The organism is Mesorhizobium sp. ESP-6-4, from assembly GCF_020164735.1.
Classification (GTDB): Bacteria; Pseudomonadota; Alphaproteobacteria; order Rhizobiales; family Rhizobiaceae; genus Mesorhizobium.
In genome coordinates this window covers 56,600-167,205 of sequence record NZ_JAIUGS010000008.1, presented here as the reverse complement: position 1 = coordinate 167,205, position 110,606 = coordinate 56,600, and the positions used below count along the sequence as shown (strand labels likewise).

Sequence of the window (110,606 nt, the reverse complement as noted above, 5' to 3'; positions counted from 1 at the left end):
GACGGTGCCGATCTTTTGTCCATGAGCGAAGCCCGTCGTCGGCGGCTTCGAGGCTCGCGCATTGCCTATGTGGCGCAAAGCGCAGCCGTCTGGTTCAACCCTGCTCACCGGCTCCTCGACCAGACGGTTGAAACGGCAGTTGCGCACGGCATCGCCAGCCGAGATAAGGCCACTCGCGATGCGGTGGAGCTTTATCGACGTCTCCAGCTTCCGGAGCCTAAGGCCATCGGCTTCCGGTATCCGCATCAGGTATCCGGCGGCCAATTGCAGCGAGCGATGACGGCAATGGCCATGGCTTGCCGGCCCGACCTGATCGTGTTTGATGAGCCGACAACTGCGCTGGATGTGACCACGCAAGTGGAGGTCCTTGCGTCGATCCGCAGGATTGTTGAGGAATTTAACACAGCAGCGATCTATGTGACTCACGATCTGGCCGTAGTGGCGCAGATGGCGGACCGAATCATGGTCTTGCGACACGGACAAACTGTTGAGGAAGCCGATACGCGGCAGATGCTCACGGCTCCCACCCAAGAATACACTCGGACCCTTTGGGCCGTGCGCAAGCTTGCCAAGCCCGAGATTCGGACCGAGGATCATCTATTGACCATCGACAATGTGACCGCGGCCTACGCTGGAAAGGTCAAGGTGCTCCTTGATGTGTCCACCAAGGTACCACGCGGCCGAACGGTCGCAGTGGTCGGCGAGTCAGGGTCGGGGAAATCGACGCTCGCCCGCGTCGTTACCGGTTTGCTGCCTGCCATGTCCGGGTCCATCTCGTTTGACGGCAGGCCGCTTCCCTTGTCGCTAAAGCAACGCTCGAAGGACCTTCTGCGCCGTATCCAAATGATTTATCAGTCACCCGACAGCGCCCTTAACCCGCGCCAGACCGTAGAAGACATAATCGCGCGTCCGCTCGAATTTTATCTGGGGCTAAAAGGGCGGCAGCTTGATCATCGGATCAGCGAGTTGATGCACATGATCGAGATGGATGAAAGTTTCCTCGACCGGCTGCCCGGCGAATTGTCGGGAGGCCAAAAGCAGCGAATCTGCATCGCGCGTGCGCTCGCCGCCGATCCGGAGCTTATCATTTGCGACGAGGTCACCTCGGCACTCGATCAGATTATACAGGAAGAAATCTTGACGCTCCTGATGCGCCTGCAGCACGAACTCGGCGTCAGCTATATCTTCATCACCCACGATATCGCGACGGTAAGAGCAATCGCGGACGAGGTCGTGGTCATGCATCAAGGGAAGGTGGTGGAGCAGGGCTTGAAAACCGAGATACTGACACCACCCCACGCAGCCTACACCGAACTGCTTCTCTCGTCCGTGCCGGAAATGGATCCGGATTGGCTGACGACATTGCTGGCCAGACGGAAGGACCAAGGCATTCTGAGTGCGGGTGGCTGAACAGCCCTGGCAGCCGGAGAGGCGAAATGCGCCCCTTGGCCGCTCGCGTCCGCATTGCCGATCTGGATGCGGTCGATCCCTCTGGGGCGGCTTTCACGCAGGAACTCTCCATTCGAACTCAGATTAACCCCAGCGTGCAATCAGGAAGGCTCCGTGACGGTTGCCGGTATGATGCATTGATAGGAGCCGGTTAGGGCACCCTCGACTTTCGCGAAGGAGACCTCTTTCCGCCCTAGTACTGGTTTTGGATGATCATCGTCCGGTGCGTGAGCCGCCAGCCGGTGAATGTCTGCTTCGGGTCGCGGGCAGAACGGCGGACTTTGGACGATCCGGACCGATTGCGGTCAGTGGGTTCCGACCCAAATGAGGGACCCATACAATGCCGCGCAAAAAAAGTAGCTTCCAAAAGCTTCTTTCGCCGCCGACTCCCAAAGTGTCCAACAAACGTCATCATAGATCTGCGGGAAGGGCGATCCAAATGGCCTTACGCCCGTAGCACGACACGTCGACGCTGCCGCGCGGGCGAAGGCATGTCGATCCGAGCAGTGAGCCGCTCCAAGTAAGCGTGCGCGTGGCACTGGAGGGAAAAGGCAAGTCCGCTTAATCTTTGTTGATCCCGCATGGTGCCATTGCCTCCGTCGGCCATTTCACAGAGCGCACCAACGACCTCTCGAACGGGCTGATCTGGCAGAAGGACGGCTGAAGCCTCGACCGCCTATGCCGCAATGGCGCGTCACGCTTTTCTTCCCCTGGGCGAAGCCCATTCCTCGCGCAACCAAGAAACGCGCGCCTGCGCCATCCTGCGCTTCACTGCGGTCGCAAGCGATGCGGCGGCGGTCGCCTTCGGCCACACGATCGCCATCGAGGCCGCATGGTGCGGGCTCGGAAACGAGAACGGAGACTGAAAATGGCTACCATCGGCACCTTCAAGAAGACCAATGCGAACGAGTTCACCGGCGAGATCGTCACCCTCAGCGTCCAGGCCAGGGGCGTGCGCATCGTTCCCGACACCCGGGCCAGCGGCGAGAACGCTCCAAGCCACCGCGTGGTGGTCGGCAAGGCCGAGATCGGCGCCGCCTGGTCCAAGAGCTCCAACGAGGGCCGGGATTATCTAGGGCTCAAGCTGGACGATCCGAGCTTCACCGCTCCGATCTACGCCAACCTCTTCGCCGACGAGGAAGGCGAGGGCCACAGCCTCATCTGGTCCCGCCCCAATCGCCGCAACGGCGAGTAACAGGTACCAAGCCCGTTCGGCTTCGGCCGGACAGGCTTCGGCGTCTAAAACAGGGCTTCAGCGGTGAAGCCGCGATCAACTGCTCTTTCGCAACAGAATTCCATTATCGGGCAGTACTTCAATTCCAGCCTTCTCGATCGCATTCACAATTGCTCACAGGCAGCACCTTCCCGACGTCCCGCTTGACCGCGGCCCAGCGCCGACGCCTTGGCCACATGCTGCGATGCCTCGATGGCCGGGAAGAGCAGGCATCTCATTTTGAAGTCGCGACCGCCTTGTTCGGTCGGCGACTGGTCAGCGCCGCCGACTGGCATGACTCGGCTTTTCGATATCAGACGTTTCGCTTAGTTCGCGACGGCCTGAAGATGGTCGAGCGCGGCTATCGCCAATTGCTGCGCGGGCGACGGCGCCTTTCCTGAGGGGGTCCCGACGCCTGATTCACGTTGTTTGCAAGCCCAGGGTTACGATCCTGAATTGAACGGGAGCTTTGCGCCTTCATCTCGGCCATTGATGCAAACTTAGCTTCTGCCCGGACGCGGACATCGCAGGGTGACATGCTGGAGGTCGTCATGCGCCTGAAGCAGACGATGCGAACTGAATCCCCATCCCCATTGCGGGGGCCAGCGTCCAGCCAGTCTCCACGCCTGGTTCGCCGACGACCAACTATTGGGCGCCGGGCGTCCATTCGGGCAACGGCGCCAGGCTGCGGTTGAACTGCTTCCACCACATGGTCTCATCAATCTCGCAGCAGGCGCGAAGCATGGCGTGCGCCTTCTCGAAAGCCTGGGTAGCGAGATCATCGAACGTCATTTGCGCATCGTACGGCACCGATACCACCAGCTCCTGACCGGTCTGCGTGCCGCCTTCGTCAACCTGAAGATAAAGCCAAACGACGAAATGCGCGCCTTGGCCGCTCGCGTCCGCATTGCCGATCTTGATGCGGTCGATGCCTGCTGCGGTGACTTTCATGCAGGGGCCCCTTCATTCGAATTCATAATGAAGCCGAGAAGTCCGCTGCGGCCATGAAGGTTCCGAAGCCGTTGTCATTATGGTGAAGAGCTGGTTAGGCACCCCTCGACCTTTCTTATGAACTTCACAAAGGTTGGTGAAAATCAGGAATTGCTGAAAATCAGGCCGACTGATTGCATCTAGTGCCGGACCTCGGTCGACACCGTTGGTCGATTCGTAGAGCTGGTTATGTCGAAATCCACTTGGGCTCAACTTAGGCCGAGTGTCTCAATCAACACCCGGCCTTCGGCCGCCGCATGCAAGGGCCGCTTCTTGCCAATTATCCTAGGGTCGACGATCCGCAGGCGGCACCTTGCCACGCCCGCTTGACCGCGCCCCAGCGCCGGCGCCTTGGGCGCATCTTGCGAGAAGAGCAGGCACCCCATTTTGAAGTTCGCGACCGCCTTGTTCGGCCGACGGCGGATAGCAGCCAGTGCGGACGGTATGTGAGCGCCACGACACCATGCGCGAAGCGGTGCGTGCGAACGAGGTACATAGTATCACCGCTATGCTGCGGATCTGAGAGGATTACCTTCGAGGAGAGTGATCGCGGCCATCGGATGCAAAGAGAATACGGGCGACGCTCGCCCGTATTCTCATAATTAGCGATCTTCGGCCCAGATGCATCTGCTTGGACTTTTCACTCGCTGCCTTTTCGCTTTCCGAGGCGACGTTACTCCCTCGCATGGGTCAAAATGCGAAATACCGGCCAATGGGTAATCGCTTCACGTAGTCTGCTGAAAAGCTTCCCTTCCATGCCGATGGCAGACCGAACTTGAATGGCAGCCCATCCGGCTTTCATGGTCCCGCCGACATGGCAATGGCAGACGATAGCGTGCAACTGCCAATCCGTAAGCTCGAAGAAGCGTTTCGCTTCGCCATAGGTATCGTTCTTCAATCCTTGCGCGCGCAATATCGGATCAGCGAAAGCGACGCTGAGCGCGGAGTCCAGGGACCGCGCCTTGTCACGCACGTCCAAGGTCATGTATTCCGTCCCGGGGAAAGCGGCGAGGCGCCGCTCGGGATTTCGCTCGAGCAGCATGGCCCAATGTTGCAAACGCTGCGCTCGCGTCATAGCCGGAAAGGATACTTCGACTTCCGCGACCTCATGTAGTTCTTCAAGTGTCTGATGTTTCATGGCCGTCTCCTGTTGGCGAGGCGCTCTGCCTGCAGAATGCACAGGTCGGATTGGGCCTCAGTCGTCCCTATGCAGGCGAACCAGCAGTGCGTCGGGAAGTTCCAATGGCGAGAAAATTTGACAGTGTGCCTGCTTCAATTTCCCGCTCTCTCTGTGCCTTGGACCATCCCGCGCAACGAGCTACTGCGATGCTTCGACCAGCCGTCGGAGCAATGGGTAATCCTTCAGGTCCTTGTAAGGCGTGAGATCTAACTCCCCTGGCACGCACCGAAGCTGTTCTTCATCGATCGCTTTCTCGTGCCCCTTGATGACGCTTTGGTAGTGCTGCCAGGTCAGGCCAGCGCCTCTCACCGCATCTCTTTCGATGCGCGAGGCAATTTGGTGGGCGTGCAGATAATGAAGCCGCAACTCGTCCAAGAGAGCTTTTTCAACAATTTCGTGGCACACCAGAAATGGTTCGAGCCGCACGTCCTTGCCTCTCCACCTGATGGTGCGCGGCAGATGTCGGTCGATGTAAATCGTCCTTGCATCCGTGCTGTACCCGGCAATGTAAGGAATATCGAACTCGTGGCTGACCTTAACTCGTCGATGAAGTGCAGACACGACATCGGACAGGACCAGGTCGCTGATATCTTCAGAGCTATGACGGACCTCGTCGGCTAGTTTCAAGTCCGCTCCTGCGTTTTCCAGTCGAAGCGCCCCCACACGGGCGAGCGCTGTGCGACGATTTTTTACTTGTTGACGATGATGCGCTGCTTATCCCGGTTTTGGGCGTAAGTGGCCTTGTCGTAGGCAGTCTGCGCCTCCAACTGGTCCTTGGTGAAGTTCGTGTAGAGATAACGGTTGCCGTTCTTGTCGGTCATGAACTTGAGGTTCTCCATAGCGACCGCGACCTTCTTTTCGCCAATGCCCAGAAAGCCGCCTACATCAACGATTATTGCGTCGACCTTCTTGTCACCAGTCAGGATGACGTCGCCGATCTCGCCGACCTTCGCATCATCTGCGCCATAGACGTTGGTTCCGATCAGATTTGCCGCACTGATCTTGTCTGACGGCATTTCGGTCAGGGACGACTTGTCGATCGAGGCTGTCGAGGTCGTATCGGTTTTGCCGTTAGCTGCTTGGCTGTTAGTCGTCTGCGCCGTGGGTGCTGCCGCGGTATCATAAGCCTTCGTATCGAAATTGGGTTGAGCTTTGAGCTCATCCTTCGTCGTCTTTGCGACTAGCCAGCGATCGCCCTTCTTGTTGACCCATTCAAGCTTGCTGAAATCATAGGCTACGTTCTTTTCCCCCACGCCAAGGAATCCGCCGACGCCAATGACGACGAGCTTGGCGTTCCCGTCCTTGTCCAGGACGATGTCATTGACATCGCCTATCTTCGTCGCGTCGTCGGCGGTGCTGTCATAGACCGCGGCTCCCATGATCTTGGAGACGAGCTTGCCACCAGTGACCGCGGCAACAACCTCCGTCTGGGTAGCGGGGTTGCTGGTATTTGCGGCGTGAGCACCCGCCGTGCAGAGCGCCGTCGACATGAGAGCTGCCGTCGCGGCCGTAGCTAGTATCTTGCGGATCATTGTGAAATTCCTCCTGTTGCCTGGTCGATTGACGTCGGCAGCTGCCAACGCCAATTCATCCAACGGAAGGAACTGCCTTACGTTCCGGGAGGAGGCCAATGGTCGCAACGGGCGCCGGACTGAAGGCTCATGCAGAACCTGCACGGGTTTACCGCCCCCCGCCACCAATGAGTCAAATGACCCGACCTGCAAACAGGATTACAACTGCCGTCGATGCCAGGGACCTAGCCTAGTTGTCCGAAGAGGACGTTCCTGTATCGGCCGCAACGAGACGTCCGCAATCCAAGCCGCTCAACAGCAAAAGCCGGTATTTGGAGTGCCTGTCTTGACCAGCGTCGATAGCGGCCAGCAATGGCATTGCCCAGTCATGCACGCGAAGACGAGGCCGATCCCATCCGCGATCGCCAGATGTATCCAGGCTCTGATGCTGCACACGTCGGGCCGTGGTAACCTCAGCAGCGGCGAAATGGTCCACATCATCTCTTTTTGGCGCAGATGATCCCATCGTCCCCGTCTTCCATTTCACGGCGGGCACCAAACGACCTCTCGAACGGGCTGATCAGGCCGAAGGACGACTGAAGCCTCGACCGCCTATGCCGCAACGGCGCGTCGCGAGTTTCTTCCCCTGGGCGAAGCCCATTCCTCGCGCAGCCAAGAAACGCGCGCCTGCGCCATCCTGCGCTTGGCTGCGGTCGCAAGCGATGCGGCGGCGGTCGCCTTCGGCCACACGATCGCCATCGAGGCCGCATGGTGCGGGCTCGGAAACGAAAAACGGAGACTGAAAATGGCTACCATCGGCAGCTTCAAGAAGACCAATGCGAACGAGTTCACCGGCGAGATCGTCACCCTCAGCGTCCAGGCCAAGGGCGTGCGCATCGTCCCCGACACCCGGGCCAGCGGCGAGAACGCACCAAGCCACCGCGTGGTGGTCGGCAAGGCCGAGATCGGCGCCGCCTGGTCCAAGCGCTCCAACGAGGGCCGCGATTATCTCGGGCTCAAGCTCGACGACCCGAGCTTCACCGCTCCCATCTACGCCAACCTCTTCGCCGACGAGGAAGGCGAGGGCCACAGCCTCATCTGGTCCCGCCCCAACCGCCGCAATAGCGAGTGACCTGGAAGACGCCCCGCCCGGCACCGGGCGGGGCGTCTCCTGATGGCGCGGAAACGTTCCGCGGCGCCGGTGTATCTGACCGAGGTTCCGGTTACCGGGTGCGCGGCTTGATGCGCGATACCTCCGATCGACGCACGCGCCCGGGCCACCGCCTAAGGTCTCTCAGCGGTGCGAAATAGCGCCCCTCAATTGCGCACCTGATCATCGTGCCCTTGCTCCTCCATCCTGGCCATCGATCGCCGTTCAACCGCAACGGCCGGAAGGAGAAACCTCATGAACGCCGACGCCGCGCCACTGCCGCCGCGCTACCTGCGCACTTCTGAAGCCGCGCATTTCCTCAGTCTCTCGGCGCGCACGCTTGAGAAACATCGCACCTACGGCACCGGGCCTGCCTATCGCAAACTCGGCGGCCGCGTCGTCTACGCCGTCGACGACCTCCAGCTCTGGGTTCAGCGCGGCGCGATGACATCGACGTCCGATCCGCATGGCTCGGTGCTGCCCGCCAAGCCTCAGGCCGCCCGCCTGATCCCCTATGCCGGGCGCGAAAGGCGCTGAGCCGCTGATCCCCCCCATGTCGGCACGACCACGCCCACCATTGGAGCGCAAACAGCTCGATCTGTTCCAGGCGCTGCCGGGCGTGGTCGCGCCACGCGATGCGCAGGACCTCATGGCCTATCCCTTCTTCTCCCTCGCCAAATCCAGGCGCATCGCGCCGATCGACTTTCACGCCGGCGATGTGGCAATTCGTGTCGAAGCGATGCCCGATCACGGCATGGCGACGATCTGGGATGCCGATATCCTGATCTGGGCCGCTAGCCAGATCGTCAGCGCGCGGGACGCCGGATTGCGCACATCCCGCCTGATGGCCGCGACGCCATACGAGATGCTTACCTTCATCGGCCGCGGCGTCTCCAAGCGAGACTACCTGCGCCTCAAGGCGGCGCTCGATCGCCTGCAGTCGACAAGCGTCGTCACCTCCATCCGCCAACCCGCCGAGGGCCGGCGCCATCGCTTCTCGTGGATCAATGAATGGCAGGAGCGCTCCGGCCGAGACGGCCGCCCGCTTGGCGTCGAAATGATCCTGCCCGATTGGTTCTATCGCGCCGTCATAGACGACGCGCTGATCCTGACGATAGACCGGGCCTATTTCGGGCTGACCGGCGGCCTGGAGCGTTGGCTCTATCGCCTGGTGCGAAAGCATGGCGGGCGCCAGCGCGCCGGCTGGCGTTTCGACATCAGCCACCTGCATCGCAAGTCCGGCAGCCTCTCGCCGCGCAAGCGCTTCGCCTTCGAGCTGCGTGAAATCGTGCGTCGGCAGCCTTTGCCGGGATATCTGCTGTTCACGGAGGTCGAAGCCAGCGGCCGTGTGTTGTTGGCTTTTGAACCGGTGCCGACGCCTGTTGACAGGATCGTGCCATCGGGAACCCGAACTATCGTGCCATCGGGAACCGCCTCCTCGTGCTTTCGGGAACCGCGATCAGCCTTAAGGAACAGACCCGAAACGAAAAATCGCGCTCTTAACTTGGAGTCTAACTCTCAATCTAACATTCTTGCGAAGCAGCTGCGGATCGACGGCGGGGAGCAGAAGCCGCGATTTGTAGGCCGACGCGGTGGAGGCGACGCATGACGCGGTCTCCTCGATTGACGCCGCGCGCCAGCCTCACGACGGCCGAGCTGATCTGGATCGAGAAGCGGATCGAGCACCGGATCCGCTTCGGACGCCCTGCCGATCAGACGATCATCGACAAGCGGCGTCGCGTCGTGGGGTTTGCGCCGGGCAGTGTTTTTGCGTTCGTCCGCTGGGCGGCGAACGACTTTGGCACCATCGTTTCTCGCATCGACATCGTGCGCGCCGTCTTGCCCGCTGAACCCTATCAGACGCTGCCTTACATCCGGCCAGGCGCCGAGATCCTGCTCAAGATCGCAGGCTGGGACCAGGTTGAGCGGGTTCTTCAACTGATCGATGCGATCGAGGCGATCGGCCTCGATCCGGTCGATGCCGCCCCTGACTATTGGCGTCAGTCCCACAACCGACTGGTTGCCGGCGGAACGCCGCGTGTCTATTCGCTCGAGCAGCACCGGGCCTTTCTGTTGCGCAAGCGAGCGACATCATGAGCCGCGCCGCCTGCATGGCCGTGACGCTTGCAGCCGTTGCCGCGATCGTCGCTCCAGCTGCTGTGGAAATGCCGCCGCTGCTGCTATGGAACGCATCGGCCAGCGCACCCCTCGGGCTCTATGCGATCCGGAGAATGGCCGTTCCAACGGCCGGCGCGCTCGCCGTCATCGAACCGCCGGAGATCGTCGCTCGGTTCGCCGCCGAGCGCGGTTACCTTCCGCTCGGCGTGCCAATGCTGAAGCACATCGAAGCGCTTCCTGGACAGGAAGTTTGTCGCGTTGCTGGCGTCATCATGGTGGACGGAATCGCGATGGGCACCGCACTGGAGCGCGATCGCAAGGGACGCGCGCTGCCTGACTGGCAGGGCTGCCACATCATCGCCGCCGACCAAATCTTCGTCATGAACCGGGATGTCCAGGACAGTCTCGACGGCCGCTACTTCGGCCCGTTCCCGGCGAGCTCGATCATTGGGCGCGCAACGCCGCTTTGGACCGACGAGAGCGGCGATGGCCACTTCACCTGGCTTGCTCCCGCGAACTGAAATTCAGCCAGCCAATGAGGAAGGAGACAGACCATGGCCGAAATCGGCGTCTTCAAACAAACAGAATCCGGCTACTCCGGGCGCATTCGAACACTGCTCGTGGACGTCGAACTGGTGCTTGTCCCGATCAGGACGTCCACCGGCAATGCGCCGGATTTTCGCATCCACATCGGCGATGGCAGCGGCCCCGAGGTCGGCGCGGCTTGGAAGGAAACCGGGCAGACGGCTGGCGAGTATTTGTCCTGCCGACTGGAAGATCCGCTGTTTGGTCGACGCTTCCGCGCCGGTCTCTTCCGCTCCGATGACGGTTCCTGGTCGCTACGCTGGATCCGGCCGAAATCGCGGCCGGAGCGTGCTCGATGAGGGCGCCATCGGCGCCGAAATATGCGCACGAAAGCCGCCCCCTCAGTTGGTTGGCCGGTCGGAGGCAAGCACGTCGGCTTGTCGCTGGCACGCTGATCCTCTGCCACGCGATCACGGGGGCCGCCGCAGAATCCGCGCCGGTCTCCCGCAAATCCGCCGACGATCCATATGCCGCCCATATCGCCGAGGCGTCGCATCGCTTTCGCGTTCCTCAGCTCTGGATACGGGCAGTCATGCATCTCGAGAGCGCTCGCGACCCACGCGCAGTATCGCGAAAGGGTGCAGTGGGTCTGATGCAGATCATGCCCGAAACCTGGGCCGAGCTGCGCCTTCGTCATCAACTCGGCCGCGACCCCTATGATCCGCACGACAACATCCTTGCCGGCACCGCCTATCTTCGCGAGCTGTATGATCGATACGGTTCACCGGGTTTTCTCGCCGCCTACAATGCTGGGCCGGGGCGCTACCAAGCGTCCTTGAGGGGCCGCTCGCTGCCGGCCGAAACCCGCGCTTATGTTGCGAAGCTTCGCCCTTTGTCGGGCGGCGGTGATGCGCCCGGCGCGCTCACCGCCAGCCATGACAAGAACGTCACGTGGAAGGCCGCGCCGCTGTTCATAGTGCGGTCCAGGTCCCTGGCCGGTTCCAGTCGTTCGTCCGGAGAACACGCTTCTGTCGCGGTCTCATCGTCACCGTTGGCGCGCGAACTTTTCGTGGCCGGTTCGCTGCCGCGGCAACTGTTCACTGGGTCCGACCTGCGGACATCGCAGCGATGACGAAGTGTCCGTCAGCTCGTGCGCCGGCGCCTCTTTGGACGTCGCAGGCTTTGAGGCGCATAGGGCACAAGGCAACAACCGAAGGATGGCAAGATAAAAGGGCGCACATTGTGCTGCGGTCGGTTCGTTGTATTTGCTGGGTTTTTTGCCGCTTCCCGCACATTGGAGCGCCTCAGCGCAATGTGCTGGGAACAGGCAAATCATTGTATTTGCTGTACTTATGGCAAGGTGAGGGCGGGCGCCGTGTCTGATGAGCACGAGTTCCGCATCCGTCCGGGCCGCATTCGCTCGACGCGAGCCCAATCGTCGCGGCCCTTCATCGCCCAGGCGCTTGCGGCAGCGCAAAAGGCTGGCGGCGGCGTGTCGCGGTCAGGCCGGATCGGGACAGGCAGGCGCTCGCAGTTCGGACGCGGCAGGGCAGCGAGCCTTCAAGCCAATCGCTTCCTCACCGGCCGCTCCCGCCTAGCAACGATCAAGACCCGCGTGGTTCGCCATTCGAAACGCGGCGCGCCGCTGGCGACCCACCTCAACTATCTGCGCCGCGAGGGAGTCACACGCGACGACGCGAGAGCCCGCATGTTCGGACCGGAGGTCGACGATGCGTCGACCACGCATTTCGTCGATCGCTGCAAGGACGACCGGCATCATTTCCGCTTCATCGTCTCTCCCGAGGGTGCCGCAGAGTTGGCCGACCTCAAATCCTTCACCCGTGATCTCATGGGTCGGATGCAGGAGGATCTCGGCACGTCGCTCGACTGGATCGCGGTGGACCATTGGAACACCGACAATCCCCATGTCCACGTCATCCTGCGCGGCCGGGCCGACGACGGCCAGGACCTGGTCATCTCGCGCGACTATATCAGCCGTGGCATGCGCGATCGCGCCAGCGAGCTCGTCACGCAGGAGCTTGGCCCTCGGTCGGAGCTTGAGATCCGCCGGCATGTCGAGCGCCAGGTCGAGACCGAGCGGTGGACCGGGCTGGACCGCCAGTTGCTCCGCGACGCAGGCGAGGACGGTGTCATCGATCTCGCGCCACGTGCCGATCGCCAGCCTGATGAATTCATTGCGCCAAAGATCGGGCGGCTGCGCAGACTGGAGACGCTCGGCCTCGCTGAACAGCTCGGTCCTGGCCAATGGATCGTCAGCGAGAGAGCCGAGGCGACGCTGCGCCAGATGGGTGAGCGCGCCGATATCATCAAACGCATGCATCGCGCATTCTCGGCCCGCGACATCGAACGCGCGAGCGCCAGCTATGTGCTGGCCGCAGAGAGCATCGGCGAGACGATTAGCGGCCGTCTGATCGAGCGCGGCCTGGATGACGAACTGAGCGGCAGTGCCTATGCAATCATAGATGGCGTCGATGGCCGCTGTCATCACGTCCGGCTCGCCGATCTCGAGGCGGCGGGCGATGGTGCGCCGGGCGCAATCGTCGAACTGCGCAAATTCGAGGACGCTCAGGGTCGGCGGCGGCTGGCGCTTGCCGTGCGCTCCGATCTCGACATCGACAGACAGGTGGTTGCGGAGGGGGCGACCTGGCTCGACCGGCAGGCGCTTGCCCGTCCCGCGGCGGCTCTTTCCGACGGCGGCTTCGGCGCCGAGGTGCGCCAGGCGCTTGATCGGCGCGTCGAGCATCTGATCGGACTGGGGCTGGCGGAGCGGCAGCCGGGCGGGACTGTCTTTGCCGGCAACTTGATCGACACGCTGCGCCGAAGGGAGCTCGAGGCGCTGGGCGGCAGGATCGCGGCCCAATCCGGCCGTTCCTTCAACCGTGCCGCACCTGGCGAATCCGTGTCCGGTACCTACAGCCAGCGCTTTGCGCTTGCGTCCGGCCGTTTCGCGATGATCGACGATGGCCTCGGGTTCCAGCTCGTGCCCTGGACGCCTTCGCTGGAAAAGCGCCTCGGCCAGCATGTCAGCGGCAGCACTCGCGGCGACGGCGGTGTCGATTGGAGCTTTGCCCGCAAACGCGGGCTAGGTCTCTAGCAGCTGAAAGGATGGATCCTGCCATGTCGGCCGCGAAAATCCCTTGGGAGCAGATCCTCACGGTTTTCCTGAGCCGTGGCGCTGACGACTTGGACGGCAACACAATCGCGGCATGGAGACTTGGCGTTCGCCGCACCTCGGGCCGCGCTGGTCGATCGCGCCGGCTTGCCCGTCAACTTATGCGCCTGCGCGCGCGCAGGAGGGCGGGCGAACGCGACGAGGCCTTCGTCACGGCGCGCGACAGCCTGGCGATAGGCGCGAAGCTGCGGCAGGAGATTTCCGAAGTTAGCGATCCGGTGGGTGCCGAGAAGAGGCTTAGCTGCGCCGCAGGGGATGTCGATATCGAATGTGCGGTTGGGTGGCCCTGAATTCTTGTGCGGCCGCCCACTAGTTTGATCAGTGTATCTCGGCGAGGATTGTCGCACGCCTGATTATCGCCGATCCGACCGACTCGACGAGTTGCGCGGGAAAGTGACGTGGCAACGACGAAATCACGGCCTCGGTCCACCGCTCGGCATTTGCGGAGATGTCTTCGAAAATCTTGCGCATCAGGGACCTCCCCACGCCGGAAACCTCGGCGGTCTGCATGAAATGGCGGGGTACAATTTCATGTATGGAATAATGCCGGCTCTTGCCGGCAGACATCGCCAGCTTGAATTTTTTGCGGGGGATCTGTCCAGCATCAAGGCTGGGCTGCGCGGTCAGCACGTCGTAGAGCGGCGTCATCCGAAACCGCCCGCCGGGCCCGAGAAAAATGCTGAAGTTCTTGGCGTGGCCGTCGGTCGCGCCAATGAGCCAGAATATTATGCAGGCACGCAAAAACAGCGAGATGTCGTCTTCGGGCCTGTCACTGCCCTTAAGCAGCTCGATAATCGACGGCATGCCGGGACCGCCCTCTGACTGGTATTTGCGTGTCGGCGGGACCGACAGTGCTTGACACATATCCTCCTGTGGAAGGCGCATGAGACGGCCATCCGCGGCCCACAACCGGTCGAACCGCTCGACGATCAGCGTACGGCGCTCCCCGAAGTCGGCGATCTCAGTTTTGGCGGCGGGAACGCCGAACGCGTCGATCAGCTTAAGGCACAGATATTCGTTCTCAACGCTGTTGGAGAGATCGATGCCATTCGGCAACCTGCCGATCTGCGGTTTCAGGATGTGGGTGGTCGCCGCCGTGCCGACCGGCTTGTACCAGCGTCCGTCCTTGCGTAGCAGCGCCGTCTTTTCTTGGGCGCCGGCGATCGAGATGCGGAAATCCTCATCCTCGCCGAGGCCAAGCGGGGCGACAGCGAGGTTTGCGATTATCCCGGCAATCTCCTTTTTGCTGACCGGCTTGCCTTCGCTGCTACCAGGGCTGCCGGGATCGACGCCATCAGGCAGGAATTGCAATGCGCCGACGCAGTCATGGCCGAGGGCGGCAAGCATGCTGTAGGCGTCGGTGCCATCTGCGCCGACACGTTCGGCAATCCGCTTGCGGACGGTGTCATTGTCGGGAAGCAGGTTGTCGAAGACATTGACTACAGGCGCGCCGATATAGCGGTCCTCCCGCAGGGGAAGCGAAAGCGAGACAGGGAAGGTACCGTGCCAGTCCAGCCATTCGCGGGCATATTGAAAGTCCACCGCGCCGGTGGATTGCCTGCGCAGCACGCCCACCAGCCGACCGTTCACGAAGACATTTAGCGGCGTGTGAGCCGGCCGCCGCGCCATCAGAACAGGTCCGCGATCTCGGTCGCGCTGCTTTTGCTGCGCGGGCGAACGACGAGTTCAAGGTCGAGGGCGGAGAGCGCAGCCATCAACGTACTGAGCTGCACTGCCGGCTCGCCGGCTTCAAGGCGAGACACGGTAGCCTGACGCAGGTGGATCCGGCTGCCAAGCGTCTCTTGCGTGAGATCGGCTTGCCTGCGGGCGCGACGCAGAATGGCGCCGAGCTGCTTTTCGTTGCGAGCGATCTGGTCGGTCATGGTAGTCTCCTGGAGCGTATATACGCGATCGCGTATGGCTTTGCAATATACGTGATCGCGTATAAATCTGTCGCACACGCAAATGCGTATAGAGATCGGATATACGCAATCGCGTATGATGCCTGCACTCAAATGCGCAGTCCAAGAGGACGGCGCCCTCGCTCGCGCCCCGGGCTCTTGGGCTTCCCGATTCCCTGTCTTCCTTGCCGACGGCACGACGCGATGCGATCGGCGTCAGACGGCTGTTGCATCTCGCGTCACCTTGCTGACCTCTCGCCACAAGGAGAAGCGAATGTCGGGAACGAAAGTCCTTTGGGGACAGATTGTCGTGGTCTTCCTGATCGTGCTCCTCACGATCTGGGCCGCCACGCAATGGTCCGCCTGGCAGCTGGGCTATCAGGAGCGGCTGGGGGCGCCTTGGTTCGTCATCGGCGGCATTCCAGTCTACTATCCGCCTGCTATTTTCTGGTGGTGGTATTTCTACGACGCATACGCACCAGCCATCTTCGCGCGCGGCGGTCTGATTGCCGCCTCGGGCGGCTTCATCGCGATCGCTGTAGCGATCGGCATGTCGCTGTGGCGTGCCCGCGAGGCGAGGGAGGTCGCGACCTATGGCTCCGCGCGCTGGGCCGAAAGAAGCGAGGTGCACGCGGCAGGCCTGCTTGCCCCCGACGGCGTGGTGCTGGGGCGCTATGGAACTCACTATCTGCGCCACGACGGGCCTGAGCATGTGCTTTGCTTTGCACCAACGCGTTCGGGAAAGGGTGTCGGGCTTGTTGTGCCTTCGCTGCTGACCTGGCCTGGCTCGGCGATCGTCCACGACATCAAGGGCGAGAATTGGGATCTGACCGCCGGCTTCCGCGCCCGCCACGGCCGGGTGCTGCTGTTTGATCCGACCAATGCAAGGTCGGACGCATACAACCCTTTGCTCGAGGTTCGCCGCGGTGAATGGGAAGTCCGTGACGTGCAAAACATCGCCGACATCCTTGTCGATCCGGAAGGCTCGCTTGAACGGCGCAACCATTGGGAAAAGACGAGCCACGCGCTCCTGGTTGGCGCGATCCTGCATGTGCTCTATGCCGGACCGGATAAGACGCTTGCCGGCGTCGCCGCCTTTTTGTCCGATCCGAAGCGGCCGATCGAATCGACCTTGGCCGCGATGATGACGACGCCGCATCTGGGGGAGGGCGGTCCGCACCCGGTCATCGCCAGCGCTGCCCGTGAGTTGTTGAACAAGTCTGACAACGAACGCTCCGGCGTGCTCTCGACCGCGATGTCCTTCCTTGGACTCTATCGCGATCCGGTGGTGGCGGAGGTGACGCGCGCATGCGGCTGGCGCATCGCCGACCTTGTCGCCAATCCTCGTCCGGCAACGCTCTATCTTGTCGTTCCACCCTCCGACATCAGCCGCACCAAGCCGCTGATCCGTCTCATTCTCAACCAGATCGGCCGCCGTCTGACCGAGGATCTGAAGGCCAGGACGGATCGCCATCGATTGCTCCTGATGCTGGACGAGTTCCCGGCGCTCGGACGGCTCGACTTCTTCGAATCCGCGCTCGCTTTCATGGCCGGCTATGGATTGAAAAGCTTCCTGATCGCGCAGTCCCTCAACCAGATCGAGAAGGCCTACGGGCCGAACAATTCAATTCTGGACAACTGTCATGCGCGCGTCAGCTTTGCGACCAACGACGAGCGGACCGCCAAGCGTGTTTCCGATGCCTTGGGCACGGCAACCGAGCTGAAGGCGATGAAGAACTATGCCGGTCACCGGCTCTCGCCCTGGCTCGGTCATCTCATGGTGTCGCGCTCGGAGACGGCGCGACCTTTGCTGACGCCCGGCGAGATCATGCAATTGCCGGCAGGCGACGAGATCGTCATGCTGGCCGGCACGCCGCCGATCCGGGCGAAGAAGGCGCGCTATTTCGAAGACCCGCGCTTGCGGGAGCGCATCATGCCACCACCGGCTGTCACGGCTCGAGCCGAACCGGCGCCTGACGATTGGACGGCGCTTCCGTTGCCGCTTGCGCCACCCGGGATGGCAGCCGCGACTGCCCTGGCGAAAGTTCAGGAGGAATCGACCGAGTCCGAATTGCGACGTCAGCCCGAGCTCGATCCGCTTCTCCCGGCTGCGGCGGAGCTGCCGCCCGTCAACGAATTCGAGATCGAAGCGCCTGACGAGACGGATGATCTCGCCGCCCAGAGCAGCCGGATGGCTCGCCTTGTCCGGGGCGTAGCGCGTCAGATCGCGCTCGATCCGGACGACGGCATGGAGTTGTGAAGGCCATGACAGCAAGAAAGAAGAAGGTCCAGATTTCCGTCTATCTCGACCCTGCCGTGATGGCCTTGCTGGTCGATTATGCCGCCCGGCGCGATCGCTCGCAGTCGCTCGTCGCTGAAGCGGCGATCGCCTCGTTCCTCTCTCCGGATGCAGACGCGCAACGCGAGGCGGCGATCTCCAAACGTCTCGACCGGATCGATCGCCGGATCGTGCGGTTGGAGCGCGACGTCGGCATCTCGGTTGAAACCCATGCGGTCTTCATCCGCTTCTGGCTTGCCACCACTCCGGCCTTGCCTGAGCCGATGGCCCAGGCATCGCGCGCCAAGGCAAGCGAGCGTTATGAAGCTTTCGTTTCCGCACTTGGCAGGCGGCTGGCCAAGGGGCCGAGCTTGCGGCAAGAAATCCCCGAAGACATCGCGCCATCCAGCGACCCCGAGCGACAGTGATGCGAGGCCTGCGGGCGGAGGCGCCGCCCGGGCTCGCGCGGCGCCGCCAGGTCCTGTCGATTGCTGGGCGGCTTCCCGTTGCCGATCCGGTCAGTTGGCGGCTCCGCACAGCTGCGAGGTCGTCAATCCTGGCGGCACGTTTTCCGTGGGGCCAAATCCGTACCTTGCCATGATGGAGGCAATCGTGCCGTTCGACATGACCTTGGCCAGCCCCTGATTGTAAAGGTCGCGCAGGTCGCCATCATCCTTCCTGAACGCGATCGCGACGTAGCTGATCGACTTCTCGTCGGTCGTGAATGGGTTGGCGCGCTCCAGATCGGGGCTCTTTTTGCCGGCCAGCAGCCCGATCACCGTCGGGGAAGAAAACACCGCGGCGTCGATGCGGCCGGCGCGCAGTGCCGCGATGTTGGTCTCGATGTCGGGAAACTGCAGGATGCGATCGGCAGGGACGCCCTCGGCGATGGCGTTCTGGATGACGTTGCTGCCGCGGCCGCCGCCCATGATGGTGTCGGCCTTCTTGGCAAGGTCCGCATAGCCATGGATTGCCTTAGGGTTGCCGGCGAGTACGATCGCCGCGTCGTTCTGCCTCAGGTCGGGAGCGCCGAAGGCGACCTGCTGGCACCGCGGCGGCGTTATCGACAAGCCGGACGCCACGGCATCGAAACGCCCGGCCATCAAGCCAGGGATCAAAGCGCCGAACTCGGTGACCTGGAAGTCGACCTGCTTGACGCCGAGATCGGCGAACGCAGCTCTGAGCAGGTCCGGATGCCAGCCGAGCAACTCGCCGGTTTCTTCCTTCTTGTATCCCCATGGCGCGCGGTTGTGGATGCCGATCACGATCTTGCCCTCTCTCAAGACGCGTTCCTTTGTCGTTTCCGCCGTGGCCGGCAGCACAGTTCCGACAATCGCGGCATAGGCGATGCAGGCCAGGCCAATGGCGGCCGATCGGGCTCGAAAATTCATCGTGCAGTCCTCCCGTGAGATTGAGTTGCGCACAGGCGTTCCGCCCAGCCATTCAACGCTACGTTGAGGTTCGCCAATTCGTCAATATAGATATACAAGATATGTACGAAATATTGCCGACGCGAGGCAGCGAGAGGCGGCTCACCGCTGGATTGGCCGTTGAGCGGATAAGGCTCAGCGCACGATCATCGCCTACAAGGTTTCTAAGAACTTCCAGAGGTAGCAGCGAACCGCGCCGGCGGCGGGGATCATATTCCATTTTGCTAAACTCTTCGGAACCGATTGCTCCGGCCCGGTTTGAATCCCGGTCCAGGAGTTCGAGAGCATGCGCAAATCGACCGGTCACCTCGCCTTCATCGAATTCCAATCACCGACACTGGTCGAGAACGCTCCTGCCGACACGGACTGGCTGCACGAAATCAAATACGATGGCTACCGGACCGAGCTTATCGTTGAAGGCGGCGCGGCACGTGCCTTCACGCGTCGCGGCTATGACTGGTCGCATCGATACAAACGGATCGTCCAGATGGCGGCGAACCTATCGGTCAAATCCGCAATCCTCGATGGCGAAGCGGTCGTCCTCGGCAAGACTGGCTTACCGGATTTCCAGGCTCTCGAGCGGGAGCTGGCAAACCCGAGCTCGCCGAAGCTCATGTTCTTTGCGTTCGATCTTTTGTACCTCAACGGCCGAGACCTTCGACAGCAGCCGCTGATTGAGCGCAAAGCTGCTCTGCACAGGCTCCTGCAGGAAACGGCTCCAACGCTGACCTTTGTCGAACACCTGGACATTAGCGGCGAGGACGTGTTCGACCATGCCTGCCGCATGGGCCTGGAGGGGGTGGTCTCAAAGCGGGCTGACTCTCCCTACCGTTCCGGTGTCCAAACGAGCTGGCTCAAGGTGAAGTGCGTCAAGAGCGACACGTTCCCGATTGTGGCTTTCGTCGAAAAGCTTGGCGCGCAGCCGCGCCGCGTTGCTTCCCTGTATATCGGCAGATGGGAGGGCGAGCGGCTGCTTTATGCTGGAAAAGCGCAAAGCGGCTATACGCTGGAGGCAGCCCGGCGAGTTCGCGAGCGACTCGATCCGCTCATCATCAGCAAATCACCTCTCTCAGAGCCGATCAAAAAGCCCAAGGCAACGTGGGTCCGGCCGGAGGTGCTGGCGGAGGTGCAATTCAGTGGCGTCACAGACCGGGGCATCTTGCGCGAGGCGGTGTTCAAGGGATTGCGCGAGGATCTCCAGGTGATCCCGGCGAAGCCGCCGTCGCCCTCCAAGCGCAGGTTGGAGGGCCAACATGGCGTTCCGCGCGAGAACATTCTCCAGCTGCTACCCGATGCAGTTTCACCTTCCAGGGAAGAGCTTGTGGGCTACTGGCGGCGGGTGGCCGACCGAGCGCTGATCCATCTGGGACGAAGACCACTGAAGCTGGTACGTCATGCGCACGGGGCCACCTTCTATCACAAGGGACCGCTGCCTCCGATACCAGGACCGGTGCACCAGATACGCGTTCAGAAGCGCGAGGGCGGCGAAGGTGTTCGGGTCTGGGTAGATGATCTCGACGGGCTGCTTGGGTTGGTCGAAATGGACGCTGTTGAGCTACATCCCTGGAACGCTACGGTTGGCGATATCGAGCATGCTGACCAGCTCGTGCTCGACCTCGATCCTGGCGAAGGCGTGCCATGGGATGCGGTGATCGAGGCGGCGCTGTCGCTACGTGAAATCATGCAAGCGGCTGGGTTGCGGAGCTGGCCGAAGGTCACCGGAGGCAAAGGCATTCACCTGACGGCTCCGCTGGCTTCGGGTGTGACCCACGACACGGCGCGGCAACTGGCCAAATCGCTCGCTCAGTGCCTCATCGATGCCAAGCCGGACCGTTACCTCTTATCAGCCAATCCAGCAGCCCGACGGGGTCGCATCTTCCTCGACTACCTTCGCAACGGGCGCGGCAATACTGCAGTCGGTACGTTCTCGCCACGAGCGCGGCCCGGCTTTCCTATTGCCCATCCTGTCACGTGGACCCAGATCGAGCGAGGAATCCAGCCGGACGTCTTCACCATCGATCATCCATTCAGGGCTGCTGTTCGAAAGGTAGCGTAGTGCGAAGTCGCTTAACTTGCCGCTCAGTTCACCCACCTTGGACGCCAAGGCGAGAAGCCACGCGGGCCAATGACATTTAAGACCTCCGCCCCTTCGATGCCGATCACCTGCGCTTGCGAAAAGCCATCAGAACGGCGGTCCAGCTATGCACCCAGTAAGCGAGCCCGGAGAGCGCCATCAGATATGCGTGGGCAAAGCACTAATTTCGTCGAGGCGCAACATCCGAAGATTGTGTGCGTTCTTTAGATTGGAGAGCTGCGGCCGATCTGCCGTATCCCTCATGCGCTGAGCGGTCGGAGGCGGCCAGAAATGTCCAAGTTCAAAGAGGCCCTTGAGCGGGGCAAGAAAGCTCACCATCGGCAGGACGAGAGCGCGGATGGGAATGCTCCAAAGGTGGACTTCGGCGCCCAAGCCAGAGATTGGCTATTGGAGGTCGTCGTCGCGTCGTTGGAGGCGGCCAAGGCAGACGTGGCGGGAGAGGTGACCATCGATATAGACCCCATCCCGCGCCCCGAGAATAGCGCCATTGCGCCGTCTGTTGAATTCCGAATTTCCGGGAATGGAACATTGGAGAAAAACCACGCAAGGGCGTTCAAGGTCAGCGTTTCGATAAGTGGGGAGGCGTCGGTTTGTGCACCCGGCACGGTGGCGCAAGATATAGGAAGCATCGGGGATAAGTCCGACCAAAGATTCCGCCATTTGCTGGCGAGATTGATCGAGGATGCGGCCAGGGGCGCCTGATGCCGGGGTTCCCTTTTCGTCAGAATTCTCCGGGCGCAATCAGCGCCGATCGACCGCGAATCCACTCGCTTGCGCTCACGATGTCATCACAGAACGAAGTGCGTAAGGCGAAAAGCCCGCCGCTTAGCTGCAGCGGACTTCCAACCGGCTGGAGGAAGGAGAGTGTCACAACCGGCCTCCTGCCTGTTCACACTTCCGTCCTGCAGGCCAGACTATCGGCGCGATTTCATCAGGCACAGTTGGCGCAGGTCCCGATCGTAGCTGTCCTGAATGCCCAGCACATCGACACAACGCTTTTTCATCCGAGCCAATTGAGTGCCAGACAAGCCAGAGACAGCGCTGCGCACCTTGGGAGTCGTCGGGTTAACCGGGCTTGTCAGGCCGCTCGGATTGGTTCCTACCCCGACCCCGGCAGTAACGTCGTTGCCGACCCCAACACCAACTCCGATGCCCGTCCCACTGGTGCCGCCTACCGTAGCGCCTAAGCCAGCCGTGACGCCGCCGGCACCCCCCACTGTCGCCCCAGCGCCTGCGTTCACCCCATTAGAGCCGCCTACGGAAGCACCAGCCCCGGCATTAACACCTCCACTGCCGCCGACTGATGCGCTGACGCCAATTCCGGCTGCATTTGCCGACACGCACATAATCGCGATGACAGCACCAGCCGCGAAAGTTTAGCAAGTTTTCCGAAGACGCTGGCCATAACATTCTCCTGTCGTTGCTTTGAGCACCCGCAAGAAGCCATTTGCCGTTACTCAAATTAGTACGCCCCGAGGTACGGAGGGTTTCCGCGCAGAAGCATGAGCCGCAAGAGATGGTTTCTCAGCGGTTAACAATATACTCGGAGTTTTAATGTCCTCGTCGTACTACCGCTGCCAAGCCGTTGTCCTCCGATGTTGGCTTGGCGGCATGGCGGGGAGGGTTGGTGAGATTGCGAGCCTGACGAACCCAAACTGCTGCGGTCGACGGCGTGGAGATCTGGGGAATCGCCAACCTTCGAATGGCGATTCATGTTCGCCAATGCTGCGAGCCGCGCGTTGCAGGTCACCGAGCGGCGCTTGGCTTAGCCATGATGAATACGCACATTCAACTCACGTAAATTGAAATGCCAACATATTCCGGAACGGCCCATCGCGGACCCGCTCGAGAGCATCACCGTGTCGAGCGAATATGTTTATGAACCCGTTCAGCCACTGAGACAGCCTCTTCCTCTGTCACCCCGGGCAGCAGCACGAGGAACTCTTCCCCACCGTAGCGGGCAACATGATCTCGATCGCGCCTGACGTTTTCCTGGATAATGTTGGCGACCTCCACCAGACAGCGATCGCCCTCGGCATGGCCGAGGTGATCGTTCAGCTTCTTGAAGTGATCAATGTCGCACATCAGCATCGCGGCCCCGTCGAGGCAGCGTTGGTCGGTTCCCCACAGATGGTCGAGCGTTTCCGTCATCCAGCGCCGGTTGGCGATGCCTGTGAGCCGATCGGTCTTCGCCAGCAGTTCCAGCCGGTCGTTCGCTTTGGCCAATTCGGTGACCCTGCGCCGGTCGCGAAGCTCAAACAGGAAAGTCTTTTGAGCGAGAATTGTCATGATGCGCCGGGCTGCAACCGTCGCGAAGATACCGCTGGCGAAGAACAGCGTTCCATCGATCGCGCTGCCATGCTCAATGGCCGGATTCTGCACCTGAAACACGAGATACAGTCCCAGCGCCAGCGCCGCGATCGCGACCGTCCAGACCAGCGGGATGCCGAAGATGATGATGGCTGTAATGGCTACGAACAGCATGACGTTCAATTGCCGTTCATAGAACTCGCCGCCAGCGGCTACGCCGACCAAGGCTACCGACAGCAAAATCAGGAACATACCTGTAATCAGCGAACCCCCTTCGAGCCAGGAAGGGCGCGGCTTCCGCCATACGAGCACCACTGCGATGACGGCAGGGGGGATAATGGCTCCGGGCAGGAGCATGGACTGCGCGATTGCGCTTGGGAGCATCAGCATGTTGAGCGCCAGCGTCAGCACGTCCAACAAGGCCACCCAGATCATCCAGGCGCGGATGATCTTCGCCGTTTGCGACCAGACCCGTGCCCGAAACAGACGCCTGACCTCACCTTTGAGGCGGATGTCGCGCGTTCGGCGCGCCAGAAGCCGGTCAACTTCGGCACTTAAGGCAGGGTCATCCTGCGCATCGAGGTGCATGAGGTCTGACAAGTCGATAGGCCTTACGCTTCTCCTGATCCTCAACTCGAAGCCTTTCGGAGCTCCGCAAAGCGCGAGCCTGTCAAACTATCCTGAAGATTTCATTTCTAGCATGGTGTGTTTCAGGAAGCTCGGGTGGCCAGAAATCTTCCGGCCGCCATCGGGGGACCAGCTGTGGAAAGCGCAGACCCCAAAAGTTGATTGCTTTTTATCCCGCCGAGGTGGAAGAATTCGGGTGCTTGGGTTGTGGCATTTCTGTGGTGGGCGTTTCCCATTGGCGATAGGCCGCATGGTCAAACTGTGGAGTCGATTCGACAGCTCTCGCCAATGTCCAGCCCGGAGATACAAACTCGTTAAGGAAACTGTTACCGTGAAACCCTTGGGTTTTGCGGGCTCGCGCTCAGTATGCCGTGCCACAGTAAGCGCCAGCAAGGTCGGGCGACGGCTTTTTGGCTCGTCACTTTCCCGTCCATTCTCCAAAAAGGTGATTATCAGCGCAAGCTAATATGTGCTATAGTTAATCGTAGAGCCTGCAGCTAACTGGTGTCTGTCCCTTCACCCACCTCGTCTCTCCTGACGCTGCTGCGAGGCTTTGCTGAAAGAGGGCCGGTCGTTGCGCTAAGCGGCCGACCCTCTTTCTCGTCGGCCACCATGTTACTATCCTGAATTGTAGGTCCGCCGGTCGCTGTCCTCCCAAGACTTTGCGCGGTGGGCTTGAAGGGCCGGGCTGCCGGTAGACAGTCCCGACCCTCACCCTATTCACACAGATTTTTTGTTGATTTCTGTAGGCTTTGACCCAAGGATAAGCGCTTGGGTTTTAGGGGTGGAGTTGGGCTGGTGGACGTTCAGGCCGATCCTAGGCGGGCGAGCACCGCTAAAGAGCTTGTCCATGCAGCGCTCCTAAGTGCGCCGTTTGGCGAAACGGTCTCGATCAAAGAAACCATCGCTGCCGTCCGCCGAGTCGGTGCCGGACTCCGTGAGAGCGATTGCCAACTTACCGAATTCATCATGTACGAGGCCATACTGTTGGGCCGGTTCATCGCCTTCGACCTGCACGAATAAATGCGTCTCCATGAACAATCCGGTTCTTGGAACGATTCCCTCTCGATCGAGTTTCGTCCTTGAGGGTCCCGATTGGATGCCCTACTGAATGTCCATCATTAGCGCGTCTGCTCGAGCCTTCCGGCAGTTGATCACTTCGGAACACCACCGCCGAAATTTGCGCAACCAGTTGGGATTGGACGTCGAACCGACGCTGCCGACGTCTTTCACTGAATTGTTAGAGGCGCTGGACCGGCGGGACGAGAAAACAGACGACGCAAGTCGTAGGGCTGGATTGCGCCCACTGCATTTCCTCGCGAATGCGGATTGACCCGATTTTGCCGATATGGCCAAATCACACCCGTTGCAGCGGCACCCCAACGCCCCCGCGTTTAGTCCCCGGCGCTGCAAACGCCCAAGCTCTAAGCCCGGCAGCCCTGCCGGGCTTTTTTCTTTCCCTCAACTTTTAGGGAACGGAATTCCCAATTCGGAAGTTGCGCCCGCTGGGAGGCGGAGAGAGCCAGCCGGAGAGAGCCAGCCGATGTCAGACGAAAATCAGAAGACCCCGCTCGTCCAGAAGCTCATTCGAGAAACCGGCATTGCCGAGGCGCAAGCTTACGAACTTGCCCTCCTGATCGGTTTGAATTGGAACTCGCTCATGCGAGAGGCGAAGCTCATTCAGGCTAGGCTAACGGCCGAGGTCGCCCTGAACGGGCCACCTGTCGAGGATTGACGCCGTAGCGACGGAATTCCTATCGTCACGTTTTGGTGGCCGGGCTGGTGTTGAGTTGATGGCCCACAAAGCTCGACCACACACCCCTAATCTGACGATGCTCGCTGGCCGTCAGAGGAACCAAGGTCGCCTGTGCAGCTGTTTAGGACCGCGGTGGGTGCTACCGGCGTGCCTTTCGGCACCCTTTGGACGGCCATCAGCCTTCGCTGCAGAACCAGCGCTCCCCGCTGCCCGTGGAGATCGCCGTCCGGTCGTGAAACTGAGAGATGGTCTCCCTCGGTTTCGCTCGAAGACTTGAAGAACTGGTTCCGAGCTACTGCGGTGCCTAGCCCGCCCAGCTGGGAAACACGGCGGGCCAAAGACGTGAGCTGAAGCCGGAAGTGTCTCGGTTGCTCGACGCGTTACCGCCCACGCCACGAGGCGAATCATAACATCCCGCGAAGGTGACTTTGAGCGGCTAGCTATATCGCCTCTGCCGCAGCTGCGAGCAAAGCCGATCAGAACTACTCCGGTACTGCCAAGAAGACAGACAAGGATCCAATTGAACAGCTGCGATAGCACCCCGGGCGCGAAGATCGCGCCCGGGCGAATGGATTAATGTTGGGGTACTCAAATGTGACCCATTGAAGGAAAGCGGCAGCTATGAGGGAGCCCCCCACCAACTGAAGTAGTGTGACGAAGAGCGCTTTCATTTTGTCCCGCGCTTGGCTGAAGTTTTTTTCGTCGGTTTGGTGCCGACCTTTCGACCGAGCCCGCTTGACTTCGCCAGAGCGGAGCGCTGCGCAGCGTAGTTGGGTGCCACCATAGGATAGTCGCGAGCCAAGCCCCACTTCTCCCGATACTCATCGGGCGTCAGGCCGTAGTGCACGCCGATATGGCGCTTCAATGATTTGAACCTCTTTCCGTCCTCAAGGCAAATGATGTAGTCAGGAAATACAGACCGCTTCGGGTTTACCGCTGGAGTATAACTTGGCTTCTCGGGCTCAACCGGTTGTCCGACCTTCGCGAGCGACGAATTCACACTTTGGATCAGGTCAGGCAGCGAAGCGACTGGCACTGCGTTCTTGCTTACATAAGCCGAAACGATATCCGCGGTTAGGCCCATCAACACAGCCTGTGTGTTCGAAACTTCGTCTGCCACGTAATAGCTCCTGGTCATTAGGGATGGGCTTATCTAGCGAATTCACTTGGGATTGCCAGCCAGAAATAACTAAATCCGAAGCGGGCGGCGCGTCGCCTATCTTGCCGTCCCATGCTCATTCAGAATTCGATAAACCTGCATCCGCGAGCAACCCACCAACTTCGCAATTTGCGTCGGATTATGGTTCTGATCACGAAGAGCCAGCACCTGCCCTCTATCCAGGCGCCGTTTGCCGCCCTTATATACGCCTTCGCGTTTGGCCTGCTCGATGCCATCGCGCTGTCGTTCTTTGATGAACCGACGCTCCATCTGAGCGACCATACCAAGCACGGTAAGCACGATATGACCCATTTCTCCCCGCGTTGACACGTGCGGGTCGAGCACGGTCACGAACGCGCCCTTCTGCTCGCATTCGTAAATCAGGTTGAGGACGTCACGCGTGTCGCGGCCAAGCCGTCTAGGCGCGTCACCATCAATTCATCCCTGGGGCGGAGGAACTCTAGAACGGTTGCCAGTTCGGCGCGGCGGTCGCGGCTGCCGCCCGACACCTTCTCTGACCGAATGACCTCGCACCCTTCAGCTTTTAGCTTGGCGAGTTGCGTTTCGAGGTCCTGATCAACCGTGCTGACGCGAGCGTAACCAATCCGAGCCATAGCCTGTCACCTCAAGGTCGAAAGGCTCGACGCTACCCTGTCGCAAATAGTCAGTGTCAAGTGACCTCTTCGGCGATTAATACTCGCGTGTAGCTCCTTGCATCTGCACATGAACGAGGCCTGCCCGATCCGAGGCGGGCTTGTTCCCGTCCTCGCTGCTCGTCTCTCTAACGGCACCGGCTTCAACACCTCAGGCCACTTCGAATCGTTTTTAGCTACTGCTAACAATTGTGATTCCGCAGGAACTGATTTCGGCTTAGCACTCAGCTTAGAAAGAGGATTGGGCGGACGCGCGGGTCGGAGCATGACAAACCACGTAAGAAACGGCGGCGACCTATTTGAAGCCGCAATGATCACGGTCATGGCCTTGGCGGTTATCGGTATCATGCTGATCATTGCGGTGGGAATTTACTGACGTCGTTCAGCCCCGCTGTCCAATCGGCCTTGAGCGGCACCCTAGGTAGGCATCGGGGGCAAAGAAAAACAGTTTCATCTGGTCGCCCGCTTAACAAGAGCCAATCAGGCGCTTGGAATTGTGCGCAGCAAGCACCCTTTAAAAATCAACGGCATAGAGCGTAACGAATATCAAAAGGTATCGTTGAACCCGGTTTGGGGTCACGCCTCCTGGAGCCACGCTTAAGCCGATACCTCGGGCCGCGACCTCGTGCAGAGGCTTCTGGAAGAAACCGGCATTACCGAGGCAACAAGCGCGAGAGTTGGTCTCACTACTCGGCACGAATTGGTCTTCGCTCGTCCGAGAGGCCAAAGCCATCACCAACAAGCCGAGGCCGCCCAGACTGCGCTCGTAGGACATCTCGCCAAGCTCGCGCTTGGCAGCAAAGCCGCCCGCCAAAATGGAACATTAGCGCCTGATCCCGGTTCGGTACGCAACTCAACCCGGTCACCCAACTTGGCACATGTCCTTTCCCCGAACGTTTTGATCCGTAAGCTTCAGAACATCTCCCATCTGACCCAGTCAGATATAGCTATTTTAGAAGGCATTCCGCTTTCAAAGAGGGAGTGTCGTGCAAACGAGGATATTGTACGCGAGGGCGAGCGACCCACCCATTCATTTGTGGTCTTGGAAGGCTTGGTGGGATCCACCAAGCTTACCGGCGACGGCAAACGGCAGATCACGTCCTTCTTTGTTCCGGGAGATATTCCCGATCTGCACGGTATGCATCTCTCGGTTCTGGACTGCACCTTTTCATCGCTCGCGCGCGCCAGTCTGGGCTTCATGCGGCATGATGCCATGCGAGCCATCTGCGACCGACATGCCTCCATAGCCGCTATATTTTGGCGCTCGACGCTGATCGACGCAGCAATATACCGAGAATGGGTTACCAACGTTGGAAGGCGCGACGCCTATACTCGTATGGCTCACATATTGTGCGAACTGATCGTTCGCCTTCACTCGATGGGGGTTATCAAAGATCATGTAGCCAATCTCCCGGTCACGCAGGCGGCCCTTGCCGACGCGTTGGGCCTGTCAACCGTCCACGTGAACCGAGTGCTTCAGGAGCTACGACGCAATGGGCTGATATTTACCGAGGGCACCCGATTTCATGCTGTTGATTGGGCCGGGCTCGTCCGAGCCGGAGATTTTGACGCCACCTACTTGCATCAAAGGACCGCAATAACATTCTGATGGCGAGCTGGTGCGATGGCGAGATACTTCTTTGATAGCGGTGATCGCGACGTTGTCCTCAAGGATGAGGTAGGCATCGAATGCGATGGGATCGGGAGCGCGCGTCATCAGGCCATAGAAGGTCTGGTAGACCTGACGAGAGAATTCCTTAAGGACCTCAATGGCCAGGAGTTGTTCATCGAAATCCGCAACGAGCATGGAGAAAAGCTGGCAAGGTTGAGCCTATCTCTGCATGCGCAACCGAGCGCTCAATGAAGGTTACGGATTTCCGTGACTGGCGGCGGTCTTCGCCGCTTGGACGCAGACTACCCTTGATGATCGCTGACCGCCTATGTCGCCAGTAGTAAGCATATCATCGCGACGCCAAAAATTGACAGCCGGCATCACCGCAAGCAAAGCAATTCGACCGCTTGTCAATTTGGAAAGCGCTTGGATTGCTTTGCGTTCCTGTACAACCCGCGATTCATCCGGGGACGCTGACGACCGAACTGCGGGGCCACACGGAGCAGATTGCCACGCGCCACTAAAATTTGAGCGAGCCTCGCAGCGCCTGGGCCGACACTTTGCGATAGGCTATCCAACGGCAATCCTGGAGGTGGCGGAGAACAAAGCGGCGTGGAAGCTTACGTCGAAGTGAAGAAGCGCTTTCCGATTCTTATCGAGCAGCGAAATAAAGCTTGCTTGGCCGACGTCCCTTACAGCCACGGCAGCCGGAATCTTGATGGTGCCCAGCGTAGCTGAACGTCGGATAACGGAGTACCTGTCGGCACTTGGCAAATTTGTTTGACATGTGTCGGCAAGGCCGAAATAGGGATTGCCGCAGCTCTCGCGTGTGGCACGAGGGGAATGCATCTGTGGGTGAAATACTATCGGGGTAGGTGACGGGTGCCCAGCCTCGCTTCAGTTGCCGCCGCCAGGCCCGTCGCAGAATACTTGCTCCTTCAAATGGGCAGCACTTCCGAGCGCTTGACCTGGCCCAGGGCAAAGCTGCTTTCGATCGAAGCGATGTTGTCCAGCCGCGCCAGCTTGTCCTTGATGAACCGCTCATAGGCCTCGAGGTCGCGCACCACGATGCGCATCAGGTAATCGCGCTGGCCGGTCATCAGATAGCAGTCGACAACCTCCGGCCAGCGCAGCACGGCCTGCGAGAAACGGTCGAGATCGTCCTCGCGTTGCCGTTCAAGCTTAATCGACGCGAAAGCGCTGATCGGCAGACCGAGCTTCTTCTGGTCGACGACCACGGTGTAGCCCTTGATGACGCCGGCGCTCTCCAGGAGTCTGACGCGCCGCGCGCAAGGCGAGGGCGACAGACCGACGGCTTCGGCGAGGTCGTTCGAAGTCGCCTTGGCGTTCTTCTGCAGCGCGGCGATGATCTTCAGGTCGATTGCATCAAGCGCTGGATTTGGCATCGTTCCCTCGTTTGGGCGTCGTTATTGGCTGGAGCAGCCAATATGATCGATCGGTTTGCGCAAGAATAGTCACATTCGGAAGATCGACGCAGGTATCGTTGAGCCGCGATTTCACAGGAGCCGACAATGACGATCCTTTCCGAGCTTGAGCGCAAGGTCCTCTGGCTGGCCGTCTGGATGATTCATCACGCCAATCATCTTCGGGCGTCGACGGACAGCCTCAAGGTCGGCGGCCACCAGGCGTCGTCGGCGTCCGCGTCGACCTTGATGACGGCGCTCTATTTCCAGATCCTGAGGCCGCAGGACCGCGTCGCCGTCAAGCCGCATGCCAGCCCGGTATTCCATGCCATCCAATATCTGTTCGGCAAGCAGACGGTTGAGCAGCTGCAGAATTTTCGTGGCTATCGCGGCGCGCAGTCTTATCCGTCCCGAACCAAGGATATCGACGACGTCGATTTCTCGACCGGGTCGGTTGGACTGGGCGTGGCGCAGACCCTGTTCTCGTCCCTGGTCCAGGATTATGTCACGGCAAAAGGCTGGAAGACCGATCGGCCGGAAGGCCGGATGGTGGCCCTGCTCGGCGACGCCGAAATGGATGAAGGCAATATCTTCGAGGCGCTTCTCGAGGGCTGGAAGCATGGCCTGCGCAACACGTGGTGGGTCGTCGATTACAACAGGCAGAGCCTCGACGCGGTAGTGCGCGAAGGCCTGTGGCAGCGTTTCGAATCCATCTTTCGCAACTTCGGCTGGGATGTGGTGATCCTGAAACATGGGACGTTGCAACAGGCCGCCTTCGAGGAAAAGGGCGGCGAAAAGCTGCGGACCTGGATCGATGCATGCCCCAATCAGCTCTATTCCGCGCTGACCTTCCAGGGCGGCGCTGCCTGGCGCAGGCGCCTGCTGGACGATCTGGGCGATCAAGGACCGGTCAGCCGTCTGATCGAGAAGCGCAGCGACGATGAGCTTGCGGCCCTGATGGCAAATCTCGGCGGCCACGATCTGGCGAGCATCATCGATGCCTTCGAGCAAGCGCGCGGACATGATCGTCCGACCTGCTTCATCGCCTATACGATCAAGGGCTTTGGCCTGCCGCTCGCCGGCCACAAAGACAACCACGCCGGACTGATGACACCGGCGCAGGTCGACGTGCTGCGGCAAGGCATGGGAGTCCGCGAGGGCCGCGAATGGGACATTTTCGAGGGCCTTGCCTATGACGAGGCTGCGATACGATCCTTCCTCGCGTCGTCGCCTTTTGCGCAGCCAGCCCCGCGTCGTCACAAAGCCCCAGCTGTTCCGGTGCCAGCGCGCATCGGCTTCGGCGCTCAGCCGGCCATGTCGACACAACAAGGTTTCGGGCTTTTGATGCACGAGATCGCAAAATCGGACAGCGAGTTTGCGAGCCATGTCGTCACGACATCCCCCGACGTCACCGTCTCGACCAATCTCGGCGCCTGGGTAAACAAACGGGGTCTGTTCGCGCGCGGCGACCAGGCGGACATTTTCCGCCAGGAGCGCATTCCCTCCACCTTCAACTGGACGTTTGCGCCGTCGGGACAGCATATCGAACTGGGCATCTCGGAGATGAACCTTTTCACCATGCTTTCGGCGCTCGGGTTATCGCACTCGCTCCACGGCGAGCGACTGCTTCCGGTCGGCACGCTCTATGATCCCTTCATCGAGCGCGGCCTCGACGCGCTCAACTATGCCTGTTACCAGGACGCCCGCTTTATCCTGGCGGCGACGCCCTCCGGTGTGACGCTGGCTCCAGAAGGCGGAGCGCATCAATCGATCGCCACGCCGCTGATCGGCATGGCGCAGGACGGTCTGGCGACGTTCGAGCCTGCCTATGTCGATGAACTGGCAATCATCCTGCGTTGGGCATTCGACTACATGCAGCGTACCGGCGAAGCCGAGCCTGACGACCATACCTGGCTGCGAGATCAGACCGGAGGTTCGGTCTACTTGAGGCTCTCGACGCGCTTGATCGAGCAGCCGACACGCCCGATGGAAAGTAAGCTGGCGCGCGACATCGTCGATGGCGCCTACTGGCTGCGCCCGCCCGGGCCAAACGCCGACCTGGTGATAGCTTATTCCGGCGCAGTCGGGCCGGAAGCGATACAGGCGCTGGGATTGATGGCCGGCGATCGGCGCGATGTCGGGCTTCTGGCCGTGACCTCGGCCGATCGGCTGAACGCCGGCTGGTCAGCCGCGGCCCGGGCGCGCCAGTACGGCCATCCACGCGCTTCAAGTCATGTCGAGCGCCTTTTTGCCGGTCTTCCGGCGTCCTGCGCCATCGTGACAGTGCTGGACGGGCACCCCGCGACGCTCGCCTGGCTGGGGTCGGTCCATGGGCACCGCACACGCGCTTTGGGCATCGAGCATTTCGGCCAGACTGGTACGATCGCCGATCTCTACCGGCATTACGGGATCGATGCGCAAGGTATCATGGCTGCAGCGCAAGCGGTTTCGGTTGGCCGGCCGCTGAGGCACCTCGGCTCCGCCGCCTGACCATCGATCCCCCGCCTCCCGGCCGGCTCGTTCGACAGGAAGCCGTCAATGCCGGAATTCATTGAGAGCGGGCCTGACCCGTCAGCGCCATCTTCCTCCGCTGCGAGAAAGCGCGGGGGAGATGAAAATGGCTGGCGCCGGCAATCTTGTGAGCCGTGAAACGCTGCGGTCTGCGATCGGGACGGGGGCGGCGATTGCGCATCACGGCGAGCTCATCCAGGGCGTCTTCAAGGATGATGGCGGGCGCCTTCATCGCGGGCTGGTCACGCTGCCGATCGTCGCTTTGAGGTCCGAGGCGACCTTTGCCAGAACCGACGGCGATGCGGTCATTGTCCACCCCGATCATAAGATCAAGGCTTCGGCAGCCGCGCGGCTCACACTCGATTTCTTGAATGTGACCGGTGGTGGCGTGCTGACACTTCAAAGCTCGATTCCCGTGGGGCACGGCTACGGCTCATCGACCGCGGACGTCGTCGCTTCCATTCGCTCTGTCGCCGCAGCCCTCGAGGTCCAGTTGCGGCCCTCGAGCATCGGGCGTCTCGCCGTTGCCGCCGAGCGCGCCAGCGACGCGATCGCATTCGATGAGCATGCGGTCCTGTTCGCGCAACGCGAGGGCACGGTGATCGACAATTTCGGCGGCTCGCTGCCGCCGCTGCTACTGGTCGGGTTCAAGGCGAATGGCGGCGTCCCGGTCGACACATTGCAGCTGCCGCCGGCGCGCTACGACAGTGCCGAAATCCAGGAATTCGGCGTGCTTCGGGCGCTGGTGGCGCGCGCGGTTTACCGTCAGGACCCAAATCTTCTCGGACGCGCCGCCTCGGCCAGCGCCGTGATCAGTCAACGGCACTTGCCGAAACAACGGTTCGACGAGATCGCCGAAATCGCCAGGCGAGCCGGGGCCTGCGGGGTGCAAGTCGCCCATAGCGGCTCGTTGTTTGGTCTGATTTTCGATCTTTTCGCATCGAACCTGAAGCGACGGGCAGCTTTGACCGCACAACAGATAAGACGCGCCGGCTTCAAGGACGTCGAGGTCCATCTAGTCAATGCGGAGGGCTGGACATGGTGACCCTCGCAGTCGACTATTTCAGGGACCTTGAGACCCCACGCCTTGCTCGCCTGGCGCCAAATCTGGTGGCGGCGGCTTTTCCGTTGATGAAGCTGATGCCGGCCCGCTACATTCTGGATCGGGCTGCGTCGAATGGCGAATTGAAGGCAGGCTCCCACATCGTCGAGACGACGTCCGGCACGTTCGGCATGGCGGTGGCGCTGCTCGCGGCGGCGCGTGGCTATCGCCTTACCCTCGTCACCGCTTCGACGCTTATCGATGCCAAATACAAAGCCCGGCTGGAGCGCATCGGCGCCACGGTCATAGCGCTCGACGATCCACGCGGCGACGGCAATCAGCCTGGTCGGCTCGAGCGCCTGCAGGAAATCCTGGCCACGGAGCCGGACGGCTTCTGGACCCGCCAATACGACAGTCCGGGGAACTGGCTTGCCTACGCGCGGCTGGCTGAACTTTTCATCCGGGCAATGGGAAAGGTCGATTGTCTGGTCGGCTGCGTCGGGACGGGCGGTTCGCTATGCGGCACCGCGTCCTTTCTGCGAACGGTCTTTCCCCATCTGACGGTGTTTGCCGTCGATACCCATTGCAGCATTCTGTTCGGGCAGCCCGTCGGCAAACGCATGCTGCGGGGCCTGGGCAACAGCGTTCTGCCGAAAAACGTCAGGCATGAGCTTGTCGACGAGATTCATTGGGTCGGCGCCTATCCGGCGTATCTGAGCGCGCACCGTTTGCTGCGCGAGCATGGCATCTTCATGGGGCCGACCAGCGGCGCCGCCGCGTCGGTGGCGCGATGGGTTGCAACGACCCTTCCGGACGCACAGGTCGCGGTCATCATGCCTGACGAAGGCCATCGCCATGCCGAGACCGTCTACAATGACGACTGGCTTGCGACCCTGCCTGGCTGGCCCTGCAAGGAACCGTCTGAGCCGAGGACGCTGACGACAATCGCACCGGCGGCAGAGACGCAATGGACGCGCTTTCTTTGGCTGCGGCGCAGTCTCGACGATGTGCTCAAAACCCAGGCAGCAAGTGCAGTGCCCTCGGCTATCGGTGCGGTGGAGAATCTATGAGGCGAGATCCAACCCGCTTTTGTCGAGCCAGCGCCAGGCGTCTTGGGTCGTCCGGAAGATTCGATCGTGTCCGTTCGATTCAGTGGACCGATCGAGGTCCTTGAGACCGCTGGCGGTCACAACAGCCACGACGCGGTCGGTGGCTGCGATGATCCCTTGGTCCTTCAACGTCGATATGGCGATCAGCGGCGTAACCGATGCCAGTTCGGCAAAGATTCCTTCGTCGCGCGCAAGGCGTTCCTGCATCGCGATCAGGTCATGATTGTCGACGGGGACCGCGTGCCCGCCGGATTCGCGCAGAGCCTTCAAAGCCTGGAACGTGCTGCGCGGCGTGCCGATCGATACGGCAAGACTGTCGAAGAGCATCTTGCGCTCACTCAAGGCATCGGCACCGCTGGCAAGGGCGTCCGCCAACGACCCGTGCACCTCCGCGGCGACGAGACGGGGCAGCTGCGTGATGGTCCTTTGGGCGTACAACTCGCAAAAACCCGCCCACAGGCCGGACAACGCATCGCCATAGCAGACCGGCAGGACGCACCAGTCCGGCGCCGCGCCATCCGATTGCTCGACGATCTCGTAGGCGATCGTCTTGTAGCCCTCGATGCCGAGCGGATGGCTGCCGACGACCGGACCGTGATAGGGCGAGGCGATGAACCAGTCATAGCGGGCAGCCGCCTGTTCCAGCAGCGACCATCGGTCCATTTTGTTGACCAAGGGCAGCACCGTCGCGCCATATTTTCGGATCTGCGCCAGCATCGCGCCGGCCGACCCGGCGAAAGTAGTGACAACGCACTTCAGCCCGGCTCTGGAAGCGTAGGCCGCCAGCGAGGCGCCGGCGTTGCCAGAAGACGCGGTCGCAACGGTCTTCGCGCCACGTGCGCGCGCCACGCTGACCGCGACGGTCGAGAAGCGGTCCTTATGCGACCAGGTCGGGTTCCGGCCTTCGTCCTTGATTGCGAGGTTGGGCACGCCGAGAAGCGCGCCGATGCGAGGCGCGGCAAGCAACGGTGTCAAACCCTCGCCAAGGCTCACTGCATCCGCGGCTGTGCAAGGCAGCATATGCGCAAAACGCCATAGCGAGCGCGAGGCGGTGGCGCCGTCCAGAGGATGAGGGGGAGGATCCGAATAAACCGGCCGAAGATTTGCGGGTGCGGTCTCCTGACACCGCGCGCACCCTTTGGAGTCGATGGTGATATCGGCGGGGTAGGCGGCACCGCATCGGATGCAGACGAATTCCAGAACCCGGCTTTCTTCCCTTCCGGGTCGGCTAATGTCGCCTGAGGAATGCACGGAACTGTTGTGCGCGAGGTCGCGAAACGGCCGGCTCGGCATGGCTATTCCTGTGTCAGGAAACGATGAATTCGCTGGTTGTTTCAAACAGCCAACAGCACCGCTGTCAATGCGGAATGTGCACTATAGTGTGTCGCACCATAGTGCGCGTCGTAGCATCCGTTGTTTGATGAAACTTCGCGGCGTTTTTGGTTTGAACGTGCAGCGGCTACGGAGAGAAAGAAAACTGTCTCAGGAGCAGTTGTCTTTCGTTTCGGGCCGCACGCGAGCCTATATCAGCAGCGTCGAGGCCGGTCGGCGAAACGCCACGCTGGATACAGTCGAGATCCTGGCGAAGGCTTTGGATGTGGAGCCGCAAGAGTTGATCGCGGCCGTTCCATCGAATCGGCGAGCAGTCCGCGGGACAAAGCAGACGACCCCGAAGTCAGCGGAATGAAGCGCGGTCTGTTCAGCCAGCATTGATACGGCTTTCAGGCTCTTTATCTTTGTGCCAGCTAATTGACTCCTGAAGTGTACATTCGGCGCAAGTCCCATTGAATATATCGCATCTGTGACCGTAAGTTTCTGGCCGGGACGGGGCCTGACTCTTGTCGAGGTCTGCCGATGGAGATCGATAGTCTTGTCGGGTTGTTTGCAGCGATCTCAAGGATCGATGCCGCGTGCTCGGTGGATGGTATCCTCCAAGAGTTCCGCTCTGCCATCGAGCGTTATGGCCTGCGTTATTTTCTGATCACCGGCCTGCCGGTGCCGCACGACACCGACTGGAAGCGAGAGATCCTGGTCGATGGTTGGCCGCCCGAATGGTATCTTCGCTACATGTCAGAGGATTACTTTTCGCATGATCCCTGCGTCGCGCAGTGCCGGCATTCGTCGAAGCCGTTCCTGTGGGAGGAACTGCCGCCGGCAAAGCTTGTTGCGCGCGCAAAGCTGGTGATGGACGAAGCGGCGGATTTCGGAATGGGCCAAGGCCTCTGTGTTCCCGTCCACGTGCCGCTGGCGGGCCCAGGCGTCGTCACGGCAGCGGGCGATCGCATTGAAATAGCGCCGAGCGTCGTGCCGTTCATCGAGACGCTTTGCGTGCATACGTTCCGACGCCTGTCAGGGCTGGAAGAATCCGGCCAGTCCGTTGAGGCCGCGCCCTTGACGCCGCGCGAGCGCGAACTCCTGGAGTGGAGCGCCGAAGGCAAGTCGAACGAAGACATCGCCTGCATCCTGGGCGTCACAAGGAACACGGTTGAGAGCCATCAGCGCAACATTCGAGGCAAGCTCGATGCAGCCAACGTCTCGCATGCCATCGTCAAAGCTCTGCGGCGACAGGAAATCCAGATTTAGCAATACCTGAATACCATCATACGGGCATGAAGCGTGTTTTCCTACGACCTCCACTTTTGGAGGCGTCATGGTCCGTATTCATCTGGTCACCTGGGAAAACAGGAAGCAGTATAGAAAAGTGCTGGAGCGCTATTTTCGCATCCGGTACGACATTTACGTCAAGCATAGACGATGGCGCGCCGTCGCCCGGCCCATCAACATCGAGATCGACGCCTTCGACAACGAGCATGCGCTTTATGTTCTGGCGCTCGACACCAACGGCAAGATCGTCGGCGGCTCGCGTCTTGTTCCGACGCTGGAGCCGCATCTCATGAGCGAGGTCTTCCCAGTTCTCGCCGGCGGCACGCCTCCGAGAGCGGCTGAAATTTTCGAATGGACGCGTTTTTTTGTCGTCCCATCGCTTCGCACGCACGGAGCGTCATCGCCGATCGCCGGCTTTGTTCTGTGCGGCCTTCTTGAGACGGCGCAAAGTCTGGGGATTCGACAGATCAGCGTGGTATGCGAAACATTCTGGCCGAAACGCCTGCGTGCGCTTGGCTGGACGCTTTTCGAACTCGGCAATGCTCTCGAGCATCCGGATGGCGACATCATCGCGCTGCTGATCGATGTCACGCCTGAGGCTATTGAGCAGACGCGCCGCGCTTATGGCATCAGCGGCGTCATACTTGCGGATAAAATCTAGGCTGATTGCACCGGCAGCTGAAGGCTTGCCCGCCAGGGGATATTGTCATCGCGCCCAATTGCGCGGTAGTCAGCGCTATGATGCACCGCATTGGGTTGATGGACTCATGACGCCGCTGGTCCTGATCTCTTCGAAGGACCCGGATTTCTTTCTGGTTTTCGGGCACATCCTTTCCGCAGCCGGCTTCGAAACCCGCCTGATCACGGCTGACAAGGAGGTTGCGCGGACCATTAAGGCCGAAACGCCGCTTGCCGTTATCCTGGACTGTCATCCGGGCGACCGCGCAATCGCCAAGCAATGCCTGTCGCTGAAGTCGTCCGAGGCGACAAGAGCAACGCCCCTTGCAGGTTTGGTCGCGCCTCGTTCCGGCAAACTGCACCTGGACCTTATCAAGGCGGGCGTCGACGAGATATTTTCGCGACCGTTCGCGCCCGAGCAGCTTTTGACCTGGCTGCATGGCAAAGCAGGTGTCGCGAAGCTCTCGCGCGAAACCAAGACAGGCGATCTGGTGCAGGGCGATTTCCGCTTGGACCGACAGACCCACCGGACCTTCTTCAAGCAAAAAGAAATCGTTATGCCGCCGATCGAATTCAAGCTTTTGCGCAGCCTTCTGGCGCAACCTGGCAAGGTCTTCAGCCGGGAGGAACTGGTCGCGACCGCATGGCCTGAGCACGCCGCCGCAACCGACATAAGGGGTGTTGACGTTCATATTGCCAGGTTGCGCAAAAGGCTTCGGGCATCTGTGGGAAGCGATGTGATCCGGACCGTCCGCTCTGCTGGTTATGCGTTCGCGCCGGACTGGTAGTCCGCGCGGCGATTCCGGCGCCGATCCAGTTGTCATGTTGCCGATCGCGCCGCGGTTGCATGCGTGACGTTCACCAGGTGTCGGCTCTCAATGGCTCAGGATGGTGTCCAGGAACAGCCTGGCGCGCGGGTGAGCGGCTCCAGAGAAGAAATCACTGGAAGACGCGTGCTCGACGATGCTGCCTTGGTCCATGAAAACGATCTCATCCGCGACTTCGCGGGCAAATCCCATTTCGTGCGTCACGCAGATCATCGTCACGCCGGTTTTCGCGAGCGCGATCATGACGTCGAGCACTTCCTTGATCATTTCCGGGTCGAGCGCGGAGGTGGGTTCATCGAACAGCATGATACGGGGATCTAGGCACAGAGCGCGCGCGATCGCCGCCCGCTGTTGTTGGCCGCCCGACAGCTGGGCCGGATAGGCGCGCGCCTTTTCGGGGATGTGCACCGCCGTCAGATGCCGCATGGCGATCTCTTCGGCCTCATGCGCCGACTTCAAGAAGACCCGGCGCAGCGCCAGCGTGCAGTTGGCAAGCACGGTGAGGTGAGGGAAGAGATTGAAGCTTTGGAACACCATGCCTGTCAGGCGGCGCGCCATCGCGGCATCGCGATCGCTTTTTCCCAGACTTCTGCCTTCAAACTCTATCGTCCCCTTTTGGAAACGTTCAAGACCGTTGATGCAGCGTATCAATGTCGACTTGCCGGACCCGGAGGGTCCGCACACGACGACGCGCGCACCCGGCCGTAAGCTCAGATCGATGTCTTTCAAAACGTGCAGGGCACCGAACCACTTGTTCAGACCGTCGATCCGCACGAGCGGGGAGGATTGAAGCGTCGAGGTCGCAGGCGCGCGTCGGTCGAGCATCAGCGGCGCCCGCTCGCAAGCAGGAGCTTCTCCATGCGCTTCACCCCATAAGAAACGATCAGCGCCAGGGCGAGAAACAGAACGCCGGCGACGGTCAGCGGCTCCGCGTAGCGATAGGTCTCGGAAGCGATATCGAAGGCGCGCCCGAGCATTTCGGGCACGGCCAGGATCGCGAGATAAGGCGTCGCCTTAAGAATGGAAACCAGGTAGTTGCCCAGGGGCGCGGCGATGTTGCGCAGCATTTGCGGTGCGATGACGAAGATGACGGTGTCGCGGCGGGTGAGCGACAAGGCTCTCGCTGCTTCCTGCTGGCCCCTCGGAATAGCGTCGATGCCCGCCTTGAACACCTCCGCCAGATAACCGCTGTAGTACAGGCTTAGCCCCAATATGCCCACCGTCATGGCGCCAAGCCGGATCCCGTAGAAGGGCAGGACGAAATACAGGAAATAGAGCCAGGCCAAGACCGGCGTCGAGCGGATGAAGTCGATCAGGAAGCGCATGGCGAGGCCGGGCGCACCGCCCCCGCGGCGCATCATTTCGAAAGTGAAGCCAAGCGCCGACGCACCGAGGCAACTCAAGACCGTGGCGAGCAGGGTAGTCCCGATCGCACCGATTATGATCGGGATGGTCGAGAGCGCGAAATCGAGGTTAAATCCCACGAGGCGCTCCTCTTTCGGGATTGACCCGCGCCTCGAGCCAGCGGCCGGCGAGCGCGATTGGATAGCAGACGACGAAGAAGGCCAGCAGCAACGCCGAATAGATCGCGACCGGGTCGTATTCGGTCTGCGAGACTTCTTTGGCGCGGAAGGTCATGTCCGTCAGAGTGACCAAAGAGACAAGGGAAGTCGCCTTCACCAGCTGAATAAGGTTGTTGACGAATGTGGGACTCATGGCGACCAACGCCTGGGGCAGCTCGATCAGAAGCAGGATCGCGGGGCGAGAGAGGCCGAGCGCCATTCCAGCCTCGCGTTGGCCGGCAGGAAGAGATTGGAGCCCGGCGCGCACCGCTTGGCTGGCATAGCCGCCGCTATTGAGGCCGAGCACCAATGCACTGACGGTCATCGCCGATAGGGTGACCCCCATGACCGGCAGAACGTAGTAGAAGACGAAGAGCAGGACGACGACCGCCGAACTGCGCCAGAATTCGATGACTGCCGTGACCAGAAAGCGCGTCAAGCCAGTGGTCAGAAACTGCGCGACGCCGAAAACAAGCGCGAAGGGCACCGCGAAGACCAAGCCATAGGCGGTGACCGCTGCCGTTATGCGCAGCCCTTGCAGGATCCCAAGCCAGATGTCGAGCATGCTCATGAGGCTTCGCCGCCCCTTGCCGCGAAGGGGCGCGGCGAAACGAGCGTCGGGGCGTTTCGAGCATGTTTTGAAACGCCTGATTGGCGCCGCGACACCGAGCCCTCGGGACCGAACCGCATGACAATCCTCCGCGCCGTGGAAAGGGCGATCGCCGCCACTGCCAGGCCATTTCATAAACCCGGCGGGAGTCATATGTCAATAAACATGTACGTACCATTGCGCGCGTTCACATTCTGCCGATGTTGGAACGCCGCGATACGCTGGCCTTAAAGCTTCCTGAGCTCGGCGCCGCCGTTCGCCGGTTTTTACTCGCTGCGCTACGACGGCGGTCGAAAGCTGTTGAATCGGGCTGCTTCAGGCCTCTTTTGCTTATCCCGACCGGGAACTGCTCGATGAGTTCCCGCACCAAACGGGGACAGCATGGCTATCTTGCACAACGATACCGAAGGACGCGCGCGCAGCTCGCGTATGCTGCGCACCGCGCTCGGGCCCGCCATCGCCCGTTTCCTGGACGACCCCGCGATCATTGAGGTCATGCTGAACCCGGATGGCCGGATCTGGGTCGATCGGCTTTCGGAAGGTTTGGCCGATACGGGCGAAATGCTGGCGCCTGCCGCTGGCGAGCGGATCGTGCGGCTTGTCGCCCATCATGTCGGTGCCGAGGTCCATTCCCGTTCCCCGCGCGTCTCGGCCGAGTTGCCGCAAACCGGTGAGCGTTTCGAAGGCCTGCTGCCGCCTGTGGTCGCCGCGCCGGCCTTCGCCATCCGCAAGCCCGCGGTCGCCGTCTTCACGCTCGATGACTATGTCGCGGCGGGCATCATGACGTCTTGTCACGCCGCTGTTTTGCGCGGCGCGGTTGCTGGCCGCGCAAACATCCTCGTTGCCGGCGGCACGTCGACCGGCAAGACGACCCTGACCAACGCGCTGCTTGCCGAAGTGGCGAAAGGGACGGACCGGGTCGTCATCATCGAAGACACCCGCGAACTGCAATGCGCGGCCCCCAACCTCGTCGCGATGCGCACCAAGGATGGCGTTGCCACGCTTTCCGACCTGGTTCGTTCCTCGCTGCGCCTGCGGCCCGATCGCATTCCGATCGGCGAGGTGCGCGGCGCCGAGGCGCTGGACCTCTTGAAGGCGTGGGGCACCGGGCATCCCGGTGGCATCGGCACCCTTCATGCGGGCTCCGGTATTGGCGCTCTGCGCCGACTTGAGCAGCTGATCCAGGAGGCCGTCGTCACTGTCCCGCGTGCGCTGATCGCCGACACGATCGGCCTTGTCGCCGTGCTCTCCGGACGCGGCGCCGCGCGACGGCTTGTCGAACTGGTCAGGGTCGAGGGTCTGGGCCCCGATGGCGACTATCGCATCGCTGAAGCCACACCGATCAACACAGGAGACATTTCATGATCCGCCTGCTTTCGCGCTGCCAAGCCAGCCTGGCCGCGGCCAGCGCCGCCATTGCCTTCAATCTCATGCTCGCGCCGGTCGCCCTTGCGTCGGGCTCCTCGATGCCGTGGGAACAGCCGCTCGAGAAGATCCTGCAGTCGGTCGAAGGACCGGTATCCAAGATCATCGCCGTCATCATCATCATCGTCACCGGTCTGACGCTGGCCTTCGGCGACAGTTCGGGTGGCTTCAGGCGGCTGATCCAGATCGTTTTCGGCCTTTCGATCGCCTTCGCGGCGTCGAGCTTTTTCCTTTCGTTCTTCTCTTTCGGCGGCGGAGCGTTGATCTGATGACGACCGCTTTCGAACAGCTCGGCGCTGTGCCGGGGTGGACGGTGCCGGTGCACCGGGCGCTCACCGAGCAGATCCTGCTCGGGGGCGCGCCGCGTGCAATCGCGATCCTGAATGGCACGCTGGCGGGCGCTGTCGGTCTTGGGCTGCGGCTCTGGCTGGTCGGTCTTCTCATTTGGGCAATCGGACATTTTACGGCGGTATGGGCTGCCAGGCGCGATCCGCTTTTTTTCGAAGTCGGCCGCCGGCACCTGCGGCTGCCCGGACATCTGTCGGTTTGAGGGCACTGCCATGATGAGGCTTGCCGAATACCGCCGGACTGCTGCTCGCCTTGCCGACTTTCTGCCTTGGGCGGCACTCGTTGCCCCCGGGGTCGTGCTTAACAAGGACGGCAGCTTTCAGCGCACCGCGAGATTTCGCGGACCCGATCTCGACTCCGCCGTAGCGGCGGAACTTGTCGCGGTGGCAGCGCGCATCAACAATGCCCTTCGTCGTCTCGGCTCGGGCTGGAGCATCTTCGTCGAAGCGCAGCGCCACGAAGCGGCGTCGTACCCGGAAACCCAGTTTCCCAATGCGGCCTCCGGCCTGCTCGATGCCGAGCGCAAAGCCGACTTTGACGAGGAGGGGGTTCATTTCGTATCGAGCTACTTTCTCACATTCCTGCTCCTGCCGCCGCCCGAAGACGCCACGCGCGCCGAGGGCTGGCTTTATGAGGGTCGCGACCAGTCGCGCGCGGATCCTGGCGAGATCGTCCGCGCCTTTGTCGACCGGACTGAGCGTGTGCTCTCTCTGCTCGACGGCTTCATGCCTGAATGCCACTGGCTCGACGACGGCCAAACGCTCACCTACCTGCATTCGACCATCTCGACCAAGCGTCATTCGGTGCGCGTCCCCGAGATCCCGATCTATCTCGATGCGCTGCTGGCCGACGAGCCGCTCGCCGGCGGGCTCGAACCGCGGCTTGGCGACAAGCATCTCCGCGTGCTTACCATCCTCGGCTTCCCGACCGCCACCACACCTGGCCTGCTTGACGACCTCAACAGCCTGGCCTTCCCGTACCGCTGGTCGACCCGCGCGATCCTGCTCGATAAGGTCGAGGCTGTCCGCCTTCTGACCCGGATACGGCGGCAATGGTTCGCCAAGCGCAAGAGCATCGCCTCGATCCTGAAGGAGGTGATGACCAACGAGGCATCGGCACTCCTCGACACCGACGCCGCCAACAAGGCGGCTGATGCCGACACCGCATTGCAGGAGCTCGGCGCCGACATGGCGGGCATAGCCTATGTCACCGCGACCGTCGCCATATGGGATAGCGACCCGCGCGTGGCCGACGAGAAACTGCGGCTCGTCGAGAAGGTCATCCAGGGCCGCGACTTCACGGCCATTGTCGAGACCGTCAACGCCGTTGATGCCTGGCTCGGCTCGTTGCCCGGGCATGCCTATGCCAATGTCCGCCAGCCGCCCATCTCGACGCTCAATCTCGCCCACATGATCCCCCTCTCTGCCGTGTGGGCGGGGCCGGAACGGGACGAGCATCTGGTCGGTCCTCCCTTGCTTTACGGCAAGACCGAAGGCTCGACCCCGTTCCGGTTGGTTCTTCATGTCGGCGATGTCGGTCACACGCTGGTCGTAGGCCCGACCGGCGCCGGCAAATCGGTGCTGCTGGCGGCGATGGCGCTGCAATTCTGCCGCTACCGCAATGCTCAGATCTTCGCTTTCGATTTCGGCGGCTCGATCCGCGCGGCGACGCTCGCCATGGGTGGCGACTGGCACGATCTCGGCGGTCATCTCACCGAAGGCCTGGACGCGTCCGTTTCGCTGCAGCCGCTCGCCCGCATTCACGAAACCTACGAGCGCGCCTGGGCGGCTGACTGGATCGTCGCGATCCTGACGCGCGAGGGCATCCAGATCACGCCGGAGGCGAAGGAGCATATCTGGGCGGCGCTGACCTCGCTCGCCTCGGCGCCGGTCGAGGAGCGTACCATCACCGGGCTCAGCGTGCTTCTGCAGGCCAACGACCTGAAACAGGCGCTTCGTCCCTATTGTGTCGGTGGCCCGAACGGCCGGCTGCTCGACGCAGAGGCCGAACACCTCGGCCAGGCATCCGTGCAGGCGTTCGAAATCGAAGGTCTGGTGGGCACGCAGGCCGCGCCGGCCGTCCTGTCCTATCTGTTTCATCGCATCGGCGACCGCCTCGACGGTCGTCCGACCCTGCTCATCATCGACGAAGGCTGGCTTGCCCTCGACGATGACGCGTTCGCCGGGCAGTTGCGCGAATGGCTGAAGACGCTCCGCAAGAAGAATGCCAGCGTCGTCTTCGCCACCCAGTCGCTATCCGACATCGACAATTCGGCTATCGCGCCGGCGATCGTCGAAAGCTGTCCAACCCGGCTGCTGTTGCCCAATGAACGCGCGATCGAGCCGCAAATTACCGCCATATATCGCCGCTTCGGCCTGAACGACCGCCAGATCGAGATCCTGGCCAGAGCCACACCCAAGCGTGATTATTACTGCCAATCCCGTCGCGGCAACCGTCTCTTCGAGCTCGGCCTGTCCGAGGTCGGGATTGCGCTTTGCGCCGCGTCCTCCAAGAGCGATCAGGCCCTGATCGGCAGCATCATTGCCGAGCATGGCCGCGACGGCTTCCTGTCGGCCTGGCTGCGTGCCCGCGACGTCGGCTGGGCCGCCGACCTCATTCCCGACCTCACCGTTCCCGAACCTGAAAAGGATCCCAGACCATGACTGTTCATCAAAGCCGCCGCCGTGTCCTTCTTCTGGTCGCGGCGACGCTCGCCACGCCGGTCGCGATCTCGCCGATGGTGACTGCGCCAGCGCATGCCTTCATCGTGTTTGATCCATCGAACTATTCGCAGAATGTCCTGACGGCCGCGCGCTCGCTGCAGCAGATCACGAACCAGATCACCTCACTTCAGAACCAGGCCCAGATGCTGATCAACCAGGCGCGCAACCTGGCGAGCCTGCCTTTGTCCTCGCTGCAGCAACTGCAACAGTCGGTGCAGCGCACGCAACAGCTTCTCGGTGAAGCACAGAACATCGCCTTCGACGTCCAGCAGATCGACAAGGCATTTCAGCAGCAATACAGCAGCGCCTCGCTTTCTGCTTCCGACCAGCAACTCGTCGCGGATGCGCGCTCGCGCTGGCAAAACACAGTGGGCGGCCTCCAGGACGCAATGCGCGTCCAGGCGGGTGTCGTCTCAAACATCGACACCGGCCGCGCGCAGATGTCGGCGTTGGTCGGCGCCAGCCAATCGGCGACCGGTGCGCTGCAGGCGACGCAAGCTGGCAACCAGTTGCTTGCGCTTCAGGGGCAGCAGCTTGCGGACCTGACAGCCTTGGTCGCCGCCAATGGTCGCGCCCAGGCGCTGACCGAAGCCGAACGTGCCGCGGCGGTCGATCAGGGTCGCGAGCAACGCCGACGCTTCCTGGCGGCTGGATCCGGCTACCAGGCAGGCTCCGTCCAGATGTTCAACCGCTGAGGTCGATCGCCATGGACGGCAAAACCTTCGCTCGCGTCGTGGCGGTCGTCTTCGTCGCCGTCGCCATGGCGGCGACGGCGCTCGAGATGAGCCGGAAGGAAGACAAGCCGGCGGGGGAGGGGCTGCACACACCGGTGGCTTCTGGGCCTAATCCGCTTCGCGATGGCCTGCGCCGCTGCCAGGTCCTCGGCGAGGCTGCTTTGCGTGACGATGGATGCGCGCGGCTGTGGGCCGAACAGCGTGACCGATTTCTCGGTCTCGAAAAGCCGTCGGGGCGTTCGACAAGCGAGCCCGCCGCTTCGCGCTCGCCAGATCCTGCCCTGCACGAGGCCCGCTAAAATGGGCAATACCGGCGTTATCGACCAATTCCTGGCCACCTTCACCCGCTATATCGACAGCGGCTTCGGCCTGCTCGGCGGCGAGGTCGCCTTCGTTGCCACCACGCTGATTGTCATCGACGTGACGCTTGCCGCGCTTTTCTGGAGCTGGGGCGCCGATGACGACATCCTTGCGCGGCTCGTCAAGAAGACGCTCTTCGTCGGTGTCTTCGCCTATCTGATTTCCAACTGGAACGGTCTCGCCCGGATCGTTTTCGAGAGTTTCTCCGGTCTTGGACTCAAGGCGAGTGGAACCGGCTTTTCGGCACAGGACCTGCTGCACCCCGGCAAGGTGGCGCAAACCGGTCTCGACGCCGGACGACCATTGCTTGAGGCGATCTCCGGCTTGATGGGCTACATCTCCTTCTTTGAAAACTTCATCCAGATCGCTTGCCTGCTCTTTGCCTGGGCGCTCGTCCTACTCGCCTTCTTCATCCTGGCGGTGCAGCTCTTTGTGACGCTGATCGAGTTCAAGCTGGCGACGCTGGCAGGCTTCGTGCTGATCCCCTTCGGCCTCTTCGGCAAGACGGCCTTCATGGCCGAACGCGTTCTCGGCAACGTCATCTCGTCCGGCATCAAGGTTCTGGTGCTTGCCGTCGTCATCGGCATCGGATCCACGCTCTTTGGCGAATTCACTCAAGGCTTCGGCGGCGAGAACCCCACCATCGATCAAGCGATGGCCATCGTGCTGGCGGCGCTGTCGCTGCTTGGCCTCGGAATCTTCGGTCCGGCATCGCGAACGGCCTCGTCGCGGGTGGGCCGCAGCTCGGCGCCGGTGCGGCCGTCGGGACTGGCCTTGCCGCGGGCGGCACCGCAGTTGCAGGCTACGGAGCAGCCAGTCTCGCGGCGCGAGGCGCGACAGCCGCATTCGCGGGAGCGGCGTCAACCGCGCGTGGCGGGGCGTCACTCGCTGGGGGCGGTTCGGCCGCCTATACGCTCGGCGCCGCCGGCCAGTCGGGCGTGGCAGGCGTCGCCTCCGGCTTGGGCGGCATTGCGCGCGCTGGCGCTTCGGCGGCAGCCTCTCCGCTCAAGCGCGCCGCCGCAAGCACCGGTCAATTGCTCAAGTCAAACTTTGCCTCTGGCGCCGGTTCGGCCACTGAAATCACCGGCGGTTCGTCGACCATGGGAACGCTTGGCGGCGCCGCTGCGCCAACGGCGGCGGACGCATCCAGCGCGGGCAAGCCATCCAGCGCTCAAGGGCAGCCCGAATGGGCCAGACGTCTGCATCGCTCCCAACGCCTCGCCCACGGCGCCCAGACCGCCGCCCACGCGGTGCGCGCCGGTGACAGCCATGGCGGCGGAGCCTCGATTTCTCTTTCTGAAGGCAAATGACGAAATGAACATCTTTAGGCGCCCCGCCGTCCACTACGGCAAGAGTCCTCGACCGGAAACACCCTATCAGAAGGCGCAGCAGATCTGGGATGAACGCATCGGCTCCGCACGCGTGCAGGCACGCAACTGGCGCGCCATGGCGTTCGGGTCCCTGATCCTGTCGGCGGGACTCGCCACTTCACTGGTCTGGCAGTCGGGCCGCGGCACCGTCGTGCCCTGGGTCGTGCAGGTCGACAAGCTGGGCCGGGCTCAAGCGATCGAGCCCGCAACCGCCGACTACAAGCCGACCGATCCGCAGATCGCGTGGCATCTTGCCCGCTTTGTCGAGCAGGTACGGTCCATCCCCGCTGACCCGATCATCCTGCGCCAGGACTGGCTGCGCGCCTATGATTGGACCACCGACCAGGGTGCTGCGGCGCTCAACGACTATGCGCGCGCTGCGGATCCTTTCTCCAAGGTCGGCAAGCAGCAGGTCGCGGTGGACATTTCGTCAGTCATCAGAGCCTCGCCGGGCTCCTTCCGTGTCGCCTGGATCGAGCATCACTACGAAAACGGTCAGCTTTCTGGCACCGAGCGCTGGACCGCGATCCTGACGATCGTGACGCAGATGCCAAGCGACGCCGAACGGCTTCGCGCCAACCCGCTTGGCATCTACGTCAACGCCATCAACTGGTCCCGGGAGATGAGCCAATGAGCCCGACCTCGCGTCTTGTTGCCGGCACGACTTTCTCGAGATATCTGCTGTCGGCGCTGGTCTCGGCAACAGCGCTGCTTGCGGGTTGCGCCACGCCTGCGAAGAAGCCGCCGACGATCAGCTACGATACCTACGTTCCGCCCTTGCCGCCGGCTCGGGCCGCCTCGACCGACCAAAGGCCGAAACCTCTTCGCGTGCCACCAGGCTGGGCGCCCGCGCGGGGCGGCGCCATCGGGCAAACACCGGCCGCCCGTGTCGAGAACGCAAATGCCGCGGCGCGCGTCGAACCGCGCCGTGAGGGCTACTACAACGCGATTCAGATCTACCCATGGAGCGAGGGAGCGCTCTATCAGGTCTATGCCTCACCTGGCCAGATAACGGACATCGCGCTAGAGCCTGGCGAGAGCCTGACCGGAGACGGTCCGATCGCGGCCGGTGACACCGCGCGCTGGATCATAGGCGACACCGAAAGCGGGTCCGGCATTGCCCGACGCGTCCACGTCCTGGTGAAACCCTCGCGGGCGGACATCACGACGAACCTCATCATCGCGACGGACCGGCGCAGCTACATGCTTGAGCTACGCTCAGGCGCCAAGCCCTACATGCCCGCCGTTGCGTGGTCCTATCCGGCTCTGAAGGCGGGCCTCCTGCAGACGATCGCCACAACGCCGATCATACCGCAGCTTACGGCGCGAAATTATCGCTACGGCATCACCGGCGACAGCCCTCCCTGGAAGCCGGTGAGCGCCTACGATGATGGCCGCAGGGTCTATGTCGAGTTTCCCCGCGGCATCGTGCAAGGCGAGATGCCGCCGATTTTCGTCATCGGTCCGGACGGCGAGGCTGAAATCACCAACAGCCGCGTCGATCAGAACATCCTCATCGTCGACCGCCTTTTTGGCGCGGCCGAACTGCGTCTTGGCGCCGGCAAGCGGCAGCAGACCGTCAGGATCGTGCGCGTCGACAGGAGAACCGATGGGTTGTGGCGGGGCCCAAGCGACAGCGCAGCATCGACGCTGCCGAACGCAGTGCACAGAGGAGCGCTGCAGCCGTGAACGAGAAGAATATGGCCGTCGAACCCATGCGGCTTCGCGCCGACCCGCCGCGTGTGACGCGTCTGTCGCGCAAAATGCTCGCAGGCATCGGCTTCGTCGCCTCGCTCGGTCTAGGCGGCGCGCTTGTTTATGCTCTGCAGGACGCCAACAGGTTCAAGCAGGGCGAGGAGCTCTACCCTACCTCCAATCGGCCGCCCGCCGACGGACTGGCAACACTGCCGCGCGACTATGCCGGCCCGATCCTTGGGCCGCCGCTGCCTGGCGATCTCGGCAGGCCGATCCTCGATGCTAAGAACAAGGGGCAGGCGGTCGTGCCGCCCTCAATCGCAAGCCCCGCGATTGACGAAGCCGAGCAGCGCCGACGAGCCGATGAGGAAGCGGCCAGAACCTCGCGCGTCTTCTTCCAGACAGCGCAAGGAGATCCCAGGCCCGCCGAAGCGTCCGCTCCTGCTGTTAACGACTTTGCCGGTCAGTACGGTCAGCCAAGTGCGCAGGATCGCCAGCTTTCCTTCCTGTCCGCCGCCGCTGACCGGCGGACCGTGGCCCCGGATCACATCACGCCGCCCGCGTCACCCTATGTGCTTCAAGCCGGTGCCGTGATCCCGGCCGCGCTCATTACCGGCATCCGCTCGGACCTTCCCGGGCAGATCAGCGCTCAGGTGACCGAAAATGTCTATGACAGTCCCACCGGGCGCTCATTACTCATCCCGCAAGGCACTCGTATTATTGGACAGTACGATAGCGGGATTGGTTCCGGGCAGCGCCGCGTGCTGCTTGTCTGGAACAGGCTGATCTTTCCCAACGGACGCTCCATCGTGCTGGAGCGGCAGCCTGGCGCGGACGCTCAGGGCTATGCCGGCCTGGAGGATGCCGTCGACTATCACTGGGGCGAGTTGTTTAAGGCCGCGGCGTTGTCGACCATTCTGAGCGTTGGCGCGCAGACCGGTTCTTCCGATCAAGATAGCGATATCGTGCGCGCCCTCCGAAGCGGCGCTTCCGATAGCGTTAGCCAGGTGGGCCAACAGGTCGTTCAGCGCCAACTCGCTATCGCGCCGACGCTCACGATCCGGCCGGGGTTTCCCGTTCGCGTCCTCGTTACCCGCGACCTTGCCCTTGAACCATACGGAGGCTGACATGGCCAAGTTGAAACTCGCAACGATTGCCGACGACAAGCCAGTCAAGATTACGGTGGAACTCCCGGCGCCGCTGCATCGCGATCTGGTGAAATACGCAGAGATCCTCGGGCGCGAGACCGGGCGGCCATCTGCCGATCCATCGCGCTTGATCGCTCCAATGCTTGAACGGTTCATCGCAACCGACCGCGGCTTTGCGAAAGCGAAGAAGGAGCAGGCCTGAACCGAGCTTTCCACGGCCGCCAACCGGCGAGCGCCTTGAGCCGAGACGACGATAGGAGCTCTCCTGTCGATGGTTACGGCCCAACACGAGGCTCGAACGGCTCGTTCGCTCGGTGCTCGAGGCCTGGATCGATTGGATCCTGCGCGTCGGGAATGCCGGCTGGTTCGACTGTGTGGGTGGAACCAGAGAAGTTGGAGGAGTGGCGCTATGTCTGGCGCCCGCAGCTGATCAAGCTCTGCGATAAAGCCACGACATACATCAGCCGGATGGCTGACGGTTGCCGTCTCATCGACAGATGAGCTGCATGACGTGACGGCGCCTGACTGTTGAAGCGCCCGCCGCCGTCGCACGGCAGTCGATATCAAGCCCGGAAGGCGCCGAGCCGAGACGTCGACTGCCTGAGAACCGAAAACGCGTTACGCCTGCAATTCAGCCAAACCACAAATATATCTGAGGAGACAATTCCCATGAAAGCAATCGTTGTAACGGACCAGACTGCGGTAATGGCCGGAATGAAGCTTGTGGAGCGGCCCGAACCACGGGCAGCGATAAACGACGTCCTCGTTCAGGTTTATGCGGCGGGCTTCGTCAACACCGAACTGGAGTGGCCTTCGACCTGGGCGGATCGAGCCTTTCGTGATCGGGCACCGTCGATCCTCGGCCATGAACTGGCGGGTGTGGTCACCGCGCTCGGCTACGGCACCACGGGGCTGTCAATCGGTCAGCGGGTTTTCGGCCTGTCGGACTGGCATCGCGATGGCTCGCTCGCCGAGTACGTCGCCATGGAAGCGCGCAACCTTGCCCCGCTGCCTGGCGACGTAGACTTCACGGTGGGAGCGAGCCTGCCGATCTCGGGCTTGACCGCCTGGCAGGGCCTGTTCCAGCACGGCCGTCTTCAGGTGGGCCAGAGCGTGCTTGCGCATGGCGCGGCCGGTGCCGTCGGTTCGATGGTGGCGCAGCTCGCACGAGAAGCCGGAGCCTATGTCATCGGCACCGGACGAGCCGCCGACCGCCAGAAAGCTCTCGACTTCGGCGCAAATGAATTCGTCGACCTTGGGAACGACACTCTGGAGGACATCGGCGGCGTCGATCTGGTTTTCGACGTCATCGGCGGCGACATCCAGAAGCGGTCGGCAGCCTTGATCCGGGCCGGAGGAACGCTTGTGACAGTCGTCGGACCCACGGATGTTAGACCCGCTGACGGCCTGGCGATCGACTTCGTCGTTGAGGCCGATCGCGCCCAGCTGTCCGAAATAGTCCAGCGGATACGAGATGGAAGATTGCGGACCAATATCGGCAAGGTAGCATCTCTCGTCGATGCCGTCGCAGCTTTCAATTCGACCGAGCGACGCGCGGGAAAGACGGTCATCCGCGTTCGTCCGTAATAGCTGGAAAGGGCCGCCGAAACTGAGGCCGTCCTGCTCAACCCAGGATGGCAAGGAGAAATCCCTGAAGGCAGGCTCAAGGGTTGCGGCGCCGTCGCACCATAGGCTGGAGGTCGACTGCTTCGTTGCGATCAACGATATCGACACACGATATCTTGAAAAGCCCTATTACGTCATTCCGGCCGACGGCGCGGCTGCCGAGGCATTCAATGTGCTGCGCGAGGCCATGGCTAAGAAGCGGGTAGCCGCTCGATCCTGCGTTGTGCTTTACCAGCGGGGCCGAGAGGTCGTGATCCAACCCTTCCGCAAGGGACGGGATGCATTGGCTGCTCGGATGGAGCTGGGCTGGCGCAAGCCTCTTCGGTGTGCTGATCGCGGCGACGGATCCGGTTTCGGTGCTGGCGGCCTTCAAGGAGATGAAGGTGCAGCCGCGGCTCGGGCTTCTGGTCGAATCCGAAAGCCTGCTCAACGATGGCGCGGCCGCCGTCGGTTTCGGTATCCTGGTCGCGGTGGCATCAGGCGCAAGCGCCACGCCCGTGGCCATCGCCTCTTCCTTCGTGTGGATTGTCGCTGGCGGCATCGCGATCGGCGCGGCGCCCGCAATCGCACCAACGCCCGCGCCGCTCAAGACGTTTCCGGGCAACGCCTACAAGTTCAAGGAGATCGTCCAGGAGGTCCAGTTCGCCCTGCTCGCATTCGGCTACTACAGCGGCGAGATAGACGGCGAGATGAATCCTGAATTGAGGGCCGGGCTATCGCGCATGCGGGCGGATTACTCGCTCAAGGTCACCGGGACAATCACGCCGGAGACGCTGACTGCGCTGAGGATTGAAGCGCGTTAGCTACCCGCAAGTTGCAGGGCCAGGCTGCATGAGCGGACCAGCTAGTCGGTGCCGCGGCCTTGAAAAACATTCGACAGGGCTTGACGGAGGGCACGCGCGAAACCAGCCGCGACGTGCCGTCAAACAGCAGCGCCGCGCCGGTGTGCCTTCAATCGCTTTCCCTTGCAAGGAGAGCTGCTCCCAGGCTGGCGGACTGGTGGTGAGGATAGGAATTCCGTTCCCTAAGCCGTCAATCCTCGGCTAGTGGCCCGATCTGGGAGACTTTAGCCCTTGCCCCAGCCGCAAGGAGCTTCGCCTCCCGCATCAGCGAATTCCAATTCAGGCCGATCAGGAGAGCAAGTTTGTGCGCTTGAGCCTCGGTAATGCCAGTTTGTTCAACGAGCCTCTGGACGAGCGATGTCGTCTGGTTCTCATCTGACATTGGCTGGCTCCCTCCAGCGCCCCGATCTGCCGCAACATCTGAACCTTGGATCTGGTTCCGTAAATCGATGAAAAGAAAAAGCCCGACAGGGGGCTGCCGGGCTTGAGCTTGGGCTTGCAGCGGCGGGGACTAGACGCGGGGGCGTTGGGGTGCCGCTGCAATGAGGCTGATTGTGATCATATCGGAGGGTGGTTGGCAATCATCATCAAATCGGATGAGGGCCGAATCGTCTACCCTGCGACTCGGCCCTTACAGCCCGCAGCACTGTTCCAAGGAGTTTAGGGACACCTAAGCGCGCGCCGGCTGGTGGTCAGGATAGGAATTCCGTCGCTAGGACGTCAACAGAGAGGCCTAGCCGACCAAAAAGTGTCCCACTCTGGAACGAATTCACGGCGTGGCGATTTAGAAGATGCAGTCGATCCGCCGAGGTGTAGCTGCTCTCTCCGTCGCAGAAAAGCCCGTCGCTCACGCTCATTAGCTGCGGCGGGTTTTGCTCTTGCTGGGCCGAGCCGGATTCAGTTCCTACGAGTTTGCGTCTTTCTCTCTTCCTGCTCATCCAGGGCTCCTAGCAACTGAGTGACGGATTTCGGCAGCGTCGGTTTGACCACCAAGTCCAGCCGCTTGGACAGCCTCTCTCTTATGAAGTGGCTAACTGCCGAAAGGATTGGCCTGACTCGTCAAGGCTGGACCTTGTGCAGCCGCATCCAGCAGGGGACGGTCTCATGGGCGGAACTCGCCCGGAAGGCACATTCCCAGATGGAATTTCCCTGGGAGAACGTACCCCAGCCCAACTCCACTCTAAACCCAAGCACCTGCCGTTGGGTCAAGGGTCGCGGGAACCTCCCGAATGCGAGGGGATGGGCTTCGAGGCGATCCTCGGACCAGCAAGCGCACGATGCCGTTCGGGCTCGGCTGACAGCGGCCTCCGGATCCCGCAACTCGGCGCCCGAAGCACTTGATTTCAGGGAGCGGAGAACGCTGCCACCCCGTTGGGCCACAAGCAGGCCTGGGACGGCGGCGCCTCCATCGTCTGGCACGGGCGGCTCGGGGTCGAGACCGCTCCTGTGCTGTCACACTATTTTCCTTGCCGATTGGCACGTTCAGCCTTCCACATACACGATGCGGCGCGTCGACGGCTCAACCAGCACCGGTCGGTTGTTCACATAGACATACCGGTACCGGTAGTTCGGGATCTTCTGCAGGGCTACCGTCGCAGGCAGGGTCGCGCCTGTCACAACCTTGCCTTGAAGGTAAACAGGCTTGACCCGGTGCTCGCTGATGTAGGTGCGGACCTGTTCGGGGGGAGTGATCACGGTACCAGCCGCACCGCCGCCCACGATCCCCGCCGCGCCGCCCACGGCAGCGCCAACTGGACCACCGATGATAGCGCCGGCGATCGCTCCGGTAGCGCCGCCGGCGACGGCTCCGGCATTAGCCTGATCGCGAGGAGCTTTCACCACCGCGATGCCTGAATTGGCCGGTCGCTCGGTTAAGACGACCCGATTGCCGCCGAATTCTGCGGTGACGTAATCGGAATAGACCCAGCCTTGACCACCGGCCTCGGCGACGGTGCACCATTTCGAGTTTTGCAAGCAGCCGTTCAGTGTGGCCGTCTGGCCCGCCCGCAGCACCCCGATCACCGGATACTGCGAGCCCGGACCTGCGCGAACGTTAAGGTTTGTAATGGCGGATACGGGAGTATCGGCAAAAGCTGCGCCAGACAAGGCGACAAGCGCGCCTGCCACTGCGGGTAACAAAGGCCTTCTCATGGTTCTGTCTCCGTTTCATGGTTCCCTTCAGAGCCAAAAACGAGGAAGAGCCACGTGCGTTCCGCTGGCGGATTGCTGAACGGATGTCATTGGGATCGCTCTGCCGCTCCTGCTTGGTCGAGATATGCTCATCATCGAAGCGGTCGATCTCCCCGATGCCATCGACATGGCTGCACGCACAGCCGCGCGGGAGCATAGGCTCATTGAGGTCCGACCGCTGGAACAGCTATGGTCGCCGGGAGAAGCGGGGCAGATCTTGAAATGCCGGCATTGCTGACGCTATATTGCGTCATAGTTTTTGGCGGTGCACGGAGGTGCTGCGATGGGCCTGGCACGATATGCGGATAACGGTTTGTTCGCACCGAAGAAGATTGCGGACGCTTTCCGCACCACGAGCGCGGAGATCGCCCGTACCGCTGGTCTGGGGAAAGATGCGGTCCAGCGCCGGGAGCGGGTGCGCTCAGACAAGACGCAGCGCCGCCTGCGCGAGATGGTGGAAATCGTGAACAAGGTCGAGCCGCGATTTGGCTCCGCGCTCATGGCCTATGCCTGGTATCGGTCCGAGCCGCTGCCGGGATTTTCGGGGCAGACGGCCATGCAGCTCGTGCGGGAAGGTCGAGCCGATGAGGTTCTCGACTTCATCGACGCGGTCGATGCGGGGATTTACGCCTGACCATCGCCGCCATCGCCTATTCGGGCCGGCTCTACCGCGCTCTCAATCCGATGTATGCCCGCGAGCCTATGTCGGGACGCGGTGCCGAGCTTTATGGAGGACGTTTCAACCCCAAAGGCATGCCGGCGCTCTATGCGTCGACCTCGGTGCTGACGGCTTTGCGCGAAGCCAACCAGGTAGGCGATCTGCAGCCGACGACGCTGGTCGCTTATCGTGCCGAGATCGAGGCCGTCTTCGATGCGGGCGACCCCACTGCTCTTGCAGCAATGGGCCTCGATGCGGCGGTCCTGGCCGATCCAACATGGCGCGACCAGATGAGAGACCATGGCGAGGCGCATACACAGCGATTTGCCCGTGAGCTGGTCGCGCAAGGCTATAATGGCCTGCTCGTGCCGAGCTTCGCCAAGGGCGCCGCACTCGGCGACTTGAATCTGGTTCTGTGGCGATGGGGTGATGCTGCCCCATCCAGACTCGAGCTAATCGACGACGAGCACCGGCTCGGTTGATCTAGCCGGCCGCTGCCCGCGTTGCCAACTATGCTGCCTTCGACAGGAGACGGGAACTCAAGTCTGACGGAAAGAGTGCTTGCACTTTCAGCCCAGTACGGTACCGCTGTGCTTAAGCCATCCGGGTCATTTCGTCACCACCTAGCGCGACCTTGTCGATCATCTACATCGGTGGGGAAGTGCCATCAGTTGGCGGTTGGAAGACGTGCCGGAGAGCGTAACGATTACGAAGCCGTTCGCCATGGTGCAAATCATCACTGCTTTATCGATTCTGATCCTCACGGTCTTCCAGAAATCCCGGATAATGTTGGCCGCGGACCCCGCGTGCAGGTGCACGTTGCTAGCCCCGATCCTTTCGCCCCCTCCGATCAGGTCTCCGAGTGGTCGAACGGCGCGGCCAGGTTGAGGGTGCCGGCGAGCGTTTATTCATATCCGGATGCGGGCCATTTTTTTACTGACAGCGAACTTGCCGACTATGACGCCAAGGCCGTGAGACGCTTGGAAGCGGGCCATCGCGTTCTTGGAGGTGCTCGTCGTCTCCTGAGTCTCCAATGTCTCGCGGCCGGCCCTTGCCTAAAATGACCACGATTTCGCTATTGCCAGGCAACGGCTTCGAGTTCGAGCTCGTTGGCGTAAGCCCAGGGCAGGAGATCGTCGATTTGGCTATTTGGGTGGCCGTTGACGAGCCGTGTTCATCATTCAACCGTGAGATGCGCGAACGGCCTTGGCAGCGCGTGCAGGAACACGCTGGCTCGGCGCCGAAGGGCCTGAAGCGACCCCGCACGCAATAGGTTCGGCCGGCATTAATAGGGCGACTGAAACACATGCGCGGCGAAGACGACCTGCGACACGCGTCATTGCAGGACTTACCCGAGGATGGAACGTAAGGCGCCTGGCAGCCTTAGTTGTCGGGTGACGCACCCTCGCCAGATGGCGCGTTATCCTCGGACTGCCCACAGTCCGAGAGCTTGCCATTCATCTTTCGCGGGTGGCGGACTCAACAGCAAATCGATTTCTGGGAAGCTGAACGAGGTCGGAACCCCCGGCGGGCGCCGGTGTTTCTTCATCTAACGGAGGATGAAACATGGCAGCGCCGCGCGCGGTTTGGAAGGGTTTCCTGAAATTTGGATCGGTCGCATGCGGCGTAAAGCTGGTGGGAGCAACCACTGAGGCGGGGAAGGTCCATTTCAAGATTCTGAACCGCGAAAACGGCTTGCCGGTTAAGAGCGCCTATATCGATGAAGGAACCGGCGACGTCGTTCCTTCAGAAGATCAGATCAAGGGCTACGAGGTTGAGAAGGGCGACTTCCTCGAAATCGAGCCGGACGAGATCAAAAAGCTGAAGCTCACGTCGCAGCACACGCTCGACATTGAGGGCTTCGTCACGATCGATGAGATCGACACGAGGTATCTGGAAAAACCCTATTACGTCATCCCGGCCGACGGCGCCGCTGTTGAGACGTTTTCGGTGCTGCGAGAAGCAATGGCCAAGAAGCGGGTCGCGGCGCGATCTTGTGTTGTGCTGTACCAGCGGGGCAGGGAAGTCATTATCCAGCCCTTCGGCAAAGGAATGCTGTTGACCGAGTTGCGAACCCACAACGAGATGATTTCAGCAACGAGCGTCTTCGACCACGTGAAAAGCCCCAAATACGACAAGGATCTCCTCGAAATTGCTGGGCTGCTGATCGACAAGAAGGCAACAAAGTTCGACCCCTCGAAATTCGAAGATACCTATGAGGATGCGCTGATCGCCATGATCGAGGCCAAGCGCAAGGGCAAGAAGCCGCCCAAGCCGGCGCCGAAACCCAAGGAGAACGTGGTGGACCTAGCTGCAGTGCTGAAGAAGAGCCTCGCCGCGGAGGGCATCAAGGGGCGGCCAAACGCAAAGCCCGCGCGAAAATCCGCGTAGCATGGCAACGGACGGCCCCGTTCGGATTCCTTTTGTGGGGCAGCATGTGCAACGACTATGAGCAGCATGTCGCCTGGGCCGAATATTGCCGGATGATGGCTTCGCTGGCGCTGAAGATCCCGGCTCATCAAACTGAACTCGATCTTCCCCAAGCTGATGATATCCGCATCAATGATCCGGCGCCGATCATGCTCGCTGCCGGAGACGGAGTTGAACTTGCGTCGATGACGTTTGGGTTTCCGCCGTCCGGCCCGAAGGGAGGACCGGTGTTCAACTTCCGATCGGAAGGACGTCGTTTCGCCGACAGCAAACGCTGTCTGGTCCCGGCCTCGGCGTTCTTCGAATTCACTGGCACCAAATACCCGGAGGCGAAACACCGCTTCACTCTGAACGGCGCTCCTTTCCTGGCTATCGCCGGGCTCTGGCGGGAAGCGGCCGGCAACAAGCCGCCCACCTTCACCATGTTGACTACCGATCCCGGGCCTGATGTCTCGCCATATCACAATCGCCAGGTGGTCGTTCTTCAGCCCGAAAACTGGTCAGCGTGGCTTGATTTGTCGAGACCGGAGAGAGAGTTGTTGCGACCCTTGCCGGCGGGATCGTTGTCCGTTGAAACGGTACGGCCAGAGCGCGCCTGAGTTCAGTTGCGGAGAGGCTCCGGCACACTGAGCGGTCCAATCTCGAAAATCCGCTGATAGAGGCCCTTGCGGCGCCAGGCGCCACGTGCGCGTCCATTCTCCCTGTCGCGCTTGGGATCGAACATGATCCCGCCGAAGTGGTCAAGGAATGCGGCGGCGGCATCGCGATCAGCGAAACAATGCAGTCGCCATTGCTCCTGCTTGCCGTCTTCCCAGATCGCGATCACGGATCGCGTCCGGCAAGATAGCCGTTGCTCCTCAAGAAACCGCCGGATCAGCGTGAAATTGTGTGCCGTGCAGATGTCGTCGGGCAGCGCCACCTGGTGCGGCATATCGCGATCGATCATCGTTGGCGGCGGAATGCTACGGCTGCGGGCAGCCATTAATTGCTCAATTTCCGTCGCCTGGTTTCGAAGGCTTGCTGCAAATCGATGTCGGTCTGGTCGCGCATCGCATCGGAAAGCGATATCGCCAGGTCAAGGCTGTCGGGATAGATCGCCATGATCCAAGCGGCCGTCAACTCTGTAATCGCCTGCTTCTGGCTGACATCTGACAATCCACGCAGGTGCTTTGCCATCTTTTGAGCTGCTCGGTGGATGGCAGGCAGTTCGCGCCTGACGGTCGCGTAGATTTCGGGCTGCTCGGCTTCGGTCGCACGCATCGGTTTCATGGCAATGTCTCCGTTTTGTCGATAGTGAACAAAAAGAGAACACGGAGTCAAGGCAGCTCTTGACCAAGCAGGAATGTGTTCCTCATTTCAGCGGATGCCGGAACAACCCGAAAAGTGGCCACGAGGCCAGGCCTGGACGCTGATGCATGCCCATGAGGCAGGGCAGGTCGCGCGCATCTCCTGCGGCCATTGCCACATCACACGCCATTACAAACCGATCGAGCTGCGCGAGGTGATCGGCAATGTCACCATAAACCAGTTGCGAGAAAAGGTACGTTGTCAGGCCTGCGGCAAGCGGGAGTGGATGTCGGCGGAACTCTTCCATCCCTACGGACAGGAGCTTGTGAGCATCCGTTTCCGGCGCCTGAAGGAAATACGATGGGAAAGGCGTGTGATTTGGCGCGACGAGTAAAGTCTATTTGAAGACGGTCAAGTTATGAAACTCTTCGAAATGGCCAGGAAAATTGCGTGCGAGATACCGCACAACCTTGGAATTATCCATCAGCCGTTCAAAATAGCGGCAGGCGGCGACGAGTTCCAGGCTCTCTGGTCCGCGCCGGTCGAGCGCGTTTAAAAATGCGCGGCTAAGGTTGGCCAAATCGCACTCCATTTCTGCCCGCCGGTCTTCGGGAAGGCTGGCGAGCTCGGGGCTCGGTTGGATATCTTTAACCAGGAGTGACGGAGGCGTGAGAGCGACGAGCATCTTCACGTAGTTGACGCTGACCGGCCCTCTGGCAATCGTCAAACGTGCAACCTCTATTTGCCTGACCGGAAGCACCGCCCGCAGCAATGCGAAAAGCCCTGCCGGCCCGCTGCAGTCTCTCAGCAGACTGAGGACCTCCGGGCAGATCTCGCCGGCTGAAATCGGATTGGCGTCGGCGGAGATGGGTTGCGATGAGGTCTGCGCAGGCGGCGAGCCGCTGATTCTCCGCGCCAATGTATTTGGCATCGTAGCAAGGCCTTCGGATGCCAACAGGTCGCGGAACTGCCCGTCGCCTGCTATCAGGCGTACCGCCACGGCGATCCTGTCCAAACGTTGCTCCAGTTCTTCCACCTCTGCGATGAAGGCATGCTTGCGCCTGCACTCGGCGTCGTAAATCCTAAGGAACTCGGGAGTGGAACGGCGCATCTTCGGGCGTAGCTGATCGGAGGCCAACGCGCCGGCATGTCGGCGGCCGTTGTTGAGGAGAATCTTGTGGGCAGCTTCCCGGCTCAGCCGCTTCGACCTCATGTTGCGCTCTCGACAGCGACCCGCTCCGCCAGAGCAAGCAGCGGCATCAATGTGGGGAAAACATGGGAATCCAGAAGCGCTCCATTGTTGGCGTGCAGATCACGTTTCCCGGCGATCTCACGGGCCGGTGCAATCAGGTAGTCTCGAATGGTGAGGTCGCCGGGATTCATCCGGATCAGGACATAGATGTCCGGCAATGGTTGCCGATCAGCCTTCACAAACCATCGTGGATAACCGAAGTAGGAGGCTCTGCAGCGCGCTATTGCGATCGCCACGGTGATCTCCTCGTTGATCTGGACGACGCCTGTCCCTGCGTCATAGGCCGCAACCGCGCCCCGCGCTTCAACTACGGCCAACAAATCATGAATCGCCTGCAGCCTCATAGTATCCAGTCGTCGGTTGACGTGGATGTAGCGGTAGTTCTTGGGCGCCTGGTATCCGATCAGCTCATAGGCTTTGACGAGGGTCCCAAAGCGCCACGAGTATCGTTGGGCCGGCGGGCAATCGGGTGCGGCGTCGATGATGAAGGTGGATAGGGCACCGCGGCGTGCCAGCAGCGCCTCGAGGGCGTCCAACATCTCCTGATCGGACATGTGGCGGTGGATAGTCTTGAGCAAAATCTGTGCGCGTCTGAATAGCTTGCGATCGACGATCGGCTCCAGGACGTTCTCCACGCGAAGCCACTGTTCGGGAGGATTGTGGACCCGATGGCTCTTCAGCCTGCTCGAGCCCCTGTTCCAGACGCTGTTGCCAATGTAGTTCTCGTTGGTCAGCAGCGAGTGGACAGATTCTCGCGTCCAGGGGCGCTCCAGGTCGGTCAGCAGGCCGCGCTTGTTGAGCGTTCGGGCAATCTCCAGCTGTGACTTTTGTGTTCTGACAAAGTGGTTGAAGATCCATCGTACAGTCGCGACCTCGTCCGGCGGCCCCTGGATCAGAACGATGCGATCCGTCTGCAGGTTCTTGTACTCGTAGGACGAAAGGATGCCTTTGGGACGCCCATGTTGATCGACAAGCAGTCGCCGCAGGCCAAACCCTGCCTTGCCGCCTTGTCGAAAACCCATCCGGATTAGCCTCGCCTGGCCAATGAAGACTTTCTGCGACAGCATTCTGCTGTGCTCAGCAGCCATGCTGCGCTTGATCGCCTTGAGCACATCGGATCCAATGCTGCCGTCATTTGCGAACTGTTCAGCGCAGAACTCGATCCGCACACCTGCCATCTGACATCGATACTCGTATGCGGCGCTCTCATCGATATTCTGGAATCGTCCCCATCGGCTTACGTCGTACACCACGACGGTCTCGAAATCGGCTCTCCCGATTTCGACATCGGCCAGCAACTGCTGAAGGCCGGGGCGGCCTTCGAGGTTGAGCCCACTGCGGCCCGCGTCCTCGTAGGTGGCGACGATGTCGTACCCCATGAGGTCCGCATAGTCGCGGATGGCATCCCGCTGATTTTCGATCGAGTAGGCCTGATACTCAGTCGACATGCGCAGGTATTGCGCAGCGCGAACCCTTCGCCTCCCGGCAGGCGGATTGCCATCCTCTGCAAACTTGTCCATCGCCTTGCACCTTGGTGCCGGCAATTTAAACTAGCGGTCGATCGCCCACCAGCAAGGCAAACTGAGATGCAGCAATATGTCGGGCTGATCCATCAGGAAGGCGCCAGCGACTACGGCTTGTCATTTCCCGACTTTCCCGGGCTGATCACGGCCGGCGCCACTGTTGACGAGGCGCGCGAGCTCGCCGAGGAAGCCCTGGCCTTTCACGTCGCAGGGATGATCGAGGACGGCATAGCGGTTCTGCAACCTACGTTGCTCGAGCACATAGAGGCAGATCCGGACCATGGCACGCAAGCTTCCATATTGGTGCGCTTGGAGATCGCCTGAACGCGCGGCTGGTTGCCATCGCCCGCCAAACTTTCCCATTTGGCAACCATGGCGTTCAACCGGCAGGAAACCGTGATTCACTTCGTGAGCGGGCTCTGCCGCCGTTCCGCCGCAATGCGACCGCAGTCGGGCTCTGTTCGCCCCAGCCTGTCAGTCACCCGGGGCTTCAGAGGAGTTCTAGTGATGATCATCAAGAAGGCTATTCTGGCGGTGCTGATGACCGCGGCTCTTGCCGGCTGCGAGACACAGACCGAAGGCCAGCAGCGGGCCACCACCGGCGCGTTGATCGGCGGCGCCGGCGGCGCGCTGGTTGGTCAGGCGATCGGCGGCAACACCAAAAGCACGGTGATTGGTGCGGCGAGCGGCGCGCTTCTCGGCGCCGTGGTCGGCTCAGCCTCCACACCGCAGCGCCGTGGCGAGCAGCTCTGCCGCTATCAGGACCGCTACGGGCGCATCTACACCGCGCCCTGCGACGACCGCTACTACAACGGCAATTATTGATCCTGTCGGGTCTTCCTTCTCCCCGTTAACGGACTTCGTTACGGGGAGAAGGTACCCTCCCGTTTCCGGGCCAGGGAGCCGGGGACGCATACCAGTAGCGTGCGCCGCAAAAGGTTCTTGTGCGACGCAGCAATCAATGCGTAGATTGATTTGGGCGACTTTGGCGGGTTCGGGATGACCGGAGATCGGTTTGAGACCGGAGACGACCCACTTCGACGCGCTTCACGGTTTGCGTGGCATCGCCGCTGTTCTGGTGATGCTTGGACATTTTCGCGAGCTGACGGCGCAGCACCTTGACCTAGCGCCGTCGGGTTTCCTCGCAGTCGACTTGTTCTTTCTGCTGAGCGGCTTCGTGATTGCCCACGCCTATGACGAGAAGTTCCGAAAAGGGATGTCTTTCCGGGAATTCGCGGAAGCCCGCATCGTCAGGCTCTACCCGTTATATTTCGCCGCCATAGGTATCGCCATGGCCGGCGTGGGCGTGTCCATCGCGATGCACGGGCTAGGCTCGTATTCGCGGCTGGATTTGCTTGCGAGCCTTGCCTTTTCCCTGCTTTTCCTGCCGACGCCGCCGACGCTTTCGATCGTTCCAAGCGTGCTTTTTCCGCTGAACGGTCCGGCTTGGTCGCTTTTCTACGAACTGGTCGCGAACGCTTTTTTCGCCGCGCTGGCCTTGAGGCTTACCGGCCGCTCGCTCATCGCTATTTCCGGCCTTGCTTTCCTGGCGCTGGCGGTGATGGCCTGGGACGGCATGATGATCGGCGGCGGCGCCCATTGGCACAGCACAATCGCTGGTCCCGTCCGGATCGCCTTTTCCTTCTTCCTCGGCGTTTATCTGCGGCGATACGCGATGGGGGAAAACCGGGACGGCAATCTCTACATGCCGTTTCTCCTGGCGCTTTGCGCCGGGCTGATGATCTTCCGTCCCGCAACAAATGCGCAATTGTACGATCTGGCAATGATAGTGCTGGTCTGGCCTTGGCTTGTTCTGACGGCTTCCCGCTTGCGGCTCTCGGGCTTCTGGCGCGCAATCGCCCTGTTCGCCGGCAACATCTCCTACGCCATCTATGCGCTCCACACGCCGCTGACCTGGATGGTGAACGTCCTGGACGAATTCGCCACCGGAACGCCTTGGAACCAGCACGGCCTGCCATTCGTGGTGGGGACATCCATCCTCGTCATCGCGGTTTCGACATTCGCGCACTATGTCTACGACAAGAATGCCCGGACCCTGCTGCGGCATCTGCTTTCGCTGCGGCGCGCACGCGAAGAGGTGACGCAGTTCTAGCCGAAGGCCTGCCGGCATGGCTGGCGATCGGACCACCCGCTAGTCGGTGCTAATGCCACTCGGCGGGACTTGGCTTAAGCGCCGGCTTCTTCCGCGCGAACCGGCTCAGCACCACCCGGCCGAGTTGCTGGCCGGGCATCTCGATGACCCTGTAGGTGACGAAGGAGAGAAGGCAGACCACCGGCAGCACGATCGCCAGCACGATGGCGAAGCGCAACGGCGCGGCAAGGCCATCGCCATAGCGGGCAATGACGAATGCCGCGACGGGCTGCAGCACCAGAAGATGGATCAGATAGATGCTGTAGGACAGCTCGCCGAGCACGTGGAAGATGCTCCCGCCCAAGGCGACGGCGGTCCTTCGCGCCACCGTGCCCGCCATGCCCGGCAGCATTCGGTAGAGGACAAGGGCAAAGAAGCCCAGCACCAGCGCCTCGCGTATCAGGAACTTCGAAAGCCCGTAGCCGTCGCCAAAGGGGATCGCAGCAAGCGCCATGGCCAGGGCCAGATGCAGCAGTGGCCTCGGTCGGCTTTGTGCCAGGACGCCCGCCAGAAGCATGCCGCAAAGAAACACCTGGATCTTCAGCGGCAGGAAGGACGGCATCGGGAAATGGATCGACAGCGACTTGAGGATCATCACAGCCAGGCCGCCGATCGCCGCCACGAGTATGGCGCTCCATATCCAGTCGAAGCGGCGCACCAAAAGCATCAGCGCCGGGAAGACTGCGTAGAACTGCATTTCCAGGCCAAGACTCCAGTCTGGCAGCGGCGTCCGGTAGGCGAGATTCGGAGAAAGGCCGAACAGGAATGTCAGGTGGGCGACGATGTTCTTCAGGCTGCCGTCGAGAAAGCGTTCGGGCGCCTGGGGCGAGCGCTGCAGGAAGGCATCGATGACCGTCCGTGACTCATAGAGATACGGCCCGAGCGCCAGCGCGAAGAGCAACATGACGTAGAACAGCGGCGCAATGCGAAAATAGCGCCGCGTCCAGAATTTGAGCCAGGTTTCAGGCCTTTGCCAAGGCTCCTTGTCCTGGCGCAGCTGATAGTGGAACACCATCAGGAAACCGGAAAGCATGATGAAAAGATCGACGCCGAGCGCAGGGTCGCCAAGCACCGGAAGATGCCAGCCAGTCAGGAGCAGGCAGTGTCCGACCAGCACCCACAATGCTGCGGCTGCGCGAAGACCGTCCAGGCATTCGATGCGCGATGACGCGGTAAAGCTATTATTCATGCTGCAATGCAGCATGGCGAGCGAGCCACGAATGTCAACCCGCGATGTGACCAGAACAAGCCGGCGGCAACGGCTGGGTTGGCGCTCTACAACAATCTCGTTGCGAGACGGGAATTGGCCGGACGCCCGCTCGGACGTTCGATGCTAAGGCCGAAGCGCTGCGGCTTCACGCCGCCAAATAGGTAGTGAAGATATTTTTTTGCGTATTTTGTAATGACGTGCTCGCGAACCCAGAGTTGTGGCAGCCTGGGTTTTCGCTGCCATGAGATCAGTGTGGATTGCCGGCTTTTGGACGGTAGCAGCAGCACTGCTTTGCAAGGGGGTACTTCGGGCTGCTTATGGGCTGAGATACCAAGGACCGCGCGTTGGCCAGCCGGGCGCACAGGCCGAGATAACGCTTCTAAAGACCTCCTGGCTCGTCCCCATTGATCGTAAGATCAGCTCTGCGAGAGCTATTGCCAGTCCTCCAGGCCGCCTCGCGCTATGGCTGGAGAAGTGCGCCACCATATTGCGCCCAAAGGTGTTCGCAGTCCCATGTCCTCAAGCTTGGCGCTCCTGGTTCCCCATATAAGACCATTGCACCGCGAACGTCGTATCCAAGCACCGAGGCATTGGCGACGAACTGGATGGCGCGCCCTAAGCTGATGGCGCCGATCCGGACTTCAATTTTGCTGGTGAGGTCGATCACTCCGAAGATTTCCGCATCCGTGGCTCTGCCGGCCAAAACAGCCATCGAGATCGCATCGTCCAGGGCAAGGAGCATCGCGTGAGTCCCCGTAAGCAGCGCTTGCCAACTTCGATAAGCGAAATTGGTTCCGCGTCCTGCATGAACCTGAGATCAACCTTCAGTTTCCGTCGCCTGGTGGATATCCGGTAGGGGAGCGAGTGATCTAGCGCTATGAGTAAATGAACAGCGGGAGTGGCGGCGACACTCTGCTCGGTGGGCCAGGACGAGTCGGGGCCTAACAGTCAAGGACGCGGCTCAGCGTTATCGCGGAGAACGCTTTTTACCCGTGTCCTTCGCCGGCTTAACTCCCCGGCTTGCGGCCAAGATTTGCTAGCCGGGTATCATTTGACGCCGGCGTCGGCAACGGTCTTGGACGCCGACAGGCTTGCTTACAACAACGTCCCCTTGCGCGGCCCGGTCACGACCAAAACGAATAAGCCGTTCACGATCGAGCGCAGCGACGTGGCACTTCCCCAAATCTCTTTTCAGCATCGCAAGGGCCGCAGCCTTGGAGCGGCGAGGGGACTTGCCTACATCGCACATGTCCTCGATATGAAGGTCTATGAGTTCGCCGAAAGTTTTCAGGCGCGCTATACGGGACTTGGTCGGCGTCTCACCGCGATCAACTTGGCGCTCGGTTTCGGTGGCCCAGCGGCGTGCGTCGTCTCTCCGCAGGAACGTCTCGCTGGCGTAGCGACCTTTGCGACGGACTTGCACACGCCAGGAACCGGACGAGAGCTTTGTGTAGGTCGCCATTTTTCGTGTGCGCTCCGTGTGCAATGAGAGGTCGAAACGTGGCGAAAAGGGTCGTATTCTGGCGTAAATTCGTGTGCACTCGGCACCATCTAACGATTTGATACTAAAGAAAAAATGCTGAAAAATCAAGAGCATAGAATAGCCATTGCGCCCATGATGGACTGGACGGACCGGCATTGCCGGTTCTTCCATCGTCAGCTGACGCGCCGCGCGCTGCTTTACACCGAGATGGTGGTGGCGGATGCGGTCATACATGGCGCGCGCGAAAGACTGCTCGGTTTCGACAATGTCGAGCACCCGGTTGCGCTACAACTTGGCGGATCGGATCCCGCAAAGCTCGCCGAGGCAGCGCGGATCGGCGAAGCCTTCGGCTATGACGAGATCAACCTCAATGTCGGCTGTCCGTCCGATCGCGTCCAGTCGGGGACGTTCGGTGCCTGCCTGATGAAGACGCCGGTTCTGGTCGCCGAGTGCGTCGCGGCGATGAAGGCCGCGGTGAAAATACCCGTCACGGTCAAATGCCGCATCGGCGTCGACGATCAAGACCCAGGGCCTGCGCTCGACACGCTCGCCGACGGCGTGCTCGCCGCCGGCGCCGATGCGCTCTGGGTGCACGCCCGCAAGGCTTGGCTGGAAGGGCTGAGCCCCAAGGAAAACCGCGAGATCCCGCCGCTCGATTACCCGCGCGTCTATCGGCTGAAGGTCAGAAAGCCGGACGAATTCATCGGCATCAACGGCGGCATCCAGTCGCTCGCCGAGGCGTCGGCGCATCTTTCCCATGTCGACGGCGTGATGCTCGGCCGCGCGGCCTATCATACGCCGGGGATCCTGACCGGCATCGATGCCGCCTTCTATGGCGAGGCGCCCGCCGCCTTCGATTATTCGGCGCTGATCGATGCCGTGGCCGGCTACGCCGCGCGCCATATCGAGCGGGGCGGGCGGCTCGGCCACATTACCCGCCATATGGTCGGACTGTTCCACGGCTTGCCTGGCGCGCGCCGCTTCCGGCAGATCCTCTCCACCGACGCGAACAAACCTGGCGCCGGGCCGGAGGTGCTGAAGACCGCGTTTTTGGCAATCGATTTCGCGGCGGCAGAAGCCGAGGCAGCCTGACTGTCGGCTAATGCGGGTCGCGCCGCATACTGCCGCGCGACACGCATCAGTCCCGCAGGATCATGCGGTCGCCGCGTACGTCAAAACCCGATAATGAGCCGATGAAGTTCATGCCGAGCAGGCTTTGGTCAAGCATGCCGGGCGCGGCGACCATCACCGACATGTCCTTGCGCACGATGCCGCCGATCGCCACCTCGTCGGTCCTGACCGTCGCAGCGCGCGCCCTGCCATTGGCCGTGGCGACATCCACGCTGTAGCTGAGCGCCGCCGGGTTGAAGCCCGCGGCTTGAGCATCTTCAGATGTCAGCACCGTGCTGGTTGCGCCGGTGTCGACCACCGCGCGCACCGGCGTGCCGTTGACCAGGATGCGGGCTTCGAAATGGCCGTTGTCGGCTTTGTCGAGCGTGACGGTCGGGCGGCCATTCTCCACGCCTAAAGCCAACGGACTGCCCGGGACAAAGCCGGCGGTGACGCGGCTCGCCACATCCTGCAACTCGTAGCGATACTGGTAGCCGGCGATCAGCACGAGCACGAATGCCGCCCAGACGCCCAGATTGCGCGCCATGTCGCCCAGCGGTCGGCCGGAGCGGAGCAGGCTCGCACCGATCACCATCACCAGGACGCCGACCCAGATAAGCCGGCCGAAATCATTGTTGTTCATGCCGAAAGTGCGGCCGGCCGAATTGTTGAGCATGAGCAGCACGACCCCGACGCCGATCACCGCCATGACGATCCAGAATAACCGGTTCATCGGTTTCTTCTCACAGAACGCCGCGCTCGCGCGCCATGCGGGTACGCCGGGTTTCGCGGCGCGGCCGCCGCTCGACCGTTTCGAGCCGCGCGGGCAGTTCGGCCATCACCGCCCGGCGCGTTTCAGGGGTCATCGCGAGCCAGGCGGAAATCTCGTCGCGTGTGCGGCCGCAACCAAAGCAGAAGCCGGTTTTCATATCGATCGAACAGACCAGGATGCAGGGGGATTCGATGGCGGTCATGCTGTTCTCTTGGCTTTATTCCACATGGTGCAACCGCCGGAGCAATGCAAGCCCTCCGCGATGCGTCGCAAGGCGACGCGTCCGCGGCATCGTCAGGCGGTTGTGCCGGCGGGAGAAGGCGGCTATGCCGCTTGCGATTTTCGCAACGAACCGCGACCGACATAAATGCCTGCTCAGCCTTTCGACGATTTCCGAAGCCTCCTGGCGGCCCTGCCGCCGGCCGATGACGCGGCGGGCGGCCGCGTCCGGGCACTGTTCGCCAAAACGGACAAGCCGAAAGGATCGCTGGGACGAATCGAGGACATCGCGGCCTGGATTGCCACCTGGAGCGGGCGCGCACCGCCGGCGATCAATCGGCCGCTGATGGCGATCTTCGCCGGCAATCACGGTGCCGTCAGGCACGGCATTTCGCCGCGGCGTGTTGCCGCGACCGCCGATGAAGTCGAGCTCTGCGCTGCCGGCGGGGCCGCGATCAACCAGGTCTGCATCGCCAACGATCTCGGCCTGAAAGTCTTCGATCTGGCCTTGGATATCCCCACGGGCGACATCACCGAGGAAGCCGCGCTCGATGAACGCGGCTGCGCCGCGACCATGGCCTTCGGCATGGAGGCGGTCGCCGGCGGCGCCGATCTTCTGTGCCTTGGCGATCTCGGGGTCGGCAATTCGACGATCGCCGCCACGCTTTGCGCCGCCCTGTTCGGCGGCGAAGGAGCCGACTGGGTCGGGTCGGGTTCGGGCGCCGATGCGGCGATGATCGCACGCAAGGCCGAGGTCGTCGATCGGGCGCTGGCATTCCATGGCCCGGATCTGGGAGACCCGCTCGAGGTTTTGCGCAAGGTCGGCGGGCGCGAATTCGCGGCGATCTGCGGCGCGATTCTCGCGGCGCGCATGGAGAAGATTCCCGTCCTGCTCGACGGGTTCGCGGCGACAGCGGCGGCCGCCGTTCTTTATGCCGCCAATCCAGGCTCGCTCGATCATTGCCTGCTTGCCGGCCTGACGCCGGAGCCAGGCCACGCCAAGGCCACCGAAAGGCTCGGATTGCGGCCGCTGCTTGATTTCGGCATCAGCCATGGCGAAGGGGTAGGGGCTGCTCTCGCCGCCGGTATCGTCAAGGCCGCGGCACTGACCAGCTCGGGCATGGCGCTGGCTGTGCGGCTTTAGCGCCCGGCGAATCAGCGGCGTCCGCGCGCGGCGACCGTCTTGGTCGGCAAGGCCGGCAATTCCTCCATCACCCGGCTCAACGGGAAGATGGCGATCGCCTCGGTGCCTTCGCGCAGCTTGGAATGAAGCTCGAACTCGCCGCCATGCATGGCAAGCAGCCCCTGCACGATCGGCAGGCCGAGGCCGGTTCCCTGCTCGGCGCTCTTGATGGCGATCGAGCCCTGGCCGAAGGCGGAAAGCACCACCGGGATTTCTTCTTCCGGTATGCCCGGGCCGTTGTCCTTGACCGAGATGTACTGGCCGCCGCCGGCCGTCCAGCCGACACGCACGCGCACTTCGCCGCCGGATGGGGTGAACTTGATCGAATTGGACAGAAGATTGAGCGTGATCTGCCTGACGGCGCGCTCGTCGGCGAAGAGACGCGGCAAGGTCTCCTCGAACTCCTGGATGATGCGGATGTCCTTGTTGCGGGCGCGCAGCTCCATCATATGGCAGCAGTCCTCGACGATGGTCACCAGCACGACCGGCTCCTCGTTGAGCTGGTAGCGGCCGGCCTCGATGCGCGACAGGTCGAGGATCTCGTTGATCAGGTCGAGCAGGTGCTGGCCGGACTCGTGCACGTCATGGGCATAGTCGCGGTAGGTCGGATTGTTCATCGGCCCCAGCACTTCATTGGCCATCACTTCGGAGAAGCCAAGGATGGCGTTGAGTGGCGTCCTGAGCTCGTGGCTCATCGAGGCGAGGAAACGCGATTTCGCCAGATTGGCGTCCTCGGCCCGCCGCCTCGCCTCGTCCGACATCGATTTCGCCGTCTCCAGCTCGGCGATCAGCGCGTCCTTCTCCGAGCGGAAGGACAGCACCATCAACGAAGCCTGGTTGAGATGACGCGCGACGTAACCGAAGAAGGGAAGCGCTGCGATGAGCAAGGCCGCCATCGTGGCTTCGATCGGCGTCCACAGGCGCATGACGGTGTAGACATAAACGGCAACGGGAATGGCAAAGGTCGCGAACAGCGCGCCGCCAAGCGAGGAGGCCATCACGGCGGTCGTCGCCATTGCGATCAGCAGCACCATGGCCTTGGCCACATGGAACTGGTCGATCTGGCATGTGGCGCAGCCGAACCAGGCGAACCACGCCCACCCAAGGCCGCAGAGGAAATGGCCGATCAGGAAGTCGCGACGTGTCTGCACCGGGTCGAGTTCGGCCGCCTCGGTCCGCTCCACGCGACGCGCCATGAAAGCGACGATCGTGTAGCAAAGCAGCGTCGACAGGGCCCAGATGGCGATCTGGCTGTCCAGGCCCGCCAGCCGGCCGATGGCTGCCACGGCGAGCACGAGCAAGGGGATCGCGACCGCGCTGACCACCATGGCGCGCGCATGCAGCTTCAGCAGTTCACGGTCGAAATCGAGGCTGCCCGCCTGCTGCGAAAGGCGGTCGCGCGTCTTGCGCACCGCGCGCGCCACATCGCTGTTGCGGTGCGGTTTACGGCGGTCCACAATAAACTTATCCGCTGTGTTCGAGCGTTGCAAAGGCATACAGACTTCAATTTCTGCGCGCAGCGACTTCCGGTTCGTTAAGCTACGTTCGAATGATTAAGAGACTGTTTGCCATATGAGCCGTTTCGGGCCGCGAGGACCGCGCCGACGCTATGTGGCGAGCCCGCCGCGGAGCCACTGGCGCAAGCTGCTGGACTACGGACTTGCCATTCTTCTGCTTGGTTTGCTCATCCTGGTGGCGGCACGCCTCGACCGCTTCGAGAGGCGCCAGAAGCAAGGCACGGCGATCGTCAATGACGGCGATTCGATCACGCTCGGGGCCGAGCGCATCCGCATGCGCGGCATCGACGCTCCGGAGTATCAGCAGACCTGCCAAAAGGCCGGCGCCGACTATCCCTGCGGCAAGCTGGCGCGGCAGTCGCTGGTGCGCCTGATCGCCGGCAGGCCTGTTCTCTGCAGCGGCTGGCGGCGCGATCGCTACGGCCGCCTGCTCGGCGATTGCAAGGCAGGTGATACCGACCTAAACCAGGCCCAGGTGCAGGCCGGATGGGCGGTTGCGTTCGGCGACTTCGAGACCGAGGAAGCAGTGGCGAGAGCGGCCAAGGCCGGCATCTGGGCAGGCACCTTCGCGGAGCCGCAGGACTGGCGCGACAGCCATCACGGTGCGCCGGTAGAGCGAAAGCACGGCGTGCTGGCCTCGTTCGGCGATGCGTTGCGCGAATTTGTTCGCTTCTGGTGATGGGCGGACCCGCACCTATGATCCGGTGGAGAAGCTGGAGGATGGAATGAAGCTGTTCGACGGCGGCCGCGCGCCCAATCCCCGGCGCGTGCGTGTTTTCCTTGCCGAGAAGGGGCTGACGGTGCCCCTGGTGCCCGTCGACATGGGCGCGCTGGAGCATCGCGGCGAGCAGGTGGCTAAGCGCAATCCGCTGCGGCGCCTGCCGGTGCTCGAGCTCGACGACGGCACCATCATCACCGAATCGATCGCCATTTGCCGCTATTTCGAGGAATTGCACCCCGCGCCCGCTTTGTTCGGCACGGGTGCGCTCGGCAAGGCAAAAGTCGAGATGTGGCAAAGACGCTTGGAATTGAACCTGATGAGCAGCGTCGCCGCCGCTTTCCGGCACATCCATCCGGCGATGAAGGAATGGGAAGTGCCGCAAGTTCCGGAATGGGGCGAGGCCAACAAACCGAAGGCGATCGAATTCCTGCACCTGCTCGACGACGAACTGGCGGATCGCGAATTCGCCGCCGGCGATGCTTATTCGGTCGCCGACATCACCGGCATGATCGCCATCGACTTCATGAAACCAGCGCGTATCAAGGTGCCGGAAGAGTGCACGAACGTACTGCGCTGGTACGCGGCTCTTGCAAGCCGGCCGAGCGCGACGGCCTGAGCGACAGAAATTGGATAATCCGCCCGATACGAGACAAGCGCTGCAGCGCCTCACCGAAAGGGTGCGGGCCTGCCGCATCTGCGTCGACCAGCCGCTTGGCCGGCCTTTGCCGCATGCGCCGCGGCCGGTGCTGCAGCCGTCCTCCACAGCGCGGATCCTGCTTGCCGGCCAGGCGCCGGGGACAAAAGTGCATGCGTCGGGCATGCCCTTCACCGATGCCTCCGGAGACCGGCTGCGAAACTGGCTCGGCGTCAGCGCGCAGGAATTCTACGACACAGAAAAGTTCGCCATCGTGCCGATGGGTTTTTGTTTTCCTGGACAGGACGCCAAGGGCAGCGACCTGCCGCCGCGTCGCGAATGCGCGCCGGCCTGGCGCTCGGACCTGATGGCGCTGATGCCGCAGATCGACCTGGTGCTGACCATCGGCGGCTATGCGCAGGCATGGCATATGGGCACGGCACGGCTGCCGTCGCTGACCGAGACGGTCAGGAACTGGCGCGCCATATGGGATGGACCGGCCATGCCGAAAGTGCTGCCGCTGCCGCATCCGTCCTGGCGAAACACCGGCTGGCTGAAGAAGAATCCCTGGTTTGAAATGGATTTGCTGCCCTTTCTCAGGTCGGAAATCCGCTATCGTATTGATTAGCCATTCTGCAAGAAATCACTCGCATTTACCGCCATCGGCAGAATTTCTTTCTTGTGAAAGGCTCCGGTAAAAGGGATTATAGCCAAACTATTCCCCTGGAGCCTCCCATGGATCGCCTCGATAGAAAAATTCTCCGCCTCTTGCAGGAGGACGCGACGCTCGCGGTCGCCGATGTCGCCAAGAAAGTCGGCTTGTCGACGACGCCATGCTGGCGGCGCATCCAGAAGCTCGAGGAGGAAGGCGTCATCAAGCGTCGCGTCGCCATCCTCGATCATGAGAAGGTCAATGTGCGCGTTACCGTCTTCGTGTCGATCCGCACCAATTCGCACAGCCATGAATGGCTGCGGCGCTTCTCCGAGGTCATCCAGGAATTCCCGGAAGTGGTCGAGTTCTACCGCATGAGCGGCGACGTCGATTACTTGCTGCGCGTGGTGGTGCCCGACATCGCCGCTTACGATGCCTTCTACAAGCGGCTGATTGCCAAGATCGAGATCCGTGACGTCTCGTCGTCCTTCGCCATGGAGCAGATCAAGTACACGACGGAAATTCCGCTCGATTACATGGTGCTGGACAAGGAATCGGGCGCGAACGCGGCGTGACGCTGGTTGCGCCGCTCGGCCCTAATTCTTCTTTTTGTTCAGAAAATTCCACGGCGAGTTGACCGGCAGGGTGACCGTGTCCGGCACGCTGCCGACGCTCGTCACCTCGGCCTTGCGCACGGTGTAGCCGGACTGGACAATCGAGATGCCGTCGAGGATGAACAACTGGCTTTTCTCCATGCCGGGCCTCAGCACGCCGGTGACCGCGACCGGATCGTAAGCCTGCTTCATCTTGTAGGGATGCGCCGGCGTGACCAGCACGATCTGGTTCGGCGGCGGCGTCGGCATGTGGCTGCAGGCGCCCGTCCACGGCACCAGCAGGAACTGGTAGACGAGGTCGCCGTCACGATCGACCGGCAATGCATATCCGGCTAATTGTATCGTCTTGTCCTGCAAGTTGAGCGACAAGGTCTCGCCGTGGTCAGGCAGTTTTGCCGCGATCATCGGCAGGTTCGCGTCTTCGGCTATCGCTTGCGTCGCGGGGCGCAGATCCTTCCAGACAATATGCGCGACATCAGCCGCGGCATCGGCTCCAGTGGCTGCGAGGAGGAGCGCAGCCGCCAGCGCCGCGCATGACTTGAAACGCTTGCTCATGATCGCTCCATCCTCCGCCAGTCCATTTGCTGAATCGAGTAAAAGCGTCGTGACCGATCCGGGCTCACCGACCCAGCCGCATCACATGCCGTCGCGTACCGGCGGTGCCGGTCTCATGGAAGCCCCTCGTAGTAAACATGTCGCGAAAACCCATGAAGCGATAGCTCGGGGCGGCCTCGTCGACGGGATAGGCCTCGATTGTATGTGCGCCTTTGCTGAAGGCATGGTCGATCGCAGCGTCAAGCAAAGCGGAGGCCAGCCCGCCGCCGCGCAGGGCCCTGGGCACATAGAAGCAGACGATCGACCAGATGCCGGTTTCGGTGTCGTCCTGCTGCTTTGAAAGCTTCCGGTAGGTCTCGCGTGGCGCGACCGAGCACCAGCCGACCGGCCTGCCGTCCATCTCAGCGATGATGCCGACCGGGGTGCCTTTGTGGATGAGCGCCATCATCATGCGCTTCTTCTCGTCGCTCTCAATGTGCTCGCGAGTGGAATGGCGCCAGGCCATGCACCAGCAATATTTCGGTGCGCCGGGCTGCTCGAACAGGTTTTCGAAGTCGGCACGTGTCTCTGGCGTCACCCCGACGAACCGAATCCCAGCAAGGTCAAGCTTTTGCGGCTGCGAGCCTTTCGAGCTGTCTGGCATCCGTCAGTTCCTTCACTGCATCCTTGCCGATCCAGCGCGCCGTCTTGTCCGGCGATGCCGCTAATCTTTCCGCCAGCGCAAGGGCAGGGGCGTGCAGGCTCATCGACCGTTTGCCGATTTGCCGCAGCGCCCAATTGACTGCCTTGCGGACGAAATTGCGCGGATCGCCGGCATGCTTCTCGATCAGCGGCAGATAGGCGAGGAAGGTCGCGTCCGGTTCTTTCTTGAGATGCACCGCGCTCCAGGCCAACATGGCAAAGGCGGTGCGGCGAACGAATTCGCGTTCGTCTCCAGCGAACTCGTCGATCAATTCGCGCCAGAACGGTGTTTCGGCAAACAGGTCCGCAACGGTGTCGACGATCTCCCAGCTGTCGAAATCCGCGGCCCAGCGCCGGCATTGATCGATATCGACCTTCTTCGGCTCGCCGGTGAAGGCGGCCATCAGCCGCGCTTCGCGGATGCCGCTGTTCCAGAGCTGCAGCGACCGCTCGTGGTTCCTCTTCAGCTTGCGCGCCAGCAGCCGCAATTGTGAATTCCCGACGCCGAGCGCGCTGGCGGTGTTGATGCCGAAGCGCGCCATGCCCGCCCGATTGTCCTCGGTGCCGACCGAACGCAAATGAGCGACGATGTCATCGGCGCTCCAGCTCGGATCGGGCTGGGGCATCGTCACCTATCTTTCCAGGCGCGCCAGCAGCGATGACGTGTCCCAGCGCTTGCCACCCATGTCCTGCACATCCTTGTAGAACTGGTCGACCAATGCCGTCACCGGCAGCTTGGCGCCGTTGCGATTGGCCTCCGCCAGGCAGATGCCGAGATCCTTGCGCATCCAATCGACGGCGAAGCCGAAATCGTATTTGCCGGCATTCATTGTCTTGTGGCGGTTTTCCATCTGCCAGGAGCCGGCAGCACCCTTGGAGATCACCTCGACGACCTTCTCGATGTCGAGGCCGGCCTTCTTGCCGAAATGGATGCCCTCGGCCAGACCCTGGACGAGGCCGGCAATGGCGATCTGGTTGATCATCTTTGTGAGCTGGCCGGCGCCGGCCGACCCCATCAGGCCGACCATGCGGGCGTAGCCGTCGATGACGGGCCTGGCCTTGTCGAAGGCGGCCTCATCGCCGCCGACCATGACGGTCAGCACGCCGTTCTCGGCGCCGGCCTGGCCGCCTGACACCGGCGCGTCGAGGAAGGAGAAGCCCGCCTTGCGCGCGGCATCGTCAAGCTCGCGCGCGACCTCGGCCGACGCGGTGGTGTTGTCGATGAAGACGGCGCCCTTCTTCATGGCGGCGAAGGCGCCGTTCGCACCCGTGGTCACCGAGCGCAGATCATCGTCATTGCCGACGCAGGAAAAGACGAAGTCCTTGCCCGCGGCCGCATCGGCCGGCGTCAGCGCCAGTTTGCCGCCATGCTCGGCCACCCACTGCTCGGCCCGTGCCTTGGTGCGGTTGTAGACGGTGACGTCATGGCCGCCCTTGTTCCTGAGGTGCCCGGCCATCGGATAGCCCATGACGCCAAGACCGAGAAATGCAACCGATGCCATAAGCCTGCCTTCCAACAAAACACAGTTTCCAGTGGCGGAAGGTCTAGGCCATGCGAAAAATTCGTCAAGGCACGCAGCGCTGCATCGACCGGTGCAGGCGGCCGGGCCGCAATCTATCGATGCAGATGGATAGTGATGCGGCGCTCGATCCACTCGACGCCGTGGCGCAGGATCTCGACCATCACCAGATAGACGATCGCCACCCAGATATAGGCCTGGATGTCGAAGGATTTCGCGTAGGCGAGCTTGGCGTTGCCCATCAGGTCGTAGACGGTGATGATGGCGACGATCGCGGAGGCCTTGATCATCAGGATGAGCTCGTTGCCATAGGGCCTGAGCGCGACGATGATCGCCTGGGGCATGATCACCTTGCGCAGCGTCTGCAATCTGTGCAGTCCGAGCGAGGCCGCACCTTCCCATTGGCCGCGCGCCACGCTTTCGATGGCGCCGCGCAGGATTTCGGCCTGATAGGCGGCGGTGTTGAGCGAGAAGGCAAAGACGCCGCAATAGAAGGCCTCGCGGAAGAACCACCACAGCCCGACCGTCTCAAGCTCAGGCCGGAACGAGCCGATGCCGTAATAGACCAGGTAGGTCTGCACGAGCAGCGGCGTGCCGCGGAAGAAGTAGACATAGCAATAGGCGAGCCCGGACAGGAACGGGTTCTTCGACATGCGGCCATAGGCGACCGGAAGCGACAGGATGGCGCCAAGGACCATCGAAATGCTGACCAGCGACAGGGTGGTTCCCAAGCCCTGGAGATAGGCGGGAGCATATCGGGCGAAGAATTCGGCGTTCCAGGCATAGACAAGATAGGCGACGATGCCGAGGCCAAAAAGAATCCAGATGCCGACCAACGCGTAGCCGAGGATGCGGACCCGCGGCCAGCCGCGCGCTGGCGGCGGCGGCTTGTCGATGGCGATAGCCTGGCTGACGCTCATCGCGCTTCCCTCCGTCCGAGATAGCGCAGGATATAGCTCGTGGCGATCGACGACAGGACGGCCAGCGCCAGGAAGATCAGCGCCGCGACGCTGTAAAAGAGGAAGGAATGCTTGGTGACGCGCGCCGCCACGCCGGACTGGCGCAGGGTCTCCGCGAGATTGACGACCGAAACCAGGGAGGTGTCCTTGAGCAGGCTCAGCCAACAATTTTCGAGACCCGGAAAAGCGATGCGTATCAGCTGCGGCAGGATCACCAGCCGCATTGTCTGCCATTTCGACAGGCCAATGGCGTAGCCACCCTCATATTGGCCTTTAGGAATGGCGCGGAACGCGGAGAGGAACACCTCGCTGGCGTAAGAGGAGAAGATCAGCGCCAGCACGATCATGCCGGCGACGAAGCTGTTGACGTCGATAGTTGCGTCCGGATTGAACAGCCGGACGAGATATTGCAGCAGAAGCGGCATGCCGAAGAAGAACAGGAACAGCGTCACCAGTTCCGGCAGGCCGCGAAAGACCGTGGTGTAGATGTTGCCGGCAAGGCGCAGCGACGGCTCTTCATGCTGCTTGGCAAAGGCGACGAAAAAGCCGATCACTAGGCCGATCGGCAGTGTGGCGAGCGCCAGCGCGATGGTGACCAGAACGCCAGAGGCAATGTCGTCACTCCAGCCCTCCGGTCCCCAGCTGAGAAGTGTCCAAATGCTTTGGGCCGGCATTGACGGGTCGTGTCTCCGTGGCGATCCCGGAAGGATTTAAGGGCGGCGAGGGATGCCTCACCGCCCTTGGCTTATCGATCAGGACTCGGCGCCGTAGACGTCGAACTTGAAGTATTTGTCGTTGATTTCCTTGTACTTTCCGTTCTTTCGGATGGTGTCGATCGCTTCATTCAGCTTATTGACCAGATCGGTCTCGCCCTTGCGCACGGCGATGCCGGCGCCCGGTCCGAAGATTTCGACCGGCTGCGGCGAGGGCTGGCCGAGGATCTTGCAGCAGGCGCCGTCCGGCGAATCCAGCCACTGCTGCAGCACGACGATGTCGTCCTCGATCGCATCGAGACGGCCATTGGCGAGGTCTGCCTGCTCCTCCGGGCTGCTCGGATAGCCCTTGATGGTGCTGTCCGTGTAGGTCTTCGAAGCGTAGTTGTAGTGCGTGGTGGTGGTGGCGACGCCGATGGTCTTGCCGGCGAGGTCTTCCTTGGTCACGCCCTTGAGCGGCGAATCCTTCGGGACAGCGATGGCCGAGGGGGTGTTGTAGTATTTGTGGGTGAAGTCGACCTTTTCCTGGCGCTCGGGCGTGATCGACATCGAGGCGACGATGGCGTCGAACTTGCCGGCCTGGAGCGCCGGGATGATGCCGTCCCAATCCTGCGCGACGAAGGTGCATTTCACCTTCATCTCGTCACAGAGAGCCTTGGCGATATCGATGTCGAAGCCGACCAGCTGGCCGTCCGAGGTCAGGTTGTTGAAGGGCGGGTACGCGCCTTCGGTGCCGATCCTGAGGGTCTTTTCCTGAGCCTGGGCGACGCCGAGTGTCAGCAGCGCGGCCGAAGCGGCGAGCGCGATACGCAGTGCAATACGCATGATAATCCTCTCATATTGTCATGGCCGCTGTCCCGTGCGGCTCTTGTGGGCGGCGCTTTCTTGACCGCCCGCTGAGGCGGATACTCCCACTCTTTGCGAGAAAAAAGCAACTGCAAATCAACGGCAAACGACAATCAGGACGTGCCGCTGCGTTACTTGGTCTGAGCCACGAGACCTGTGCTGCGCTCGATGAAGTCGGCTATCGATTTCGTGTCGTCGAGGTCGAAAACCGGCAGGTCTTCGCCTTCGACCGTGAAGTCGGCGGCGACCGCGACAATGTTGGGATCGTTGGCCGAAAGCGGCGTCCGATCCTTGGCTTCAAGCCGCCTTGCCTCGATCTTCTTATGCGCTTCGCGCTTGTAGCCTTCGACCAGCACGATGTCCGAGGGCGACAGCCGCGCCAGGATGTCGTCCAGCGTCGGCTCGTTCTCCTCGCGCAATTCGTGCATCAGCGCCCAGCGCCGGCCGGAGACGATGGCGACTTCCGTCGCGCCCGCCTGGCGGTGGCGGAAGGAGTCGGCGCCCGGCTTGTCGATGTCGAAGTCATGGTGCGCGTGCTTCACCGTCGACACCGTCCAGCCGCGCGCCACCAGCTCTGTGACCAGCTTTTCCGTCAGGGTCGTCTTGCCGGAGTTCTTCCAGCCGGTGATGCCGAATACGCGTCTCATGGCCCGAGGCTTTGCAATAGACGCTCCGCCGCCGCAAGGTCGTCCGGCGTGTTGATGTTGAAGAACGGATCGATCTTTTGGCCGCGAGCCTCGATCATCGGGAACTCAACCTCGACATGGCCGTGCCGCTCCATAAACGCGGAAACCCGCCGGTTGTCCTCATCGACCAGGAAATGGCGCAGGGCGTCGCGCAGGCCGAGCGGCCAGAGCGCGAAGGTCGGGTGCCATCTGCCGTCGGAGCTGGCGACGGCGATCGTGCCGGGCCGATCGGGCGCTGCCAGCACCAGGCGCTCGACGAGGTTGTCGGGAAAGAACGGCGTGTCACCGGCGGCGCTCACCAGCCACCGGCAGCTTGTTTGCTTTGCCGCCCATTCGATGCCGGTGAGAATGCCTGCGAGCGGGCCGGCATGGCCCGGCACCGTATCTTGGATGACCGGCAGACCCATGCCGGCAAATCGCGCCGGATCGCCGTTCGCGTTGAGTCCCAGTGTGGCGACCTGCGGCCTCAGTCGCGCGGCGACCCGATCGATCAGCCTGGCTTTGCCCAATGAAAGGAGCGGCTTGTCGCCGCCGCCCATCCGGCGCGACTGGCCTCCGGCCAGAATGATCCCCGCAACAGTTCGGTCCATCGTGCCTATATGCCGTCCGGTGCCATGTCGGGTCCAGCGCTTTCGGCGGCAGGTTGCTGTCGGCCCACGACGCGCTCGCGGTAGAGCGCATAGAGGCCCGAGCCGATGATGATGGCGGCGCCGACGGTCATCGGCGCATCCGGGATATCGCCGAAAATGACGAGGCCGAGCAGGATCGACCACAATAGCGCGGTGTAGCGGAACGGGGCGATGAAGGAGATGTCGCCCGAGCGCATCGCCATGATGATGAACTGATAGCCGATCAGCACCAGCACCGCCGCCAACGCCAGAAGCGTGGTCGCCCGGCCGCTCATCGGCGTCCAGCCGCCCATCGGCGACAAAAGCAGCGCGCCCAGCACCGTCATGGCAAGCGCGGTCGCCGTCGACACCAGCATGGTCGGGATCGCGTCAGGGATCCGCTTGGTGGCGAGATCGCGCACCGCGCAGCAGGCGACGCTGGTCAATGCCAGCAGCGAGTAGACGCTGAAGCCCTCGAAGCCCGGCCGCACGATGATCAGCACGCCGGTGAAACCGATGGCAATGGCAAGCCAGCGCCGCCAGCCGACGCCTTCGCCGAAGAACAGCGCCGCGCCCATGGTCACCGCCAGCGGCAGCGCCTGCAGCACGGCCGAGACGTTGGCGATCGGCAAATGCGCAAGCGCGATCAGAAACGATACCGTGGCGCCGGCTTCGCCCGCGACGCGCGTCGCCACCATCGGCTGCAGCATGGCCGCCGGATTGGCAAGCGCGCCGCGCCGCCAGGCGAGCAGGCCGACGAGCAAGGACGCGAAGGCGCCCCGCACCAGCATGACCTGCGCCATGTTCATCGATTCCGACGAGAATTTGGTGATCGCGTCGTTCAAGGTGAAGCCGACCATGGCCACGATCATGAACAGCGCGCCGCGCAGATTTGGCGAGAGAGGCAAGGGCGTTTCCGGATTTATTTAATTCAGCCGTCTAGCAGGCAGCCGGAAAACAGCAACGGCAAAGAAATGGGCCACGAATTTCTGCGTGGCCCGTGAGATCGATTTGCCGAGCTTTGGAAGGCTTACTTCGGCGTCAGCACCTCGGTACCGTTGCCGTTCTGGCCGGCGATGGTCCACAGCCCGTGCAGAGAGCCGTCCTTCTCGATCTTGTAGACGACGAGACCGATCTCCTTGCCCATCGCGTAGCCGGCGGAAAATGCATTGTCGTTACGCATGCAGATGCCGTCCGAGGTCGAGCCGCCGGTTTCCCAGTGGATGGTGCAGGTCGTGTCGCTGGTCAGCGTGATGGTTGCCTCGCCGTCATATTTCGAGCCGTCGAAATTGGTGCCGGCGACGGTGTAGGTGCCGCCGATCGACTGAGCCGCGGCCGATACGGAAGCAACCCCAAGCATTGCTAGTGAAAGCATGAATGTGCGCATGTGCACTCCCCCTAGAGCGATAATCGCGCGCGAAGGCTAGGCTGGAAAAGGCCGGCGGTAAATCGGCCGGAAGGCGACGCAAGCGCTTTATTTTCAGTGCGGCCAGTCTGACCTCAAGGGCCGCGCAGGGTCTTGGCAATGGAGGCGACCAAAGGGTCGTATTTTGACTTGAGCGCGGCAGGGTATTCGATCCAGACGGTGCGAATGACGTCGTCCTTTCCGAACAGGCGCCGTTCGTAAAAAATGTTGCCGTCCTTGGTGCCGGAGAGCACCGCCCAATTCTTGCCGGTCTTGCTGTAGGTGATCTTGTAACCCGGTTCGGTGCTGGCTTTCTCCTGGACGACGAAACCTTGCGGCGTGTCGTTGTCGATGTTGTAGATGCCGGAACAGGTCAGGCTGGCGCCGTCGGCGCTAAGCCATTGCTGTCCGTCGCCATTTTCCGGCTCGGGCATCGGCTTGTTGAAGATGTCGTCGGGAAAAGTGCAGGACTGGCCGAACCGCGCATTCACATAGGTGAAGGGCTTGGCCATCGCGGTCGCCGGCATGATTGTCGACAGGGACAAGATCGCCGCTACCGACGACCAACCGATGCGCTGCGGACGTTGCATGATCCCCCCTTTGGTCGATGACCGAAGGTGATCCTGCACCAAATCGCAGAAAAAATCAGCCGCCGGTGACGCTCATATGCCGAGATACCGAAGGGCGGCTGGTGCGGCGGTCGATGACGAAATCATGGCCCTTGGGCTTACGGCCGATGGCTTCATCGATCGCCTCGCCGAGCAGCTCGTTGCCTTCGGTGGCGCGCAACGGCGCCCTAAGGTCAGCGGCGTCCTCCTGGCCAAGGCACATATAGAGGGTGCCGGTGCAGGTCAGCCGCACGCGGTTGCAGCTTTCGCAGAAATTATGCGTCATCGGCGTGATGAAGCCGAGCCGGCCGCCGGTCTCCGCGACATGGACATAGCGGGCAGGGCCGCCGGTCTTGTAAGGAATATCGGAGAGCGTGAACTGTCGCTCCAGCGCGGCGCGCAACAGCGACAGCGGCAGATACTGGTCGGTGCGGTCGGCCTCGATCTCGCCCATCGGCATCGTCTCGATGAGGGTGAGATCCATGCCACGGCCATGCGCCCAGCGCATCAGCTCGGGGATTTCGGCATCGTTGAAGTCGCGCAGTGCAACCGCATTGAGCTTGATCTTCAACCCGGCCTTCTGCGCGGCATCAATGCCCTCCATCACCTTGCCGAGATTGCCCCAGCGGGTGATCTGGTGGAATTTCTCGGCATCGAGCGTGTCGAGCGAGACGTTGATGCGCTTGACGCCGCAATCGGCGAGCTCGGCGGCGAAGCGCGACAGCTGCGAGCCGTTAGTGGTCAGCGTCAATTCTTCCAGAGCGCCGCTTTCGAGATGCCGCGACAGCTGGCGCACCAGATGCATGATGTTCTTGCGAACCAGCGGCTCGCCGCCGGTCAGCCTGAGTTTCTTCACGCCTTTCTCGATGAAAACGGTGCAGAGCCGGTCAAGCTCCTCGAGCGACAACAGATCCTTCTTGGGCAAGAAGGTCATGTCCTCGGCCATGCAATAGGTACAGCGAAAATCGCAGCGGTCGGTGACCGACACGCGCAGATAGCTGATGGTGCGACCGAAGGGGTCGATCATGTCCATTTGCAAACGTTTCCCATGGCCTGAGCGGCACCGTTATATACAGCTATGTGATACGATCCAATGCCGCATTCAAGATAGACGGTCTTGATCTTTGGTAACATTCCCCGGCCGACATCGCGTGTCGGCTGGCTGAAAGCCTTTGTCGGATGCATGTCGTTTGTCCCAGAACCGCTGCCCACTTCCGGGCGACATGCATTGGCACCGGTCTTTCCGGATCGCGCGAAGCGGCGTAGGGAAGGGCGCAACCCAGAGCATGATGCCGAAAAGTGTGAAGCGGTTTTTCGGACGACATCATGCTCTATCTCTTTGACTTAGAGACGGATTCAGATTTCAGGTCGAACAGACCTGAAATAATCCGGCTCTAGACAGGACAGTCATGACCGCGCCAAAGGAACTCAGGGTCTCGAAGGACCGCAAGCTGCTGACGGTGACCTTCCCGGGCCATCAACCGTTCGAATTGCCGGCGGAGTTTTTGCGCGTGGCTTCGCCATCGGCGGAAGTACAGGGCCATTCGCCGGAGCAGCGCGTGACAGTTCCGGGCAAGCGCAATGTCACGATCCTCAAGATCGAGCCGGTCGGCAATTATGCGGTGCGCATCACCTTCGACGATTTCCACGACACCGGCATCTTCACCTGGAACTATCTGCATACGCTCGGCCACGAAAAGGACGAGCGCTGGAACGCCTATCTTACCGAGTTGGCCGAGAAGGGGCTGAGCCGGGATCGCTAGCCCGGCGCGTGGCAATCCAATGTCGGCTGTCGTCAAGACGTCATGGACATGGAGTAGCGCCGGCAAAAGGTCAGGAGGCGAAAAAAGTGTCGCGCATCACATCCGTCGAGCAGCTCGAGGCCCTCTACGGGCTGCCGGGCGAGGCTTCTGTCGTCAAGGAACTCGACCATGTGATTCCCGAATATGCCGCCTTCATCGAGGCCTCGCCCTTCGTGGCGCTGGCGACGAGCGGGCCCGAGGGCCTCGACTGCTCCCCGCGCGGCGATCTCGCCGGCTTCGTGCGCATTGTCGACGACAAGACGCTGATGATGCCCGACAGGCGCGGCAACAATCGCGCCGATTCGCTGAAGAACATCATTCGCGATCCGCGCGTCGGCCTGCTCTTTCTGGTGCCGGGCTCGGGCACCACGCTGCGCGTCAACGGCCGCGCTCACATCACGACCGATGCCGGGCTTTGCGCGTCCTTCACGGTCGACGGCAAGCCGGCCCGCTCGGTCACTGTCATCGATGTCGATACGGTCTATTTCCAATGCGCCCGCGCCATCGTGCGCTCCGAGCTCTGGAACCCGGCCAAACATGTTGATCCGAAATCGCTGCCGACACCCGGCCAGATTCTCGAGATCACCAGCCGCAAGAACATCGACGGCCAGAAGTACGACGAGGAATGGCCGGAAAGAGCGAAGAAGACGATGTGGTGACAGGTGCGCCGATATTTCGGTGAGGCCGGCCTGCAAATGGCGGGTCCCTGCGCTTCCGGTGCTCACGTACTTTAGGTACGCTCCGCTCCGGTTCTCGGAATCCCGCCATTTTCGATTCGGCCTGACCGAAATCTCAGCACACCTGAGGTAGTCGCATCAAACCCGCGCTCAGGCTTCCTTCAGCACGTCGGCGATCTTGCGCATTTGCTCGCCGATCATGTCGCACTGCTCCGGCGTCGACTGGCTCATCGCCTTCTCGATCAGGGCCATGTGAACCTTCAGGGCCTTCATCAGCAGGGCCTCGCCCGCCTCGGTGAGGTTCAGCCGCAGCACCCGCTTGTCCTTCTCGTCGCCTTCGCGACGCAGCAACCCGCGGGCCTCGAGCTGCGGCAACAGCATGGTGATGTTGGAGCGGCCGACGAGCAGCTTGCGGGCAAGGTCGTGCTGCGACATGCCGGGGTGGCGGTAGAGGTTCATCAGCACGTCGAGCTGCGCCGGCTTAAGGTCGAGCGGGCCGAGCTTAACCGCCAGCGTGCGCTCCAGCACATGGCAGGCGCGCGCCACCGCAACCCAGTTGCGAAAGCGAGGGTTGTCCCAGGGTAGCTCTTGCTTAATGTTCATCTTTGAACTATTATGTTCATGCTTGAACGAATGGATGGACTGCCAATATGGCATCATTTGGAATGAAGGTCATCCGGGGCGTTTTCGGCGCGGCCGAGCATGTTGCGCCGCGTCTTAGCGGCCGTGCCGCCTTCGAATTGTTTTGCCGCACACCAAACGTCAAGACCTTGAGCGACGGCGAACGCCGAGCCGTCGAGCGTGCCTCAGCCTTCATGGCCGAGGCGCGCCATCACAGGCTGAAAACCAGGACCGATTGCGTCGCAGTGCATGAATTCCGGCCGGAGCCGGGCAGGGAGTCGCGCGGCACGGTGCTCGTCATTCATGGCTGGCGCTCGCGTACCGAATATATGCGCGCCCTGATCGAAGGGTTTCGCGGCGCCGGCTACAAGGTTGTTTCGCTCGACCTGCCTGGGCATGGCCATTCGCTCGGCCGCCATCTCAACATGGTGACTGCCGTGGACGCGGCGCGGGTCGCCGGCGAATGGTTCGGCCCCTTTGCCGCCGTCGTCGGCCATTCCTTCGGCGGCGCGATTGCCGCCAATGCCGTTGCCGCATCGGTCAAGGGCATGCCGCCGCTTGCGGCGCAAAAGCTGGTGCTGATTGCGGCACCGAGCTCGCTGCCTGCAATCTTCGACGACTTCAGCGATATGATGAATGTCGGGCCGCGCTCGCGCGTCGCCATGGCGGACAGGGTGAGATACCTTTCCGGGCGTCCGCTCAGCGAATTCACCGGCGACCGCCAGCTTGCGGAGGCGTCGGTGCCGACGCTGATCATCCACGCGCCGGACGATCGCGAAGTCCATGCCGATCATGCGAAGCGTTATGCGGGCGCCGGCGAGCATGTCCACCTGCATTGGGCCGAGGGGCTTGGCCACCGGCGTATCCTCACCGACAGGGACGTCGTCGCGCGCGCGGTCGGCTTTGTGACTGGGCAGCGGGAAACGGCCCTGCACTAATCGCCTATCAGTCCCCCTTCTTTTTCTGCCCCGCCTCTACGGGCAGGCCCGCTGCTTTCCAGGCGGTATAGCCGCCGAGGATATGCTTGACCGGTGTCAGGCCCATGTCCTGCGCCGTCTTGGTGGCTAAAGCCGAGCGCCAGCCTCCGGCGCAGAAGAAGACGAAGGTCTTGCCGCTGGCGAAGAACGGCTTGTGGTACGGGCTTTCGGGATCGATCCAGAATTCCAGCATGCCGCGCGTTACATGCTTGGCGCCGGGGATCTTGCCGTCACGTTCGACCTCGCGCGGGTCGCGCAGATCGACGAAGATCGTGTCCTCATCCTCCAGCAGCCCCGCTGCCTCCTCGGGCGACACGACCTCGATCTCGGCATTCGCCTCGTCGAGAAGCTGGCGATATCCCTTCTTCACTGCACATCCTCCAGGCCGTGGCTCGAGGCCGCCGGAATTTCGATCACAAAGACCGTGGTTTGTCACGCCTTGGCCGTGCCGCACAGAGCGGCCGTCGAATCCGCCGGTGATTCCTGCTTGACGACAGTCCACTCGAAAAGCTGACCGCGTACCTATGTGACTTTTTCGCCTGTCGGCAACGCCACGCCTGATTGTCCCGGGTGTCGGAACACTTGGAACGGCCAGCTCGTTTTAGGTCTCACAAGGATGTGAAACCGTTCTGCAACACGGCTCCGAAAATTTATGGAAGCTTAACGAAATCAGTATGAATCGGTATAGTCACGTCATACATCCGCCTTGCGGAGGGCGGGACCGTCCAGCGGCGTGGAACGGGAACCGGTTTCAACCGGTGCGGGTGAAGCATGAAAATCCTCGGAAACAAAAAAGCCGTCCTGCCGATCGCGGTCGCGGCGACTCTTGCCCTCGGGCAGCAGTCGGCAAGCGCGCAAGGGCTGTTCGACATGCTGTTCGGCGGCGGCATCCGGCACAGCCCGCAAGGCGAGTTTCCGCCGCCGCCAAAACCGCGCAAGGTGCGGCCGGCCGGAGAGGATGGTGGCGGCGTCAGGATCAGCAGCCCGACCTATAACACCTACAGGGCCGACAAGCTTGTCCGGGTCGATTTCAAATCGCTGCTGCCGGCACCTCAGGCCGCGACCCCTCAGGACGCCGCCTTTGTCCCGTCGGTGACGAGCAATAGCTTCCGTGATGCCGTCGCAGGCTTGAGCGACTACGAGTTGTTTGCCGAGCCGGATATCGCCAAGGCGCTGATCGCCTATTATTCGGCCAATCCGGATTTCATCTGGGTGAGCGACAATACCCCCAACAGCCGGGCGCAGGATGCAGTGCGCGTCCTGGGGGAGGCGGCGAGTTATGGCCTGACGCCGGCCGACTATTCCGTCGATGTCCCGGCAGCCGCCAATTCCGCCGCCACACAGGAAGAGCGGACCAAGGAACTGGTCCGCTTCGAGATGGCGTTATCGGCCCGCGTGCTGCGCTATGCCCATGATGCTCAGAGCGGTCGCGTCGATCCCAACCGGATGACCGGCTATTACGATTTCCCGGCCAAGCCGCTCGATCTTGAAGGCGTGCTGAAGACGCTGGCGCATACCCAGGAGGTCCGCACCTATCTCGAATCGCGCCACCCGCAGAATGCCGAATACCAGGCGCTGCGCGTCGAGCTGGAAGCGCTTGAGGCGAGCGAGGAAAACGAGATCGTCGTCGATCCCAAGCTCCTGCTCAAGCCCGGCGAAAGCAGCCCGGAATTGCCAAAGTTGCTGACGCTTATTTCCCGTAATCTCGATGACGAGATGGGTGGCGGCTATGGCGAAGTGCTCGCGAGGCTCGGCAAGAGCGAGCTCTACGATCCCGAGCTGGTGCCGGTGATCAAGGCGGTGCAGCAGCGGGCCGGCATGAAGGGCGACGGCGTCATCGGCCCGCGCACGGTGGCTTCATTGGCCGGCGCCTCAAAGGCGGACAAGGTCGAGAAGGTCAAGGTCGCGCTCGAGGAACTGCGCTGGATGCCGTCTGATCTTGGCAGCCCGCGCGTCTTCATCAACCAGCCCGCCTTCACTGCCAGCTATATCGACAATGGCGAGGAGAAGCTGAAGACCCGCGCGGTCATCGGCCGGGTCACCAACCAGACCGCCTTCTTCTACAACCAGATCAAGCAGGTCGACTTCCATCCTTATTGGGGCGTGCCGCAGTCGATCATCGTCAACGAGATGCTGCCGAGGCTGCGCGGCGATCCGGGCTATCTCGACCGCGCCGGCTATGAGGTGACGGATTCGCGCGGCAAGCGCATCCCGTCCTCGGCGGTCGATTGGGGTGCTTATGGCGCCAACATTCCGTTCAGCGTGCGTCAGCAGCCGAGCGAGGCCAATGCGCTGGGCGAGTTGAAGATCCTCTTCCCCAACAAGCATGCGATCTACATGCACGACACGCCGCAGAAGTCGTTCTTCGAACGCGACATGCGCGCGCTCAGCCATGGCTGCGTGCGGCTACAGGATCCGCGCGGCATGGCCGCCGCCGTGCTGGGCACCACGGTCGACGATATCGCCGAGAAGCTGAAGCACGGCCATTCGACCGAGAATGTCACGCGCGTCATTCCGGTCTATGTCGCCTATTTCACCGCATGGCCGGACATGTCCGGCAAGGTCGAGTATTTCGACGACGTCTATGGCCGCGATTCCAAGCTGATGCAGGCGCTCGACGCGACCGAAGCGGTGCGCACGCCGTCAAGCTGAGCGCAAGCAATTTCGGACGGAAGGATACGGCGAAGCCGCTGACCGCTTCACACTTTTCCTGGAATTGCTTTGATCAACGGCCGGCGCAAGCCGGCGTTGCGCCCGGCGATCAGCCAATAGATCAGGCCGGCCACGAGGCCGCCGCCGGCGATGATGCCCATGTCCGCCCAGCGTTCCGGATTATTGGCGGCGTCCGGCCAGATCAGCATGAAACCGGCTGCCGCGGCAGCGGCGCCGAACAGCATATGCAGCCAGAAGCTCCGCAGCGAAAAGAACTCGGCGATCATTGCAAAGACCAGCGTCTGCATACCCGTCAGGACGATCGTCAGAAAGTAGATGAACATGCCGAGCGGCGGCACCACCAGCGCGGCGACCGGCGTGAACGCCATAAGCTCGAAGTAACCCGGAGCATTGGGCAGCGAACTCAATATCGCGTAGATCACCACCACGGCGATCAACCCGACCAGCACCGCGACCAGATAGCCGACAAGCACCATCAGGATGCGCTTCAGGACGTAGCCAACCATTGCCATGCACCCCCGTGCCCGCAATCATGGCGGGCAGTCAGCCACCAAAGCTGTGACGATGCAAGGGCGGTCCGTCGCGTGGGAACGCGGCACATGAGCATTCAGGCGCAAGATCAGGATGATGTTTCGTTGAATCGCCATCCGATCTAACTCTTGTTGGAGACGATCTTCTCTGAAAAACGGTTCCCACTTGTCGGGATAATGCTCTAACGCACAGATGCCGGGGATCGGGCAGGGGTCCATTTGCCCCTAGTAGGCCGGGCGGAATGGCCGCAGGCGGACGCGGCCTATTTGGGTTCGCCGGTCAGGGGATCGTAGGTGATTTGGACCTTGGCCTTGTCCGTCGTGTAGTAGGTGATGGTATAGCCGTCGCTATCCCATTCGACCTCCTTCACATAGCGGAAGTCGGTGCGGTGCTCGACCTTGGCGACGATCTCCGAGAGCTTCTTGGCATTTTGCGACGGCAGTGGCTGGTCGTCCGCCGCAAAGGCTTGTCCACTGATAAGCAGGAAAGCGATACCGGTTGCTGAAACAACAGTGCGCATGAGAGCCCTCAAATCTCGTCGGCGTCAGTGCCGTCAGAAACTCGCGCGCAGGCAGGTTGGTTCCGCAGCGCCGCAATAACCGACTTTTGCGGCGCATGCCTCGATGCGGCCGCAGGAGCCGGCCAATATTGCCTGGTGGAGAAAATGTAATAATTTCAGCTGGTAAGATCGCACTTTGGATGTGTCTCCTGACGTACTGAACCACTAACCATGCGCCGGCGGGTGAATTCGCCATATTAGCTGTTCGTGGTAGAGCTTTCGGCAAGATCCTGATAGAATTCTGGTCATAAGAGGGTGGCAACAGTGCGCCGGGCCTGCCGAGGATTTCCGTCGGCAGCCGGCGACGCGTTTCTTTGAGCGCAGGTCGCCCGTTCTGGACTGCAGCGGGACTGGGGGCTCAATCATGGCTGAACGGAATTATACCCGTCAGCTTGCGACAATCATTTCAATCGACGCCGTAGGATTCTCGAGGCTTATGGGCATCGACGACGAGTTGGCTGTTGCCGCCTTCGAGGAAAGGCGCGACATCATCGCCGACAGTTGCGGAGCATTTGGCGGGCGCACGTTCGGCGATGCCGGCGACAGCATCATGGCCGAATTCGGCAATCCAATCGAAGCCTTGCGGGCAGCCTTCGATTTCCAGGCCCGGATCGTGGCGCTGAATGCCGCTGTCGCCGAGGACATGCGCATGCCTTTTCGCGCCGGGATAAACACCGGCGACGTCATCGTCCGGGAGGGCCGTCTCTACGGCGACGACGTGAATATCGCGGCCAGGCTTCAGGAATTCGCGCCGCATGACGGCGTCGCCATCTCGGCGACGACGTGGCATCACGTGAAGGACAAGACGGCGGCCGTATTCACCGATCTCGGCGAGTTCAGCCTGAAGAACATCGCCCTGCCGGTGCGGGTCCTGATCGCCGGTCGCGGCGGCAACGGCCCTGCCGCGACGGCTTCCTTCGCTTCCATTCCCGCCACGCTCAGTCATTCCAGGCCGATCGCCAAGGGCCCGCCGGCAATCGCCGTGCTGCCGTTCCAGGGCAACGGAAGCGAACCCGATGTCGGCTACATGGCCGACGGTATCGCCGAGGACATCATCTACGGTCTTTCCAACACGCGCTGGCTTTCGGTCATCGCCAAGGGCTCGAGTTTCCAGTTTCGGGACGACAGCCTCGGCACAAGGCTCATCGGCAACGCGCTGGGTGCCCGCTACATCGTCAGCGGCACGTTGGCGCGCTCCAACAGGCAGATCCGCCTTAATGCGTCGCTCACCGATACCTCGAACGGGCGCCTGGTCTGGTCGCAACGTTTCGACCGCGATCTCGTCGATATCTTCAGCCTACGCGACCAGATCGGCAGCGAGATCGTTTCCATACTCGACAAGGAGGTCGACCGCGCCGAACAGGCGCGCACGTTCCAGGTGCCGTGGGAAAGCCTCGAGACCTGGCAATTGGTCAGGCGCGGCCGCTGGCACATGAACAGGCGGACACGTCGCGATACCGAAATCGCGCTCGACTTCTTCGACAAGGCCTACCAGGAAGATCCGAATTCGAGCGCCGTGCTCAACGAGCTCGCATGGTGGTATTTCTGGAGGGCATGGCTGCGCTTCGGCGACAGCGACGATCTGGAGAAAGTCGAGACGCTTGCGCGCAAGGCGCTGCTGATGGACAGCCTCGATGCGCGTCCGCATGCCTATCTCGGCGCAGCCGACATCATGCGCGGCCAGCCGGCATTGGCGGCCGAGCATCTTGCCGAAGCGATCCACATCAATCCGAGCTTCGCCTTCGCCCGCTCGGCCATGGGCAGCGCACACCTTTTGCTTGGCGATGCGACCAGCGCGATCCCCTTCTTCCTCGACACTGACCGATTGAGCCCGTTCGACCTCTATCGCTTCCATAATCTGGGGGAACTGGCCGCGGCCTATTGCTTCGTCGAGGACTGGCAGGCCGCGATCGCCACCGCCGAGCGCTCGCTCAACCTGTCGCCAGGTTACTTCTACGCAAGATTCCTGAAGATAGGCGCCCTGATGAGAAGCGGTCGGCGCGACGAGGCGGCGCATGAACTCGCGATTTTCATGACCAGGCACCCCGATTTTTCCGAGCAGAGGATACGCTGGATACCATTCGTGGACCCAGCCAAGAACAATTTCCTGATCGGCAATTTCGATCAGGCCAAGTCTGCCGCATGATCGCCGGGGCCGACAACAAATGACTGTGAACGAATTCACATACGCCGGACCGATGCAAACCTAGGCCAGACAATGCCGGCATCGTATTGACGTGGATAGCCGGGGGCTTGAACGCGATGATCACTTTGAAGTACTTCGCCGCCGTCCGCGCCGCTCAGAAGAGCCAGCGTCCGCTCGCCGAAATGCCACCGTTCGACATCAACCGGCTGCGTTCCAAGAGCGGCTTTGCTTCCCGCATCGCCGGTTTTCTTCTCAGCGATCCGCGCTGGCTGCTGGCGCTGCTGCGCCGTTTCTGGCCGAATCTCGGCTTCGGCAATTTCCTGCTCGTCACCAAGGGCGCGGATGTTCGCGACATATTGGAGCGGGGCGACGAGTTCGAAACGCCTTACGGGCCGGAAATGGCCGAACTCGCCCGGGGCTCGAATTTCATTCTCGGCATGCAGGACGGCGCCGCATACCGGCAGATGAAATCGGCGGTGCTGAGCGCGTTCCCGCCGGCGGAGGTCGAAGCCGCCGTCAGGCCGATCGCCGAGCGCCATTCGCACGATATCATGACCCGCGCCAGCCCCGGCTTCGATGCCATCGCCGGATTGATGAAGATCGTGCCGGTTCGCATCTGCCGCGACTATTTCGGCCTCGAGATCGACGACGAAACCGAGTTCGCCGACTGGTCGATCGCGCTCAGCGCGCTGTTCTTTTCCGATCCGACGGCAAGTCCCACCACGCGCCAGCTTGCCGTGGTCGGAGGCGATCGGCTGATCAAGGTCATAAACCGATCGATCGCCGCGGTCAGGGAGAGAGCGGGCAAAGACGACCGGCCGCTTGCCCGTCTCGTCGCGCTGATGGACCAAGGGCGCCTGTCGTTGCCTGACATTCATTCCATCATGCTCGGCATGGTCGCAGGCTTTGTGCCGACGAACGTGCTTGCCGGCAGCAATTGCCTGGATGTGATCCTGTCGCGATCCGATGCGCGGCAGGCCGTGGATGAGGCCATCGCGGCCGGCGACACCGAGAAGCTCGACCGGGCGATCATGGAAGCCATGCGGTTCAAGCCGATCTGGATCGGGCCGTGGCGCTATACCAGGCGTGACGCGGTCATCGGCAAGGGCACGCGCCGCGAGCGCCTAGTCAAAGCCGGAACGGTGGTCATGCCGGCGACGCTTTCAGCAATGTTCGATCCGGAGATCGTGCAGCGGCCGAACGAGTTCGATACGTCGCGCCCGCATCGCGACTACATGGTTTTCGGTTACGGCATCCATCTGTGCATCGGCGCCGAGATCGCCCGCATCCAGATCGGCGAATGCATCCGCGCGCTGTTCGGCAAACCGAAGCTCGCCCGCGCGCGGGGCAGGGCCGGCAAGATGGTCAATCTCGGCGCCTATCCGGCAAACCTCAAGGTCGATTTCGAGCGCCCGCCGCTTTGCCGCACCGCCGAGCAGTCGATGGTGACGGTTGTCTGCCCGATCACCCGCCCCACGCCGCTCGATGCGGTGCGCGACAAGGTCGCCGACCTCGGCAATCCCGCGATTGGCGAGATCAGCGCCGCACTCGACAAGGTCGCCACCATACATTTCACCAGCTTGGCCGTCGCTCCCACAGGCAGGGACAAAAAGACGGGGGTCGAGACCGGCGCGCTGGTGTTCGAAATCTCCGGCGACGGCAGCACCGACGACGTCATTGCCGCCATTGCGCAATCGATCGGGCACCGGCTGCGGCCGATCTTCAGGGATGTCTGCGGCCTGCCAGATGGCGGCTCGCTGGAGGACTTCCTGAAGAAGAACCAAATCAAGATATCGCCCTCCTTCGGCAGCGCCGCGGGGCTGGTTTTTTCCGGCACGCCCGGCCATTCCGTACGCCGCATCCTTGCCGAGGCGCGGCTGGCCGACAGCGTGCGCGAGATCGTCGAAAAACCGCGCGTGGGCGCCGGCAACGCGATGGATGTGCTGGCCGAAGCGCGCCGGCATGTCCGCTGCCTCGGGCAATTCGGCTGGGCGTTCGAGCCCGCCGAAAGCCTGCTGGAAAGTCCGCCCGGCCACTGGTCGCGCGCGCTGACGACGACGCTTTTGACGCCGGCGATGTTCGCCACTGTCGCGATCGTCGTTCTCGCCTTTTGGCGCATGACTTATGTGCTCGTGTTCGGGAACCCGCATGGCATCACCTTCGCCAACATCGCGATCGCCGGCGCCGCGCTTCTGCTTACGGTACTCGGTCTGCTGGCTATTCTGGTTCTGTTCGTGGGCCTTTGCTTCCTGGCGTTGCGGCGGCTCGAAGACAAGGACCGGCCGGCGAACACGCCGGTCGATATCGGCGCGCTGGAAAAGATCCTCGCCAATGAGGACCACTGCGCGCAGAACAACCTGACGGCGATCTCGACGATGAAGCCGGGCATCTTGCGGCGGCTGGCGCTAAGGCTCGCCTTCTACCTGATCTCGATATCGGCGCAGAAAGTGTTCAGGCCTGGTTTCCTCGCCACCATTAACACCATTCATTTCGCCCGCTGGGTGCTGCTGCCCGGCACCGACAGACTGGTATTCTTCTCCAATTACGGCGGCAGCTGGGAAAGTTATCTGGAGGATTTCATCGCCAAGGCTTCGGCCGGCCTGACCGGCGTGTGGAGCAACACCGAAGGCTATCCGCGCACGCGCTGGCTGTTCCTCGACGGCGCGCGCGACGGCGATCGTTTCAAACGCTGGGCGCGGCGCCAGCAGGTGCCGACGCTGTTTTGGTACAGCGCCTATCCGCATCTCAACACCACGCGCATCCGCATCAACTCCAGGATCAGGCGCGGTATCGCGTCGGCCACCGGCAACGAGGCGCGCGACTGGCTGAGCCTGTTCGGTTCGCTGCCGCGCCCGCAAGCACGGCCGGCGGACGCAACCAGCCTGGCTGGACCGGCGTCCGCGCCGCTCGAAGAACTGGAATCCGGAGAAATCCAGTCCATCTTCTTCGGTCCGTTCGGCGCGCTCGGCTATGCACACATGCTTGCGATCGGGGTGCCGGACGGTTTGCCGGCAGCGAAGCGCAAGGGGTGGCTCAACTTCGTGACCGAAAAAACCAGCTTCGGCGACGGCGTGCCGGCCGGCCGCGCCATGACCGTGGCGTTCGGCCCCAACGGACTGCGCCGGCTGGGGCTCGAGGGCGGCGCCGACGACGAGCCGCTGGACACGTTTCCCGTGGCTTTTCGCCAGGGCATGGGAACGCCCGAGCGCAGCCGCATCCTCAACGATATCGGCCCCGACGCTCCCGACAAATGGCAGTGGGGCTCGCCCAAAAATCCTGTCGACCTCGTCATCGTCTGCTACGCCGAGACGCCGGCTACGCTGAAAGCCGAGATCGCGGCCATGAAGCGACAGACGACGGGCGCGGGCATGTCCGTGACCGCCGAGCTGCCGCTGATGGTGCGGCGCGACGGCAAGCGGGCGGTCGAGCATTTCGGCTTCGTCGACGGCGTCTCGCAGCCGATCGTTCGCGGTACGGCGCGCGCCGCCAAGGGAGCTGCGCCCATGCATCTCGTCGCGCCCGGCGAGTTCTTGTTCGGCTATCGCGACGAGCATGGCTTCTATCCTGCTTCGCCGTCGGTCGAGGCGGCACTGGACCGCACCGGGATCCTGTCGCAGGTGCGGCGCAACCGTCAGATCCCGGGGCAGCCGCCTCCGCCGCGCGATTTCGGCCGCAACGGCACCTTCCTCGTCGTGCGCCAGTTCGAACAGCATGTCGAATTGTTCGACGATTATTGCCGAAAGGCCGCTGTTCAGGCCGCCGGCGAGACCGGCGATGCGACGATCACGCCGCGCTGGGTGGCGGCAAAAATGCTTGGCCGCTGGCAGGACGGCAGTTCGCTGGTGCGCAATCCGAACGGCCGTCCGGGCCGCGGCGTCGACAATGATTTCGCCCTCGGCGCCGAGGACCCGCAAGGGCACGCTTGTCCGCTCGGCTCCCACATACGCCGTTCCAACCCGCGCGACTCGCTCGGCGAGGACCGCGAGACGCAGATCAGGATCGGCAAGCGCCACCGCATCCTGCGCGTCGGCCGTACCTATGAGAAGAAGGGCAGAGGCGGAAAGACCGAGAAGGGTCTGCTCTTCATGTGCCTCAACGCCGACATCGAACGCCAGTACGAGTTCATCCAGCAGACATGGGTCTCATCGAACTCGTTCCAGGGCCTGGTGGGCGAAACGGACCCTACGATCGGCGCGCGCGGCGGCGGCCGCTTCTCGATCCCGTCCTGGGAAAAGGTCACTGTGCTCAAGGACGTGCCGCAGTTTGTCACCACCAAAGGGGGCGGCTATTTCTTCATGCCGAGCCGCTCGGCGCTGCGCTATCTGATCTCGCGGCTGTGACCGGGCGCGCTGAGTTTCTCGGATGCGACGGGCCGGTGGAGCTGCGGCGAAAGTCGCCGAGCCTGACGTTCAGTCGTCGTCCTGCGATTCGGCGATGTGGTTCAGGGCGGCGATGTTGGTGATGCGCAACCCGCCGCGCTTGATGGCGATCATCTGGCGGTTGCGCCAATCGTTCAGCGTCTTGTTGACGGATTCGCGCGTCGCGCCGAGGAATTCGCCGAGCTCCGACTGCGAAATCGGAATCCAGCCGGCGCTATCGGCCATGACGCCGCTCAGGAACACCAGCCGCTTTGCCAGCCTGGCCTCGATGCCGAAAAAGGCCTGATCGCCGAGCTCGCCGCTGACCCAGCGCAGCCTTGCGCACAGCAATTCGATCATCGCGCGGGCCAGAGGGGGATTTTTCTCAATGCGATCAAAGAGTTGTGTCCGGCTCAGCGAAACCAGCTCGCAGGCGGTGAGGCAGATGGCGGTCGCCGTGCGCGGGCGCCCGTCCAGCGCCCCGATCTCGCCGACCAGGCTGCGCGACAGTTCGATGTTGGCCACCAGCTTCTGCCCGCCCGGCGAATAGAGCGAAATCTCGACGGTGCCGCTCATCACGCCATAGATGCGGTCGGACGCATCCTCCTGGACGAACAAATGCTGGCCGGCGGCATAGCGCTCCAGCTTGCAGCCGCTGAACAGCAGGTCGAACTGGCGCGGGTCGATGCGCGCCAGGCGCGGCAGGTTCCTGTCGTCCGCGCCGTTTGTAGCCATGATACGATTCCGCCTCTCGTTAAGCGGAAATTGTAGGATAAGTGCGTGCTCGATCAAAGCGTCGTCTCCTTTTGTGGTGGCTGACCGAATTCGGCGGGCGGCGGACGGAGATTCCGATGTCACGCCCGACAGGCCGAAATTGGACAAGCCGGCAAACTGTAAGGAGACCGGGCGCACTGGCGGTTGCGGGCCGATCCTTGGGAACGCCGTCCGCGCGCTTGGGTGGGAGGTGCCCATGCGCGCAGACGGCAAACCTGAAAATGGCTAGGTGATCGAAATTTCTCCTCGAGAACCGCATCCATATCGCAGTCCGGCAGCAGCTTCGGACGCCGTAGTCAGCTCGGGCCGTCGATGCCGCCGTTGCAAGATCTGAGCGCAAGCCCTGTTCGGCGTATGTGAAGGCGCTCACAGATATACGCATCTGGCGGACCGATGGTTATTTTAGAAGTGTATGGTCTTTGCTTTGCAAGCGGTGATTGCCTAGTCGGCAAAGAGATCAACTGAAGTATGGCTGGAACCTTGTCTTGACTGCAGGTGACGGTCGGCCTCATGGTTCATTTTGGGGAGGGGCAGGCCATGGCAGCCGCGAAGGGACTCCTTGTAAAGGTTCGCGGCGACGGCGCGGCGCTCTCGGTCCGAGGCGGGCCGCCCCGGATTGGCGGCATCGAAGCCGAGCCGATCCTCTCTCTGCCTGCCGACGCAAGCGCCGGCACGGCCGCGGCCGGGGATCGCGGCGCCACCTGGTTGCGGTTGGCCACGGACGCCGCCGATACAGACAACCCCTGGGACCATGCCCACGATCTTGTCGACCGGAACCCGGCGCTGGCGGCCGCGGGCGCCGAGGTGCTCGCAATCGAGCCCGATATCGTGCAGCAGTGGGATTATAAGGACATAGGCGGCGATCGCGGCATGGCGGCAAGCGCAGCTCCGGTCTGTGCATTCGACGATCAGGACCCGCAGGGCGGACAGGCGGTGGTCGCGGGGCGCATCGCCTGGAATGCCGCGCCGGACTTCAGCCAGTTCGCGGCGGCGCGCGAGAAGGTGGGTGCCAAGCAGGCCAACATCACCATCGCCCATCTCGATACCGGTTTCGATCCAGGCCATCAGACCATTCCCGCCGCGCTTCTTACAGCGCAGCAGCGCAATTTCGTCGACGACGGGACGGGTCCGAACAACGCGACCGACCACGCTCCGGCCGGCACGCTGACCAGCAATCGCGGCCATGGAACCGGCACGCTCAGCCTGCTTGCCGGCAACAAGCTCGACGGCTCCTCGCCGCACTGGCCGGGCTTCAAAGATTTCGTCGGCGGCGCGCCACTGGCGAAAATCCTGCCGGTGCGTATCGCCGACTGGGTGGTGCGGCTGACCACCGGCACCATGGTGCAAGGCATCGACTATGCGCGCAAGCAGGGCGCGCAGGTGTTGTCGATGAGCATGGGCGGCCTCGCCTCACAGGCTTTGGTCGACGCCGTCAACCTTGCCTACGACCACGGTGTGGTCATGGTCACGGCGGCCGGCAACAATTTCACCATCACGCCGCGCAGCATCGTCTATCCCGCGCGCTACAACCGGGTGCTTGCGGCCTGCGGGGTGATGGGCGACGGGCGCGCCTATGCCGGGCTCTCCTTCGGCACCATGCAGGGCAATTACGGGCCGCCTTCGAAAATGGATACGGCGCTCGGCGCCTACACGCCGAATGTGCCCTGGGCCGAGATCGATTGTCGCAAGGTGGTCGACATGGACGGCAGCGGCACCTCGGCCGCGACACCGCAGGTCGCGGCCGCGGCCGCTCTCTGGCTCGCCGAGCATTGGGACGTGGTGAAGAAATATCCTCAGCCCTGGATGCGTGTCGAAGCCGTACGCAAGGCCTTGTTCGCGAAAGCCTTGAAGTCGACGGCCAAGATGAATGCGGCGGAGACGAGGGAGAAGATCGGGCAGGGCGTTTTGCGGGCCTTCGATGCGCTGGGCTTCCCTCCGCCGGCGGCAAACAGCCTGACCAAGCTCGCTCGAGCCACCTATACGTGGAGCTGGCTGGACCTTTTGACCGGAGGGAATTCGTTGGCGGCGCCACCACCGGCGACGCTTCGGCAGCGAACGATGTTCGCGCTGGAACTGATGCAGATGGCGCAAACCACGGCGGCAGTCGACCAGGCGATCGCCGACCCGGATGGCGATCCGGACAAGGTTTCGGCCGCGGCGCGCAACCGCTACCTGGAGGCGGCGCTCGACCAGGGCAATCCGTCGAAGCCGTTGAAGGCCTTTCTGGAAGGATGGCTGGGCCGGCCAGGCGCCAGCGTAGCGGTTCCGGCGCCAGTCATGGGCCCGGCACCGGCCATCAGGCGCAAGCCGCGGCCGCTGCCGCCGCCGCAACGGCGCCTGCGCATCTACGCGCTCGACCCGTCGGTGGCGAAACGGCTGGATTCGGTTTCGGTCTACCAGGCGACGCTTTCGGTGCCGTGGGACGACGAGCCTGCGACCGACAGGCCGTTGCTGCCCGGTCCGATCGGCGAATATCTCGAGGTGGTCGATGTCGACCCCGCGTCCGACCGCGTCTACGATCCGGTCGACCTCAACGACAAGGTGCTGCTGGCGCAGGACGGCCTGCCGCCTTCGGAGGGCAATCCGAAATTCCACCAGCAGATGGTCTACGCGGTGGCCATGACCACGATCGGCCATTTCGAGCGCGCTCTCGGCCGTCGGGCGTTGTGGGCGCCGCATTACGCAGCGGCTCCCGGCCGCACCGGCGATATGACGGTGAAGGCGCATTACGTGCCGCGCCTGCGCATTTATCCGCATGCGTTGCGCGCCGAGAATGCCTATTACAGCCCGGAAAAGAAGGCGCTGCTGTTCGGCTATTTCCCGGCGACCAGCAATCAGGGCGACGTCACCACGCCCGGAACGACGGTGTTCTCGTGCCTGTCCAGCGACATCGTCGCGCATGAGATGTCGCACGCTTTGCTCGACGGGCTGCACCGCCGCTTCCAGGAAGCATCCAACCCGGACGTGCCGGCCTTCCACGAGGCCTTTGCCGATATCGTCGCGCTGTTCCAGCACTTCACGCTGAAGGAACTGGTCAGCTTCGAAATCGGTAAGGCGAGGGGCGAATTGTCGGCCGCCTCGCTGCTTTCCGGTATCGCCAAGCAGTTCGGCGAAGGCAGCGGCAGGGCCGGGCCGTTGCGCGAATATGGCGGCGCCGGCATGGCCGACCTCGACTACGACAAGACCTTCGAGGCGCATGACCGAGGCTCGATCCTGGTTTTCGCTGTCTACCAGGCCTTTCTGGCCATCGCCGACCGGCGGACCGACGACCTGATCCAGCTTGCCACCGGCGGCTCCGGCATCCTGCCGGCGGGCACCTTGCATCCGAGCCTGGTCGAGCGCCTCACCGACGAGGTTGCCAAGACCGCCACGCAGATGCTGACCATGTGCATCCGCGCGCTCGACTATTGCCCTTCCGTCGACATCACTTTCGGCGAATATCTGCGCGCGCTGATCACCGCCGACCGCGACGCCTATCCCGACGATCCGCTCCACTATCGCCTCGCCTTCCTGGAATCCTTCCGCAAATGGAAGCTGTTGCCGCGCGACGTTCGCACCATCTCGGAGGAGACGCTCGCCTGGAGCGCGCCGGAGGATCCGTCGCCGGTCTGGCTGAAAGGCCTGCTCGGCAAGATCGACCTCGGCTGGAACCAGAAATTGAAGCGGGCCGAGATCTTCGCGCTCAACGACAAGAACCGTTATGCGCTGTGGAAGGCGATGCACAAGGCCTTCGCCTCCGATCCGGACCTCTACAAGCAGTTCGGCCTGCTGCCCGATCTGCCGCGCTACAATGACGACGGCACGGTCATGCACCCGCCGAAGAAAGGCGAGACGACCTTCGACATCTACAGCGTGCGCCCGACGCGACGCGTCGAGCCGGACGGCTCGTTCCGCGTCGAGGTGGTGGCCGTGATCCAGCAGCGCATTCCGGTTGCGCTGGACGGCACGGCGATGCCGCAAGGCATGGCCAAGGGCGAAGGCTTCTTCTGGTTCCGCGGCGGCGCCACGATCATCATTGATCCGCGCGAGGGCTTCGAGGAAATCCGCTACTCGATCATCAAGAACACCGGCAGCGCGGACCGGCAGAAGCGTCAGGCCGGGACGATGGCGGCCAACTATCTCTCGCCGCTGCGAGCGCTCTATTTCGGCGGCGAAGTATCGGAGCCTTTTGCGTTGTTGCATGCCAGCGACGGAGACGACGACCATGTCTAGAAAACCGGCGGCAAGAACAAGGCCGGCAAAATCGGCTCCCGCGGCGACGCCGGCATCGGGCATTACTGTCAGGCACTACTGCCAAGGCATCGGCGACTGCCACTTGCTGACGTTCAAGAAGCCGGACGGCAAGCCGTTCCGCATTCTCATCGATTGCGGCATTCATGTCTCGATCAAGAGTGGCTCGGCGCTGGTCTCCGACATCGTCGCCGACCTCAAGAAGGAGACCGGCGGCAAGATCGACATCCTCGTCGTCACCCACGAACACTGGGATCATGTCTCCGGCTTCCTGACCGCGAAGGACCTCTTCAAGGATTTCATCGTCGGCGATGTCTGGATGGCGTGGACCGAAAATCCCGCCGACGCCGAGGCGGTGGAGATCGACAAGTTCAAGGGCCAGGCGCTGGCGGCCTTGCAGGGCGTGGGCCAGAAGCTCGACGGGATGCAGGGGCTCAGTTCTTACATGGCCGGGGTGCGCGATGGCCTGCAGTCAGTGCTCGGCTTCCAGTTCGGTGCCGCCGGCGAGCGGGTGCGCTCGGCCCGCGACTCAGCGGCAAAGCTGTCGCAAAAACCGTCGCCGGCCTATTTCGAGCCTGGCGGGCCGCCAGTGACGATCGACGCATTGCCCAACCTGCGCGTCTATGTGCTCGGTCCGCCGCGCGACAAGGCGGCGCTTCGCCTCGAGGAAAAGGCGAGCGAGATGTTTCCGCTGGCCAGCGGCGGTCCGTACGCGCGGGCGCTGGCGAGCGGCCTCAAGATCAACGAGGCGGCCGATGCCGGTTACGTCGACGAGCTCAGTCCGTTCGAGCGCAATGTCGGCACGCCGCTCTCCGCGGCGCTCGCCGGCGACAAGGGGAGCGACCCGGCCATCGATATCGCCGCCTATGTGCGCAAGCATTATTCCGGGCCGGTCTCGGCCGCGGCATCCATGGAAGACCGCGACCAGTCCTGGCGGCGCGTCGACGCCGACTGGATGGGGATCGCCGCCGATCTGGCCTTGCAGCTCGACCGCGGCGTCAACAACACCAGCGTGGTGCTGGCCTTCGAGTTCACTGACTCGGGCCGGGTGCTGCTTTTCCCCGGCGACGCCCAGATCGGCAACTGGCTGAGCTGGAAGGACCTGAAATGGCCCGTGGGGCAGGGCACCGTCACATCGGCCGATCTTCTGGCGCGCACCGTCTATCTCAAGGTCGCGCATCACGGCAGCCAGAACGCCACGCCGCAGAAACAGGGTTTCGATCTGCTGACGAGCTCGGATCTGTCGGCCTTCATCCCGACCAACAAGGTTGATGCGCTGAAAGTGCACTGGGGCGAGATGCCCTATGACGGCATCCTGACCGCGCTCGAGACAAAGACCAAGGGCCGCGTCATCCGCGCCGATGATCCTTGGCTGGCGGACAAGAACGGAAAGCCGGCCTTTGCCGCGCCGTCCGGTTCGATCCAGGCGGTGCGCAGTCTGCCGCGCGATCCTGCGCGCGGACCGGGCGGGCTGTGGGTGGAAGTGGATCTGGTTTAGGACCACCGAAACGCCGCCGCGCGGCAGGCGCCGATCAGTCCGGCTTCAAGGCCGATTGCGAAAAATCGAAAACCGCTCTATGGAGCGAGCGGCTGAATGAGGGCGGCCACTCAACACATTGCACAAGGTCGCCCCATGCCCGATCAATTCTCGCGCGTCATCGCCTTCCTTGCCGTGGTCACGGCCCTGCTGTTTGCCGGGCTGCATTTCCATCAAGGACACATCATCGCCACGCTCTATTTCATGACCGGCGCCGTATTGGTGACAGCGGTGACGCATATGAATGTGCGCAGAGGGCTGATCTAGAATCCGGTTGTCGGGCCATCCAAGCAGGTCGAATAGACGGTGCGTGGATTGAAACTGAGACCTTCTGTGTTCACCCACGCTGGACGGCGGCGGGCTGAAGCTTCGAGCGGAGGCGCCATGCCATTGCGTGGCCCAATCGAACGCCTGGACGTTCGACTGCCGTATGCTGCATGTGAGCCAGCGGAGTGATGACGAGGACCGAAAAGGCAAACGAGGCGAGTGCCAGTGTGAAAGGAGAAACTCCTGCATTGACGGCCTTTGCGAGTAGCTCAGGCATGTTCCAAAGAGCGATCAGCACCAATGGGTGCAACAAGTAGAAGCTGAAAGAGATGCGGCCGAAATACCTGGCCACAGCCATCAGACGACCTTTCCGCAACGGAACGCCATAGGCGATCAACGCCGAGATAAAACCCGCGAAAGCCGTCTCGAAAATCACGGACCAGTTGGACCACCATCCAAGCAAGGGGCGCGAGAGTGCGAACCCGGCGACCGCGAGGGCGAGCGACAGGGCCGGACGAGGAAGGCGAGCGACTATCTTCCTTCCATAGGCACAAGCGATCATTCCGGACACGAAGGAGTAGAGGTTCCCTAACGAAACGCCCTTTCCGGGCGTTCCAGACCACTGCCCGCTGAATGACAGGCCGAGCAAGATGAGGGCGGGCAGAACCAGAGCGACAGCGCCCCATCGCCGCCAGGACCAATAGAGCAAAAAAATCAGTGGGGCCGCGATCATTTCGGTTTGGAGCGACCACATCACGCCGTTGATGTCGGTACGCAGCAACAGCGCATTGGCCATCACATTCCTGGTCGTGTAGACCTCAGCCGGCCCAAGCGACATGCCGGTCAGCAGAAACAGTCCGACGAAGATCGCGATGGTTGAAAAGATGGCAGGGTAGATGCGCAGAACGCGTCCTATGAAAAATGGGCCGGCGCTGGCCTTGAGGTCATCCGTCTGCCGACTGAGCATCATCATGAGAACGAAGCCGCTCAGGACAAAGAAAAATACGACGGCGCCGTGGCCGTTCCCGGCGATGCGGAAAGCCGCATCAAGGTAGCTTTGGCTTCGATACGAGCCCTGCACCAAAGAGACCGCTTGCCGCGTCGAAGCATAATATGTCGCCTGACCGCAATGAAAGAGCGCGACCATCAGCGCGGCGACGCCGCGAGCTGCTTCGAGGCCAGGTACGAATTCACGGCGCGAGATAGCGATATCCCCCATGTCGCTGACGTTTCCCCGCAATCTCCTCTTGATGCGCTCGGACGGCACCGGGCGGCATCCCCCGAAACCGACTGTGCCCAATTCGAGCCACATAAGCTCCATTCCCTACGCGCATTTGCGCGGAGGTCGTCATAAGAACTGTGGAAAACCAAGGGAAATGGTGGGCGATGCAGGGATTGAACCTACGACCCCACCCGTGTGAAGGGTGTGCTCTCCCGCTGAGCTAATCGCCCGCCTTAGGCCCGTAGGCCGAAGCGAGCCGCGATATAAGGTAGGCCGGTGAGCGAAGTCAAGGCGATGTGCCGACGATCTTGGACTGAATTTCGAGGCGCGGAGGCCGACTAGCCACGGCTCAGGGCGCCGCTGCGATCAACCGCTCGGCCAGTTGCGGCGTCAGCGTGTCGAAATGCGAGATCACCAGAGTTGGCTCGAATTCGCGCACATGGCGGTCGGTGTAGCCGAAATCGACCGCGACCACCGGAATGCCGGCTGCCTTGGCGGTGTCGATGTCGGTCTGCGAATCGCCGATCATCAAGGCGTTCTCCGCATCGCCGCCCGCCAGCCGGATCGTCTCGGTGAGATGGCGCGGATCGGGTTTGCGGAAGGCGAAAGTGTCCTGGCCGCAGATCGCGGCAAAGTAGTTCGACAAGCCCAGCGCGCCGATCAGCGTCGCGGAATTGGCTTCGTATTTGTTGGTGCAGACCGCCATCAGATAGCCGGCGGCCCGGAAACGGTCGAGTGCGGCGACGACGCCGGGGTAGGGGCGCGACTTGCCGGGAATATTCAACGTGTAATGGTCGAGGAACAGCTTCAGCAGCCGGTCGTGCTCTTCCGCCATCAGCGCCTTGTTCTGCGCGGCATGCGCGCGTTCGATCATCACGCGGCCGCCATGGCCGACGAAGCGTCTGAAGCCGGCTTCGTCGACAGCTGCGAGGTCGCTCGCCGCGAGGCTGTGGTTGAGGCTGTCGAGCAGGTCGGGCGCGGTGTCGATCAGCGTTCCATCCAGGTCGAAGACGATGATCGGGCGGGTCATGAGTGGGTCCTGCGGCAATTGCGTTGCCGCAGCCGATACAGGCTGGCCCAAGTTCAAGCAAGAAGCCTCGATCGGTCCACAGAGCCTTTGAGGGCGAGCCTTTGACGGGACAGGCAAAAATGCTAGGAGGCGCGCGAAACCGGCGAAATCGGGGCTCCCCATGGATGCAAGGCAGTTGAAGGTCGAGGCCGCGCGGGCAGCGCTCGCCCATGTCGGCAGCGGCATGCGGCTCGGCATCGGCACCGGCACCACGGCTGAAGAATTCGTGCGGCTGCTGGCCGAGAAGGTTGCGACCGGCCTCAAGGTCATTGGCGTGCCGACTTCCGAGCGTACCGCAGCACTCTGCCGCGAGCTCGGTGTGCCGCTGTCTACACTGGAAGAAACGCCCGAGCTCGACCTCACCGTCGACGGCGCCGACGAGGTCGACCCGGAGCTGACCCTGATCAAGGGCGGCGGCGGCGCGCTGCTGCGCGAAAAGATCGTCGCGGCAGCGTCCGAACGCATGATCGTCATCGCCGACAAATCCAAGATGGTCGAGACACTCGGCCGGTTTCCGCTGCCGATCGAGGTCAACAAATTCGGCCTGCGCGCCACCGAGATCGCAGTACGCGCCGCCGCGGCAGGGCTAGGCCTTTCCGGCCCGGTTACATTGAGGATGACGGGAAGCCAGCCATTTGTTACAGACGGCGGCCACTTTATCCTCGATGCATCTTTTGGCCGCATTCCGGATACAAGAGCGCTGTCGAATGCTCTCTTCGCCATTCCAGGCGTTGTCGAGCACGGTCTATTCATCGGGCTGGCGTCAACGGCCATCATCGCCGGCGGCGACGGTATCGAAACCGTCCATGCAGCCTGAAACCAGGGAGTTCTACCGACTATGATTTTGCCTAAACGAGTTCGCCGCTTTTCGACGCTTCTGGCGGCCTCGGCCGTCCTTGCGCTGTCGTCACCGGTGTTTGCTCAGGACATCAGCGAATCGCATCTGAAGGCCGCGCGCGCGGCTGTCGCGGCGATCCATGCCACGGATTCGTTCGACAACATCCTGCCGCAGGCGGCCGGCGCGCTGGAATCGCAGCTCATCCAGAAAAACCCCGACATGCAGGAACTGATCGGCAAGACCGTGACCGAGAAGGCGCTTGGCATGGCCTCGCGGCGCGCCGACCTGGAAAAGGAGGCGGCCATGGCCTATGCCAAGGTGTTCTCCGAGAAGGACCTCAACGATATCGCCGCCTTCTACAGCTCCGAGGCCGGCAAGAAGCTGCTGGATAGCGGCCCCGCGGTGACGCGCGACCTCGTCAAGGCTGCCGACATCTGGCAAAATGGCGTTGCCCGCGATCTCGCCCAGCAGGTCGGCGAGACGCTTGCGGCCGCCGCCAAGGCCAAGGCGCCGGCAGCGCCGGCTCCGGCCGCCACCGCGCCCGCCGATGGTTCCGCTCCGGCGGACAATTCGGCTCCGGCTGACGATTCGCAGAACTGATCGCTGTCAATCCGCCGACAGCGGCTGGACCACAAAGCCCGGGTTTGCCCGGGCTTTTCTTTTGCCGCTTGGCAGCCTACCTCTGACCCCCGTCTTTCTCATTCGCAGGAGCCCAAGCGATGGCCGCTTATGACTATGATCTGTTCGTCATCGGCGGCGGCTCCGGCGGGGTAAGGGCGGCCCGGGTGGCGGCGGCTCTCGGCAAGCGCGTGGCCATCGCCGAGGAATACCGCTTCGGCGGCACCTGCGTCATTCGCGGCTGCGTGCCGAAGAAGCTCTATGTCTATGCTTCGCAATTTCCCGAGCATTTCGCCGATGCCGCCGGCTATGGCTGGACGGTGCCCGAGGCGAGCTTCGACTGGCCGACGCTGGTCGCCAACAAGGACAAGGAGATCGCGCGGCTCGAAGCGATCTACAAGAAGAATGTCGAAGGCTCCGGCGGCGAGACCTTTCATTCACGCGCAGTGCTCGTCGACAGGCACAGCATCTATCTGGTTGCCGAGGACCGCACGGTCAGCGCCGACCAGATCCTGATCGCCACCGGCGGGCGTCCGGCGCCGCATCCGGCGCTGCCAGGCCATGAATATTGCATCTTCTCCAACGAGGCCTTCGATCTCAAGGAGCTGCCGAAGGCGATCATGATCGAGGGCGGCGGCTACATCGCCGTCGAATTCGCCAACATCTTCCACGGCCTGGGCGTCGACACCACGCTGGTCTATCGCGGCCAGGAGATTCTGAGCCGCTTTGACATGGATCTGCGCCGCTCGCTGCACGAGACAATGGAGAGGAAAGGCATCAGGATTCTTTGCCATGCGGTTTCGGAATCGGTGCGCAAGACACCGGAGGGCAAGCTGGACGTGCTGCTGTCTTCCGGCCAAACGCTGACGGTCGACCAGGTGATGCTCGCGATCGGACGTCTCCCCAATACCGAGAATATGGGCCTGGAAGGCGTCGGCGTCGAACTCGGCAAGACGGGCGCGATCGTCGTGGACAAATATTCGCGCACCAATGTCGATAACATCTGGGCGATCGGCGATGTCACGCATCGCGTGCAACTCACGCCAGTGGCGATCCACGAGGCGATGTGCTTCGTCGAGACGGCCTTCAAGGACAACCCGACAGCGCCGGACCACGACACCATTCCGACGGCTGTATTCTCGCAGCCGGAAATCGGCACTGTCGGCCTGTCGGAAGACGACGCAATCGAGCGCTATGCGGATGTCGAGATCTACCGCGCATCCTTCCGTCCGATGCGCCACACGCTGTCCGGCCGCGACGAGAAGATGCTGATCAAGCTGGTGGTCGACGGCGCATCCAGGAAGGTGATCGGCGCCCATATTCTGGGCCCCGATGCCGGCGAGATGGCGCAGCTTCTCGGCATTCCGCTGAAGGCTGGCCTGACCAAGGAGGACTTCGACCGCACCATGGCCGTGCATCCGACCGCGGCCGAGGAGCTGGTGACGATGTACAAGCCGACCTATCGCGTGAAGAACGGCGAACGGGTCTGACCGGATCGTGGGATGCGACGGCCGCCGGCGATGCCGGTGGCCGTCAAGCTTCTACAGAAGAGTGCCGCGCAGGATCATCAGCGCCACCGAGAAGTAGATGACCAGCCCGGTGACATCGACCAGCGTGGCGACGAACGGCGCCGAAGCGCTCGCCGGGTCGAAGCCGATGCGCTTCAGCGCGAAGGGCAGCATCGATCCCGACAGCGAGCCGAAGGTGACGATGCCGACGAGCGCCGCTCCT

General features: G+C 62.1%; 114 protein-coding genes, 1 tRNA gene and 3 pseudogenes (2 of these 118 running past the window's edge). 70 read left to right on the top strand and 48 right to left on the bottom strand.

The window, feature by feature from the left end:
- The 3 genes from LB523_RS17380 to LB523_RS17370 form a co-directional block, all read left to right on the top strand.
- A protein-coding gene (locus tag LB523_RS17380) for an ABC transporter ATP-binding protein (protein ID WP_224605049.1) crosses the window boundary here: on the top strand, positions 1-1,410 show its 3' portion. Its footprint begins 246 nt before the window's first position; only the last 1,410 of its 1,656 coding nucleotides appear in the window; its start codon lies off the left edge, out of view; the stop codon is at positions 1,408-1,410.
- A 907-nt stretch (positions 1,411-2,317) separates the two neighbouring features.
- On the top strand, positions 2,318-2,644 hold the full coding sequence (locus LB523_RS17375; RefSeq protein ID WP_224605046.1) for a DUF736 domain-containing protein: 327 nt from the start codon (positions 2,318-2,320) through the stop codon (positions 2,642-2,644).
- Between the two features lie 182 nt (positions 2,645-2,826).
- Entirely contained in the window at positions 2,827-3,063 is a 237-nt protein-coding gene (locus LB523_RS17370; RefSeq protein WP_263493104.1) for a DUF2285 domain-containing protein, read from the top strand.
- Between the two features lie 244 nt (positions 3,064-3,307).
- On the opposite strand, the gene LB523_RS17365 is transcribed toward LB523_RS17370, so the two are convergent.
- From LB523_RS17365 to LB523_RS17350, 4 genes are all read right to left on the bottom strand, one after another.
- On the bottom strand, positions 3,308-3,613 hold the full coding sequence (locus LB523_RS17365) for a hypothetical protein (RefSeq protein ID WP_224518191.1): 306 nt from the start codon (positions 3,611-3,613) through the stop codon (positions 3,308-3,310).
- A gap of 712 nt (positions 3,614-4,325) precedes the next feature.
- Entirely contained in the window at positions 4,326-4,790 is a 465-nt protein-coding gene (locus LB523_RS17360) for a hypothetical protein (RefSeq protein WP_224605040.1), read from the bottom strand.
- 180 nt (positions 4,791-4,970) lie between these two features.
- Positions 4,971-5,459, bottom strand: coding sequence for a hypothetical protein (locus tag LB523_RS17355; RefSeq protein ID WP_224605036.1), 489 nt, complete (start codon positions 5,457-5,459; stop codon positions 4,971-4,973).
- Between the two features lie 62 nt (positions 5,460-5,521).
- Positions 5,522-6,364: a PRC-barrel domain-containing protein gene (locus tag LB523_RS17350; protein WP_318011971.1), complete on the bottom strand. Its 843-nt coding sequence runs from the start codon at positions 6,362-6,364 to the stop codon at positions 5,522-5,524.
- Between the two features lie 784 nt (positions 6,365-7,148).
- Here LB523_RS17350 and LB523_RS17345 point away from each other — a divergent pair.
- The 9 genes from LB523_RS17345 to LB523_RS17305 all read left to right on the top strand — a co-directional run bounded on the left by LB523_RS17345 (position 7,149) and on the right by LB523_RS17305 (position 13,619).
- Positions 7,149-7,475, top strand: a complete 327-nt coding sequence (locus LB523_RS17345; RefSeq protein WP_224560579.1) for a DUF736 domain-containing protein — start codon at positions 7,149-7,151, stop codon at positions 7,473-7,475.
- Between the two features lie 273 nt (positions 7,476-7,748).
- On the top strand, positions 7,749-8,030 hold the full coding sequence (locus LB523_RS17340; protein ID WP_041002472.1) for a helix-turn-helix transcriptional regulator: 282 nt from the start codon (positions 7,749-7,751) through the stop codon (positions 8,028-8,030).
- 16 nt (positions 8,031-8,046) lie between these two features.
- Complete coding sequence (locus tag LB523_RS17335; RefSeq protein WP_224605033.1) at positions 8,047-9,102, top strand: replication initiator protein A; 1,056 nt, start codon at positions 8,047-8,049, stop codon at positions 9,100-9,102.
- Positions 9,099-9,590, top strand: coding sequence for a DUF2840 domain-containing protein (locus LB523_RS17330; RefSeq protein ID WP_224605030.1), 492 nt, complete (start codon positions 9,099-9,101; stop codon positions 9,588-9,590). Before LB523_RS17335 ends, LB523_RS17330 begins: the two co-directional genes overlap by 4 nt.
- Positions 9,587-10,132: a S26 family signal peptidase gene (locus LB523_RS17325; RefSeq protein WP_224605027.1), complete on the top strand. Its 546-nt coding sequence runs from the start codon at positions 9,587-9,589 to the stop codon at positions 10,130-10,132. Before LB523_RS17330 ends, LB523_RS17325 begins: the two co-directional genes overlap by 4 nt.
- A gap of 33 nt (positions 10,133-10,165) precedes the next feature.
- Complete coding sequence (locus tag LB523_RS17320) at positions 10,166-10,495, top strand: DUF736 domain-containing protein (RefSeq protein WP_224605024.1); 330 nt, start codon at positions 10,166-10,168, stop codon at positions 10,493-10,495.
- The gene (locus LB523_RS17315; RefSeq protein ID WP_224605010.1) at positions 10,492-11,268 is read left to right on the top strand and encodes a lytic transglycosylase domain-containing protein; all 777 of its coding nucleotides are present in this window, start codon (positions 10,492-10,494) and stop codon (positions 11,266-11,268) included. Before LB523_RS17320 ends, LB523_RS17315 begins: the two co-directional genes overlap by 4 nt.
- Positions 11,269-11,511: 243 nt before the next feature.
- Positions 11,512-13,251: a relaxase/mobilization nuclease domain-containing protein gene (locus LB523_RS17310; protein WP_224604999.1), complete on the top strand. Its 1,740-nt coding sequence runs from the start codon at positions 11,512-11,514 to the stop codon at positions 13,249-13,251.
- 23 nt (positions 13,252-13,274) lie between these two features.
- Complete coding sequence (locus LB523_RS17305; protein ID WP_224604997.1) at positions 13,275-13,619, top strand: hypothetical protein; 345 nt, start codon at positions 13,275-13,277, stop codon at positions 13,617-13,619.
- 28 nt (positions 13,620-13,647) lie between these two features.
- Here the strand turns inward: LB523_RS17305 and LB523_RS17300 are convergent, their stop codons facing one another.
- Both LB523_RS17300 and LB523_RS17295 read right to left on the bottom strand, forming a co-directional pair.
- A complete protein-coding gene (locus LB523_RS17300; protein ID WP_224604995.1) occupies positions 13,648-14,958 on the bottom strand; it encodes a type II toxin-antitoxin system HipA family toxin in 1,311 nt (436 codons plus the stop codon).
- The gene (locus LB523_RS17295; protein ID WP_095769085.1) at positions 14,958-15,212 is read right to left on the bottom strand and encodes a helix-turn-helix domain-containing protein; all 255 of its coding nucleotides are present in this window, start codon (positions 15,210-15,212) and stop codon (positions 14,958-14,960) included. The genes LB523_RS17300 and LB523_RS17295 overlap by 1 nt, the downstream gene beginning before the upstream one ends.
- A gap of 292 nt (positions 15,213-15,504) precedes the next feature.
- Between LB523_RS17295 and LB523_RS17290 the strand changes: the two genes are divergently transcribed.
- Both LB523_RS17290 and LB523_RS17285 read left to right on the top strand, forming a co-directional pair.
- Complete coding sequence (locus LB523_RS17290) at positions 15,505-17,490, top strand: conjugal transfer protein TraG (RefSeq protein WP_224604982.1); 1,986 nt, start codon at positions 15,505-15,507, stop codon at positions 17,488-17,490.
- Between the two features lie 5 nt (positions 17,491-17,495).
- The gene (locus tag LB523_RS17285; RefSeq protein ID WP_224604978.1) at positions 17,496-17,936 is read left to right on the top strand and encodes a CopG family transcriptional regulator; all 441 of its coding nucleotides are present in this window, start codon (positions 17,496-17,498) and stop codon (positions 17,934-17,936) included.
- 90 nt (positions 17,937-18,026) lie between these two features.
- On the opposite strand, the gene ehuB is transcribed toward LB523_RS17285, so the two are convergent.
- Positions 18,027-18,899: an ectoine/hydroxyectoine ABC transporter substrate-binding protein EhuB gene (gene ehuB, locus LB523_RS17280; RefSeq protein WP_224604974.1), complete on the bottom strand. Its 873-nt coding sequence runs from the start codon at positions 18,897-18,899 to the stop codon at positions 18,027-18,029.
- A gap of 325 nt (positions 18,900-19,224) precedes the next feature.
- Between ehuB and ligD the strand changes: the two genes are divergently transcribed.
- A complete protein-coding gene (gene ligD / locus LB523_RS17275) occupies positions 19,225-20,994 on the top strand; it encodes a DNA ligase D (RefSeq protein ID WP_224604971.1) in 1,770 nt (589 codons plus the stop codon).
- Positions 20,995-21,303: 309 nt separating this feature from the next.
- Positions 21,304-21,735 (top strand): hypothetical protein, encoded by a 432-nt coding sequence (locus tag LB523_RS17270; protein WP_224604968.1) that lies wholly within the window; start codon positions 21,304-21,306, stop codon positions 21,733-21,735.
- Between the two features lie 1,152 nt (positions 21,736-22,887).
- On the opposite strand, the gene LB523_RS17265 is transcribed toward LB523_RS17270, so the two are convergent.
- The gene (locus LB523_RS17265) at positions 22,888-23,931 is read right to left on the bottom strand and encodes a GGDEF domain-containing protein (protein ID WP_224605191.1); all 1,044 of its coding nucleotides are present in this window, start codon (positions 23,929-23,931) and stop codon (positions 22,888-22,890) included.
- 837 nt (positions 23,932-24,768) lie between these two features.
- On the opposite strand from LB523_RS17265, the gene LB523_RS17260 reads away from it, so the two are divergent.
- Positions 24,769-24,993 carry a hypothetical protein gene (locus LB523_RS17260; RefSeq protein ID WP_224604965.1) on the top strand — a complete coding sequence of 75 codons (225 nt, stop codon included), beginning with the start codon at positions 24,769-24,771 and terminating at the stop codon, positions 24,991-24,993.
- Between the two features lie 520 nt (positions 24,994-25,513).
- Entirely contained in the window at positions 25,514-25,705 is a 192-nt protein-coding gene (locus tag LB523_RS17255; RefSeq protein ID WP_224604962.1) for a hypothetical protein, read from the top strand.
- A gap of 688 nt (positions 25,706-26,393) precedes the next feature.
- On the opposite strand, the gene LB523_RS17250 is transcribed toward LB523_RS17255, so the two are convergent.
- Together LB523_RS17250 and LB523_RS17245 are read right to left on the bottom strand one after the other, a co-directional pair.
- On the bottom strand, positions 26,394-26,864 hold the full coding sequence (locus LB523_RS17250; protein ID WP_411966471.1) for a MucR family transcriptional regulator: 471 nt from the start codon (positions 26,862-26,864) through the stop codon (positions 26,394-26,396).
- A 78-nt stretch (positions 26,865-26,942) separates the two neighbouring features.
- A pseudogene (locus tag LB523_RS17245) lies at positions 26,943-27,499 on the bottom strand (recombinase family protein).
- Between the two features lie 109 nt (positions 27,500-27,608).
- Here LB523_RS17245 and LB523_RS17240 point away from each other — a divergent pair.
- The 3 genes from LB523_RS17240 to LB523_RS17230 all read left to right on the top strand — a co-directional run bounded on the left by LB523_RS17240 (position 27,609) and on the right by LB523_RS17230 (position 29,402).
- The gene (locus LB523_RS17240) at positions 27,609-27,914 is read left to right on the top strand and encodes a hypothetical protein (protein ID WP_224604960.1); all 306 of its coding nucleotides are present in this window, start codon (positions 27,609-27,611) and stop codon (positions 27,912-27,914) included.
- Positions 27,915-28,163: 249 nt separating this feature from the next.
- A complete protein-coding gene (locus LB523_RS17235; RefSeq protein WP_224604958.1) occupies positions 28,164-29,147 on the top strand; it encodes a Crp/Fnr family transcriptional regulator in 984 nt (327 codons plus the stop codon).
- Positions 29,148-29,162: 15 nt separating this feature from the next.
- Positions 29,163-29,402, top strand: coding sequence for a DUF6894 family protein (locus tag LB523_RS17230; protein ID WP_140695510.1), 240 nt, complete (start codon positions 29,163-29,165; stop codon positions 29,400-29,402).
- Positions 29,403-30,088: 686 nt separating this feature from the next.
- Here the strand turns inward: LB523_RS17230 and LB523_RS17225 are convergent.
- Positions 30,089-30,556 (bottom strand): Lrp/AsnC family transcriptional regulator, encoded by a 468-nt coding sequence (locus tag LB523_RS17225; protein ID WP_224604955.1) that lies wholly within the window; start codon positions 30,554-30,556, stop codon positions 30,089-30,091.
- Positions 30,557-30,682: 126 nt separating this feature from the next.
- Here LB523_RS17225 and LB523_RS17220 point away from each other — a divergent pair, with 126 nt between their 5' ends.
- From LB523_RS17220 to LB523_RS17210, 3 genes are all read left to right on the top strand, one after another.
- A complete protein-coding gene (locus LB523_RS17220; RefSeq protein ID WP_224604952.1) occupies positions 30,683-33,064 on the top strand; it encodes a transketolase in 2,382 nt (793 codons plus the stop codon).
- Positions 33,065-33,191: 127 nt separating this feature from the next.
- Positions 33,192-34,130, top strand: a complete 939-nt coding sequence (locus LB523_RS17215) for a kinase (protein WP_318011970.1) — start codon at positions 33,192-33,194, stop codon at positions 34,128-34,130.
- The gene (locus tag LB523_RS17210) at positions 34,124-35,197 is read left to right on the top strand and encodes a PLP-dependent cysteine synthase family protein (RefSeq protein ID WP_224604939.1); all 1,074 of its coding nucleotides are present in this window, start codon (positions 34,124-34,126) and stop codon (positions 35,195-35,197) included. The genes LB523_RS17215 and LB523_RS17210 overlap by 7 nt, the downstream gene beginning before the upstream one ends.
- Here the strand turns inward: LB523_RS17210 and LB523_RS17205 are convergent.
- A complete protein-coding gene (locus LB523_RS17205) occupies positions 35,192-36,529 on the bottom strand; it encodes a threonine synthase (protein ID WP_224604937.1) in 1,338 nt (445 codons plus the stop codon). The two genes, LB523_RS17210 and LB523_RS17205, sit on opposite strands and share 6 nt — an antisense overlap.
- Here LB523_RS17205 and LB523_RS29385 point away from each other — a divergent pair.
- The 4 genes from LB523_RS29385 (at position 36,420) to LB523_RS17185 (ending at position 39,306) form a co-directional block, all read left to right on the top strand.
- Positions 36,420-36,923, top strand: coding sequence for a helix-turn-helix transcriptional regulator (locus tag LB523_RS29385; protein WP_318011969.1), 504 nt, complete (start codon positions 36,420-36,422; stop codon positions 36,921-36,923). The two genes, LB523_RS17205 and LB523_RS29385, sit on opposite strands and share 110 nt — an antisense overlap.
- Positions 36,924-37,114: 191 nt before the next feature.
- Positions 37,115-37,819 (top strand): LuxR family transcriptional regulator, encoded by a 705-nt coding sequence (locus LB523_RS17195; RefSeq protein ID WP_224604935.1) that lies wholly within the window; start codon positions 37,115-37,117, stop codon positions 37,817-37,819.
- A gap of 118 nt (positions 37,820-37,937) precedes the next feature.
- A complete protein-coding gene (locus LB523_RS17190) occupies positions 37,938-38,501 on the top strand; it encodes an acyl-homoserine-lactone synthase (protein ID WP_318011968.1) in 564 nt (187 codons plus the stop codon).
- 106 nt (positions 38,502-38,607) lie between these two features.
- Entirely contained in the window at positions 38,608-39,306 is a 699-nt protein-coding gene (locus LB523_RS17185; RefSeq protein WP_224604934.1) for a winged-helix domain-containing protein, read from the top strand.
- Positions 39,307-39,393: 87 nt separating this feature from the next.
- Here LB523_RS17185 and LB523_RS17180 read toward each other — a convergent pair whose 3' ends face one another.
- The 3 genes from LB523_RS17180 to LB523_RS17170 are packed head-to-tail and all read right to left on the bottom strand — an operon-like array spanning position 39,394 to position 41,478.
- A complete protein-coding gene (locus LB523_RS17180) occupies positions 39,394-40,170 on the bottom strand; it encodes an amino acid ABC transporter ATP-binding protein (RefSeq protein WP_224604931.1) in 777 nt (258 codons plus the stop codon).
- Complete coding sequence (gene ehuD / locus LB523_RS17175; protein ID WP_224604930.1) at positions 40,170-40,829, bottom strand: ectoine/hydroxyectoine ABC transporter permease subunit EhuD; 660 nt, start codon at positions 40,827-40,829, stop codon at positions 40,170-40,172. The genes LB523_RS17180 and ehuD overlap by 1 nt, the downstream gene beginning before the upstream one ends.
- Entirely contained in the window at positions 40,819-41,478 is a 660-nt protein-coding gene (locus LB523_RS17170) for an amino acid ABC transporter permease (protein WP_224604914.1), read from the bottom strand. The genes ehuD and LB523_RS17170 overlap by 11 nt, the downstream gene beginning before the upstream one ends.
- 420 nt (positions 41,479-41,898) lie before the next feature.
- On the opposite strand from LB523_RS17170, the gene trbB reads away from it, so the two are divergent.
- The 14 genes and pseudogenes from trbB (at position 41,899) to LB523_RS17100 (ending at position 53,749) form a co-directional block, all read left to right on the top strand.
- Positions 41,899-42,882, top strand: coding sequence for a P-type conjugative transfer ATPase TrbB (trbB, locus tag LB523_RS17165; protein ID WP_224604911.1), 984 nt, complete (start codon positions 41,899-41,901; stop codon positions 42,880-42,882).
- Positions 42,879-43,211 carry a TrbC/VirB2 family protein gene (locus LB523_RS17160; RefSeq protein ID WP_224547828.1) on the top strand — a complete coding sequence of 111 codons (333 nt, stop codon included), beginning with the start codon at positions 42,879-42,881 and terminating at the stop codon, positions 43,209-43,211. Before trbB ends, LB523_RS17160 begins: the two co-directional genes overlap by 4 nt.
- On the top strand, positions 43,211-43,492 hold the full coding sequence (locus LB523_RS17155) for a VirB3 family type IV secretion system protein (RefSeq protein ID WP_224547826.1): 282 nt from the start codon (positions 43,211-43,213) through the stop codon (positions 43,490-43,492). Before LB523_RS17160 ends, LB523_RS17155 begins: the two co-directional genes overlap by 1 nt.
- A gap of 10 nt (positions 43,493-43,502) precedes the next feature.
- Positions 43,503-45,953 carry a conjugal transfer protein TrbE gene (trbE, locus tag LB523_RS17150; RefSeq protein WP_224604908.1) on the top strand — a complete coding sequence of 817 codons (2,451 nt, stop codon included), beginning with the start codon at positions 43,503-43,505 and terminating at the stop codon, positions 45,951-45,953.
- Positions 45,950-46,708 carry a P-type conjugative transfer protein TrbJ gene (gene trbJ / locus LB523_RS17145; RefSeq protein WP_224604905.1) on the top strand — a complete coding sequence of 253 codons (759 nt, stop codon included), beginning with the start codon at positions 45,950-45,952 and terminating at the stop codon, positions 46,706-46,708. The genes trbE and trbJ overlap by 4 nt, the downstream gene beginning before the upstream one ends.
- An 11-nt stretch (positions 46,709-46,719) precedes the next feature.
- A complete protein-coding gene (gene trbK-alt, locus LB523_RS17140; protein WP_224604902.1) occupies positions 46,720-47,046 on the top strand; it encodes a putative entry exclusion protein TrbK-alt in 327 nt (108 codons plus the stop codon).
- Position 47,047: 1 nt separating this feature from the next.
- Positions 47,048-48,417: pseudogene (gene trbL / locus LB523_RS17135) on the top strand (P-type conjugative transfer protein TrbL).
- Positions 48,377-49,111, top strand: coding sequence for a conjugal transfer protein TrbF (gene trbF, locus LB523_RS17130; protein ID WP_318011967.1), 735 nt, complete (start codon positions 48,377-48,379; stop codon positions 49,109-49,111). The pseudogene trbL and the gene trbF overlap by 41 nt, the downstream one beginning before the upstream one ends.
- Entirely contained in the window at positions 49,108-50,166 is a 1,059-nt protein-coding gene (gene trbG / locus LB523_RS17125; RefSeq protein WP_224604899.1) for a P-type conjugative transfer protein TrbG, read from the top strand. Before trbF ends, trbG begins: the two co-directional genes overlap by 4 nt.
- An 11-nt stretch (positions 50,167-50,177) precedes the next feature.
- Positions 50,178-51,299, top strand: a complete 1,122-nt coding sequence (locus tag LB523_RS17120) for a TrbI/VirB10 family protein (RefSeq protein WP_224547973.1) — start codon at positions 50,178-50,180, stop codon at positions 51,297-51,299.
- A 1-nt stretch (position 51,300) separates the two neighbouring features.
- Complete coding sequence (locus LB523_RS17115) at positions 51,301-51,522, top strand: DUF2274 domain-containing protein (RefSeq protein ID WP_041002529.1); 222 nt, start codon at positions 51,301-51,303, stop codon at positions 51,520-51,522.
- A 467-nt stretch (positions 51,523-51,989) separates the two neighbouring features.
- Positions 51,990-52,907, top strand: a complete 918-nt coding sequence (locus LB523_RS17110; RefSeq protein ID WP_224604896.1) for an NADP-dependent oxidoreductase — start codon at positions 51,990-51,992, stop codon at positions 52,905-52,907.
- A pseudogene (locus LB523_RS17105) lies at positions 52,840-53,199 on the top strand (Ku protein); the annotation flags it as partial. The gene LB523_RS17110 and the pseudogene LB523_RS17105, both read left to right, overlap by 68 nt.
- 25 nt (positions 53,200-53,224) lie before the next feature.
- Entirely contained in the window at positions 53,225-53,749 is a 525-nt protein-coding gene (locus LB523_RS17100) for a cation:proton antiporter (RefSeq protein ID WP_224604893.1), read from the top strand.
- 229 nt (positions 53,750-53,978) lie between these two features.
- Here LB523_RS17100 and LB523_RS17095 read toward each other — a convergent pair whose 3' ends face one another.
- Both LB523_RS17095 and LB523_RS17090 read right to left on the bottom strand, forming a co-directional pair.
- Positions 53,979-54,170: a hypothetical protein gene (locus LB523_RS17095; protein WP_224604891.1), complete on the bottom strand. Its 192-nt coding sequence runs from the start codon at positions 54,168-54,170 to the stop codon at positions 53,979-53,981.
- Between the two features lie 1,100 nt (positions 54,171-55,270).
- Positions 55,271-55,939, bottom strand: coding sequence for a DUF1236 domain-containing protein (locus tag LB523_RS17090; protein ID WP_224547803.1), 669 nt, complete (start codon positions 55,937-55,939; stop codon positions 55,271-55,273).
- A gap of 322 nt (positions 55,940-56,261) precedes the next feature.
- Here LB523_RS17090 and LB523_RS17085 point away from each other — a divergent pair, with 322 nt between their 5' ends.
- The 5 genes from LB523_RS17085 (at position 56,262) to LB523_RS17065 (ending at position 59,665) form a co-directional block, all read left to right on the top strand.
- Positions 56,262-56,612, top strand: a complete 351-nt coding sequence (locus tag LB523_RS17085) for an antitoxin Xre/MbcA/ParS toxin-binding domain-containing protein (RefSeq protein WP_224532281.1) — start codon at positions 56,262-56,264, stop codon at positions 56,610-56,612.
- A gap of 11 nt (positions 56,613-56,623) precedes the next feature.
- Positions 56,624-57,118, top strand: coding sequence for an RES family NAD+ phosphorylase (locus LB523_RS17080; RefSeq protein WP_224605184.1), 495 nt, complete (start codon positions 56,624-56,626; stop codon positions 57,116-57,118).
- Positions 57,119-57,148: 30 nt separating this feature from the next.
- Complete coding sequence (locus LB523_RS29465) at positions 57,149-57,700, top strand: dienelactone hydrolase family protein (protein WP_224604889.1); 552 nt, start codon at positions 57,149-57,151, stop codon at positions 57,698-57,700.
- 502 nt (positions 57,701-58,202) lie between these two features.
- Positions 58,203-59,027, top strand: a complete 825-nt coding sequence (locus tag LB523_RS17070; RefSeq protein ID WP_224604887.1) for a Ku protein — start codon at positions 58,203-58,205, stop codon at positions 59,025-59,027.
- A gap of 44 nt (positions 59,028-59,071) precedes the next feature.
- Positions 59,072-59,665, top strand: a complete 594-nt coding sequence (locus LB523_RS17065; RefSeq protein ID WP_224604885.1) for an SOS response-associated peptidase — start codon at positions 59,072-59,074, stop codon at positions 59,663-59,665.
- A 2-nt stretch (positions 59,666-59,667) separates the two neighbouring features.
- Here LB523_RS17065 and LB523_RS17060 read toward each other — a convergent pair whose 3' ends face one another.
- Both LB523_RS17060 and LB523_RS17055 read right to left on the bottom strand, forming a co-directional pair.
- A complete protein-coding gene (locus LB523_RS17060) occupies positions 59,668-60,048 on the bottom strand; it encodes a hypothetical protein (protein WP_140843252.1) in 381 nt (126 codons plus the stop codon).
- Positions 60,048-60,335 carry a hypothetical protein gene (locus LB523_RS17055; RefSeq protein ID WP_224604874.1) on the bottom strand — a complete coding sequence of 96 codons (288 nt, stop codon included), beginning with the start codon at positions 60,333-60,335 and terminating at the stop codon, positions 60,048-60,050. Before LB523_RS17055 ends, LB523_RS17060 begins: the two co-directional genes overlap by 1 nt.
- A 142-nt stretch (positions 60,336-60,477) precedes the next feature.
- On the opposite strand from LB523_RS17055, the gene LB523_RS17050 reads away from it, so the two are divergent.
- The gene (locus LB523_RS17050) at positions 60,478-60,747 is read left to right on the top strand and encodes a hypothetical protein (protein ID WP_224604872.1); all 270 of its coding nucleotides are present in this window, start codon (positions 60,478-60,480) and stop codon (positions 60,745-60,747) included.
- 3 nt (positions 60,748-60,750) lie between these two features.
- Here the strand turns inward: LB523_RS17050 and LB523_RS17045 are convergent, their stop codons facing one another.
- The gene (locus LB523_RS17045; protein WP_224604870.1) at positions 60,751-61,566 is read right to left on the bottom strand and encodes a plasmid partitioning protein RepB C-terminal domain-containing protein; all 816 of its coding nucleotides are present in this window, start codon (positions 61,564-61,566) and stop codon (positions 60,751-60,753) included.
- Positions 61,563-63,125: a recombinase family protein gene (locus tag LB523_RS17040; RefSeq protein ID WP_224604868.1), complete on the bottom strand. Its 1,563-nt coding sequence runs from the start codon at positions 63,123-63,125 to the stop codon at positions 61,563-61,565. The genes LB523_RS17045 and LB523_RS17040 overlap by 4 nt, the downstream gene beginning before the upstream one ends.
- A gap of 66 nt (positions 63,126-63,191) precedes the next feature.
- Between LB523_RS17040 and LB523_RS17035 the strand changes: the two genes are divergently transcribed.
- The 3 genes from LB523_RS17035 to LB523_RS17025 all read left to right on the top strand — a co-directional run bounded on the left by LB523_RS17035 (position 63,192) and on the right by LB523_RS17025 (position 65,241).
- Positions 63,192-63,452: a type II toxin-antitoxin system HicB family antitoxin gene (locus tag LB523_RS17035; RefSeq protein WP_224604866.1), complete on the top strand. Its 261-nt coding sequence runs from the start codon at positions 63,192-63,194 to the stop codon at positions 63,450-63,452.
- Between the two features lie 183 nt (positions 63,453-63,635).
- Complete coding sequence (locus LB523_RS17030; protein ID WP_140843262.1) at positions 63,636-63,953, top strand: YMGG-like glycine zipper-containing protein; 318 nt, start codon at positions 63,636-63,638, stop codon at positions 63,951-63,953.
- Between the two features lie 190 nt (positions 63,954-64,143).
- Positions 64,144-65,241: an acyltransferase family protein gene (locus LB523_RS17025; RefSeq protein ID WP_140843264.1), complete on the top strand. Its 1,098-nt coding sequence runs from the start codon at positions 64,144-64,146 to the stop codon at positions 65,239-65,241.
- Between the two features lie 49 nt (positions 65,242-65,290).
- Here LB523_RS17025 and LB523_RS17020 read toward each other — a convergent pair whose 3' ends face one another.
- Complete coding sequence (locus LB523_RS17020; RefSeq protein ID WP_224604863.1) at positions 65,291-66,469, bottom strand: acyltransferase family protein; 1,179 nt, start codon at positions 66,467-66,469, stop codon at positions 65,291-65,293.
- 481 nt (positions 66,470-66,950) lie between these two features.
- Positions 66,951-67,232, bottom strand: coding sequence for a hypothetical protein (locus tag LB523_RS17015; RefSeq protein WP_224532270.1), 282 nt, complete (start codon positions 67,230-67,232; stop codon positions 66,951-66,953).
- A gap of 333 nt (positions 67,233-67,565) precedes the next feature.
- Between LB523_RS17015 and LB523_RS17010 the strand changes: the two genes are divergently transcribed.
- Both LB523_RS17010 and dusA read left to right on the top strand, forming a co-directional pair.
- Positions 67,566-67,979, top strand: a complete 414-nt coding sequence (locus tag LB523_RS17010; RefSeq protein WP_224604861.1) for a hypothetical protein — start codon at positions 67,566-67,568, stop codon at positions 67,977-67,979.
- Between the two features lie 87 nt (positions 67,980-68,066).
- On the top strand, positions 68,067-69,065 hold the full coding sequence (gene dusA / locus LB523_RS17005; RefSeq protein ID WP_224604859.1) for a tRNA dihydrouridine(20/20a) synthase DusA: 999 nt from the start codon (positions 68,067-68,069) through the stop codon (positions 69,063-69,065).
- 46 nt (positions 69,066-69,111) lie between these two features.
- Here the strand turns inward: dusA and LB523_RS17000 are convergent, their stop codons facing one another.
- Positions 69,112-69,816 carry a TIGR02281 family clan AA aspartic protease gene (locus LB523_RS17000; protein ID WP_095765387.1) on the bottom strand — a complete coding sequence of 235 codons (705 nt, stop codon included), beginning with the start codon at positions 69,814-69,816 and terminating at the stop codon, positions 69,112-69,114.
- A 10-nt stretch (positions 69,817-69,826) separates the two neighbouring features.
- A complete protein-coding gene (locus tag LB523_RS16995) occupies positions 69,827-70,057 on the bottom strand; it encodes a DUF1289 domain-containing protein (protein WP_095765388.1) in 231 nt (76 codons plus the stop codon).
- A gap of 165 nt (positions 70,058-70,222) precedes the next feature.
- On the opposite strand from LB523_RS16995, the gene LB523_RS16990 reads away from it, so the two are divergent.
- Positions 70,223-71,218 carry a nicotinate-nucleotide--dimethylbenzimidazole phosphoribosyltransferase gene (locus LB523_RS16990; protein WP_224604858.1) on the top strand — a complete coding sequence of 332 codons (996 nt, stop codon included), beginning with the start codon at positions 70,223-70,225 and terminating at the stop codon, positions 71,216-71,218.
- Positions 71,219-71,229: 11 nt separating this feature from the next.
- Here the strand turns inward: LB523_RS16990 and LB523_RS16985 are convergent, their stop codons facing one another.
- Positions 71,230-72,753, bottom strand: coding sequence for a sensor histidine kinase (locus LB523_RS16985; RefSeq protein ID WP_095765389.1), 1,524 nt, complete (start codon positions 72,751-72,753; stop codon positions 71,230-71,232).
- 76 nt (positions 72,754-72,829) lie between these two features.
- Between LB523_RS16985 and LB523_RS16980 the strand changes: the two genes are divergently transcribed.
- The 4 genes from LB523_RS16980 to LB523_RS16965 all read left to right on the top strand — a co-directional run bounded on the left by LB523_RS16980 (position 72,830) and on the right by LB523_RS16965 (position 75,356).
- Positions 72,830-73,453: a thermonuclease family protein gene (locus tag LB523_RS16980; RefSeq protein WP_224604855.1), complete on the top strand. Its 624-nt coding sequence runs from the start codon at positions 72,830-72,832 to the stop codon at positions 73,451-73,453.
- 46 nt (positions 73,454-73,499) lie between these two features.
- Entirely contained in the window at positions 73,500-74,111 is a 612-nt protein-coding gene (locus tag LB523_RS16975) for a glutathione S-transferase (protein ID WP_224604853.1), read from the top strand.
- A 10-nt stretch (positions 74,112-74,121) separates the two neighbouring features.
- Complete coding sequence (locus LB523_RS16970) at positions 74,122-74,757, top strand: uracil-DNA glycosylase family protein (protein ID WP_224604851.1); 636 nt, start codon at positions 74,122-74,124, stop codon at positions 74,755-74,757.
- A gap of 107 nt (positions 74,758-74,864) precedes the next feature.
- Positions 74,865-75,356 carry an Lrp/AsnC family transcriptional regulator gene (locus tag LB523_RS16965; protein ID WP_006205209.1) on the top strand — a complete coding sequence of 164 codons (492 nt, stop codon included), beginning with the start codon at positions 74,865-74,867 and terminating at the stop codon, positions 75,354-75,356.
- 21 nt (positions 75,357-75,377) lie between these two features.
- Here the strand turns inward: LB523_RS16965 and LB523_RS16960 are convergent, their stop codons facing one another.
- The 13 genes from LB523_RS16960 to moaA all read right to left on the bottom strand — a co-directional run bounded on the left by LB523_RS16960 (position 75,378) and on the right by moaA (position 85,009).
- A complete protein-coding gene (locus LB523_RS16960) occupies positions 75,378-75,950 on the bottom strand; it encodes a DUF3299 domain-containing protein (RefSeq protein WP_224604848.1) in 573 nt (190 codons plus the stop codon).
- Positions 75,951-76,014: 64 nt separating this feature from the next.
- Positions 76,015-76,527, bottom strand: a complete 513-nt coding sequence (locus LB523_RS16955) for a GNAT family N-acetyltransferase (RefSeq protein WP_224604845.1) — start codon at positions 76,525-76,527, stop codon at positions 76,015-76,017.
- Between the two features lie 25 nt (positions 76,528-76,552).
- Complete coding sequence (locus LB523_RS16950) at positions 76,553-77,257, bottom strand: DNA alkylation repair protein (protein WP_224605180.1); 705 nt, start codon at positions 77,255-77,257, stop codon at positions 76,553-76,555.
- A 6-nt stretch (positions 77,258-77,263) separates the two neighbouring features.
- On the bottom strand, positions 77,264-78,133 hold the full coding sequence (locus LB523_RS16945; protein WP_224604842.1) for an NAD(P)-dependent oxidoreductase: 870 nt from the start codon (positions 78,131-78,133) through the stop codon (positions 77,264-77,266).
- 113 nt (positions 78,134-78,246) lie between these two features.
- Positions 78,247-79,071 carry an ABC transporter permease gene (locus tag LB523_RS16940; protein ID WP_224604840.1) on the bottom strand — a complete coding sequence of 275 codons (825 nt, stop codon included), beginning with the start codon at positions 79,069-79,071 and terminating at the stop codon, positions 78,247-78,249.
- The gene (locus LB523_RS16935) at positions 79,068-79,784 is read right to left on the bottom strand and encodes an ABC transporter permease (protein ID WP_224547740.1); all 717 of its coding nucleotides are present in this window, start codon (positions 79,782-79,784) and stop codon (positions 79,068-79,070) included. The genes LB523_RS16940 and LB523_RS16935 overlap by 4 nt, the downstream gene beginning before the upstream one ends.
- A gap of 78 nt (positions 79,785-79,862) precedes the next feature.
- Entirely contained in the window at positions 79,863-80,648 is a 786-nt protein-coding gene (locus LB523_RS16930) for an ABC transporter substrate-binding protein (RefSeq protein ID WP_095765397.1), read from the bottom strand.
- 152 nt (positions 80,649-80,800) lie between these two features.
- Positions 80,801-81,316 (bottom strand): molybdopterin-guanine dinucleotide biosynthesis protein B, encoded by a 516-nt coding sequence (gene mobB, locus LB523_RS16925; protein ID WP_095765398.1) that lies wholly within the window; start codon positions 81,314-81,316, stop codon positions 80,801-80,803.
- On the bottom strand, positions 81,313-81,945 hold the full coding sequence (mobA, locus tag LB523_RS16920; RefSeq protein ID WP_224604838.1) for a molybdenum cofactor guanylyltransferase MobA: 633 nt from the start codon (positions 81,943-81,945) through the stop codon (positions 81,313-81,315). Before mobA ends, mobB begins: the two co-directional genes overlap by 4 nt.
- 5 nt (positions 81,946-81,950) lie before the next feature.
- Entirely contained in the window at positions 81,951-82,871 is a 921-nt protein-coding gene (locus LB523_RS16915) for a DMT family transporter (protein WP_224604836.1), read from the bottom strand.
- 122 nt (positions 82,872-82,993) lie between these two features.
- Complete coding sequence (locus LB523_RS16910) at positions 82,994-83,350, bottom strand: hypothetical protein (protein WP_140628062.1); 357 nt, start codon at positions 83,348-83,350, stop codon at positions 82,994-82,996.
- A 113-nt stretch (positions 83,351-83,463) separates the two neighbouring features.
- Positions 83,464-83,958, bottom strand: coding sequence for a hypothetical protein (locus tag LB523_RS16905; protein ID WP_224604835.1), 495 nt, complete (start codon positions 83,956-83,958; stop codon positions 83,464-83,466).
- 55 nt (positions 83,959-84,013) lie between these two features.
- Positions 84,014-85,009, bottom strand: coding sequence for a GTP 3',8-cyclase MoaA (gene moaA / locus LB523_RS16900; protein WP_224604833.1), 996 nt, complete (start codon positions 85,007-85,009; stop codon positions 84,014-84,016).
- 376 nt (positions 85,010-85,385) lie between these two features.
- Between moaA and LB523_RS16895 the strand changes: the two genes are divergently transcribed.
- The gene (locus tag LB523_RS16895; RefSeq protein ID WP_224604831.1) at positions 85,386-85,739 is read left to right on the top strand and encodes a gamma-butyrobetaine hydroxylase-like domain-containing protein; all 354 of its coding nucleotides are present in this window, start codon (positions 85,386-85,388) and stop codon (positions 85,737-85,739) included.
- Positions 85,740-85,825: 86 nt separating this feature from the next.
- Positions 85,826-86,437 carry a pyridoxamine 5'-phosphate oxidase family protein gene (locus tag LB523_RS16890; protein WP_224604829.1) on the top strand — a complete coding sequence of 204 codons (612 nt, stop codon included), beginning with the start codon at positions 85,826-85,828 and terminating at the stop codon, positions 86,435-86,437.
- 168 nt (positions 86,438-86,605) lie between these two features.
- Here LB523_RS16890 and LB523_RS16885 read toward each other — a convergent pair whose 3' ends face one another.
- Entirely contained in the window at positions 86,606-87,058 is a 453-nt protein-coding gene (locus LB523_RS16885) for a MarR family winged helix-turn-helix transcriptional regulator (RefSeq protein WP_095765406.1), read from the bottom strand.
- Positions 87,059-87,105: 47 nt separating this feature from the next.
- On the opposite strand from LB523_RS16885, the gene LB523_RS16880 reads away from it, so the two are divergent.
- Positions 87,106-88,014: an alpha/beta hydrolase gene (locus tag LB523_RS16880; protein WP_224604826.1), complete on the top strand. Its 909-nt coding sequence runs from the start codon at positions 87,106-87,108 to the stop codon at positions 88,012-88,014.
- Positions 88,015-88,021: 7 nt separating this feature from the next.
- Here the strand turns inward: LB523_RS16880 and LB523_RS16875 are convergent, their stop codons facing one another.
- Complete coding sequence (locus tag LB523_RS16875; RefSeq protein WP_224604823.1) at positions 88,022-88,423, bottom strand: rhodanese-like domain-containing protein; 402 nt, start codon at positions 88,421-88,423, stop codon at positions 88,022-88,024.
- A gap of 401 nt (positions 88,424-88,824) precedes the next feature.
- On the opposite strand from LB523_RS16875, the gene LB523_RS16870 reads away from it, so the two are divergent.
- Entirely contained in the window at positions 88,825-90,705 is a 1,881-nt protein-coding gene (locus LB523_RS16870; protein ID WP_224604821.1) for a murein L,D-transpeptidase, read from the top strand.
- A gap of 47 nt (positions 90,706-90,752) precedes the next feature.
- Here the strand turns inward: LB523_RS16870 and LB523_RS16865 are convergent, their stop codons facing one another.
- Both LB523_RS16865 and LB523_RS16860 read right to left on the bottom strand, forming a co-directional pair.
- The gene (locus tag LB523_RS16865) at positions 90,753-91,232 is read right to left on the bottom strand and encodes a hypothetical protein (protein WP_411966470.1); all 480 of its coding nucleotides are present in this window, start codon (positions 91,230-91,232) and stop codon (positions 90,753-90,755) included.
- A gap of 287 nt (positions 91,233-91,519) precedes the next feature.
- Positions 91,520-91,777: a PepSY domain-containing protein gene (locus tag LB523_RS16860; protein ID WP_095765411.1), complete on the bottom strand. Its 258-nt coding sequence runs from the start codon at positions 91,775-91,777 to the stop codon at positions 91,520-91,522.
- Between the two features lie 403 nt (positions 91,778-92,180).
- On the opposite strand from LB523_RS16860, the gene LB523_RS16855 reads away from it, so the two are divergent.
- Positions 92,181-93,962: an adenylate/guanylate cyclase domain-containing protein gene (locus LB523_RS16855; protein ID WP_224604815.1), complete on the top strand. Its 1,782-nt coding sequence runs from the start codon at positions 92,181-92,183 to the stop codon at positions 93,960-93,962.
- A 116-nt stretch (positions 93,963-94,078) separates the two neighbouring features.
- Positions 94,079-98,302 (top strand): cytochrome P450, encoded by a 4,224-nt coding sequence (locus LB523_RS16850; RefSeq protein WP_224605177.1) that lies wholly within the window; start codon positions 94,079-94,081, stop codon positions 98,300-98,302.
- A 69-nt stretch (positions 98,303-98,371) separates the two neighbouring features.
- On the opposite strand, the gene LB523_RS16845 is transcribed toward LB523_RS16850, so the two are convergent.
- Positions 98,372-99,055: a Crp/Fnr family transcriptional regulator gene (locus LB523_RS16845; protein WP_224604813.1), complete on the bottom strand. Its 684-nt coding sequence runs from the start codon at positions 99,053-99,055 to the stop codon at positions 98,372-98,374.
- Between the two features lie 576 nt (positions 99,056-99,631).
- Between LB523_RS16845 and LB523_RS16840 the strand changes: the two genes are divergently transcribed.
- The 3 genes from LB523_RS16840 to LB523_RS16830 all read left to right on the top strand — a co-directional run bounded on the left by LB523_RS16840 (position 99,632) and on the right by LB523_RS16830 (position 105,128).
- Complete coding sequence (locus LB523_RS16840; RefSeq protein WP_224604810.1) at positions 99,632-103,306, top strand: S8 family serine peptidase; 3,675 nt, start codon at positions 99,632-99,634, stop codon at positions 103,304-103,306.
- A complete protein-coding gene (locus LB523_RS16835) occupies positions 103,299-104,822 on the top strand; it encodes an MBL fold metallo-hydrolase (RefSeq protein ID WP_224604801.1) in 1,524 nt (507 codons plus the stop codon). Before LB523_RS16840 ends, LB523_RS16835 begins: the two co-directional genes overlap by 8 nt.
- 135 nt (positions 104,823-104,957) lie before the next feature.
- Positions 104,958-105,128 carry a hypothetical protein gene (locus tag LB523_RS16830; protein WP_224532243.1) on the top strand — a complete coding sequence of 57 codons (171 nt, stop codon included), beginning with the start codon at positions 104,958-104,960 and terminating at the stop codon, positions 105,126-105,128.
- A 70-nt stretch (positions 105,129-105,198) separates the two neighbouring features.
- Here LB523_RS16830 and LB523_RS16825 read toward each other — a convergent pair whose 3' ends face one another.
- The 3 genes from LB523_RS16825 to LB523_RS16815 form a co-directional block, all read right to left on the bottom strand.
- Complete coding sequence (locus LB523_RS16825; protein ID WP_224604786.1) at positions 105,199-106,440, bottom strand: acyltransferase family protein; 1,242 nt, start codon at positions 106,438-106,440, stop codon at positions 105,199-105,201.
- 65 nt (positions 106,441-106,505) lie between these two features.
- Positions 106,506-106,580: transfer RNA gene (locus LB523_RS16820), tRNA-Val, on the bottom strand.
- Positions 106,581-106,699: 119 nt separating this feature from the next.
- Positions 106,700-107,380 (bottom strand): phosphoglycolate phosphatase, encoded by a 681-nt coding sequence (locus LB523_RS16815; protein ID WP_224604784.1) that lies wholly within the window; start codon positions 107,378-107,380, stop codon positions 106,700-106,702.
- A gap of 160 nt (positions 107,381-107,540) precedes the next feature.
- On the opposite strand from LB523_RS16815, the gene rpiA reads away from it, so the two are divergent.
- The 3 genes from rpiA to gor all read left to right on the top strand — a co-directional run bounded on the left by rpiA (position 107,541) and on the right by gor (position 110,365).
- Positions 107,541-108,236, top strand: a complete 696-nt coding sequence (gene rpiA / locus LB523_RS16810; protein ID WP_140636648.1) for a ribose-5-phosphate isomerase RpiA — start codon at positions 107,541-107,543, stop codon at positions 108,234-108,236.
- Positions 108,237-108,257: 21 nt separating this feature from the next.
- Positions 108,258-108,857 carry a DUF2059 domain-containing protein gene (locus LB523_RS16805; protein ID WP_095765420.1) on the top strand — a complete coding sequence of 200 codons (600 nt, stop codon included), beginning with the start codon at positions 108,258-108,260 and terminating at the stop codon, positions 108,855-108,857.
- Positions 108,858-108,976: 119 nt separating this feature from the next.
- Positions 108,977-110,365 carry a glutathione-disulfide reductase gene (gor, locus tag LB523_RS16800; protein ID WP_224604782.1) on the top strand — a complete coding sequence of 463 codons (1,389 nt, stop codon included), beginning with the start codon at positions 108,977-108,979 and terminating at the stop codon, positions 110,363-110,365.
- A gap of 51 nt (positions 110,366-110,416) precedes the next feature.
- Here the strand turns inward: gor and mgtE are convergent, their stop codons facing one another.
- Positions 110,417-110,606 carry the 3' end of a magnesium transporter gene (gene mgtE / locus LB523_RS16795; RefSeq protein WP_224604778.1) on the bottom strand. It continues 1,175 nt past the right edge of the window, so the window shows 190 of its 1,365 coding nt (coding positions 1,176-1,365); its start codon lies beyond the right edge, outside the window; the stop codon is at positions 110,417-110,419.

Bases quoted from the DNA above. Each gene is read 5' to 3' on its own strand.
- LB523_RS17250 (WP_411966471.1), bottom strand. From the start codon at position 26,864: ATGACCAGGAGCTATTACGTGGCAGACGAAGTTTCGAACACACAGGCT.
- LB523_RS16965 (WP_006205209.1), top strand. From the start codon at position 74,865: ATGGATCGCCTCGATAGAAAAATTCTCCGCCTCTTGCAGGAGGACGCG.
- LB523_RS17345 (WP_224560579.1), top strand. From the start codon at position 7,149: ATGGCTACCATCGGCAGCTTCAAGAAGACCAATGCGAACGAGTTCACC.
- LB523_RS17090 (WP_224547803.1), bottom strand. From the start codon at position 55,939: ATGAGAAGGCCTTTGTTACCCGCAGTGGCAGGCGCGCTTGTCGCCTTG.
- LB523_RS16845 (WP_224604813.1), bottom strand. From the start codon at position 99,055: ATGGCTACAAACGGCGCGGACGACAGGAACCTGCCGCGCCTGGCGCGC.
- LB523_RS16910 (WP_140628062.1), bottom strand. From the start codon at position 83,350: ATGCGCACATTCATGCTTTCACTAGCAATGCTTGGGGTTGCTTCCGTA.
- LB523_RS17240 (WP_224604960.1), top strand. From the start codon at position 27,609: ATGAACGAGGCCTGCCCGATCCGAGGCGGGCTTGTTCCCGTCCTCGCT.
- LB523_RS17210 (WP_224604939.1), top strand. From the start codon at position 34,124: ATGGTGACCCTCGCAGTCGACTATTTCAGGGACCTTGAGACCCCACGC.
- LB523_RS16855 (WP_224604815.1), top strand. From the start codon at position 92,181: ATGGCTGAACGGAATTATACCCGTCAGCTTGCGACAATCATTTCAATC.
- LB523_RS17185 (WP_224604934.1), top strand. From the start codon at position 38,608: ATGACGCCGCTGGTCCTGATCTCTTCGAAGGACCCGGATTTCTTTCTG.
- mobA (WP_224604838.1), bottom strand. From the start codon at position 81,945: ATGGACCGAACTGTTGCGGGGATCATTCTGGCCGGAGGCCAGTCGCGC.
- LB523_RS16840 (WP_224604810.1), top strand. From the start codon at position 99,632: ATGGCAGCCGCGAAGGGACTCCTTGTAAAGGTTCGCGGCGACGGCGCG.
- ligD (WP_224604971.1), top strand. From the start codon at position 19,225: ATGCGCAAATCGACCGGTCACCTCGCCTTCATCGAATTCCAATCACCG.
- LB523_RS16995 (WP_095765388.1), bottom strand. From the start codon at position 70,057: ATGACCGCCATCGAATCCCCCTGCATCCTGGTCTGTTCGATCGATATG.
- LB523_RS16930 (WP_095765397.1), bottom strand. From the start codon at position 80,648: ATGCGTATTGCACTGCGTATCGCGCTCGCCGCTTCGGCCGCGCTGCTG.
- LB523_RS17330 (WP_224605030.1), top strand. From the start codon at position 9,099: ATGACGCGGTCTCCTCGATTGACGCCGCGCGCCAGCCTCACGACGGCC.
- trbK-alt (WP_224604902.1), top strand. From the start codon at position 46,720: ATGGACGGCAAAACCTTCGCTCGCGTCGTGGCGGTCGTCTTCGTCGCC.
- LB523_RS16975 (WP_224604853.1), top strand. From the start codon at position 73,500: ATGAAGCTGTTCGACGGCGGCCGCGCGCCCAATCCCCGGCGCGTGCGT.
- moaA (WP_224604833.1), bottom strand. From the start codon at position 85,009: ATGGACATGATCGACCCCTTCGGTCGCACCATCAGCTATCTGCGCGTG.
- mobB (WP_095765398.1), bottom strand. From the start codon at position 81,316: ATGAGACGCGTATTCGGCATCACCGGCTGGAAGAACTCCGGCAAGACG.
- LB523_RS17335 (WP_224605033.1), top strand. From the start codon at position 8,047: ATGTCGGCACGACCACGCCCACCATTGGAGCGCAAACAGCTCGATCTG.
- LB523_RS17265 (WP_224605191.1), bottom strand. From the start codon at position 23,931: ATGCACCTCGATGCGCAGGATGACCCTGCCTTAAGTGCCGAAGTTGAC.
- LB523_RS29465 (WP_224604889.1), top strand. From the start codon at position 57,149: ATGCTGCCTTCGACAGGAGACGGGAACTCAAGTCTGACGGAAAGAGTG.
- LB523_RS17000 (WP_095765387.1), bottom strand. From the start codon at position 69,816: ATGAACCGGTTATTCTGGATCGTCATGGCGGTGATCGGCGTCGGGGTC.
- LB523_RS17360 (WP_224605040.1), bottom strand. From the start codon at position 4,790: ATGAAACATCAGACACTTGAAGAACTACATGAGGTCGCGGAAGTCGAA.
- ehuB (WP_224604974.1), bottom strand. From the start codon at position 18,899: ATGAATTTTCGAGCCCGATCGGCCGCCATTGGCCTGGCCTGCATCGCC.
- LB523_RS16905 (WP_224604835.1), bottom strand. From the start codon at position 83,958: ATGCAACGTCCGCAGCGCATCGGTTGGTCGTCGGTAGCGGCGATCTTG.
- LB523_RS16850 (WP_224605177.1), top strand. From the start codon at position 94,079: ATGATCACTTTGAAGTACTTCGCCGCCGTCCGCGCCGCTCAGAAGAGC.
- LB523_RS17270 (WP_224604968.1), top strand. From the start codon at position 21,304: ATGTCCAAGTTCAAAGAGGCCCTTGAGCGGGGCAAGAAAGCTCACCAT.
- LB523_RS17065 (WP_224604885.1), top strand. From the start codon at position 59,072: ATGTGCAACGACTATGAGCAGCATGTCGCCTGGGCCGAATATTGCCGG.
- LB523_RS17095 (WP_224604891.1), bottom strand. From the start codon at position 54,170: ATGTCAGATGAGAACCAGACGACATCGCTCGTCCAGAGGCTCGTTGAA.
- LB523_RS17255 (WP_224604962.1), top strand. From the start codon at position 25,514: ATGTCAGACGAAAATCAGAAGACCCCGCTCGTCCAGAAGCTCATTCGA.
- LB523_RS17085 (WP_224532281.1), top strand. From the start codon at position 56,262: ATGGGCCTGGCACGATATGCGGATAACGGTTTGTTCGCACCGAAGAAG.
- LB523_RS16860 (WP_095765411.1), bottom strand. From the start codon at position 91,777: ATGCGCACTGTTGTTTCAGCAACCGGTATCGCTTTCCTGCTTATCAGT.
- LB523_RS17220 (WP_224604952.1), top strand. From the start codon at position 30,683: ATGACGATCCTTTCCGAGCTTGAGCGCAAGGTCCTCTGGCTGGCCGTC.
- LB523_RS16960 (WP_224604848.1), bottom strand. From the start codon at position 75,950: ATGAGCAAGCGTTTCAAGTCATGCGCGGCGCTGGCGGCTGCGCTCCTC.
- LB523_RS17295 (WP_095769085.1), bottom strand. From the start codon at position 15,212: ATGACCGACCAGATCGCTCGCAACGAAAAGCAGCTCGGCGCCATTCTG.
- trbG (WP_224604899.1), top strand. From the start codon at position 49,108: ATGAGCCCGACCTCGCGTCTTGTTGCCGGCACGACTTTCTCGAGATAT.
- trbF (WP_318011967.1), top strand. From the start codon at position 48,377: ATGGCGGCGGAGCCTCGATTTCTCTTTCTGAAGGCAAATGACGAAATG.
- LB523_RS17170 (WP_224604914.1), bottom strand. From the start codon at position 41,478: ATGAGCATGCTCGACATCTGGCTTGGGATCCTGCAAGGGCTGCGCATA.
- LB523_RS16880 (WP_224604826.1), top strand. From the start codon at position 87,106: ATGGCATCATTTGGAATGAAGGTCATCCGGGGCGTTTTCGGCGCGGCC.
- LB523_RS16990 (WP_224604858.1), top strand. From the start codon at position 70,223: ATGCCTGCTCAGCCTTTCGACGATTTCCGAAGCCTCCTGGCGGCCCTG.
- LB523_RS16825 (WP_224604786.1), bottom strand. From the start codon at position 106,440: ATGTGGCTCGAATTGGGCACAGTCGGTTTCGGGGGATGCCGCCCGGTG.
- LB523_RS17340 (WP_041002472.1), top strand. From the start codon at position 7,749: ATGAACGCCGACGCCGCGCCACTGCCGCCGCGCTACCTGCGCACTTCT.
- LB523_RS16895 (WP_224604831.1), top strand. From the start codon at position 85,386: ATGACCGCGCCAAAGGAACTCAGGGTCTCGAAGGACCGCAAGCTGCTG.
- LB523_RS16805 (WP_095765420.1), top strand. From the start codon at position 108,258: ATGATTTTGCCTAAACGAGTTCGCCGCTTTTCGACGCTTCTGGCGGCC.
- LB523_RS17015 (WP_224532270.1), bottom strand. From the start codon at position 67,232: ATGCTCCTTGCCCTGGACGATGCGATCTCGATGGCTGTTTTGGCCGGC.
- LB523_RS17285 (WP_224604978.1), top strand. From the start codon at position 17,496: ATGACAGCAAGAAAGAAGAAGGTCCAGATTTCCGTCTATCTCGACCCT.
- LB523_RS17060 (WP_140843252.1), bottom strand. From the start codon at position 60,048: ATGGCTGCCCGCAGCCGTAGCATTCCGCCGCCAACGATGATCGATCGC.
- LB523_RS16830 (WP_224532243.1), top strand. From the start codon at position 104,958: ATGCCCGATCAATTCTCGCGCGTCATCGCCTTCCTTGCCGTGGTCACG.
- LB523_RS17160 (WP_224547828.1), top strand. From the start codon at position 42,879: ATGATCCGCCTGCTTTCGCGCTGCCAAGCCAGCCTGGCCGCGGCCAGC.
- gor (WP_224604782.1), top strand. From the start codon at position 108,977: ATGGCCGCTTATGACTATGATCTGTTCGTCATCGGCGGCGGCTCCGGC.
- LB523_RS17045 (WP_224604870.1), bottom strand. From the start codon at position 61,566: ATGAGGTCGAAGCGGCTGAGCCGGGAAGCTGCCCACAAGATTCTCCTC.
- LB523_RS16940 (WP_224604840.1), bottom strand. From the start codon at position 79,071: ATGAGCGTCAGCCAGGCTATCGCCATCGACAAGCCGCCGCCGCCAGCG.
- trbJ (WP_224604905.1), top strand. From the start codon at position 45,950: ATGACTGTTCATCAAAGCCGCCGCCGTGTCCTTCTTCTGGTCGCGGCG.
- trbB (WP_224604911.1), top strand. From the start codon at position 41,899: ATGGCTATCTTGCACAACGATACCGAAGGACGCGCGCGCAGCTCGCGT.
- LB523_RS16835 (WP_224604801.1), top strand. From the start codon at position 103,299: ATGTCTAGAAAACCGGCGGCAAGAACAAGGCCGGCAAAATCGGCTCCC.
- LB523_RS17180 (WP_224604931.1), bottom strand. From the start codon at position 40,170: ATGCTCGACCGACGCGCGCCTGCGACCTCGACGCTTCAATCCTCCCCG.
- LB523_RS17115 (WP_041002529.1), top strand. From the start codon at position 51,301: ATGGCCAAGTTGAAACTCGCAACGATTGCCGACGACAAGCCAGTCAAG.
- LB523_RS29385 (WP_318011969.1), top strand. From the start codon at position 36,420: ATGCAGACGAATTCCAGAACCCGGCTTTCTTCCCTTCCGGGTCGGCTA.
- LB523_RS17350 (WP_318011971.1), bottom strand. From the start codon at position 6,364: ATGATCCGCAAGATACTAGCTACGGCCGCGACGGCAGCTCTCATGTCG.
- LB523_RS17030 (WP_140843262.1), top strand. From the start codon at position 63,636: ATGATCATCAAGAAGGCTATTCTGGCGGTGCTGATGACCGCGGCTCTT.
- LB523_RS17305 (WP_224604997.1), top strand. From the start codon at position 13,275: ATGTCGGCCGCGAAAATCCCTTGGGAGCAGATCCTCACGGTTTTCCTG.
- LB523_RS16980 (WP_224604855.1), top strand. From the start codon at position 72,830: ATGAGCCGTTTCGGGCCGCGAGGACCGCGCCGACGCTATGTGGCGAGC.
- LB523_RS17205 (WP_224604937.1), bottom strand. From the start codon at position 36,529: ATGCCGAGCCGGCCGTTTCGCGACCTCGCGCACAACAGTTCCGTGCAT.
- LB523_RS17050 (WP_224604872.1), top strand. From the start codon at position 60,478: ATGCATGCCCATGAGGCAGGGCAGGTCGCGCGCATCTCCTGCGGCCAT.
- LB523_RS17320 (WP_224605024.1), top strand. From the start codon at position 10,166: ATGGCCGAAATCGGCGTCTTCAAACAAACAGAATCCGGCTACTCCGGG.
- LB523_RS16870 (WP_224604821.1), top strand. From the start codon at position 88,825: ATGAAAATCCTCGGAAACAAAAAAGCCGTCCTGCCGATCGCGGTCGCG.
- rpiA (WP_140636648.1), top strand. From the start codon at position 107,541: ATGGATGCAAGGCAGTTGAAGGTCGAGGCCGCGCGGGCAGCGCTCGCC.
- LB523_RS17325 (WP_224605027.1), top strand. From the start codon at position 9,587: ATGAGCCGCGCCGCCTGCATGGCCGTGACGCTTGCAGCCGTTGCCGCG.
- LB523_RS17365 (WP_224518191.1), bottom strand. From the start codon at position 3,613: ATGAAAGTCACCGCAGCAGGCATCGACCGCATCAAGATCGGCAATGCG.
- LB523_RS17155 (WP_224547826.1), top strand. From the start codon at position 43,211: ATGACGACCGCTTTCGAACAGCTCGGCGCTGTGCCGGGGTGGACGGTG.
- LB523_RS17020 (WP_224604863.1), bottom strand. From the start codon at position 66,469: ATGAATAATAGCTTTACCGCGTCATCGCGCATCGAATGCCTGGACGGT.
- LB523_RS16950 (WP_224605180.1), bottom strand. From the start codon at position 77,257: ATGCCCCAGCCCGATCCGAGCTGGAGCGCCGATGACATCGTCGCTCAT.
- LB523_RS17300 (WP_224604995.1), bottom strand. From the start codon at position 14,958: ATGGCGCGGCGGCCGGCTCACACGCCGCTAAATGTCTTCGTGAACGGT.
- LB523_RS17230 (WP_140695510.1), top strand. From the start codon at position 29,163: ATGGCGAGATACTTCTTTGATAGCGGTGATCGCGACGTTGTCCTCAAG.
- LB523_RS17035 (WP_224604866.1), top strand. From the start codon at position 63,192: ATGCAGCAATATGTCGGGCTGATCCATCAGGAAGGCGCCAGCGACTAC.
- LB523_RS16885 (WP_095765406.1), bottom strand. From the start codon at position 87,058: ATGAACATTAAGCAAGAGCTACCCTGGGACAACCCTCGCTTTCGCAAC.
- trbE (WP_224604908.1), top strand. From the start codon at position 43,503: ATGATGAGGCTTGCCGAATACCGCCGGACTGCTGCTCGCCTTGCCGAC.
- LB523_RS16815 (WP_224604784.1), bottom strand. From the start codon at position 107,380: ATGACCCGCCCGATCATCGTCTTCGACCTGGATGGAACGCTGATCGAC.
- LB523_RS17315 (WP_224605010.1), top strand. From the start codon at position 10,492: ATGAGGGCGCCATCGGCGCCGAAATATGCGCACGAAAGCCGCCCCCTC.
- LB523_RS17110 (WP_224604896.1), top strand. From the start codon at position 51,990: ATGAAAGCAATCGTTGTAACGGACCAGACTGCGGTAATGGCCGGAATG.
- LB523_RS16985 (WP_095765389.1), bottom strand. From the start codon at position 72,753: ATGCCTTTGCAACGCTCGAACACAGCGGATAAGTTTATTGTGGACCGC.
- LB523_RS17290 (WP_224604982.1), top strand. From the start codon at position 15,505: ATGTCGGGAACGAAAGTCCTTTGGGGACAGATTGTCGTGGTCTTCCTG.
- LB523_RS16945 (WP_224604842.1), bottom strand. From the start codon at position 78,133: ATGGCATCGGTTGCATTTCTCGGTCTTGGCGTCATGGGCTATCCGATG.
- dusA (WP_224604859.1), top strand. From the start codon at position 68,067: ATGCTGAAAAATCAAGAGCATAGAATAGCCATTGCGCCCATGATGGAC.
- LB523_RS17040 (WP_224604868.1), bottom strand. From the start codon at position 63,125: ATGGACAAGTTTGCAGAGGATGGCAATCCGCCTGCCGGGAGGCGAAGG.
- LB523_RS17120 (WP_224547973.1), top strand. From the start codon at position 50,178: ATGGCCGTCGAACCCATGCGGCTTCGCGCCGACCCGCCGCGTGTGACG.
- LB523_RS17055 (WP_224604874.1), bottom strand. From the start codon at position 60,335: ATGAAACCGATGCGTGCGACCGAAGCCGAGCAGCCCGAAATCTACGCG.
- LB523_RS17375 (WP_224605046.1), top strand. From the start codon at position 2,318: ATGGCTACCATCGGCACCTTCAAGAAGACCAATGCGAACGAGTTCACC.
- LB523_RS17215 (WP_318011970.1), top strand. From the start codon at position 33,192: ATGGCTGGCGCCGGCAATCTTGTGAGCCGTGAAACGCTGCGGTCTGCG.
- LB523_RS17070 (WP_224604887.1), top strand. From the start codon at position 58,203: ATGGCAGCGCCGCGCGCGGTTTGGAAGGGTTTCCTGAAATTTGGATCG.
- LB523_RS17100 (WP_224604893.1), top strand. From the start codon at position 53,225: ATGCATTGGCTGCTCGGATGGAGCTGGGCTGGCGCAAGCCTCTTCGGT.
- LB523_RS16865 (WP_411966470.1), bottom strand. From the start codon at position 91,232: ATGGTTGGCTACGTCCTGAAGCGCATCCTGATGGTGCTTGTCGGCTAT.
- LB523_RS17225 (WP_224604955.1), bottom strand. From the start codon at position 30,556: ATGCCAAATCCAGCGCTTGATGCAATCGACCTGAAGATCATCGCCGCG.
- LB523_RS16935 (WP_224547740.1), bottom strand. From the start codon at position 79,784: ATGCCGGCCCAAAGCATTTGGACACTTCTCAGCTGGGGACCGGAGGGC.